Here is a 112,282-nt window from a genome sequence, read left to right on the forward strand (position 1 = left end):
CCCTGCATTTCTGCAGAACCGCCTCAGTAGCGAAGCCCTCGACTATAGCACTAGTTTTAGGGGGTTAAAAAGATCTGGCTGCAAAAATCCAGAAGGCTATGGGGCAGAGGCTGTCATTGCAGCCTCCAGGGCATCGATGAACAAGGAAGCGACATCGCACCCCGTCTGGTCAAAGATCTCCTGAAAGCAGGTTGGGCTGGTGACATTGATCTCGGTGACGCAGTCGCCGATCACATCCACTCCTGCCAACAGCAGGCCCCGCGCCTGCAGCACTGGCCCCAATGCGTTGCCGATCTCCCAGTCCCGCGCCGAAAGCGGCTTCGCCACGCCCTTGCCCCCTGCAGCCAGATTGCCCCGCACCTCACTGCCTTGTGGGATGCGCGCCAGGCAAAAGGACACCGGTTTTCCGCCAATGATGAGAACGCGCTTGTCCCCTTCGGTGATCTCAGGCAAGAACTTTTGAACCATGACGCTCTGCGCGCCGTGGCGGTTCAGGGTTTCGGTGATGCTTCCCAAGTTGAGCCCATCCGGGCCCACGCGGAAGATTCCCATGCCGCCCATGCCGTCGAGCGGCTTGAGAATAATGTCCCCGTGCTCCGCATGAAAACGCTGGATGTCTGCGGCATCCCGTGTCACCAGGGTGGGGCCGATGAATTCCGGGAACTCCATGATCGCCAGTTTCTCCGGATGATCGCGAAGCGCCCGGGGCTTGTTGAACACACGGGCGCCGTCGCGCTCGGCCTGCTCCAGCAGATGTGTGGCATAGAAATACTCGCTGTCAAAAGGCGGGTCCTTGCGCATCAGCACCGCATCGAACCCCGCCAGGGGCGCACTGTGCACGGGCTGCGCGGTGTACCACTGCACCGGGTCTCCCGTCAGTTGGATGTCGCACACGCGGGCCGTCACCTTGCTGCCACGCTGCCAGGTGATGTGTTGCGGCTCGCACACCGACAGGGTATGTCCGCGCCGCTGGGCCTCGCGCATCATGGCGAAGGTCGTGTCCTTGTAGATCTTGAAGCTTTGCAGGGGATCGGCAATGAAGAGCAATTTCATGGTGTCGGGTCAGAAAGGTGCGCAGGCGCTGCCAATGGCAGATCACTTGCTGACAAAGAAAGAGATTTGGGTGCGGCGCATGCAAGGCGCCACGTGCCTCACGCTGGTGAACGCCTGTACTGTTGCACAAATAGCGCAAAGCTGCCGGCGACCACGCCCCAGAAGGCCGATCCGACTCCGGCGATCACGACCCCGCTGAGGGTCACCAGAAACGTAACCAATGCGGCCTCACGGTGCGACTCGTCGCGCAGGGCTACCGCCAGGCCATTGCCAATCGTGCCCAGCAAGGCAAGCCCCGCGATCGCCACCACCAGTTCCTTGGGAAACGCTGTCAGCAAACCCGTGATCACCGCGCCAAACAAGCCAATCGCTATATATAAGGCACCACAGCACACGGCTGCCACATAACGCCGACGGCGGTCCTCATGTGCCTCGGGGCCCATGCACATCGCGGCGGTGATAGCGCTGAAATTCAGCGCGAAGGCGCCAAACGGCGCCAGGACCAGGGTGGCGAGTCCCGTCAGCGTAATCAGGCGGGAGACAGGAAGGTCGTAGCCCGAGGCGCGGATCACCGCCACCCCGGGCAGGTTCTGCGACGCCATCGTGACCACAAAAAGGGGGATGGCCAGGCTGATGGTGGCGGCAAGACTGAACTGAGGGGCCGTGAATACCGGCATGGCCAGCTCCAGGTGTACGGCGGACCATGCCATCTGTCCTTGCAGGGCCACGAACACCACGGCCACCGCCAGCGTGATGACCACGGCATAGCGTGCGGCGAACTTGCGCGAGAACAGGTACACGACCAACATGGTCAACACGAGCGGCAATGCCGTCTGGGCAGCGGCAAACGCCTGCAGGCCGAAGCGCGCCAGCACACCGGCCAGCAAGGCGGCAGCGATCTCCATGGGGATGCGGCCCATCGCGCGCTCGAACCAGCGTGTCACGCCCACCAGGATGATGAGTGCAGCACTGACCATGAAAGCCCCCACCGCTTCGCCCATGTGGAAGCCACCCGCCAGGCCGGCGGTGGCCAGCACGGCCGCACCGGGCGTGGACCAGGCCACCATGACGGGCTGGCGCAGAACGAGCGAAGGCACCAGGGAGCACAAGCCCATGCCCAGACCCAGCGCCCACATCCAGGATGTGACCTGAGCCGGGGTGGCACCAAACGCCTGTGCGGCCTGGAACACGATGGCCACCGAGCTCGTGAAGCCCACCAGCACTGCCACGAACCCCGCAGTGAACGCCGACAGGCTCAAGTCTTTAAAAAATTGCATGGACGGGATTCTGGCACCGCGCCACCGCAGGCCACCCAGTGCATGCCTCGCGAAGCAAACATCCGAATTGCTACATATTTAATAGCAAATAACGCTTTATAGATAAGCGCCAGGCCTCAAAAGCCCACTAACTCTCTCAGATCTCGATCTTGGACCCGAGTTCGACCACGGCGTTGTTGGGCAGGTGCAGGAAGTCCGCAGCGCCGCTCGCGTTGTGGTGCATCTGGGCGAACAGCTTCTCGCGCCAAGGGGCCATGCCACCACCCATGGTGGGGATGACCGTATCGCGCGAGAGGAAATAGCTGGTGGTCATGGGCTCCAGTTCGCAGCCCCGCCCCCGCAACAACTCCAGCGCACGCGGCACGTCGGGGTCGTTCTTGAAGCCGTAGTGGATGACAACCTGCCAGCAATCGTGGCCCAGCGGCTCGACCTGCAGCCGTTTGTCCATCCCGATCCAGGGAGTTTCATGGTTGTGGACCGTCACGAACAGGTTCTGCTGGTGGAGCACCTTGTTGTGCTTGAGGTTGTGCAGCAGCGCATTGGGCACGGCGCCCACGTCGGCGGTGAGGAAGACGGCCGTTCCGTCCACCCGGGTCGGGGGGCTGATGAACACCGACTCCAGAAAGTCCTTGAGGTCGATGGCATCCGCACGCAGCTTGTCATTGAGCAGCCTGCGCCCTTCCTTCCAGGTCATCATCAAAGAGAACACGATGCCGCCGATCAGCAGCGGGAACCAGCCGCCCTGGAACAGCTTGAGCAGATTGGACGCGAAGAACGCCAGGTCCACCACGAAGAAACACCCCGTGGCCGCGATGCACAGCGCCAGCGGGTAACCCCAGCCATAACGGATCACGAAAAACGTCAGCGTGGTGGTGATCAGCATGTCCAGCGTCACGGCGATGCCATAGGCCGCGGCCAGATTGCTGGACGAGCGGAACATCACCACGGCCAGCACGATGGCGGCAAACAGCCCCCAATTGACCAGCGGTATGTAAATCTGCCCCGTGTCGCGCACGCTGGTGTGCTGGATGTTCAGGCGCGGCAAATAGCCCAATTGGATGACCTGCTTGGTCACGCTGAACGCGCCGGTGATAAGGGCCTGCGATGCGATCACCGTGGCCATGGTCGCCATGATGACCAGCGGGACCAGCGCCCAGTCGGGTGCCATCATGTAGAACGGGTTCTTGACCGCCTCGGGCTCGGCCAGCAGCAGCGCCCCCTGGCCAAAGTAGTTCAGCGTGAGCGCCGGCATTGCCACGCCAAACCAGGCCAGGCGGATGGGGCGCTTTCCAAAGTGGCCCAGATCGGCATAGAGGGCCTCGGCTCCGGTCACGCACAGCACCACCGCGCCCAGGATGATGAAGCTGGTGCCCGGATGGGCCCACATGAAACCGAGCGCATGGTGTGGACTCAGCGCCCAGAGGATCTCGGGGTGGCCGACGATGTGGGAGACCCCCAGCAAGGCAATGGTGGCGAACCACACCAGGGTGATGGGTCCGAAGAACTTGCCAATGCCACTCGTCCCGCGCTTTTGGACCGCAAAGAGGCAAAACAGCACGACCAGGGTGATGGGAATCACATACTGCTTGAAGTGGGGAGAGACCACTTCCAGCCCTTCCACCGCCGACAGCACCGAAATGGCGGGCGTGATGACGCCGTCGCCATAAAAAAGAGAGGTCCCGAAGATCCCCACCGCCAGCAATACGCCGCGCAGCCGGGGCTTGTCTTTGACCGCCTGCGACGCCAGCGCCAGCATGGCGATGAGGCCGCCCTCGCCGTGGTTGTCGGCGCGCAGCACCAGCACCACGTACTTCAGCGAAACAATGACCGTGAGCGTCCAGAAGAAAATCGAGAGGATGCCGTAGATATTGGCTGGGGTGAACGGCACATGGCCGGACCCGAAGACCTCCTTGATGGCATACAGCACGCTGGTGCCGATATCGCCATACACAACACCGATGGCGCCCAGCGTGAGCGCTGCGAGCGATGACTTGGAGCTTTGCACTGACCGCCCCCGGGCGCAGGGCCAGACGGGGTTCCGTTACTTTTGGGAACGCTATTGTGCGCCTGAGCCAGATCAAGTGCCTGGGGGCATCTCTCCATGTTGCAACGCAGCAACTCGCCCTTGGCAGCCGGGCATAGACATGGCAGGCCTCCCCGACGTCGCACATTTCAAGGTACCCAAAACGCTGCACCTTGCCTATGTAATTGGTGCGATCAGACAAAGAGACGCCAAGCAAGAACCACCCCGCTGCAAGAGGGTTGTCCCTTCAGCGGGGGGCTCCCATTCAGTCGTACACCTCAGCGTCCGGGTTGGTGGCCTCCAGCTCGTAGCTGGCCGCCAGCATCGCAAGGCGCGCCACCACGCCATACATATAGAAGCGGTTGGGCGCACTCACCCCGGGACGCATGCCGGGCTGGGGCATATGGGTGCTGTGCTCGAAGGCAAGGGGCACAAAACTTGCGCCCGGGGCGTTCAGGTTCTCATCCACGCCGCGCTCGGCGTGCATGCGATAGAAGCCGCCCACCACGTAGCGGTCCATCATGTAGACCACGGGTTCGGCCACGGCCTCGTGCACCCGTTCCTGCGTCAGCACGCCCTCCTGGATGATGAGGTCGGTGACCGGCTGGCCGTCCTTGATGACCGCCATCTTGTTCTTGGTCTTGCGGTTGACCGCGTCCAGTTCCTTGGCGTCGCGCACGGTCATGATGCCCATGCCGTAGGTGCCGTTGTTGGCCTTGACGATGACGAAGGGCTTCTCGTTGATGCCGTATTCCTTGTACTTGCGGCGCACCTTGGTCAGCAGCGCATCCACCGTGGTCTGCAGCTTGTCCATGCCTTTGTCCTCGGCAAAGTCCACGCCGTCGCACTGGCTGTACATGGGGTTGACGAGCCAGGGGTCGATGCCCAGCATCTTGCCGAAGCGCTTGGCCACCTCTTCGTAGTTCTTGAAGTGGGTGCTCTTTCGGCGCACGCTCCAGCCCGCGTGCAGCGGGGGCAGCAGGTACTGCTCGTGGATGTCTTCCAGGATGCCCGGCGGGCCGGCCGACAGGTCGTTGTTCAGCAGGATGGTGCAGGGGTCGAAGTCCTTGAGGCCCAGCCGGCGCTTGGTGCGCACCACGGGCTCCAGGGTCACCGTGTCGCCGTTGGGCAACTCGATCAGCGTGGGCTTCTTGATCTCGGGGCTGATGGAGCCCACGCGCACGTTCAGGCCCGCCATGTTGAAGATGCGCTGCAGCTGCACCACATTGGCCAGGTAGAAGGTGTTGCGCGTGTGGTTTTCCGGAATGATCAGCAGGTTGCGCGCCTCGGGGCAGATCTTCTCGATGGCGGCCATGGCGGCCTGCACGGCCAGGGGCAGCATCTCCTTGGTCAGGTTGTTCCAGCCGCCAGGAAACAGATTGGTGTCCACGGGCGCAAGCTTGAAACCTGCATTGCGGATATCCACGGAGGTGTAGAACGGCGGCGTGTGCTCCATCCACTCCAGCCGGAACCAGCGTTCGATGGCGGGCATCGAGTCGAGAACGCGCTGTTCGAGTTCGTTGATCGGCCCGGTCAGAGCCGTGATGAGATGCGGAACCATGGGGAGCCTTCAGAGGAGACGGGAACGATTGCAATCCATTGTAGGGTTGGGGCGTGACAGGGCCTTCGCAAGTCCGACCAACCGCTTTTTCGGAGGCTCCGGGCTCAGCGCCGCCAGAACGCCGGGGTGAGCAGGGCCATGAAGCTCAGGATTTCCAACCGCCCGAGCAGCATGCCCAAGGTGCACACCCAGATCTGAAAATCAGTCAGCACCGCATAGTTGGACGCGGGCCCCACGCTGCCCAGGCCCGGCCCCGCGCAGTTCACGCTAGCCAGCACCACCGAAAATGCCGTCACCGGGTCCAAGTCGGTCAGCAGCATCACCATGCTGAGCCCGAAGACCGTGCCGCCATAGACCAGCATGAAGGCCAGCACCGAAAAGATCACGCGGTTGTCCACCACGGCGTCGCCCAGCCGCACGGGCTGCACGGCACGCGGGTGCACCAGTCGATTCATCTCGCGGCGCGCCTGCTTGACGAGGATGAGCATGCGCACCATCTTGATCCCCCCGCCCGTCGACCCGGCACTGGTGGCCACGCCCGACAGCAGCAGCATGAACACGGGCGCGAACACCGGCCAGGCCAGGTAGTCCACCGTGGCATAGCCGGTGGTGGTGGCCAGCGACACCAGGTTGAACATGCCGTGGCGCAATGCCTCCAGCGGCGCATACACACCCTTGGCCCACAACAGCAGCGCCACCACCAGCCCGCCGCCGATGAGCGCAAACTGCGTGGCGCGCAGTTCCGGGTCACGCCAGAAACCGCCCCAATGGCCCTTGCGAAACGCCACAAAGTACAGCGCAAAGTTGCAGCTGGCCACCAGCATGAAAAAGATGCAGATCGCCTCCAGCAGCGGCGACTGGAAGTAGCCAAAGCTCAGGTCGTGCGACGACAGCCCGCCCAGGCTCACGGTGGTGAACATGTGCATCAGCGCATCCAGCGGCGCCATGCCCCCGGCCCAGTAGGCCAGGCCACACAGCACCGAAAACAGCGCATACACGCCCCACAGTCCCTTGGCCGTGCCGGTCATGCGCGGCGTGAGCTTGGTGTCCTTCAATGGCCCCGCCGCCTCGGCCTTGAACAGCTGGCTGCCGCCCACGCCCAGCAAGGGCAGCACGGCCACGGCCAGGACCAGGATGCCCATGCCGCCCATCCACTGCAGGAAAGTGCGCCACACATTCACCGAAACCGGCATGGCATCCAGGCCCGCGAGCACGGTGGAGCCGGTGGTGGTGAGCCCCGACACCGCCTCGAAATAGGCGTGCGTGAACGACAGCGGATGCCCGGTGTGGTGCCCCGCCAGCATCAGCGGCAACGCGGCCGACAGGGGCAGCAGCATCCACACCAGCGAGACCAGCATCACGCCATGGCGCGGTTGCAGCTCTTGCCGAAACAGCCGCAGCCGCCACCACAGCCATGCGCCCGCCAGCAGCGTGGCGCCCATGGCCAGCGGGTACACATGCCAGACGCCGTCGCGCGTCCACAGCGACACCGCCAGCGGCAGCCCCATGGACAGGGAAAAGATCATCACCAGGATGCCCAGCACGCGCAGAACGGGAAACATGTCCGTCATGACGGGCCCCCTTGGTCCATGGCAGCCGACATCGCATACAGCCGTCGATACTGGCGCAGCCCAGGGGAGGGCCGCCGCGCAAGGGCCGCCCCGCCGCGCTGGCGGCGTCCCCTTGCCCGCAGCGCGCAGCGCCGCGAGAGCGGGGGGAAGGCGCGAAGCGACTCAGGGGGGTGCATCAAAAGAAAGTCGCGCTCACGCGGAAGAGTTTTTCCACGTCACGCACCAGCCGCTTGTTGGGCAGGAAGAACACCACGTGGTCATTGCTCTCGATCACCGTCGCGCTGCGCGGGATGATGACCTCGGGCTCGCGCAGGCTGGCGGTGGCAGTGCCTGTGGCGTCCAATGCGTCCGGCAGCCCGCGCACGATCAGGCCGATGTGCACATCGCGCGGCAACTGCAGATCACTCACCTTGCGGCCCACCACGCGCGAGCTTTTGCGGTCGCCGCGCGCCACGATCTCCAGCGCCTCGGCCACGCCCCGGCGCAGGCTGTGCACCGCCTGCACGTCGCCCTGGCGCACATAGGCCAGCAGCTCGCCCAGCATGGCCTGCGCGGGCGACAGCGCAATGTCGATCTGCGTGCCGTGCATCAGGTCGGCATAGCTGCGGCGGTTGATGAGGGCGAGCACGCGGCTCGCGCCCATGCGCTTGGCCAGCAGGCAGGACATGATGTTGTCTTCGTCGTCGTCGGTGAGCGCAAGGAACAGGTCCACCTCCTCGATGCCCTCGTCACCCAGCAGGTCCTCGTCGGTGGTGTCGCCCTGCAGCACCAGCACGTCGGACGGCAAGGCCGACGCCAGCTCCACGCAGCGGTCCGCGTGGTCTTCGATGATCTTGATGTGAAAGCGCCCACCCGTCTGGCTGAGCTGGCGCGCCAGCCGCAGGCCCACGCGGCCACCGCCCGCAATCATGATGCGGCGCACGGGCTGGGGCTGCTGTGCGGCGGGGCGGTGCAAGGCCGCCAGCACCTGGGCGATGTGCTCGTGCGCCGCCAGCACAAACACCTCGTCGCCCGGCTCGATGCGGGTGGCGCCGTCGCAGGCGATGAAGCGGTCGGGCTCGTCGGCAAAACGGCGGTAGATGGCCACCATGCGCATCGCCATCTCGGGCGCGCGCTCGCGCAGCTCGCCAATCGTGGGGCCCACCATGGGCGCGCCGGGCCGGGCCCGGCCCGACACCAGGCAGGCGCGGCCACCGGCAAACTCGCGCACCTGCATGGCCTCGGGGTAGTCGATGAGCTTGCCGATGTAGCGGGTGAGTGATTCTTCGGGGCAGATGATGCGGTCCACCGCAAAACCCTCGGGCCCCACCAGCCGGTCGTCGCCCTGAAAGCCGCTGGAGCGCACCCGCGCAATGCGCTTGGGGATGTTGAACAGCAGCTGCGCAATCTTGCAGCACACCAGATTGGTCTCGTCCTGCGCGGCGCAGGCGATCAGCAGGTCGGTGTCCTCGGCACCCGCCTCGGCCAGCACGGCGGGCTCGATGCCATTGCCCACCACCCCGCGCAGGTCAAAGCGCGACTCCAGGTCGCGCAGGCGCGCGGCGTCGGTGTCGATCACCGTGATGTCGTTGCGCTCCGACACCAGGCTGTCTGCCACGCTCTGGCCCACACGGCCCGCGCCGAGGATGATGATTTTCATAGAAAAATTGGGCCTCTGCGCGCGACTAATATGCGTTAATAGCTATCAAATAGATAGCAAATCAACCCCGCACCTCGCCTTCGCCCAGCACCACGTACTTGAGCGAGGTCAGCCCCTCGATGCCCACCGGCCCACGCGCGTGGAATTTGTCGGTGCTGATGCCGATCTCGGCGCCCAGCCCGTACTCGAAGCCATCGGCGAACCGCGTGCTCGCATTCACCATCACGCTGGCCGAATCCACCTCGCGCAGGAAGCGCTGGGCGTGCATGTGGTCACGCGTCAGGATGGCGTCGGTGTGGTGGCTCGAATAGTGGTTGATGTGGGCAATGGCCTCGTCCACACCGGCCACCACCTTCACGCTGATGATCGGGGCCAGGTATTCCTCGCTCCAGTCCTGCTCGGTGGCGGGCACCAGCTGGGCACCAGGCACCGAGGCCAGGATGGCCAGCGACTCGGGGCAGCCGCGCATCTCCACGCCCTTGGCGGCATAGACGGCGCCAATCTTCGGCAGAAATTCCGCCGCCACACCACGCGCCACCAGCAGGCCTTCGCTCGCGTTGCAGGGGCTGTACTTGTTCGTCTTGGCGTTGTCCGCCACCTTCACCGCCATGGCGATGTCGCAGGGGTCGTCCACGTACGTGTGGCAGTTGCCGTCCAGGTGCTTGATCACGGGCACCTTGGCATCGCGGCTGATGCGCTCGATCAGCCCCTTGCCGCCGCGCGGAATGATCACGTCCACGAACTGCGGCATGGTGATGAGCTGGCCCACGGCCTCGCGGTCGGTGGTCTGAACCAGTTGCACCGCGTCCTGCGGAAGGCCCGCCTCGGCCAGCGCCTGCTGCACCAGCTTGGCCAGCGCCTTGTTGGAGTCGATGGCCTCCGAGCCGCCCCGCAGGATGCAAGCATTGCCGCTCTTGATGGACAGCGACGCGGCCTCGATGGTCACGTTGGGCCGGCTCTCGTAGATCATGCCGAACACGCCGATCGGCACGCGCATCTGGCCCACGCGGATGCCGCTGGGCTGCTGTTTCATGCCCAGGATCTCGCCAATGATGTCGGGCATGGCGGCCAGCTGCTCACAGCCTTCGGCGCAGGTTTCCAGCACCTTGGGGCTGAGTTTCAGGCGGTCGACCATCGGCTCGGCCAGGCCTGCGGCGCGGGCGCGCTCCAGATCGCGGGCGTTGTCCACCTGCAGCGCATCCACGTTCTCGCGCAGCAGGCGGGCCAGGGCCTTCAATGCTTTGTTTTTGATAGCTGCTGGCGCTTTGGCCATCAGCGCTGAGGCCGTTTTTGCCTGAAATCCGAGGGTGTGCGTGTATTCAGCAACGTTAAGGGCATTCATTGGGCGATTTTGCCGCAGATGCCCATCGCGGGCTGCATTCGCCTTTTATGGGCGGCCCTTTGCCAGCCGGGCGCCCCCATTGCCCACGCTGACGCCGCAAGGCGCACTTGTCCCACAGCCTGCCGAACGCAGGATTCCTAGCATGGCGGCTTCTGCCCACTTTTAGGAACTCCCATGAGCGTCGCCAAAGTTATTGAAATCAGCGCCACCAGCGAAACCAGTTTCGAGGACGCCATGAACCAAGGCATTGCACGGGCGTGCGACACCATTGACAACGTGCGCGGCGCATGGATCAAGGAACAGCAGGTCTCCATCGAAGGCGGCCGCATCACGAGCTACCGGGTGAACATGCAGGTCACTTTCGTACTCGCCGACAAATAATCAACGAATTGCTGGGTCAGCGGGCACCAGGCCCGCGATCCGGCGGACCGGCTTTTTCGCCGCCCGGCGGAGATAATTCGGCGCATGTCGAATGCCGCCCTTCAATTGCACGCGCTGGACACCTCCCTGGTGGCCCTGCAGCGCGGTGACGTCCGTCCTGCCACCTTCAGCGCCGAAGCCCGTGCGCAGACTGCGCTCCTTGCAGCACTACCGCCCCGTTATGCAACCGTGCTGCATGACCTGCTGGACCGACTCGAATCCAGTGCACTCTTCTCCGAAGAAAGCTGCTCGTTCAGCCAGAAAGACTTGCTCGACAGTTTGCGGATGTGGGTGGACAAGGCGCGCGGGGTGCTGGAGCAGCCTTGAGCCACACGCCTGGATGCGGTCAAAAACTACTTATTTGATAGCTACCAGCGCTTACCAGATAAGCGCCAGGGGCCAAAAAATGCCAAAACCCTGACGCCCAACGATGGGGCTTAGCGTGCCGCCTGCGTCAGGCGACACAGCTGAAACGCCAGCCGCTGCAGCGCCTGCCAGCCATCGGTCGGCCAATCGGGCTGCTTGAGACCTTTGACAATGCCATCGACCGTGTGGGCCGACTGCAGCAGCCGCGCCAGGGCGGCGTCGCTGGCCTTGGGCAGGATGCGCTCGAACAATCGCTCCTTGGGGCCCCAGATGCGGTTCTCGCGCAGGGCCATGGGCAGGGGGCGTCCCGCGTTCATGGCGTCTTTCACGCGCTTCAAGGCCCGGATGTCTTCGGCCAGCGCCCAGTGCACCAGCACCTCGGCCTCGCCTTCGGCCTGCAGGCCATCGAGCATGCGCTGCACGCGGCCCGTTTGCCCGGCGAGCACCGATTCGGAGAGCTTGAACACATCGTAGCGGGCCACGTTGAGCACGGCGGCTTCGACCTGGGCCTGCGTCAGTTCACCCGCCGGATGCAGCAGGGCCAGTTTTTGGATCTCCTGGTGTGCGGCCAGCAGGTTGCCCTCCACGCGGTCGGCAAAAAACTGCAGCGTGCGCTGGCCCTCCTCGCCCGCCACCACACGCTGGCCCTGGGCGGCCAGGCGCTGGGCAATCCACTGCGGCAACATGCCGCGCTCGATGGGGTCGATCTGGATCGAGGTGCCGCTGGACTCAAGCGCCGCAAACCAGGCCCCGGTGCGTGTGGCCTTGTCCAGGCGCGGCAGCATCACCAGCGTGAGCGTGCTGTCGTTGCCCTTGGCGGATTCAGCAATCTGCTGCAGCGCCACGCTGCCATCCTTGCCGGGCTTGCCCGAGGGGATGCGGATCTCGACGATCTGCTTGTCGGCAAACAAACTCAAACTGCCGCCCGCAGCCAGCACGGCGCTCCAGTCAAAGTGAGCACCTGCTACCGTGTACGAAGTCCGTTCGGTATAACCCTGGGCACGGGCCGTGGCGCGGATGGTGTCGGCCGCCTCCTGCTGCAGCAAGGGTTCGTCGCCGTGCAGCACGTAAAGCGGCGACAGGCCCCGTTGAAGATGCGGTGAGAGTTGGGCCAGGGCGACTTGCATGCGGCAAAGTTTATCGCCTTGCCACGCGGCCCCTTGCACAAACTGCCAGGCTCTCCCCACACAGTGCGCGATGGAGGCCACGGACTGATCAGCTCTTTTACTGTTCATTGGCGCCCAAAGCCCCGAGAATTCTCCCGGGCGCCCGCGCCCGCACCACCCGCATCGATCCCCTAGCCCTCTCCGAAAGCCCTTGCACCATGCCCCCCACAGCCCTGCGCAGCGCCCAGCCCACCAGCCTGATCGGCGCCCCCACCGACATCGGCGCCGGGGCGCGCGGCGCCTCGATGGGGCCCGAGGCCCTGCGTGTGGCGGGACTGCAGGCGGCGCTGGAATCGCACGGGCTGCAGGTATTCGACCGGGGCAACTTGAGTGGCCCAGCCAACCCCTGGCTACCGCCCGTGGATGGCTACCGCCACCTGCCTGAGGTGGTGGAATGGAACCAGCGCGTGTTCGATGCGGTGTATGCCGAGTTGCAGCTGGGCCACCTGCCCATCCTGCTGGGCGGCGACCACTGCCTGGGCCTGGGCAGCATCGGTGCCGTGGCGCGCTACTGCGCAGAGGCGGGCAAAAAACTGCGCGTGCTGTGGCTCGATGCCCATGCCGACTTCAACACCAGCGCGCTGACCCCCAGCGGCAATGTGCACGGCATGCCCGTGGCCTGCCTGTGTGGTTTTGGCCCCGAGGCGCTGACCGGGCTGGCCCAGATGCCGGGGGGTGGCGCCGCATTGCGCCCCGACCAGATCCGCCAGATCGGCATCCGCAGCGTCGATGCGGGCGAAAAACGCTTCGTGCACGAGCAGGGTCTGGAAGTCTTCGACATGCGCTACATCGACGAGGTGGGCATGCGCCAGACCATGCAGCAGGCGCTGGCCGGGCTGGACGCCCAGACCCATCTGCATGTGAGCTTTGATGTGGATTTTCTGGACCCCGACATCGCGCCCGGCGTGGGCACCACGGTGCCTGGCGGCCCTACCTACCGCGAGGCGCAGCTGTGCATGGAGATGATTGCCGACAGTGGGCGCCTGGCGTCGCTGGACATTGTGGAACTCAACCCCGCGCTCGATGTGCGCAACCGCACGGCCGTGCTGGCGGTGGACCTGGTCGAGTCGCTGTTTGGCAAGAGCACGCTGATGCGGACATCCCCCTGAGCGGCTGCGCCGCCGCCCAGTGCTGGCCGCCAGCGGCAGCAGCTCTTCTCTCATATCGCTGCGCGATGCGGGAAGGGAGACGATGTCCTCGCCTGTGCCTCGCCCGTCGCCGGCGCCCGGCACGGCGCTATCGCTGCAAGCTGCACCGCAGTGCACTACCGACAGGAGGCCACAGCCCCACGCCCTGGGCTCAGCGCTTTGCGGCAGCCAGGCGGCGCATGAGCTGCTGCACCAGGTCGGTCCGCATGTCGCGGTACAGCAGCGCCTCTTCGGCCTCCTTGGCCAGGGCGATGGTTTCGTTGTAGCTGATGTCGCGCTGCTGCAGCAGTTCGGTCTCGGGAATCAGTTCGGCACCTGCCGGGGTGCGCAGCCGGAACCTGATGCGCAGGCGCAGCTGCAGTTCGCGCACCTGGCCGGACGCGTTGAGCCCCACCACGGCGCGCTCCTGCTGCTCCTGCAGCAGGTCCAGGATGGCCTGGGCGGTGGGCATGGACGCCGGGTCGCGCAGCAGCTGCAACTTGCCGCCCGAACCCTCCAGCGTGCGCTGCAGCTCCCGCGCGAGGGGCGAGCCTGCAGGCGCCGCGATGTAGAGCGAGTCAAACCCGAACTCGGGCACGCCCCGCAGCCGAAAGCCGCAGGCGGACATCAGGGCCACGGGCGCGAGGGAAAGCAGTGTGCGCTTGTTCATGACGGTTACACGACCACGTTCACGAGGCGACCGGGCACCACGATGACGCGCTTGGGCACCGCGCCTGCAGCCTGGGCCACAAACGCCTCGCTGGCCAGGGCAATCCGTTCGATCTCGGCCTTGTCGGCCTGCGCAGGCACATGGATGGAGCCACGCAGCTTGCCGTTGACCTGCAGCATGAGCTCGATCTCGTCCTGCACCAGCGCATGCGCGTCCACCTTGGGCCAGGGCGCGTCCAACAGGTCGCCCAGCTCGGCCGCATAGCCCAGGCCGCTCCAGAGGCTGTGGGCGACGTGGGGGGTGGCCGGGTACAGGCAGCGAAGCAGGATGCCAAAACCTTCGATCAGCGCCACCTGGGCGCCGGCCGAGTCGGTGGCCTTGAAGTCTTCGAGCGCGTTGATCATCTTCATCGCGCCCGAGACCACGGTGTTGTACTGCATGCGCTGGTAGTCGTAGTCCACCTGCTTGAGCACGGTGTGGATCTCCAGGCGCAGGGCCTTGGCTTCTTTGCCAAATTCGACCTCTTTCAGGCTGCTGGCGCTTGCCACGCTTGCGGTAGCCGCTTCCATATCCATAGCAGACAGCTTGAGCCCGAAGTTCCATACGCGGCGCAGGAATCGGTAGCTGCCCTCCACGGCCGCGTCGTTCCACTCCAGCGTGGCTTCGGGCGGGGCGGTGAACATGGTGTACAGGCGGGCCGTGTCGGCGCCGTACTTGGCGATCAGGTCCTGCGGATCGACACCATTGCGCTCGGTCTTGCCCATCTTGCCCACACCGCCGTATTCCAGCTGCAGGCCCTGGGGATACTGGCCTTCGGCCTCGGTCAGCCGGCCGCCCACGATCCGCCCCTGCGCATCCAGCACCTGCGTGACGGCTTCCGGCGGGAAGTAGTTCTTGCCACCCTTTTCATCGCGCCAGAAGTAGATGTGGTTGAGCACCATGCCCTGCGTGAGCAGCTTCGTGAAAGGCTCGTCCACCGTCACCAGGCCCAGGTCGCGCATGACCTTCGTCCAGAAGCGGGCGTACAGCAAGTGCAGGATGGCATGCTCAATACCGCCGATGTACTGGTCCATCCCGCTGCCGCCCTTGGCCGCCTGCGGATCGCGCATCCAGTAGGCCGTGCCGTCAGCCACCATCGCATCGTCGTTTTTGGGATCGCAATACCGCATGAAGTACCAGGAACTGTCCACGAAGGTGTCCATGGTGTCGGTTTCGCGGCGTGCGGCCTTGCCGCACACGGGGCAGGTCACACCGGCGTGGAAACCCTCGTGCTTGTGCAGCGGATTGCCCGAGCCATCGGGCACGCAGTCGGTGGGCAGCACCACCGGCAGATCCTTCTCGGGCACGGGCACGGCACCGTGTTCATCGCAATGGATGATGGGGATGGGCGTGCCCCAATAGCGCTGGCGGCTCACGCCCCAATCGCGCAGGCGCCAGGTGGTCTTGGTCTCGCCCAGGCCCTTGGCCTGCAGAGCGTGGGCCACGGCCGCCACGGCCTCCTTGTAGTGCAGACCGCTGAAGCTGTCGGAGTTGATGGTGACACCGCGCTGTTTGTCGCCGTACCAGTCGTTCCACTGGTGGTAGTCGAAGTGCTCGCCATCGACCAGCACCACCTGCTTGATCTCCAGGTCGTACTTGAGGGCGAAAGCAAAATCGCGCTCATCGTGCGCGGGTACGCCCATCACGGCGCCATCGCCGTAGCCCATCAGCACGTAGTTGCCCACCCAGACCTCGACCTGTTCTTCGGTCAGGGGGTGCGTGACAAACAGGCCCGTGGGTTGTCCCTTCTTTTCCTGCGTGGCCAGTTCGGCCTCGGTCGTGCCGCCGCTCTTGCACTCTTCGATGAAAGCTTTCAATGCAGGGTTGGTCTTGGCGGCATGGGTGGCCAGCGGGTGCTCGGGCGCCACGGCGCAGAAGGTCACGCCCATGATGGTGTCGGCGCGCGTGGTGAACACGTACATCTTGCCGTCGCCGATCAGCGCGCCGTCGTCACCGCGAATGTCGTGCGTGAAGGCAAAGCGCACGCCTTCACTCTTGCCGATCCAGTTCTCCTGCATCAGCTTCACGCGCTCGGGCCAGCCAGGCAGCTTGTCGCCGGTCACGAAATCAAGCAGCTCGTCGGCGTAGTCGGTGATCTTGAGGTAGTAGCCGGGGATCTCGCGCTTTTCCACCGTGGCACCAGTGCGCCAGCCCTTGCCGTCGATCACCTGCTCGTTGGCCAGCACGGTCTGGTCCACCGGGTCCCAATTCACGACCTGGGTCTTGCGGTAGGCAATGCCCTTTTCCAGCATCTTCAGGAACAGCCACTGGTTCCACTTGTAGTACGTAGGGTCGCAGGTGGCGACTTCGCGGCTCCAGTCGATGGCCAGGCCCATGGCCTGCATCTGCTGCTTCATGTACGCGATGTTCTCGTACGTCCACTTGGCGGGGGGCACGCCGTTTTTCAGCGCTGCGTTCTCGGCCGGCAGGCCGAAGGCGTCCCAGCCCATGGGCATCAACACGTTGTGGCCGTTCATGCGCAGGTAGCGCGTGAGCATGTCGTTGATGGTGTAGTTGCGCACATGGCCCATGTGCAGCTTGCCGCTGGGGTAGGGCAGCATTGAGCAGGCGTAGAACTTCTTCTTGTTGTTGTCTTCCGTCACGCGGTAGGCGTCGGTGGCGGTCCAGTGGTCGTGCGCGGCGCGCTCGACGTCTTGGGGGGAGTATTTGTCTTGCATGGGGGCTCGGGGGTGAGAGAGGGGTGTGGCCGCAGGGCCGCGCTGCGCAGATTTTAGGCTGTCAGGCACCGCATTTCGCGCCCACCGCCGCCAGTGGCCTGCGCAGACCGGCTGGCTCGACGGCGCACGGCGGTTTCAGGGGGCTTTGGCAGGGGCAGACGGCACCCCTGCGGACTGTGGCTCGGCAACAAAACCGATGCGCTGCAGCCCAGCCAGGTGCGCCGCGCCCATGACCTCGACCACACGCCCATAGGGCACGGCCGCATCGGCACGCAGCTGGATTTCGGTGTCGGGCCGTTCGGCGCCGATGCGGCGCAGGCGCTCAGCCAGCGCGGGCTGCGACAGGGGCTCATCCTGCAGAAAGGCCTGGCCCGATGCATCGACCACCAGCGTGACGAACTGTGGCGCCGCTCCAGGAGTGGCACCCTCGGCGCGTGGCAGCTCAAGCCGGATGGAACTGGCCATGAGTGGTGCCGTGAGAATAAAAATGACCACCAGCACCAGCATCACATCCACCAGCGGCGTCATGTTGATGTCGCTCATGGGCTGGGGCCCCGTGGTGCGTTCGAGTCTTCCGAAGGCCATGGCTGAAGCAGACCTCCAGGGATTCAGGACCGCGAATCGGCGGGCGGCGCCGTGTCGATCAGCAGTTCGCGCAGATCGCGCGCAAAGCCTTCCAGGTCCGCCTCGATGCGGCCAATCAGGCGACCAAACACGTTGTAGGCCAACACGGCGGGGATCGCCACGGCCAGCCCGGCCGCCGTCATCACCAGCGCTTCGCCCACGGGGCCGGAGACGCGGTCGATGGTGATTTGGCCCGCGCCTGCCATGGCGGTCAGCGCATGGTAAATGCCCCACACGGTGCCCAGCAGCCCCACGAACGGTGCGGTGGAGCCCACCGTGGCCAGCAGCACCTGGCCGAACTGCAGGCGCCCGAGCACGTCGTGCAAGGCGTCGCGCAGCACACGGGTGAGCCGCTGCGACAGGCTGCCTGCGGTAGCCAGGGTGACCTGCCCAGTGGGGCTGGAATGATTTGCTATTGAATTTGCAGCAACAACCAGCGGCAGGACAAGCGCAGCGCGGTCAAAAGACTGCAAACGTTGCGCTGCAACCTCCATGGATGGTGCCTGCCAGAACGCCGCCGTGCAGCGGGCCACATCGGCACTGGCCTGGCGCATGAGCCGCAGCTTCCAAACAATGACCACCCAACTGGCCACCGACATGGCCAAGAGCACCAGGGCCGCGCCCTGGGTCACCGCATCGCCCTGGCGCCACCAATGGAGGGCGTCCATGGAAAGCCAGCGGCCTAGTTCAAGCCCAGCACATCGAACATGTCGAACATGCCCGTCTTGTGCCCGGCGAGGAACCGCACTGCACGCAGGCTGCCCTGCGCATAGGTGGAGCGGCTGGAGGACTTGTGCGTGATCTCGATGCGCTCGCCGATGCCGGCAAACAGCACGGTGTGGTCGCCCACGATATCGCCGCCACGGATGGTGGCAAAACCGATGCTGGACGGGTCGCGCTCGCCCGTGACGCCTTCGCGGGCGTACACACCACACTCCTTGAGGTCGCGCCCCATGGCGTCGGCAATCACCTCGCCCATCTTGAGCGCAGTGCCCGAGGGCGCATCCACCTTGTGGCGGTGGTGGGCTTCGATGATCTCAATGTCGTAACCCGTGGCCATGGCCTTCGCCGCCATCTGCAGCAGCTTGAGCGTAACGTTCACACCCACGCTCATGTTGGGCGCCATGACGATGGCGGTGCGCTGGGCAAAGACGGCAATCTCGGCCTTCTGCGCATCGGTGAAGCCCGTGGTGCCAACCACGGCCCTCACCCCGAGTTCGCTGCACACGGCCAGGTGGGCCAGGGTGCCTTCGGGGCGCGTGAAATCGATCAGGACGTCGGTATTTTTCAGGCCCGCAGCAATGTCGGCCGTGATGGTGACGCCGCTGGCATGGCCGAGAAAGGCGGTGGCATCCGAACCAATGCCCGGGCTGGACGGCACGTCCAGCGCGCCCGCCAGCACACAGTCGTCACTGGCGCGAAGGGCCTCGATCAACATGCGGCCCATGCGGCCGGATGCACCTGCGACGGCGACACGGAGGGCGCGCGAGGGCGTGGATGTGGGGGCAGGCGAAGGGGTCCCTGTCATGAGTGTCCTGTACGTTGACGTTGAAGTGCGGCAGACATCCATCTACCCGTTGCCAGACCGCAAGAATCAGCGGGCGGGCGCTTCAAGCGGTGGATAGCTGACGGATGCGGGCTCCAGCGGCGCCGCCGTCGGGGAGGCAGATGGCCGCTGGGACGCAGGGTAGCGGGCCAGTTGCTCCGGTGTGGCCTCCAGCACGGGCACCTTGCCCTTGGAGCCGCGCGAGCCCAGCGTGGCCACGAATTCGGTCTCGGTGGGCATCGGGTCGCCTTCGGAGCGATCCAGCCCATCCCCCTTGAAGTACACGGTCAGCTTGCGGGTCTGGACCTCTTGACCCGGGCGCTTGAGCGTGAACACGTATTCCCAGCGGTCCGCATGGAACAGGCTGGTGACCAGCGGCGTGCCCAGGATCTCGCGCACCTGCTGGCGACTCATGCCGGGCTGCAGGGCCTCGACCTGCTCGCGCGACACAAAGTTGCCCTGCACCACGTCGATTTTGTAGGGGGTGACAATGCTGGCAATGCGGGTACTGGCGCCATCCAGGCTGCTGCAACCGGCCAGGGCGGCCACGCTGGCACCGATCAAGAGGACCAGGCCCAGGCGGGCGCTGCAACGGGCTTTGACGGGCATGGGTAAAAGGGCTGAGGATATGATCGCCCCATTGTAGCGGCAGGCCTTCCAACCTTGAGGCCAAGGCCCGCATCCCGAAAGACCATGCCATGACCAACATCGACGAACTCAAAAGCACGGGACTCAAGGCCACGCTGCCCCGCCTGAAGATTCTGGAGATTTTCCAGAAGGGCGGACAGCGCCACATGACGGCGGAAGATGTGTTCCGGGTGCTGCTGGAAGAGCGCTCGGACATCGGGCTGGCCACGGTCTACCGTGTGCTCACGCAGTTCGAGCAGGCAAGCATCCTGATCCGCAGCAATTTCGAGAGTGGCAAGGCGGTGTACGAGCTCAATGAAGGGCAGCACCACGACCACTTCATCTGCACGTCCTGCGGCAAGGTCGAAGAGTTTTACGACCCTGAAATTGAAAAGCGCCAGCAGGCCGTGGCCAAGGCCAAGGGGTGGCTGGTGCAAGACCACACCATGGCCCTGTATGGCCAATGCGCAAACTGCGCAAGTAAATAAGTTTCCCCCTGAAGCGTTTCGCGCCTTCTCTGCGAGGGCAGCGGCGGGGCGGCCCTTGCGCGGGGGCGCTGGCACATGCAGCGCCAGTCGGCGTGCAGACGCTTGCGTCAGACGCCGGTGTCGCGCTCCATGGCGCGGCGGTGCCGCTCCACAAATTCCTGGTAGGTGTCAATGCCGCGCAATTGCAGGATGGTGTTGCGCACTGCAGCTTCCACCAGCACGGCGATGTTGCGGCCGGCCACAACCTGGATCACCACCTTGAGCACGGGCACGCCCAGCACGTCCTGGGTGAGCGGCTCGTAGGGCAGGCGCTCGTAGTCGCGCTCCAGCGTTTCCTTGCGCACCAGGTGCACGATGAGCTTCAGGCGCATCTTGCGGCGCACGGCCGTCTCGCCAAAGATGGCGCGGATGTCCAACAGACCAATGCCGCGCACTTCCAGCAGGTTCTGCAGCAACTCGGGGCACTTGCCTTCGATGGTGGTCTGGTTGATGCGGAACAAATCCACCGCATCGTCGGCCACCAGACCGTTACCGCGCGAGATCAGCTCCAAGCCGAGTTCACTCTTGCCCAGGCCCGACTCGCCCGTGATCATCACGCCCAGGCCCAGAATGTCCATGAACACACCGTGCATGGTGGTGCGGTCGGCGAAGTGCTTGGACAGGTAGGCCCGCAACACGTCGATCACGAAGGCCGACGACTCGTGCGTGGAGAACATCGGGATCTGCGCGCGCTCACACATCGACACCAGCGCGTCAGGTGCGGTCTGGTTGTCGGCCAGCACCAGCACGGGCGGCTCCAGCGTCACGATGCGTGCGATGCGGCGCTTGCAATCGTCGGGCGAAGCGCTGCCGAGATAGGCAATCTCCCGCTCGCCCAGGATCTGGACGCGGTAGGGGTGGATGTAATTGAGGTAGCCGACCAGATCGGCCCCGGAGCGCGCGGACCGCACGGCCACTTCGTCAAAGCGCCGCTCGGAAGCCCCCAGCCCGGCCACCCATTCCCACTTCAGGGGGCCGCGAAATTCCTCAAAAAGAACATCGGCGCTGACAACATTGGGTTTCACGGCGAATCAGCGAAAGTGCGCAGCGCCCGACGGGCTCAGGCCGTTTGCGTGGACTGCCAGCCCGCAATCATGCCGTGCAGTTCGGCGGCATCGGTGCAGGCCTTGAGCCTTTCACGCAGGGCCGAATCGCTGAGCAGTTCGGCAATCTCGGACAGGATTTCAAGGTGTTTCTGGGTGGCCGCTTCGGGCACCAGCAGAAAAATGAGCAGGCCCACAGGCAACTCGTCCGGGGCATCGAACCCAATCGGATTCAGCAGCTGGAACACGGCCGCCATGGGCGCTTTCAGCCCCTTGATGCGCCCGTGGGGAATGGCCACGCCATGGCCCAGACCGGTGGAGCCCAGGCGCTCACGCGCAAAAAGGCTGTCGGTGATCAACGCACGCGAGAGGCCGTGTTGGCTCTCGAACAGCAGACCCGCTTCTTCAAAAGCACGCTTCTTGCTGGTGGCGTCCACGCTCACAAGCACTTGAGCGGAGGGCAGGATGGAGGCGAGTCGGTTCATGGTCAAGGGTAACAATTATGCACATATTGGCGAAAACCCTGAGCGCGGCGCTATGGGCAACAAAAAAACCGCCCAAAAGGGGCGGCTGCTGTGCCAGGCTCAGGGCTGGCGCATCAAGCGTGCAGTTCGCGCTTGGCGGCTTCGTGGTGGTGGTCCTGCAGTCGGTCCTTGTGGCGCACGACCTGGCGGTCCATCTTGTCCACCAGCTCATCCACGGCGGCATACAGGTCTGCGTGGGAACTCTCGGCAAACAGGTCGTTGCCCTTGACGTGGATATTGCATTCCGCTCGCTGCCTCTTTTCCTTCTCCTTTTGCTTCTCTACCGTCAGCAGTACCTTGACGTCGACAACTTGGTCAAAATGGCGGGTGATCCGGTCCAGCTTGGTGGTGACGTAGTTGCGCAAGGCTGGGGTAACTTCGAGGTGGTGACCGCTGATCGTCAGGTTCATAAATAAGTCTCCTGTAACACTCTCTGTGGAAGAAACGCCGCCCTGGATCAGAGGAGCGGCCCGGCGAACTTGGATGCATCCCGTTGACGTGAAGTCACTATGCCCCTGCCCTTCCTGAAAAGCAATCCCATTCCGCCCCCGCCCGCTGGGTTATGCCCGCCAAGGTGCCAAGCGCCCGGAAAGCGCGCACAATGGCTGAGTTGACAGGCAGCACGCGCCCCAAGCCAGCGGGCCTTGGCTCAGCGCCCTGAAGGCGCCGCACCATGCAGCGTCAACCGCCCCACCACCAGCATCGACAACAGGCTCGCTGTAATGCCCACCAGCGCAGCCATCCAGTAGTTCTGCACCAGCCCCTGCGCATCGCGGCTGATCAGCATCCCGCCCACCAAAGACGCCGCGCCCATGGCGGCGGACTGCACCGATGCGTTCAGGGTCATGAAGGTGCCACGCAACGGCGCCTGCGCCGCGGAGGCAACGATGGCCATGCCGGGAATCATCCGGCCGCTCACGAAGGCAAACATCAGGGTGGACACCGCCAGCACCCCCCACAGCGGCAAGCCCTGCACCAGCGTGATGCCCAGCAGGCAGGGCGCCGCAGCCAGGGCCAGCCCGCGAAACGTTCGCACCTTACCGAGCCGGTCCGTCAACCCGCCAAACAGGCGGGCGGTGAACAGGGTCGCGACACCCCCGCACAGGTAGGCCCATGGAATCTGATCGGCCCGCACGCCTGCATTGGTCTGCATGTAGATGGTGATGTAGGGAATCACCGTAAAACCTGTAAACATGAGCAACGCAGAGAACAGGAACGCCCAGCGGTGGTTCGGATCTGCGAGCACTTGGCCGATGCCACCCAGCGCCGTTCTGCCGCTGGCCGCCTGCACATGGGCCGTCATTGCGGGCATGGTGCGCGCCGCCAGCACGGCCAGCACCCCCACCATCGCGGCAATCGCAATGAACGGCATGTTCCAGCCCCCATGCTCGGCAAGGATCAGCCCCAGCGGAACACCCGCCACGGTGGACACGGAGAAAGAGGTCATCACGATGCCCATCGCCCGGCCGCGCCGCTCGAACGGGACCACATCGGCCACGATGGTTTGCGACAAGGCCGACAACACGCCCCCGAACGCCCCCGCCAGAATGCGCGCCACCATCAGCGTGCCGTAAGTAGGTGCCACGCCGCAGGCCAGCGTGGCCAGCCCGAACAGCACATACAACACCAGCATCAGGCGCTTGCGCCCAAACCGGTCGATGTAGGTGGAGGCCAGCAAACCCGACACCCCGGCCGAGAGCGTATAGGCCGACACCAGCAGCCCGAACTGCGCGTCGCTGATGGAAAACAGCTGCGTGAACCGAGGGCCCAGCGGCATCATGATCATGAAGTCCAGGATGTGGGTGAACTGGATGCCCGCGAGGGTGAGCAGCAGCCACAGTTCGCGGCGCGGGGTGAGTACAGGGGGTGAGGGCACAAGGAGTGGCCAAAGGTGGCCCGGTCAGCTTCAGGGCCACACAGTGTGCCGCAAGGGCGGCCCGCGCGCAGGGCATCGCCCGCCCTCCACGCAGGCGCCGTTCGGCCCCCCGCCGCAGGCACGCTTCGGGCTCGCGCGTAAAATCCGCAAGCTGCGCGAACGCAGTGACAACTTCACCCGCTCCCGCGCCTCACTCCCCGTTTTTCGGCCTGTCTGCAGCGCACATCGATCGCCCACACCGACACCATGACCCAGCCCAGCTCCAACGCCCTGCACACCTCCGCCCTCACGTCGCTGCCCCTGCTGGCACGCGGCAAGGTGCGTGACAACTACGCCGTGGGTGACGACCGCATCCTGATGGTGGCCAGCGACCGCCTTTCGGCCTTCGACGTGATCATGGGCGAGCCCATTCCGGGCAAGGGCGAGCTGCTCACGCAGATGGCGCTGTTCTGGTTCGACAAGCTCGGGTATATCTGCCCCAACCACCTGACGGGCGACGCGCCTGAAAGCGTGGTGTCCGCACAAGAGGCCGCACAGATCCGCGGAAGGTCCATGCTCGTGCAGCGGCTGCAGCCCATCCCGGTCGAAGCCGTGGTGCGCGGCTACCTGGCCGGCAGCGGCTGGAAGGAATTCCAGGAATCGCGCTCGGTCTGCGGCGTGCCGCTGCCCGAAGGGCTGACCAATGCCGCCAAGCTGCCCGCGCCCATCTACACCCCCGCCGCCAAGGCCGCCATGGGCGAGCACGACGAGAACATCACCTTCGAGCGCACGGTGGAGATGATCGGCCTGGACCTGGCCACCCGCATCCGCGACCTCAGCATCGCCATCTATCAGGCCGCCGCCGAGATCGCGCTGACCAAAGGCATGATCATTGCCGACACCAAGTTCGAGTTTGGCCTGGCGCCCGATGGCACGCTGGTGCTGATGGACGAGGTGCTCACGCCCGACAGCTCGCGCTACTGGCCGGTGGAAGGCTACGAAGCAGCTCTCGCCGCCGGCCAGAACCCACCGAGCTACGACAAACAATTCGTGCGCGACTGGCTCGAACAGGCGCAGGTGAACGGCAAGCCCTGGGATAAGACCGCACCCGCCCCCCGCCTGCCGCGCGAAGTCATCGAAAAAACCGCCGCCAAGTACCGGGAAGCGCTGGAACGGCTGACGGCCTGACCCCTCCGTCAGCCCACCAAAAAGAAAAGGCCCGGGAAGGGCCTTTTCTTTTCGGTGGGGCGAACCCCGCTCAGCTCAGCACCACGCTCGACAAGCGACGCCGGTAGGTCGCCACCACCGGATCATCGGGCGGGATCTGGCCGTCGGCCACCTTCACCTTCGGGGGTTCGATGATTTCGAGGATGGCCACATAGGTCTTGCGGGCGACCTCCTCACCCCAGGCCTTGTCGCGCATGAGGATTTCGAGCAGCTCGTCCATGGCGTCCGTCCAGCGCTGGCCCGCCATGAGCCAGCGGGCACGGGCGTAGCGGGTGTCAAAGTCGCGCTTGTTGGTGGCAATTTTTGCATCAAATTCAGCCCCAGCGCTTTCTCCATAAGCGCTGGAAGCTACGAAATCAATAGCATCCATCCAGGCCTTTAGCGCACCCAGCTTGCGCGAGCCTGCGGCCTTGGCGATGACGGGGGCAAAGGCCACCTTGGCATCGTCCTCGCGGTGCAGCTGCAGCAGCAGCTTGACGTAGTCAAAACGTGCGTCGTCGTTGGAAGGATCGGTCACCACGGCATGCTGCAGCTTTTCCAGCGCGGTGCCGGTGTCGCCTTCGGCCAGGGCGTCCTGGGCTTCTTCTTCCTCAATTTCCGCCACCAGTTCTTCGGCGGTGGGCACATGCTTGTCGAGGAAAGCCCGCACCTGGCCTTCGGGCAGGGCGCCCATGAAGCCGTCCACGGGCTGGCCGTTCATGAGCAACACACAGGTGGGGATGCTGCGGATGCCGAACATGCCCGCCAGCTGCTGCTCCTGGTCCGAGTCGATCTTGACGAGCTTGAAGCGGCCGTCATAGTCGGTCTCCAACTTTTCGAGCACCGGTCCCAGCGACTTGCAGGGCCCACACCAAGGTGCCCAGAAGTCCACCAGCACGGGCACGTTCATCGAGGCGGCAACCACCTCGGCTTCAAAGTTCTCTACGGTGACGTCAATCATGATGGTGTGGGGGCCAGGGGCCTGTGGAGCAGTTTGCCCGCTATTTTGGCCCATCGAAACAGCCCCACACCAGCCAGGGGGCGCAAAAAGTAAAATCGCGGGTTCCACCTACAGCGGTGGGGCAGGCGCAACCTGCCCACCAGCACCCTCCACACCATGAAACCCATCCAGATCGGCGTGGTCATGGGTTCCAGCAGCGACTGGGACACCATGCAGCATGCAGTGCAGATTCTTGAACAGTTCGGCATCCCGCACGAGGCCCGCGTGGTCTCGGCCCACCGCATGCCCGACGACATGTTTGCCTATGCCGAGGCCGCTGCGGGCCGGGGCCTCAAAGCCATCATTGCGGGGGCCGGGGGTGCTGCCCACCTGCCGGGCATGATTGCCGCCAAGACCACGGTGCCCGTGCTGGGTGTGCCGGTGGCCAGCCGCCACCTGCAAGGCGTGGATTCACTGCATTCCATCGTGCAGATGCCCAAGGGCATCCCCGTGGCCACGTTTGCCATTGGCACGGCAGGCGCCGCCAACGCCGCCCTGTTTGCCGTGGCCCTGCTGGCCAACGAAAGCCCCGAACTGCGCCAGCGGCTCGAAGCCTTCCGCGCCGAACAGACCGAGGTGGCGCGCAACATGACCCTGCCGCCCGCCGCATGAGCGCCAGCAACAAACCCCTCCTGCCGGGATCGATGCTGGGCGTGCTCGGCGGCGGCCAGCTGGGCCGTATGTTTGTGCACCAGGCGCAGGCCATGGGTTACTTCACGGCCGTGCTCGATGCCGACGCCTCCAGCCCTGCCGGGCTGGTGAGCCACCACCACATCCAGACGGGTTATGAAGACCCGCAGGGCCTGGCCGAGCTGGCCCGCCTGTCGGATGCAGTGACCACCGAGTTCGAGAACGTGCCCGCTGCGGCGCTGGCCGCCCTGGCAGCGCAGCGCCCCGTGTCGCCCGCCGCCAGCGCCGTGTCGGTGGCGCAAGACCGTGCGCGGGAGAAGGCCCACTTTGTGGCCTGCGGGGTGCCCTGTGCGCCGTATGCGGTGATCGAAACGGCTGAGCAACTGGCCGCAGTTTCATCTGATCTACTGCCCGGCATCCTGAAAACCGCCCGCATGGGCTACGACGGCAAGGGCCAGGTGCGCGTGAAGACCGCTGCCGAACTCGCCGCCGCCTGGGACTCGGTCGGCAAGGTGCCCTGCGTGCTGGAGAAGATGCTGCCCCTGGCACTGGAATGTTCGGTGATCGTGGCGCGCGGCGCCGACGGCGCCACCGTGCACTTGCCCGTGCAGCGCAACCTGCACCGCGACGGCATCCTGGCCGTGACGGAGGTTTTTGAACAAAATCTGCCTCTAGCGCTTATTCAGCAAGCGGTAGCAGCTGCAATTTCGATAGCAAACGGTCTGCAGTACGTCGGCGTGCTCTGCGTGGAGTTTTTTGTGCTGCAGGACGGCAGCCTGGTGGTGAACGAAATCGCCCCCCGCCCGCACAACAGTGGCCACTACAGCCAGAACGCCTGCGACGTGTCGCAGTTCGAGCTGCAGGTGCGCACCATGGCCCGCCTGCCGCTCACGCAGCCGCGCCAGCACAGCCCCGCCGTGATGCTCAACCTGCTGGGTGATCTGTGGTTTGCCCATGGCGACACCGAGCAGACGCCCCCTTGGGACGAGGTGCTGGCCCTGCCCGGCACGCACCTGCACCTGTATGGCAAGCGCGAGGCCAAGCGCGGCCGCAAGATGGGGCACCTCAACATCACCGCCGCCACCCCCGGGGCGGCGCGCGCCACGGCCCTGCAGGCCGCTGCGCTGCTGGGTATTGCACCGTTCTGATGTCGGCCTTCCAACCCATGATTCTTGACGGCACCCAGCCCGCATCCATCGCCACCGCAGCGCGGGCCGTGCGCAGCGGCGCACTGCTCGGCCTGCCCACCGAAACCGTGTACGGCCTGGCGGCAGACGCCAGCAGCGATGCCGCCGTGGCGCAGATTTTTGCGGCCAAGGGACGCCCCAGCGACCACCCCCTGATCGTGCACGTAGCCAATGCCGAAGGCATTCGCCACTTCGCCAGCGAGGTGCCGGGTTTTGCACAGAAGCTCGTCGATACCTTCTGGCCCGGCCCGCTCACGCTCATCCTGCCGCGCCTGCCCGGCGTGGCTGGCGCCGCCACTGGCGGCCAGGACAGCGTGGGGCTGCGCTGCCCGGCCCACCCCGTGGCCCATGCCCTGCTGCTGGCCTGCGCCGCACCGGGCGACAGCGAGGCCCAAGGCGGCCCGCCGGTGTGGGGCGTGGCAGCCCCCAGCGCCAACCGCTTTGGCCGCGTGAGCCCCACCACCGCCCAGCATGTGCAGGACGAGCTGGGCGCCGGGCTGCTGGTGCTGGATGGTGGCCCGTGCGAAGTGGGTATCGAAAGCACCATCGTGGACTGCACGCGCGGTGTGCCCGTGCTGTTGCGCCCGGGCGCCGTCACGCGCGAGCAGATTGAGGCCGCCTGCGGCATTGCACCGCTGTCCAAGGACGACATGCCCGCGCTCACGCCCCGCGCCTCGGGCACGCTCGAAGCGCACTACGCGCCCGCCGCCAAGGTGCGCCTGATGGACGCCAAGGCCCTGCAAACCGGCCTGGACCTGCTGGGCGCCGACGCCGCCCACATCGCGGTCTATGCCCGCGCCGCACTGCGCACCCAATCCTCCAAGCTCGTGATGCGCCGCATGCCCGACGACGCGGCCGCCACGGCCCAGCAGCTGTTTGCGGTGCTGCGCGGCTTTGACGACGATGGCGTGAAACTGATCTGGATCGAGACCCCGCCCGCCGAGCCCGAGTGGGAAGGTGTGCACGACCGCCTGCAACGTGCATCTGCCGCATGATTCCAGCCGCACAAGGCGGCTTTACATGCGTTGACGTTGCACCGCTAAACTACCCCCCACTTTTCTGGAGAAATACATGGCAGCAAATTGGATGCGCCGCACCGTACTGGTCGCCGCATGTGCGTCGGCCGCGTTGCTCGCGGCCTGCGGTTCCAGCACCACCGAATCGGCCATCACGCCCGAGCGCTTCATCGCGTTTGGTGATGCCAACAGCGATGTGGGGCAAAAAGGCTCTCGCTATACCGTCAACGACGGCAGCGTGAACAACTGGACCCTGCAGGTGGCCGCCAACTATGGCAAGCCACTCTCGGCCGTCTCTGCGGGAGGCAAGAGCTATGCCGTAGGCAATGCCCGCGTCAAGGCCAAGCCCGATGCCGCTGGCAACGCCAGCACGCCCACCATCACCGAGCAGATCGACACCTTTTTGGCCAGCGGCAGCTTCGCGGCCAACGATGTGGTGATCCTCAGCGGCGGCATCAGCGACGTGATCGCCAGCATGGCCGCCGTGCAGGCAGGCACCCAGACCGAAGCCGCCATGGTGGCCGCAGCCCGCCAGGCGGGTGAAGACATGGCCGCCCAGGTGCGCCGCCTGGTGACCGCCGGTGCCAAGTACGTGGTGGTGACCGGCACCTACGACCTGAGCAAGACCCCATGGGCCAAGGCCATCGGCCGCGAGGCGCTGCTGACCGACGCCAGCAGCCGCTTCAACGATGGCCTGCTCGTGGGCATCGTGGACCTGGGTGCCAACGTGCTGTATGTGGACCTGGCCTACTACGTGAACCTGTATACCGGCGTGCCCGCCAACTACGGCTTCAACAATGCCACCACCGCCGTGTGCACCTCGGTGGACGCCACCAATGGCATCGGCATTGGCGCCGGAAAGGTCAATTCGGCCCTGTGCACCCCGTCCACGCTGCTGTCGGGCGCCAGCCAGACCTCCTACGTGTTTGCCGACCCGGTGTACCTCACGCCCTCGGCGCAGCGCCAGTTCGGCACCTACGCCTACGACCGCCTGCGCGCCCGCTGGTAGTTTGGCCACTGGCAGCTGTGTCCACGCTGCAGCTTCTATGCAGGCACCACAGCCATCAAAAAAGCCGACCCCAGGGTCGGCTTTTTTGATGTGCGGCACGCCGCCGCTTGCTGGCTGCCTTATTTGACCATGTCGAACACTGCACGCGCCTGGGCGTGGCAGAACGGCGGTTCGTAGGTGCCATGGTAGGCGCCGTAGTAGGTGGCAAATGCGGCCGATGTCGGATCGGTGGGTGCCTGGCCACCCGGGCCAAAGGTGGCCTGAATGGCCGCATCGACGTCCACCGATGCTACGTTGGTCAGGCCTCGGCTGTCGAAGTCGGCCTTCATCACGCGCTGGTGGATCGCAGGCGGCACGGTGGGATCGCCTGCGCCACCACACAGCAGCACGCGGGCCTTGGGGCTCCAGCCCAGCAGGTCATTCTTTTTGGCCGCCAGGTACAGAGGGTGGGTGGTGCTGGTCTGCGAGCCCGTGATGAACGCGGACTGGAACAGCGCATCCCGCGCCTGGTTGGGCGTACCGGCGGGCAGGGTGCCCGAGGTGAGCAACGTGGTGTAGGTCATCGTAGGGTTGGGCAGCAAGGTCTCGATGTAGCCCGAATACGGGGCCTTGAAGACCTGCTTCACGTCCGTGTAGACGTCTCCATAGACTTTCTGCCAGGCCGTCACCAGATAAGGTACGAAGAACTGCACACCCGCAATGGCGTCCGGGATACGCAGCGAGCCCGACAGGTTGTAAGGGCCGGCCAGATGGGCACCTGCGACCACATTGAATTCAGTGCCGTAGTCGCGTTCCGCAGAGCGGTGTGCTGCCATCGACGAGTGCCCGCCCTGCGAGTAGCCCGTGAACATCACTTTGCCCGACAGATTAGCCCCTACGGTGCCCGCTGCATTGCGTGCGGCCCGCACCGAGTCGATGACCGAGGTGGCTTCCGAGTCGGCATGCAGGTAGGGGTGGTAGCTGTAGCCCGACTTGGCAAAGCCCAGGTAGTCGGTGGCCACCACGGCATAGCCCTGGGCGGCATACATGGCGGCGAGCAGGAAGGTTTCGTTGTCCTGCGGGTTGGCCAGCGTGCGGGGCTTTTGCACATCGGTGCCCTTGGCATAGGCGATCAGCGGTGCGGCTGTGTTGCAGCTGCCTGCGGGCACCAGCATCACGCCCGAAGCGTTGGTGTGCTCTCCACTCTTGGCGCCTGCGGTGGCGTAATTGAGAGCCACCACCTTCACATCGCATTTCGCCTTGCCGCTGATGGCCTGCAGGCCACTGCTGGAGGTGCCTGCATCGATCTGCGCGGCCGTCAGCGTCATCATGACGGCAGGGGGGTCAATCAACGCGCCACGGTCTGGATCGTCGGAGCCGCCGCAGGCGACAAGCAGCACCGCAGCAGCGGCAACACAGGTAAGGCGGAAATACTTCATGAATGGATACCTCAGGTCAAGAAACAACGACGCATCGTGCGCGCACCTGCACTGCACCATCCATAGGGGATAACGCGGACCGAACCAGTGGGCAGACGCCTAGGTGACAGTGGCCCGCCACAGGCGAGCATTTGGAGCGACGCACAGAACCCAGCGAAGCGGTTCTGGCCAGGCGCTGAGTCGCAAGCAGTACGCGCGGCACGGCAAGTTGCGGCAACGAAACCAGAAGCGTTTTGCGAGTCGCGCTTAGCGCTGGCCACGCGCCCCGTAGACCACCTTCATGCCCAGGATCGTCCCCGCCAGCGCGAGCGTGATGGCGTTCGCCACCACGATGGGCCAGGCCGCCAGGGTCAGCCCATACACCAGCCACAGCGCCACACCGGCCGTGAACACGCTGTACATGCCCAGCGAAATGCCCCGAACATCCCGCGTACGAAAGGTATGCAGTGCCTGGGGCACAAAGCTGCAGGTGGTCAGGATGGCGGCGAGGTAGCCGATGAGCTCGGTGGTGGGCATGGGACGGGGGAAAGTTCTGAAGGCTCTGGCGCGTGTGGCAGGGCAACGCCCCATTATTCACTGGTCGCGCGCGGTCCAGTCGACCAGGCTGTCCAGCACAGGCCGCGCAGCGCCGGCATTGGCATGGTTGACGACAGCCACCAGCACATAGCGCCGCCCGCTGGCCGCGTGCACATAGCCCGCCACGGCCATCACGTCGCGCAGGCTGCCGGTCTTGAGATGGGCCATGCCCACGCGGCTCTGGCTGCGGCGCAGCGTGCCATCCACCCCGGAGATCGGCAGCGACGCCACCAGCTCCGGCATCACCGGGGACACCCAGGCCACCTGCAACATGCGAGCCAGCGCCTGCGCCGTCAGGCGGGCATCGCGGCTCAGGCCTGCACCGTTGTCGGCCAGGGGCAGTTCGGCATCACCGATGCGCGACAGCCACCACTGGCGCAAGGCCTCGCGGGCACCGTCGAAGGTGGCCACACCGTTCTTCTGCAGTGCCAGCGTCAGGAACACCTGTTGCGCCATCACGTTGTTGCTGTACTTGTTCACGTCACGCACCACTTCGGACAGCGCGGGTGAGGTGGCCACGAAGGCGGGTTTCAAGCCGGGCGGCACCTTGCCCTCGCGCACGCTACCCGTGAGCTTGCCCCCCAGCTCGCGCCACATGCCTTCCACTGCACGCCCCGCAAAGCCGCGTGGGTCCACCGCCGCCACGGGCCACACGCGCTCGCCGCAGGTGGCCGGGTACACCCCCTGGAAGCTCACCTTGGCGGGGTCGGCCAGCTCCGCCCGCAAGGCGCCACGCCAGTCGCCACACTCGGTGCCCGGCGCGGCCAGCGCGACGGTGGCCTGGCGCACCACACCCGCCAGGGGTGGGTCGTACTGGATGCGCGCCAGGCCTGCGGCGGAATCCGGCACAAAGGTCATCACCGACGATTTGTAGTTGAGCAGCAGCGCATCGGGCGCGGCGTTGTAGGGGCGCAGTGGCTCGCCATCAAAACGTGCCGGATCGTGGTCGGGCACGTCAAAGGCCGTGCGGTCGAGCACGATGTCGCCGACGATGACCTGGATGCCCTGGCCCTGCAGGCGCCGCATCAGCAGCCACAGGCGTTCCATGACCAGCTTGGGATCTCCCTGACCCTGGATGTAGACATTGCCACGCAGACTGCCGTCCTGCACCGAGCCGTGCACGTAGACCGGGGTGTTCCACACATAGGCGGGGCCCAGTTGCTCCAGCGCTGCATAAGTGGTCACCAGCTTCATCACCGACGCCGGATTCACCGGCATCTGGGCACGGTGCGCCAGGCGTGCAGGCGATGATTTGCCCCCCTGGGCATCCACCACCATCACCGACAGGGCCTCGCGCGGCAACTTGGCGCGACCCAGGGCGGCTTCGACCTCCGGTGGCAGCGGGGCGGGAGCCGCCGCCTGGGCCTGGGCCGTGCCAGCAGCCCCCGCCAGAACGAACCACACCGCCACACCGCCCAGGGCACCACGCAGCGCGAAGTGGCGCCAAGAATCAGGAAACAAGAACATGGCGCGAGTCTATCGCCCGGCAGCGCGCCGCCCGCAGGCCGCGCGAGACCAGGAACCCGGATGCCAGCGCCGCCACGCCCACGCACCGATAATCCCCCGATGCGTTTTTCTCCTCGTGCCATCGGCCTGCTGGCGGCGGTCGTGACGGTCACCATCTGGACGGGTTTCATCGTCATTGCCCGCGCCTCGGCCCAGCGCACGCTCACACCGTTCGACATTGCCCTGCTGCGCATCACCGGTGCCAGCCTGGTCTTGCTGCCCTGGGGCTGGTGGCTGGTGCGGCGGCGCACCGCAGCGCTGGGCTCGGCCGCCCCGCCCTCCAGCCTGGCGGGCATCTCGCCCCTGCCGCTGCGCACCACGGCCCTGCTGGGCACCTTCGGCGGGCTGCTTTACGCCATGCTGGCCTACGCGGGATTCTTCCATGCACCGGCCACCCATGCGGCGGTGCTGATGCCGGGCAGCCTGCCGCTGTGGACGGCGCTGCTGGCTGCCGTGCTGCTGCGCGACCACATCACGCCGCTGCGTGCGGCGGGCCTGGCCCTGATCGTGGCAGGCGACCTGTTGGTCGGCGGGCGCAGCCTGCTGGCGGCGTTTTCGGGCGGGGATGTGTGGAAGGGCGATGTGCTGTTCATGCTGGCCGCCGCGTGCTGGGCCACCTACAGCGTGCTGGCCCGGCGCCATGCAGTGGATGCCGTGCAGGCCACCATCGCGATCACCGCGTTTGCATGCCTGGTCTATGTGCCGGGCTATGCCCTGCTGACCACGCTGGGCGCCGTCACCAGCCGCCTGGCGCTGGCGCCTTGGAGCGAGATCGTCTTCCACATGGTGTTCCAGGGCGGCGGCTCGGTGGTGATCTCGGGCATCGGCTTCACGCGCATGATCCAGCACTATGGGCCCGTGCGATCCACCATGATCACGGCCCTGGTGCCTGGCCTCTCGGCCATCGGTGCAGTGATTTTTCTGGACGAGCCAATGTACTGGAACCTCGTCGCCGGCCTGCTGCTGGTGACTGCCGGTATCCTGCTGGGCGTGCTGCGCAAAAGTCAGGCGGGCGTGGTCGTCCCGCCCACGCCCGCNAAACCCTCTGGCCCCATGAATCTGCTCGCTTTCGACACCAGCACCGACACCCTTTCCATCGCCGTCCAGCACGGCGATGCCGTGTGGCAGCACACGGGCCCCGGGGGCGCGCAGGCTTCGGCCACACTGATTCCGACAGTGCGCAGCCTGATGGCGCAGGCCAGCCTGTCGTTCGACACGCTGGAGGTCATTGTGTTTGGCCGTGGCCCGGGCTCCTTCACCGGCTTGCGCACCGCCTGCGCCGTGGCCCAGGGGCTGGCGTTTGGCGCGCGCGGGGGCCACGGCATACCGGTGCTGCCCGTGGACACCCTGCTGGCCGTGGCCGAGGAAGCGCGCCAGGCGCGCGGCTGCACGCAGGTGGTTGCGGTGCTGGACGCGCGCATGGACGAGGTCTACCACGCGCGCTGCGAGTGGATCGGCGCCCAAGGCCGCTGGCACGCTGATGCCGACTTTGGCCTGGGGGCGCCAGAATCCGTGCTCGTGCCCGCAGGATGGACGGTGGCGGGCAACGCGCGCACACCTTACGGCGAACGACTGGCGCCCACAGCCGCCCATGTGGCCACACTGCCCACGGCCAGCGCTCTGCTGCGCCTGGCCCCAGCCCTGCTGGCGGCGGGCGAAGGCGTGCCCGCCAGCGATGCGCTGCCGCGCTACATCCGCGATAAAGTGGCGAAAACCACCGCCGAGCGGGCTGCGCTGCGCGCCGCCCAGCAAGAACGCGCGGTGGACGCGCCCCAGTGAATCATCCCTGCCAGACCCCACCATGAGCGCCTTGCCCAACCCGTCTGCCGGCGCGCCCGAGGCGCGCTTTGAAGCCCTCGCGCTCTCGCGGCTGGATGCCGTGCTGGCGGTGGAGCAACGCGCGTATTCGCACCCCTGGACACGCGGCAACTTCACCGATGCCATGGCCTCGGGCTACCAGGCGCAGGTGCTGATGGCCGGAGAGCACCTGCTGGGCTACTTTGTGGCCATGCTGGGGGTGGATGAAGTGCACCTGCTCAACATCACCGTCACCCCCGAATTCCAGCGCCAAGGCTGGGCGCGGGTGCTGCTGGACGCATTGGCCCTGTGGTCGCGCGGGCGCGGCGCCCAATGGCTGTGGCTGGAAGTGCGCATGAGCAACCTGCGCGCCCAGCACATCTACCAGACCCACGGGTTTCGCCGCGTGGGCGAACGCAAGCGCTACTACCCCGCCGAACTGGGCCAGCGCGAAGATGCCGTGGTCATGAGCCTGGCATTGTGAGCAACACCTTCAACGGGCCCCTTTTCCCATGAGTCTTCACCTCGATGCGCGGCAGCGCGCCATGCTGCAAGAAATGGGGGTCACCGTGTGGGGGCCACAGGAGGCACCAGCAGCCCGCACGGCAGCCCCGGCGCCCGCCCCTGCAACCCGCGTGGTGCCCACCCCCACCCCGCCACCCGCCGCAGCAAGCCTACCGGCTGCACGCGCGCCCCAGCCAACACCCCCGCGAGTGTCCGCACCTGCGGCAGAGAGCACAGGCGCAGCCCTGGCTACCCCAACCTTGCGGCTGCATGCGCCCCAGGCGCTGTACCCCACCGCCGACCCGGCGCAGACCCCGTCCGGGCTGGGTGCGAGCTGGCTGATCGTGACCGAAAGCCTTACACCGGGCGAGCCGCTGGGTGGCGATGCGGGCCGATTGCTGGATAACATGCTGCGCGCCATGCAGCTGAACAAGCACCCGCGCGTGTTCCTGGCGGCACTGGAGCGCACGGCCTCCGGCGCGGAACCCGGTGGTGACCACAACATCCCCGCAGCGCTGGCCGACGCCGTGGCGGCGCTGCAACCCGCCCTGGTCCTGGTGCTGGGCCATGTGGCAGCGCGGGCGGCGCTGGGTCGCACCGAGCCGCTGGGCCGCCTGCGCGCAGGCCCGCACCAGCTGGCGGGATGCCCGGCCGTGGTGACCTACGACCCCGCGTTTCTTTTGCGCTCGCAAGACGTCAAGGCCGCTGCCTGGGCCGACCTGTGCCGGGCCCTGGCCATCGTGCGCCAGGCCACATCCCGCTGACCACCGCGGGCGCGGGCTTTTGCCTGGAGGCCGTCGGACTTGGAGCGCCGATCAGCGAAAATCGGACCGCTGCGGTCGATTTGCAGCCGGCGATTTCCAAGTCCGACGGCCTCTTAGGGCCCGTTGCAGCTGCAGTGCCATAATCCGCCGCCTGTCCATTTTTTACGGAGAAAGCTCCTTGGAAACCTACCCGAGTTGGTAGCTTTCAGCTCCCCGGCCTGCCTGCTGTGGGGTTGAAAGCACCCGATCCCCCACACCGCAGATGCCACACAACAAGGGAGTGAGCCCATGCTCAACATCTTCACGCTCGCCAATGGCCGGCTGTTCCAGGAAGAAATCGAATCCCTGGAAGAGCTGACCCGCTTCCAGCCGATCTGGGTGGACCTGGAAGCCCCCACCCTCGAAGAAAAACGCTGGATCAAGCAGCACTACGGCCTGTCCATCCCCGAGGATGCGATGGACGAGGACATCGAGGAATCCGCCCGCTTCTACGAAGAAGACAACGGCGAGCTGCACATTCGCAGCGACTTTTTGATCGACGACGATGAAGACCCGCGCTCGGTGCGGGTGGCTTTCATCCTGAACCAGCACAACGCCAACCTCAAGAGCCGGGGCGTGCTGTTCTCCATCCACGACGAAGACGTGCCGGTGTTCCGCCTGCTGCGCATGCGCGCACGCCGCGCACCAGGCCTCATCGAAGACGCCAAGGAAGTGCTGCTCAAGCTGTTCGACGCCGACGCCGAGTATTCGGCCGACACGCTCGAGAACATCTACGACGAGCTGGAAAAGGTGAGCAAGCAGGTGCTGGCCGGCGACGTGACCGATGCCCTTGCTGGCGAGGTGCTGGGCGCCATTGCCCGCCAGGAAGACTTGAACGGACGCATCCGCCGCAACGTGATGGACACCCGCCGTGCGGTGAGCTTCATGATGCGCAGCAAGATGCTCAACTCCGAGCAGTTCGAGGAAGCCCGCCAGATCCTGCGCGACATCGAATCGCTGGACAACCACACGGCATTCCTGTTCGACAAGATCAACTTCCTGATGGACGCCACGGTCGGTTTCATCAACATCAACCAGAACAAGATCATCAAGATCTTCTCGGTGGCCAGCGTGGCGCTGCTGCCCCCCACGCTGATCGCCAGCGTGTACGGCATGAACTTCAAGTTCATGCCCGAGCTGGAGTGGAGCTACGGGTATGCCTACGGCATCCTGCTGATGATCGCCAGTGCGGTGGGGCCCATGTGGTACTTCCGCAAGCGCGGCTGGTTGAAGTAGCCCCCTGTGGCGCTGGCATGGAGGAGCGCCAGTTTCACGGCGCGGCGACCGATGATCTACGGCCACGCATGAAAACATCCAATAAAAATAGCCCCTAGCGCTTATTTAACAAGCGCGAGTAGCTATCAATTTTATAGTTTTTGAAGAAACGCCAGCATGATGTGCTCGGCGTAGCGGCTGGCCACGGTCTGCACGAAGAGGGGAAAGTCCACGTGGGCGGTGTCGTCGGCGCGGTCGGAGATGGTGCGCACGGCGGCGAAGGGGATGCCGTAGTCGTGGCACACCTGGGCCACGGCGGCGCCTTCCATTTCAACGGCCAGCACGTCGTGGCCGGCGTCGCGCAAGCTGTTGCGCAGGCGGTGGGACTCATCGGCGGCAGAGACAAATCGGTCCCCGCTGGCCACCAGGCCGTGGTGGGTGCGGTGCAAGACGCCTGCGGCCGCGGCAGTCACACCATTTTTTGAACCAAATTGGCCGCTGGCGCTTGATACACAAGCGCTGGCCGCTTCCAGAAGCAGAGCAGACAAGGCGGTGTCGCATGCCAGGCGGCTGCGCGTGTAGCCGGGGATCTCCCAGCGGGGGAACAGGGGCGAGGCGTCCATGTCGTGCTGGAGGTAGTCCTGCGCCACCACCACGTCGCCCACGTTCACGCCATCGCCCACGCCGCCCGCCACGCCGGTGAAGACGATGCGCGCCACGCCGAAGCGCTCGACGAGCGCCGTGGCCGTGGTGGCCGCCGCCACCTTGCCGATGCCCGAGAGCGCCAGCACCACCGGCCGGCCGCACAGGTCGCCGCGCCAGAAGAAACGGCCGGCATGCACCAGGCGCTGGGGGTGCAACAGGTGCGGGACCAGCGAGCTTTGCTCTTCGGGCAAGGCGCTGAGGATGGCGGTGGTCATGGCCTACGAAACCGACACGTCCCATACCAGCGGACGCCGTGGAACTGGCTTCGCCAGGCCGCTGGCGTCGTCCCCCTTCCCGGCGCGAGCCGAGAGAAGGGGGAAGCCGCGAAGCGGCTCAGGGGGATGGTCATTTCTTGTCGCGCAGCTCGCGGCGCAGGATCTTGCCCACGGGGGTCTTGGGCAGCTCGGTGCGGAACTCGATGACCTTGGGCTGCTTGTAGCCCGTGAGTTCTGCGCGGCAGAACTCCTTGACCTGCGCTTCTGTGAGCGCGGGGTCTTTCTTGACGATCACGAGCTTGACGGCTTCACCCGTCTTCTCGTCCGGGACGCCCACCACGGCGCATTCGAGCACGCCGGGGCAGTTGGCTACGACTTCTTCGACCTCGTTGGGATAGACGTTGAAGCCGCTGACCAGCACCATGTCCTTCTTGCGGTCCACGATCTTGAAGAAGCCGCGCTCATCCATGACGCCGATGTCGCCGGACTTGAAGAAGCCGTCGTCGGTCATGACCTTGGCGGTTTCATCGGGGCGCTGCCAGTAGCCCGCCATCACCTGCGGGCCCTTGATCGCGATTTCACCGGGCTGGCCGAGGGCGGTCACGTCGCGGCCGTCGTCGTCGATCAGCTTCATCAGGGTGCCGGGGAGCGGCACGCCAATGGTGCCCGTGAACTCCTTGGCGGTCACGGGGTTGCAGCTGACCGAGGGGCTGGTCTCCGACAGGCCATAGCCCTCGCAGATGGGGCAGCCAGTCTTCTCCAGCCAGAGCTTGGCCACGGCGCCCTGCACGGCCATGCCGCCGCCCACCGAGACCTTGAGGTTCTTCCAGTTGACGGTGTTGAAGTCGGGGTGGTTGGCCAGGCCGTTGAACAGCGTGTTCACGGCCGGGAAGCTGTGGAAGGTGTGCTTGGACAGCTCCTTGAGCACGGCAGGCAGGTCACGCGGGTTGGGGATCAGGATGGTCTTGCCGCCGGTGCGCATGCTCAGCATCATGTTCACGGTGAACGCGAAGATGTGGTACAGCGGCAGCGCGCAGATGCTGGTGGGCTGCTCGCCCGCCGGCACCTTCTTCATCACGGGGTCGTTCCACGCCTCGGACTGCAGCACGTTGGCGATCACGTTGCGGTGCAGCAGCACCGCGCCCTTGCTCACACCCGTGGTGCCGCCGGTGTATTGCAGCAGCGCGATGTCGTCGGGCTTGATGTCGGGCTTCTTGAGCGTGCCGCGCGTGCCCTGGGCCACCGCGTCATTGAAACGCACGGCGCCCGGCAGGTTGTAGGTGGGCACCATCTTCTTGACGTTGCGCACCACGTAGTTGACCAATGCTCCCTTGAGCAGGCCCAGCTGGTCGCCCATGGCGCACAGCACCACGTGCTTGACGGGCGTGTTTGCAATGCAGCTTTGCAGCGTGGTGGCGAAGTTTTCGATGATGACGATGGCCTTGGCGCCCGAATCCTTGAGCTGGTGCTCCAGCTCGCGCGGGGTGTACAGCGGGTTCACGTTGACCACCACGAAGCCCGCACGCAGGATGGCCGCCACCGTCACGGGGTACTGCGGCACGTTGGGCATCATGATGGCCACGCGGTCGCCCTTGACCAGGCCCAGGCCCTGCAGATAGGCCGCAAACGCGCTGGAGAGCGAGTCTGTCTGGGCATAGGTCACTTCCTTGCCCATGAAGCTGTAGGCCACGCGGCCCGCGTACTTGGTAAACGCCTCGTCCATGAGGGCCACGAGCGATGGGTATTGCGTGGTGTCGATGTCTGCAGGGACGCCTTGCGGATAGGCAGCCAGCCAGGGGCGATTCGTCATTTTTTGTCTCCTGATAAGTTTTATTGATGCCGTGAAGACCGCCCTGGGATTTCCAGCACGATCGTGCTTTTTCGCGGTGAAATTATGCCCGTCACCCCTTGAGCGCGGAAAGAACTTCGTCGAGCATTTTCTTGGCGTCGCCAAACAGCATGCGGTTGTTGTCCTTGTAGAACAGGGGGTTGTCCACCCCCGCATAGCCCGACGCCATGGAGCGCTTCATCACGATCGAGGTCTTGGCCTTCCACACTTCGAGCACGGGCATGCCTGCGATGGGGCTGGTCGGATCATCCAGAGCGCTGGGATTCACGATGTCGTTGGCGCCGATGACCATGGCCACGTCAGCATTGGGGAAGTCCTCGTTGATCTCGTCCATCTCCATCACGATGTCGTAGGGCACCTTGGCCTCGGCCAGCAGCACGTTCATGTGGCCGGGCATGCGACCCGCCACCGGGTGGATGGCAAAGCGCACATCCACGCCCTTCTCGCGCAGGGTCTTGGTGATCTCGTACACCGTGTGCTGGGCCTGGGCCACGGCCATGCCGTAGCCGGGCACGATGATGACGCTTTTGGCATCGCGCAGCAGCTCGGCCGTCTCGGCGGAGCTGACGGGCACGGCCTCGCCTTGCGGCTCGGTTGCCTCGCCCTTTTTGGCTGGTGTGCCAGCGCCCGACCCGAAGCCGCCCGCGATCACGCTGATGAAGTTGCGGTTCATCGCGTTGCACATGATGTACGACAGGATGGCACCCGAAGAGCCCACCAGCGCGCCCGTGACGATGAGCAGGTCGTTGGACAGCATGAAACCCGTGGCCGCCGCTGCCCAGCCCGAGTAGCTGTTGAGCATGGACACCACCACCGGCATGTCAGCACCGCCGATGGCCATCACCATGTGGATGCCGAACAGCAGCGCGATCGCCGTCATCACCATCAGCGGCACCATGCCTTGTTCAATGGTCTCGGCGCGCAGGAACTCGCGGCCAAACCAGATCACGATCAGCAGCGCAGCCAGATTCATCCAGTGGCGGCCAGGCAGCAACAGCGGCTTGCCACCGATCTTGCCGTTGAGCTTGCCGAAGGCGATCAGCGATCCGCTGAACGTGACCGCGCCGATCAGGATGCCGACATAGATCTCCACCTCATGAATGATCTTCTCGGCGCCCTGCAGCTGGATCGAGGTATCGACGTAACTCGCAAAACCCACCAGGCAGGCCGCAAGGCCCACCAGGCTGTGCATGAGGGCGACCAGCTCGGGCATCTGGGTCATCTTGACGACCTTGGCCGCATACAGGCCAATGCCACCGCCGATGACCAGCGCGCCGACGATCCAGGCCACGCCCGCAGGGCTGACACGGGGGCCGAACACCGTGGCCAGCACGGCCAGCGCCATGCCGACCATGCCGAACAGGTTGCCCCGGCGCGAGGTTTCGGGGTTGGAGAGCCCGCCCAGGCTCAGGATGAACAAAATGGCCGCACCCAGGTAGGCAACGGTGGCGAGACTTTGGGACATGTTCTGTGCTCCTTGTGTTCTTGTTGTGATGGAGTTACTTGCGGAACATGGCCAGCATGCGGCGCGTGACAGCAAAGCCACCGAACATGTTGACAGCCGTGAGTACCAGCGCGGCAAAGGCCAGCCAGAGGATGAGCCCATCCGGGCGCCCGTTGATGCCCGCATCGGGCGGTGCAATCTGCACCAGCGCACCGATGGCGATGATGCTGGAGATCGCGTTGGTCACGCTCATCAACGGCGTGTGCAGCGCGGGCGTGACATTCCACACCACCATGTAGCCGATGAAGCAAGCCAGCACGAACACCGTGAAGTGGCCCAGGAAGGCCACGGGCGCATAGGCACCGATGGCCCAGAACAGCACGGCCAGCACGGCAAAAACGATGGTCAGCGTCTTGGCAGACATCGGTGCGCCCGGACCATGGCTGGATTTTTTGGCAGCCACAGGAGCTGCCGCGGCCTTGGGTGCCGGCACAGGGGCCTGCTTGAGCGGTGGGGCGGGCCAGGTGATCGCGCCATCCTTGACCACAGTGAGGCCGCGGATCGCGTCGTCCTCCATGTTGACCACGGCCACGCCGTCCTTGGCCTTGCACAGCTCTTCAGCCAAGCGCAGCAGGTTGGTGGCATACAGCGTGGACGACTGCTTGGCCAGGCGCGAGGCCAGATCGGTGTAGCCGACGATGGTCACGCCGTGGCGCACCACAGCCTGGCCAGGCACGGTCAGCTCGCAGTTACCACCCTGCTCGGCGGCCATGTCCACGATCACGCTGCCGGGCTTCATGCTCTGCACCATCTCGGCCGTGATGAGCTTGGGCGCGGGTTTGCCCGGAATCAGCGCGGTGGTGATGATGATGTCGGCATCCTTGGCTTGCTCCGCGTACATCTTGCGCTGCGCGGCCTGGAAACCCTCGCTCATGACCTTGGCGTAGCCGCCGCCGCCCGAGCCTTCTTCCTCGTAATCCACCTTGACGAACTCACCGCCCAGCGACTTGACCTGGTCAGCCACTTCGGCACGCGTGTCGTTGGCGCGCACGATGGCGCCCAGGTTGGCAGCCGTGCCGATGGCGGCAAGCCCCGCCACGCCCGCGCCTGCGATGAACACCTTGGCCGGCGGCACCTTGCCCGCGGCGGTGATCTGGCCGTTGAAAAAGCGGCCGAAGGCATTGGCCGCCTCGATGACGGCGCGGTAGCCGGAGACGCCAGCCGTGGAGGTCAGCGCGTCCATCTTCTGGGCGCGCGAGAGCGTGCGCGGCAGGCAGTCGATGGCCAGCACCGTGGCCTTGCGGGCCGCGAGCTGCTGCATCAGCTCGGGGTTCTGGGCGGGCCAGATGAAATCAATAAGCGTCGTGCCCTCACGCATCAGCACCACTTCGTCGCTGCTGGGCGGGCGCACCTTGAAGACGATGTCTGATGCTGCCCACAGCGCGGCAGCGCCGCCCACGATCTGGGCCCCGGCGGCGCGGTAGGCGTCATCGCTGAAGTTGGCGGCGTCCCCAGCCCCCGACTCCACAGTGACCGCAAAACCCAGCTTGATCAGCTTCTCCACCACATCGGGCACGGTGGCCACACGCTTTTCGCCGGGGAAGATTTCCCTGGGCACGCCGATACGCTGCGGCTGCGGGACGGGGCTGGTCTGCATGGGAGGTCTCCTCGAAGTTGTGGAATCGTTGGGGCCGGCGTGTCTGCCGCTGCGTCAGCCCGCCCAGGGGCGTGCGGCGGCCTGCTTCTTGGCAAAGCAGGCCTCCACGGCATCCAGGAGCTGCTGCTGCTCTGCGCTGGCTGGAGGCACGATCAGCGCTGCGCCCTGCATCACGGAACGCAGGGTCAGCACGTGGTAATCGGTGAATTTTTCTAAGCTGCGCTCCAGCACAGCAGGCACTTCGCTGGGTGCCAACGGGCGGTTGCGCAGCATGTGGGAACTGGCAACCCAGAGGTTGTTCGCATCGGAATCGCCCAGACCCAGATGTTGGCGAAGCAGGGCCAGAACGCCCTCTTTCTGCTCCACGGTCACGGCGCCAGTCGCCTGCACCATGGCCAACGCCATCACAGCCACCACATCCACAGGGTGCTCCAGCGTGTAGAGCGGCGGCGTTGTGACCTTCCTGGACCAGGCACGGCGGCGGAAAAAGGCCAGCGGATTGAGCCAGCCTACGTCAATGCCAAAACGGCGCAGAGCTTCCATCGCCATCGTGAAAGTGATGATGAGCCCCAGGATTTGCAGGATCACGCCCATGGTGAATCTCCCTCTCTTGTGTTGTCTTGTAGTTTTGTTGTTTTGTTATCTGTTTGCACCGCTCATTTCCGGGATGCGGCTTCGGCAAACGGGAAAGGCGGAATGGCCAGGTGGCCGTCCACCATGCCGGCGCTCAGGCGCACAGCCTGGGCCAGGTCATGGGCCCATTGCTGGAAGGGCAGGCCTGCGACCAGGAACTCTTCGTTGTTGCGCGGCCGGACGCTGATCAGCCGCTGGTCCACCAGGGCATCCACCACCACCCAGACACCCGCTTCGGTGACGTAGCGGTAGCCCACATGCGAATAGGGGGCGTTCAGCGCGATCTGGCGGCTGGCCATCCATTGGACAAGATCGGGCCGGTTCTTTTCGAGCCACTTGGGGCTGCTCGCCCAAAGCTTGAAGCGCAGGCAATCGGCCCGCACAGGGCTGCCATCGGCGGGATCCTTCACGATGACGTCCTGTTGCGCCGGACAGTACCCCCCCCCTTGCGGAGACCCCCGCAAGTCGCCCGTGCGGTTGGTCTGCACACGCAGCGCAGCCAGCCATTCACCTTTCGCACCACGCAGCCCCACGTCACGGGTTTGCAGCGAGGTACGGCCTCCGGGGCCCGCAATGGCTTCATCGGAGGTACCCAGGTCTTGCCACGCCCCTGGCGGCAACACCAGACGGGCGCGCCCGACTGGATATTCGGCCTTTGGAGGAACGGTCAGGGGCGCACACGCCACCGTCAACACCGCCACGGCAAATACAGGCAACAAGCGCCGAAACTTCGAAATAGTCAGAGTCATAGAGAAAGGTTCATACGAATTCGCCTTCAATCATCCCACGGCACCCGAGTCCGTCCATCGACGGCTTCTGCCATGCAACAACCAGCTCGGTGTAACTGGTGAGAAATGTGTTGAAAGCGCCCTGGTATCGGACACTTCTTACGGCGCTGCCGGTGGGCAAGCTGACCGCGAGCTTACATGAAGAAAATCTTGCCGCTGTCGCCTTTGTCTGATGTAGGGGGAACTCCCCAGTCCATCTCGTATCGGGGCAAAAAAAAGCCTGGCTGCGCAACGCAGCCAGGCCGATCGGGCGGCCCTGCAGGGCCTTGTGCCAACGGTCAGTTCACCACTTGGGCCAGCGTACCCGCCGCGTACTGGGCCGCCACAGCCTGAAGGCTCAGCCCCTTGATCTTGCTGCCCTGGCCTTCGCAGCCGAATTCCAGGTAACGCTGCTTGCAGACCTGCTTGGCGGCTTCGCGTGCAGGCTTGAGCCACTCGCGCGCGTCGAACTTGTCGGGGTTTTCAAACAGGAACTTGCGCACCGCGCCGGTCATGGCCAGGCGGATGTCGGTGTCGATGTTGATCTTGCGCACGCCGTGCTTGATGGCTTCCTGGATCTCCTCGACCGGCACGCCGTAGGTTTCCTTCATCTTGCCGCCGTACTGGTTGATGATGGCCAGCAGCTCGGCAGGCACCGACGACGAACCATGCATCACCAGGTGGGTGTTGGGAATGCGCTGGTGGATTTCCTTGACGCGGCTGATGGCCAGGATGTCGCCCGTGGGCTTGCGGCTGAACTTGTAGGCGCCGTGGCTGGTGCCAATGGCAATCGCCAGGGCGTCCAGTTGCGTGGCCTTCACGAACACGGCGGCCTCTTCGGGGTCGGTGAGCATCTGGCTGTGGTCGAGCTTCACATCGGCGCCAATACCGTCTTCCTCGCCGGCTTCACCGGTTTCGAGGTTCCCCAGGCAGCCGAGTTCGCCTTCAACGGTAACCCCCACCTTGTGTGCCATGTCGACCACCTTGCGGGTCACTTCGACGTTGTAGTCGAACGACGAGGGCGTCTTGCCGTCTTCCATCAGCGAGCCATCCATCATCACCGAGCCAAAGCCCAGGTCGATGGCGCCCTGGCAAATCTTGGGCGAGGTTCCGTGGTCCTGGTGCATCACCAGCGGGATGTGCGGGAAGGCTTCGACGGCGGCCTGGATCAGGTGCTTGATGAAAGGCTCGCCAGCGTACTTGCGTGCTCCGGCGCTGGCCTGCAGGATGACCGGGGCGCCCACTTCGTCGGCAGCGGCCATCACGGCCTGGACCTGCTCCAGGTTGTTGACGTTGAAGGCAGGGATGCCATAGCTGTTGGCTGCGGCATGGTCGAGCAGTTCGCGCATCGAAACGAGGGGCATGGTCGTAGGGTCCGTTGAGGGTTGGAGAAGGCGCTGTAAGCCGGTCATTGCGGTGGTAACCGCTTGGTAACTCGCGATTTTAACCGGGGGGCGTGACCGCCGAAGGGGGCAAATCCAACCGAAAACAGGTGGTAAAGGGCTGGGCGGCAGGTGCTGGACCGAAATTACCGCCATGGATGTCTGCCACCCGCCGCAGGATTTCGTGGCCCAGGTGCAGGCTGTCAGTGGGACTTCTCGCACCCGCAGTGGCGGGCAGGTCGCCATGGCGCCTGGCGCCGTCATCACACACCTGCAGCCAAACACCCGCTCCCTCAGTAGCACCCACCTGCACCGCGATGTGCGTGCCCTCCGGCGTGTGCTTGAGCGCGTTTTCCACCAAATTGCGCGCCGCGATGTCCAGCAGCAACACGTGCCCAGACACCCAAAGCTCCGGTGGCGCCGACAGGGCGATGTCATCCCCCCGCTGCCAGGCAGCCTGCGCATAGTCAACACACACTTGGCGGGCCACGGCACACAGGTCCACCGGTGCCTTGGCCTCGTGCAGTTCCGCCCGGCTGGCGCGCGCCAGGGCCAGCAGCTGGTTGAGCACATGGCCAGCCCGCAAGGCGTCCTGGCCAATGCGGGCAATGGCCTGCGCCCTTGCGGCGGAATCCAGCTCTCCGCCCAAGGCACTGGCCTGCAGGGCAATGGATGACAGGGGCGTGCGCAATTCGTGCGCGACTTCGTTGGCCAACCTGCGTTCGCGCACCAGCGCGGCCTGCTGACGGTCCAGCAGGGTGTTGATGGACGCGACCACCGACTCGAACTCGCTCCAGGCATGGCGCGAGGCCAGGCGTGGCGCGCTGGCAGGGTCGAGTGCCGCGACGTCTGCCGACAAGGCATACAGCGGCCGCAAGCCCCGCCACAGGGCCAGGCCCAGGGCGAGCGACACGACGGGAAGCAGCCAGAGGCCAGGCTCGATCATCTGCTCGGCAATGTCCTGGGCAAGCTCGTCGCGCTCGCGCAACTCCAGCAGCACCATGATCTTGCGCGCCCGCGCGGCATCCCACTGCGAAAAGCTGCGCCATACCGCCTCGTCCGGCCCCAGCGCCATGTTGGCGAATCCCTCGACATCGCCGAAGGCAGGTGCTGGCGCCGTACCGCTGTGATGGAGCATGCGACCCTGCGCGTCCCACTGGACCACGCTGAGGGACTGCTGGTAGTCGTGCGACTTGAGCCAGGGTGTGGCCGCGCGCTGCGTGACCTGCGGCCCTTCGGTGGCCTCGGTCGCGCGCAGGTTCAGCAGCAGGGCAGCCACACTGGCCAGGTGCCCGTCGGTCAGTTCATCCGCCTCGTGTACCCCTGTCTGGTAGCCAATGAACACGAAACTTCCCCACACCAGTGCCAGCGCCCCGAGGCACCACAACAGCAGCTGGCGCGTCAGCGACGGCCGGCGGGCGCGCGCGACAGGAGTCGCTGCAGAGGCGCTCATGCCGAGGGCTCCTGGGGCATGAAATAGCCCACGCCCCGCATGGTCTGGATGCACGCACTGCCCAGTTTGCGGCGCAGGTGGTGGATATGGACCTCCACCGCGTTGCTCTCAATGGCGGCATCCCAGCTGTACAGGCGCTCTTCGATCTGCTGGCGCGAGAGCACACGCCCCCGGGCCTCCAGCAGCACCAGCAGCACCGAAAACTCCCGGGGCGACATCTCTACCAGCTTGCCGCCCTGGTGGACGGTTCGCGCCGCAGGGTCCATCTCGATGTCTGTGTAGCGGAGGGTGGGAGACGCCCGGCCGGCGGCCCGGCGCAACAGGGCGCGCAAGCGTGCATCCAGTTCATCGATGTCGAAGGGCTTGGCCAGGTAGTCATCCGCCCCCTGGTCCAGCCCCGCAATGCGTTGGTGCACCTGGTCACGGGCGGTGACGATCAGCACGGGAGTGGAGGGATCGGGCAACATCTGCGGAGCCCCGGCCCCAGGCGCCGGGCTCAGGCGCAACCGCCTGAGCAGCTCGCCGCCATCGCCATCGGCCAGCCCCAGGTCCAGCAACACGGCATCAAAACGCTCCACGCGCAGCGCACCCCAGGCACTGGCTACGCCATCGCACACATCCACCGCATAGCCACGCTGCTGGAGGTTGGTACGCAGGCCTGCGGCAATGCCGGCATCGTCTTCGACCACGAGTATTCGCATGCAGCCATTGTCGCCGCGCGGTGCACCCTGCGGAGGGTCATTAAGACAGTGTTAAGTGGGGCACCCTATGGTCCGTGGGATGTTGTCCCCGCCTTCCCAGCCCCGTCGTTTCGCCGCCCGCCACCGTACTTTGCTCCTTTGGACGCTGGGTATCCTGGCCGCCGTGGTGGCCTGGGACGCCGGGGGACAGGACATCCCCCTGGCCCAGGCGTTTGGCTCTGCCACGGGGTTCCCGCTGCGGGAACAATGGTTCTTCGTGCAGGTGCTCCATGAAGGCGGCCGCCGACTGGGGTGGCTGCTGGTGCTACTGCTCACGCTGGGGGTGTGGTGGCCCCGGGGCGTGCTGCGGCGCCTGGATGCGGGCGAGCGGCTGCAGATGGCCCTCAGTGCCCTGCTGGCACTTGCGGCAGTGAGCGTGGTCAAGAACCTGAGCACCACCAGCTGCCCCTGGGACCTGGCGGAGTTCGGTGGCGTGGCGCGCTATGCCTCCCATTGGGCGCTGGGGGTGATCGACGGCGGCGGCGGGCGGTGCTTCCCGGCGGGCCATGCCTCAGCGGGCTTTGCTTTTGTGGGGGGCTACTTCGCGCTGCGCCACAAAGCACCTGCTGCCGCGCGATGGTGGCTGGCAGGCGCACTGCTGGCAGGCTTGGTTCTGGGCGGCGCCCAGCAGGCGCGGGGCGCACACTTCATGAGCCACACCCTGTGGACAGGGTGGCTGTGCTGGACGGTGGGTTGGCTGTGCGACCTGGGCGCTTCGGCCCTGCGCCCACGCCTGGCCGCCCTCTCCGCAGCCGCCACAGCGGCCGACGACCCCCCCCGGGCCGCCAGCTGATTGCTCAGCGCCTGGCTTTTCAGCTCGCCACGCAGATCTTCAGCATATTGGTCCCGCCCGGCGCACCCATGGGTTCGCCGCAGGTGATGGCGTAGACATCGCCCTTTTGCACGATGTTGCGGTTCTTGAGGTGGCGCTCGGCCTGCTCAAGGGCCGTATCGCGGTCAGCACTGGTGTCCATGAGCAGGGGGCGCACGTTGCGGTACATGGCCATCTTGCGCTGCGTGGTCACCTTGGGCGTGAGCGCATAGATAGGGATGCGGATGCTGTGTCGGCTCATCCACAGGGCCGTGGCACCGCTGTCGGTCATGGCCACGATGGCCTTGGCACCCAGGTGGTGGGCCGTGAACAGCGCGCCCATGGCGATGGACTGGTCGATCCGGCCAAAGGTCTGGCCGGTGAAGTCGGCGTCCAACTGATGGTCCTCCGCCGCCTCGGCCGCAGCGCAGATGGTGGCCATTTCTTCCACCGTCTCCAGCGGGTAGCGGCCCGCGGCCGTCTCGGCGCTCAGCATCACGGCATCGGTGCCATCCAGCACGGCATTGGCCACATCACTCACCTCGGCGCGCGTGGGCACGGGGTTGGTGATCATGCTTTCCATCATCTGCGTGGCGGTGATGACGACCTTGTCCAGCTCGCGCGCCATGCGGATCATCTTCTTTTGCAGCGCGGGCACGGCCGCGTTGCCCACTTCCACCGCCAGGTCGCCGCGCGCCACCATGATGCCGTCGCTCACGCGCAGGATGGCTTCCAGGTGGGGGATGGCCTCGGCCCGCTCGATCTTGGCGATCAGGCCCGGCTTGTGACGGTACTCGGACGCGGCCACATTGCACAGCTGGCGCGCCATTTCCATGTCGGTCGCGTTCTTGGGAAAGCTCACCGCCACATAGTCGGCCTGGAAGCTCATCGCCGTACGGATGTCTTCCATGTCCTTGGCCGTGAGGGCCGGTGCCGTGAGGCCCCCGCCCTTCTTGTTGATGCCCTTGTTGTTGGACAGCTCGCCGCCCACCTTGACCGTGGTGTGCACCTCTTCGCCCCGCACCGCATCGACGGTGAGCACGATCAGCCCGTCATTGAGCAGCAGCAGGTCGCCCGCCTTCACGTCGCGCGGCAGCTCCTTGTAGTCCAGCCCCACACCTTCGATGTCACCCAGCTCGGTGCGCGATGCATCGAGCACAAACTTGGCGCCCGACTCCAGCTGCACCTTGCCTTCGGCAAACTTGCCCACGCGGATCTTGGGGCCCTGCAGGTCGGCCATGATGGCCACTTCGCGGCCTGCGCGCTGCGCGGCGGCACGCACGGTGGCAGCGCGGTCGATATGGTCCTGCGCCTTGCCGTGGCTGAAGTTCAGCCGCACCACATTCACCCCCGCTCGGATCATGGCCTCCAGCAGTGCCGGGTCGCTGGATGCGGGGCCCAGGGTGGCAACAATCTTGGTGGCGCGGCGGGTAGGCATGGGTTTGTCTCTTTCTCTCGTTTGTCTGGTGGATGTAATCGAGTTTCAATTCTCACACGAAGCGGTTACATGCGAGTTACCCCTTGCATCCGCCCTGTGGCCCGGGGCCCATCAGAGCAACGGGTACGACAACAGATGCGCCAGTACATGGGCAACGATTGCCGCCTCCAGACCATGGCGCGCATAGAGCCAGCCCGCCACCAGGCCAAAGGCCGTATTGCCCACCAGCACGAACACCACGACGGGCCAGGTCAACACCCCGGCCAGCGCCTGGGCAGCAGGCAGATGCCCCAGTGCAAACAGCAGGGCACTGAACAGCACCGCCACAGCCACAAGCCCCCAGCCCGGCTGGCCCTGCCCGCGCTGCCACACCCGCCAGCCCAGCCACAACAGCAGGGTCATCACGCCCCAGCGCACCAACAATTCTTCGGTGATGCCGCCATACAGCAGCTTGACCAGCAGGGGCATGGCACTGGCGGGGTCCGAAGGCTGGAGCGCCGCGGGCGCCACCTGGGACAGCGCCCACAGCCACGCAGCACCCGCCACACCGCCCAACACGCCGGGCAGGGACTGGGCACGCAGCGCAGGGCCGATGGGCCTGCCGGCCAGCCAGGAAGACACAGCGGGCGTCTGCAGGCCCACGCGGGGCGCCAGCCACGCACCTATTGCCACGGCCAGCGCCAGCAGCACGGCCGTTTGCAGCCCGCTGAGCAGCACCACAGCCCAGAGCGGCAACGGCAGCAGGGCCTCGTTGGCCCTCAAGGGCGGGAGCAGCGCCCACACCACCGCCACTACGCCAGGCATGCCCAACAACCACAGCGCACCGCCCAGTCGCCACTTCGCGGGTTGCCCCTGGGCACCCGCCGATTCCGCCAACACAGCGTTGTCCACGGCCATGGGTTTGCCCACGCTCAGGCGCGCATCAGCGCTTCGATCTCGTCGGCCTTCACGGGCACGCCACGCGTGATCAGCTCGCAGCCCGTGTCCGTGACGATGGCATCGTCTTCAATGCGGATGCCGATGTTGTGGAACTGCTCAGGCACGCCATCGGCGGGACGCACATAGATGCCGGGCTCGATGGTCAGAACCATGCCCGGGCGCAGCACACGGCTGGGGCGGTTGGTGATGGTCTCGCCCGAGAGCGGGTCCTTGCGCTCACTCACCTGGCCGACTTCGCCGGGCTCCACATAGCTGCCGCAGTCATGCACGTCCATGCCCAGCCAGTGACTGGTGCGGTGCATGTAGAACTGGAAGTAGGCACGCTTGTCGATCACGTCCTGCGCCGACCCCACCTTATTCTTGTCGAGCAGGCCCAGGTCCAGCATGCCCTGCGCCAGCACGGCCACCGTGGCGTCGTGCGGGTCGTTGAAGCGGGCACCCGCCTTGGTGGCAGCCACGGCCGCGTCCTGGCTGGCCAGCACCAGGTCGTACAGCGCACGCTGTGGGCCCGTGAATTTTCCGTTGGCGGGGAAGGTGCGCGTGATGTCGCTGGCGTAGCTGTCCAGCTCGCAACCCGCGTCGATCAGCACCAGCTCGCCATCACGCACCGGTGCGGTATCGGCCCGGTAGTGCAGCACACAGGCATTCGCGCCCGCCGCCACGATGGAGCTGTAGGCCGGGTACTGCGAGCCCGCGTCGCGGAACGCATGCAGCAGCTCGGCATCGAGGTGGTATTCGCGCACATCCTCCCCGGCGCGCAGCATGCGGGCCGAGCGCTGCATGGCGCGGATATGGGCCTGCGCGCTGATGGCGCTGGCGCGGCGCATGATGTCCTGCTCGTGCGCGTCCTTGAACAGGCGCATCTCATCAAGCAAAGTGCACAAATCGTTCTGCTCGGCGGGACAGATGGCGCCATAGCGCACGCGCCCCCGCACCACATTGAGCCAGCCCTCCACGCGGGCGGCCAGACCGCTGTGCGTGGCGAACGGGTACCAGACGCAGCCCGTGTTTTCGAGCAGGCGCGGCAGCTTGCTGTCCAGTTCGGCCATCGAATGCGCGGCGTCCACGCCCAACGCGGCGGGCGCAGCGGCCGGGCCGAGGCGGTAGCCATCCCAGATTTCGCGCTCCAGGTCCTTGGGCTGGCAAAACAGCGTGCTGCGGCCATTCTGGGCCAACACCAGGCAGGCGCCGGGCTCGGTGAAACCGGTCAGGTAATAGAAGTAGCTGTCGTGGCGAAACAGAAAGTCGCTATCCCGGTTGCGCGGGCGCTCCAACGCCGTGGGGACGATGGCGATGCCCCCGGAGCCCAACTGGGCAGCCAGGTGCGCGCGGCGCTGGGCGTAGACGGAAGCAGGCACGGTGGTGTTCATGAAGCGTCGCAGGAAAGGGTGTTGAGTTCGGCCAGCCGTTCGGGCGTGCCCACATCGGTCCAGCGGCCGGTGTAGAGCTGCGCGCTGACGCGACCATTGTCCATCGCACGGCGAAGCAGCGGTGCCAGCGGGGCTTTGATGCCCCCTGGGTTGCCCGGCGGAATGTCGCACCAGGGCGCCGCGAACAGATCGGCGCGCAGCAGGGCGATGGTGCTGTAGGTGTAGCGGGGCGCGGGGTCGTCGGCGGGTAGGTTCAGCGCCAGCCCGTCGGCCGACAGGCCAAAGTCACCGCGCGGGTTGTGGGCCGGGTTGGGCACCAGCCACAGGTGGGCCAGGTGGTGGCTGGCTTCAAAGGCCGACACGGCGGCGCTGTCGAACACGAAGTCGGGCGCAAACACATCACCCGCGGCCAGCCAGAACACGGGGCCGAGCTGGGGCAACGCGCGGGCGATGCCGCCGGCGGTTTCCAGTGCGCCGCCAAAGTCCACACCCTCGTGTGAGTATGAAATTGATAGCTGCTTGCGCCTACCTATCAAGCGCTGGAGGCCAAAATCACTTGAAAATTGATCGCTGATCTGCGCCCCCAGCCACGCGGTGTTGATCACCACCTGCTCCACACCCGCCTCCTGCAGCGCCGCCAGGTGCCACTGCAGCAGCGGCTGGCCCTGCACCTGCAGCAGGGGCTTGGGGGTGGTGTCGGTCAGCGGGCGCATGCGCTCGCCACGGCCTGCGGCCAGCAGCAATGCGGGGACTTGGGAAGATGCGTGTACCGCAGGGTTCATGGCGTACGCTCTTGGACAACGGCGCCGCGTTGCAGCGCGTGGCGCTCGGCGGCAACAGGGTCAAAAAGTACCAGTAAAGCATTCATCAGCGCGTGCGCTTTGCCCGAGTGGTCCGCACCAAAATTGCAGACATAGACGTCGAGGGTGACCGCCCGCTGCTCGGGCCACGTGTGGACACACAAGTGGGATTCCGCCAACAACACCGTGGCAGTGACTCCTCCGGGCCCATGCTCCGTGGAAGGAAACGCATGAACAAGCTGGGCGACCGCCTGCAGCCCCGATGCCTGCACCGCCTCGGTGCAGGCGCGGCCCAGTGCGTCCGCGTCCAGCAGCCAATGGGGCGCGCATCGGCAGCCATGAAGGTCGGCAGTGAGGTGCAATCCGTGCATGGGGGTGCACTGTAGTGCATCGGCGGGCGGGACGCGGCCGGGTTGGCACAAGCTCGCAACCGCACAAAGAGCTTCGATTTTCTGCCAACCGGATCGCGCCAACCGGTTTCGGGCTGTCGATAATGCCCGCTTAGCCGTTGCACAGATCCCAACCCAATGCGCCCGCAGGCCATCAGCACTCCCAAAACCGTCGCCTCGCAGCAGCGGCTCTGGCAACAGCTCGACATGCTCTGCGACCTGGGTCTGGGGCTTGCGCCGGTCGCACCTGACGTCTGCGCGGTGTTGCGCACGCTGGTCGGGGCCGATGCCGCTGCGCTTTTCTGGCTGGACGAAGACGGCCTTCCTGCCGGGTTCCACCACGAGGACTCACCCGCATCCACGCAGGATCTGTTTCTCAACGAATACCTGCGTCTGTTCAACGGGCCCGGGGAAACGAACGTGCTGGAACTTGCCCAGACCGACGGCCCTCGGGTCGGTCGGCTCCTGGCCCCGGGGGCAAGGTACTTTCGGTCCAACAGCTACAACCTTCTGGTGCGCGCCAGCGGCCACCAACATACGCTGGATCTTCGCGTCGAGGTGGAGGGCCGCACACGCGCCATTGCGGCGCTGTTTCTGGAGCCTGGCCCCGGCTTTAGCGATGCCCAGGCCAGGATGCTGGAGCGTGCCTGCATGAGCCTGTCACGGGCTTTTCAGCCCACCTCGCTCATCACCCGCTGGGAAACCGGGCGGTTCGGTGCCACAGGCCATATCCTGCTGGATGCTGCCGATCAGCGCCCCCTGCTGATGGATGCGGCCGCCACCGAGCTGCTGCGTCAAGCCAATCTGGCCGGACTGGGTGTGCGCGATGACTCGCGATCAAGCCGGCCGAAAAATTTTCCGCAGGATCTGTTGCAGCGTTTGGGCTTGCCACAGGAGGGCACATCGCGCGTGCCCGTTCCACACGGCTGGCTGGTGGCCAAAGCGCACGAACTGCACTCTCTGGCAGGGGGGCCCGGCCAGGTCATGCTGACGCTTCAACTGGAGCACTCCCGCTGCATTGATGTGGTGCGTCGCGTCCTTGCTTTGCCACTCAGTCCGTTGCAACGCGAAATCGCACTATTGGCGGGTATCGGCCACGCGCGCAGCGAGTGCATGGAACGTACAGGCGTAGGCGCGGCGGCGCTCAAGAAGCATCTGCGGGCCATCTTCGAAGTCACCGGCGCCGCCGACTGGGAGAGCCTGGGCCGGATTCTGCAGCAGCACTAGCAGCAGTTGGGTCGCAACGCCATTCCCCCCCGGGGGACTGGTACACACCGCCACCGCCCCACACAATCGCGCTCCCTGGGGTGCATGCACGCACCCAACCCTATTCAACGGAGCCCCCATGAGAGATGCCGCATGGCCCCTTCAGGCGCGTGCAGAATCCCCCGCCCCCATCGTCGGCAATCCGACCCACAACGTCACCGACCAGGCACGCCCAGCCTTGGCGCCCACGAACCGATCCCATGAGGCGATGGTCAACAGCCTCACGTTCGAACCCTTTCTGCATTTTCAGTTTCAATGTGACTCGCCTCTTCACGTGGAGATCACCAGCCGCAGCCGCTCGCCGCTGTACATCGTGGGTAGCGAGGGTTGCCAGCTGTGCTGGGAGAACAACGCCCCGCTGGCCCTGAATGCAGGAGACGTCGTGTTTTTGCCGCACGCAGGGCGCCACCGCATCTATACCGATGAGCGTGCACCACTGCAGCAATTTTCTGACCTGGTGGGCCAGGGTTTAAAGCGACGCGGCAAATCCTTTGACATCGTGATAGGGCACGCGGCAAACACACCACCATCGGCGGACGAGCGCTGGAGCGGCAGTTTCTACTGGCGCTCTGATCTCTCAGCCCATCCGCTGATGGCCTCGTTGCCGCCCGTCCTCGTATTGGCAAAGGCGGATGCGATGACCTGGCTCCCCACCATGACGCAACTGGTCGCATGGATGGCCGACATTCGAGGAGGTGGCAATGGCGTCGGGCTCACGCATGTCATGAATTCACTCCTGCAGCGGCTGGTGCTCGCGTGGTTGAACGATCCTGGGCGTGCGGTGCAGAGCCCGGCCAGAGACATCAGCACCCTGCGGGACGAGCGCCTTCTGGTCGCGTTGGAGAGCATTCATACCCGCTGCGCTCACCCCTGGACAGCCAGCTCGCTGGCCGCGCTGTGCCACATGAGCAGAACGCAGTTCACCCAGCGATTTCAGGCGCAGACGGGGCTTCCGCCCATGCGCTACCTGGCGCGGTGGCGGCTGCACCTGGCGGAGCGCTTGCTCAAAGAGCAGCGCCTCACCTTGCAGCAAGTGGCCGATGCCGTGGGGTATTCCACAGGCGCGATCCTCGCGCGCGCCTACAAGCGAGAGCGCGGTGTCACGCCCGGTGCCGACGCCCCCACCGAACAGCCGGCTGTGAATTTGCGCTGAACGGCTGTCGCCGTCATGGCCTCTTTTCTAAAGAATTCACCACGGGCCCGTAGCGGGCCCATTTTGTTTTCTTTGGAAGGGATTTCGCATGACAGATACCGCACTGGCCGCGAATACGCGGCGCGTGCTGAGGGCCGCCGCCCTTTGGCTGGGAGTGACCAGCGCGGCCGCGGCCAGCGCTGCAGGGTGGCAACCAGTGGCCAGCTTCGCCACCGCACGCTATGAGCACACCGCCACCGAGATGAATGATGGCCGCGTGCTCGTGGCCGGAGGGCGCAGTGGCAGCGCCATCAGCGCCACCAACGCGAGCACCCAGATCTATGACACGGGCACCGGCAAATGGACTGCCGGGCCGGCACTGCCCAGCGGAGCCCGCTCTCGCCACACAGCAACGTTGCTGCGCAACGGTACGGTATTGCTTGCGGGCGGAAGCAACGGAAACGTTTCGCAGACATCGGCCGCAATCTTCGATTCACAAACGGGCCAGTTCACCACGGTAGGCTCCCTGGGCGTAGAACGTGAGTGCCACACCGCCACGCTGCTCAAGGATGGGCGCGTGCTCATCGTCGGCGGCCGAGGGAAATCTGGCGCTGAAGCGCGGCGATCGGCGGAGATCTATGACCCCGAGACGCAGAGCTGGGGTTCCATCGCACAAATGCCGGGCCAAGGCGCGCGCCAGCACACAGCCACGCTGCTGAATGACGGACGCGTGCTCGTGGTCGGCGGTATCGACAACGGCCAGTCCTCCACCAAAGCGGTGGCAATCTGGAACCCATCGACCGGCACGTGGGCCTCCGTGGCAGCGCTGCCCTCACCTCGCTTTGACCACACTGCGACCCTGCTCCCCGATGGAAAGGTGTTTGTAGCCGGTGGCAATGACGCAAGCGGTGCGCTGGCCAGCACCTTGCTGTACGACCCCGCCGCCGACACGTGGACTCCATCGGCAACGCTGAACGCTTCTCGCACACGGCACACCGCGGCCCTGCTGCCCGACGGACGGGTGCTGCTCAGCGGGGGCGAGGCGGGGGGGATACCCATCGACACGGCTGAGATTTACAACCCACCATCGGGTTCGATCAACGTTTTTGCACCCATGACCGCAGCGCGCAGCATGCATACCGCATTGGTGCTGCATACCGGTGATGTGCTCGTGGTCGGCGGCCAGGGTGGTGCCGTGGCTCTCGACAGCGCTGAGTTGTTTAGCGCAGATACCCTGGCGCCCGCCACGACTGGCCCGCTGCCCGCGCTGCGGGCTTATCACAAAGCCACTGCACTGCCCGACGGCACCGTACTTATCGCTGGTGGTCTCATTCCCAACGGTGGTTACGCCCAGCCCTCTGCCACCACGCTGCGTTACCACATCGCCAGTGGACAATTTCAAGCGGCTGCACCGATGGCAAAGGCACGGCAGTACCACACGCAAACCCTACTGACCGATGGCCGCGTATTGGCGGTGGGGGGCGCGTATTCGCTCAACGATGTCGAACTGTACGACCCCATCTCCAATCGGTGGTCCACTGCGCCTTCGCTCACCCATGGACGGTATGTGCACACGTCCACTTTGCTGCCAGGTGGCGACGTTTTTGTCGCAGGAGGAACCAACAACGGCGGTGTGGGAGAGGCGGAAATTTACAGCGTAGCGACCAACCAATGGCTGTCCGCAGGGTCCATGTTGACACCGCGCAATGGGCACACGGCGACCCTGCTGCGCGACGGACGCGTCATGCTGGTAGGCGGAGACGCCGTGAACGGACAAACCACCACTACTGTGGAGTTCTACATCCCCCGCACGGGTGCCTGGACATCAGGCCCAAGTATGCAAGGTGCGCGGAGCCAGCACACGGCAACGCTGCTATCGGACGGCCGGGTTTTGGTGGCAGGAGGCACAGCCAACTTCACCTACCTGAACAGCGCTGAAATATTTGACCCCGCGACGAATGCCTGGCAACCCACCAGCGACCTACAGCAAAAACGCGTTGTCCACACGGCAACGCTCCTGAGCGATGGCCGCGTTCTGGTCACCGGCGGTATGTACAACGGGGCTGGCATAGGGTCAGCGGAGGTTTACGACCCAGGTGCCGGAACCTGGCAGACTGCTGGCCCATTGCCCCAGGGGAGAAACCACCACACCGCGACTGTGCTGGCGAATGGACAGGTACTGATCGCAGGCGGTCTGGCCAACGGCGCAGCCACGGCGCTGCTCTACGGTGGAAAACTGGGTGTTTCGGATGCGCGTCGCCCGCGCATCACGATGGTGCCGGCACAGGTCGCGCAGGGCTCCGCGCTGCAATTGGGCGGACTGCGTTTTACGGGCGACAGCGAAGGCAGCGGCGGCGGTTTCAGTCAATCTGCCACCAGCGTACCCCTGGTGCGCATGCAGCGCGTAGACAACGGGGACGTCCGTTGGCTCGCAGCAGAGAACTCCAACGCCACCACCTTCACTGGGCGCCCCATGCCGTCGGGGGTCACTGCGGGCTTGTATCAGCTCACGCTGTTCGCCAACGGCATGGCATCCGATGCGGTCACCCTGCGCGTGCTGGCCGGGGGAGCGCCCAACGCGCCCACCAATGTCAGCGCCACCCCTGGCGATGGCCGGGTTACGGTGTCCTGGCAACCCCCCGTGGGGGGCACCCCGCCCACGTCGTACACGGTGACCGCCCAACCTGGCGGCGCGAGTTGCACCGTGCAGGCACCTGCCACCTCGTGCACCGTGTCGGGCCTGACCAACGGCACGGCGTACACCTTCACCGTGACCGCCAACACCGCAGGCGGCAACGCATCAGCACCTCCGTCGGCTGCCGTCACGCCAGTACCCAGCGCGGTGGGTGGTGTGCAAAACATTCCCACATTGTCTGAATGGGGCTTGATTCTGCTGTCAGTGCTGATGGCCGGTATGGCGCTGCTTCAGAGTCGTCGCATGCGCTTTTTGATGGACGGCTCGGCACCACTGTGCCCCGCAGTGCGAGCAAGGATCGCAGGGCGCACTGCGGGCAGCGTCAAGAACGACTTGCCATGACTGGCTGACGCCTGCTCTACCTCTATAGAAATGGCTCTCAGCGCTTGTCCATCAAGCGCTGGTTGCTCACTTTTTTATACCTCGACGGATGCGAGCCACTGTCGCGGCGATGTCTCCACATATTTCACGTATCCAGACAACAGGACAACCATGCCAAACGACGCTGCAGCCAGACCACACTTCGCACCTCGGGTGCGTGCCATAGCAGCCGGTCTGCTCCTGGCGAGCACCCAGGCGCTTGCGCTCGATTGCGCGCCCGGCCAGTGGCTGGCGGAATACTTCCCCAACACCAGCCTGTCCGGGGCCGCCGTGCTGACCCGGTGCGAACAAGGCCCCATCGACTACTACTGGATGACCAACAGCCCCGACGCGCGCCTGCCGGTGGACGCGTTCTCAGCCCGCTGGACGGCAAGCCTGCCGTTCGCCGCTGGAGCCGCCAAGTTCACCACCTTCACAGACGACGGAGTGCGCCTGTACGTCGATGGGAAACGGATCATCAACCACTGGGCTCGGCACAGCATCGCGATGGACTCCGCATCCCTGCGGCTGACGGAAGGCCATCACACCGTGCGCATGGAGTATTTTGAGGCCGGGGGCGAAGGGCTGGCGCAGCTCTTCATTGAGGGGTTGACACCCACCACAACGCCTCCGCCCCCACCAGAACCCCCACGCATCCGCGCATTCACGGCCCAGCCAGAAGCCATTGATATGGGGGGCAGCAGCATCCTGACATGGACCACCGAAAACACCGTCGCATGCGCCGCCAGCGGCGGCTGGACCGGCGAACAGGCCACCAACGGCGGTGCCACCGTGCGGCCTGCCGCAACCACCACCTATGGTCTGAGTTGCCGCAATGCGGCGGGTGCCACGGCCAGCACATCCACCACCGTCACGGTGCGCAAGACGCCGCCACCGCCCGTCACGATCAGCTTGACGGCCACGCCGCCCCGCATTACCGCAGGCCAGAGCGCGCGACTGGCCTGGCAGGCGAGCCACGCAGCGGGCTGCGCCGCGTCGGGCGGATGGAGCGGCCCGCGCGCCACCGAAGGCAGCGAACTGGTAGGTCCCACCAAAAACACCGCCTACACCCTGACCTGTACCGACAGCGCCGGCAAGAGCACCACAGCCTCCGCGCAGGTTGCGGTAGAGGCCAGTAACCCGCTTCCCCCGGTCAGCGGGGTAAGTGCGACAGTTTCCGCCCGCGGGGTGAGCCTGGCTTGGGACCCGGTGGCCCGCAGCGGCAAATGGGTCAACGGCTACTACGCAGGTTGGTTCTGGGAGACCTATCCGCCCGAAGCCGTGGACATGAGCACGATGACACACTTCGTTTTCGGACGCTACGCACCAGCGCTCGGGTCCCTCCCTGGCGGCCGGGCGGGTGATCTGCTCGAAGGAGCGGGCGGAGGGCACTCGCCAGAGGTGGAGAATGCGCTGATCGCCAAGGCCCATGCTGCGGGCGTCAAGGCGGTGATGATGGTAGGGGGCGATAGTGACGGCCCCGGATTTCTGGCCGCCACCGCCGACCCCACGGTTCGCGCACGTTTCATCCAGAACATTCTGGACAAGGCCGTACAGAAAAACTACGACGGCGTGGACATCGACTGGGAAGAAAACCTGGACACGGCCACCGCACGCGCCCAGGCCCTGGCACTTCTGCGTGAATTGCGCGTCGCATCCGCGCAAAGGGCCCGATACCAGGCACCCAACGCGCCACTGGAATTGAGCTGGCCTGGGTTCTGGGTCAACCAGAACCAGTCCGACATCACGCCCTGGCACGTCGAAGTGGCCGCCGCAGTCGATCGCTTCAATTTGATGACTTACAGCATGGCGGGCGACTGGGGCTGGCTGTCATGGCACCACTCCCCTTTGTTCGGAGCAGGCGAACTGTATCCAACGTCGATCCAATCGACAGTCCAGGCCTACCTTGACGCAGGCGTGCCACGCTCCAAGCTGGGCATCGGCATCGGTTTGTATGGCGCCTACTACAACAAGCCTGTCACCGGACCGCGCCAGAGCTTGAATGGCATGCAAGGCTGGATGAACAATGGCGATTGGGAAAACAACTACCAGCGCCTGGTTCAAGACAACGCCTTCGGCCGGACGGGCGCCACCTACCATTGGGATGACGTGGCAAAACAGGGCTATATCACCTACTCCCCGCCATGGAATCGCGGCCCCAACACGCCAGTGACCTATCTGAGCTTCGAAGACGAGCGCTCCATTGCTGCCAAAGGCCAGTGGGTCCGTGAGCAAGGCTTGGGCGGCACCCTGGTGTGGACCATCAACTACGGGTATTTGCCGCAATCCAGCAGCAATCCGCAGATGCAGGCGGTCAAGCAGGCGTTCATCGCGTCCGGGGCTGCAGGCTATCGGGTCTACAGAGACGGCGTGCTGATCGCCACCGTCACCGAAATCACCTTCACAGACACCGCCGCTCCGCGCGGTCATCGGGGTTACCAGGTCAGCATGCTGGACGCGGCAGGCAACGAAGGCCCGCTGTCTGCGCCAGTGTTTGTGCAGGTCCGCTGAAGAGCCGCACGGAGCCGCTGTACCGCACCTGTATCCAGCGTCAACCCCGCAGCCATGAAGTGCGGTGGGCGACGCCCCATCTGGCGCGCCATGCCCCGAACCCAGGGGCGGCGTACAGCGTTCCAGAAGCCAACTTGGAGCAGCCCGGGCGAAGACAAGCGGGGTGAGTGCAGCGCGCCCCGGTAAAATACCGGGTTTCCCCTGCACCACCCCTCTTGAACCCTCCCCCCATGGCCAACACCCAGCAATCCCAACAGATGGCAAATGCGATCCGCGCATTGGCCATGGACGCCGTTCAACAAGCCAACTCCGGCCACCCCGGCGCCCCCATGGGCATGGCCGACATGGCCGTGGCGCTGTGGAGCCGCCACCTCAAGCACAACCCCACCAACCCCCAGTGGTTTGACCGCGACCGGTTTGTGCTCTCCAACGGCCATGGCTCCATGCTGCTGTATGCACTGCTGCACCTCACGGGTTACGACCTGCCGATCGGCGAGCTGAAGAACTTCCGCCAGCTGCACAGCAAGACGCCAGGACACCCCGAAGTGGGCTACACCGCGGGCGTGGAAACCACCACCGGCCCGCTGGGCCAGGGCATCACCAACGCCGTGGGCTTTGCACTGGCTGAAAAGCTGCTGGCCTCGGAGTTCAACCGCGAAGGCCATGCCGTGGTGGACCACCACACCTACGCATTCCTGGGCGACGGCTGCCTGATGGAAGGCATCAGCCACGAAGCCGTGTCGCTGGCCGGCGCCTGGAAGCTCAACAAGCTGATCGCCCTGTACGACGACAACGGCATCAGCATCGACGGCCAGGTCGCCCCCTGGTTTGCCGACAACACCCCCCTGCGTTTTGTGGCCAGCGGCTGGAACGTGATTGGCCCCATCGACGGCCATGACGCCGACAAGGTGGCCGAGGCCATCATCGAGGCCAAGAAGCAGACCGAGCGCCCCACCCTCATCGTGTGCAAGACGCACATCGGCAAGGGCAGCCCGAACCGCGCGAACACAGCCAAGGCCCACGGCGAGCCGCTGGGCGCCGAGGAAATCAAGCTCACCCGCGAAGCCCTGGGCTGGGCCAGCGAGCCTTTTGTGATCCCCGAAGACGTGTACGCCGGCTGGGACGCCAAGGCCAAGGGCCAGAGCGCAGAAGCCGCCTGGAACGAACGTTTTTCGGCCTACAGCAAGGCCTTCCCTGAACTGGCCGCTGAACTCACGCGCCGCATGGAGGGCAACCTGCCCGCCAACTTCGCGCAAGTGGCCGTGGACACCGTGGTCGCAGCCCACACCAAGGGCGAAACCGTGGCCAGCCGCAAGGCCAGCCAGCTGGCACTGGAAGCCTTCACCGCCGCGCTGCCCGAACTGCTGGGCGGCAGCGCCGACCTGACGGGCTCCAACCTCACCAACACCAAGAGCACGCCCAACCTGCGCTTTGACATGCAAGGCCACGTGGTGCAGACCGAGGTCGAAGGTGGCAAGAAGATCGGTGGCCGTCACATCAACTACGGCGTGCGCGAATTCGGCATGGCCGCCATCATGAACGGCATCGCGCTGCACGGCGGTTTCATCCCCTACGGCGGCACTTTCCTGACCTTCAGCGACTACAGCCGCAATGCCATCCGCATGGCCGCGCTGATGAAGCAACGCGTGATCCACGTGTTCACGCACGACTCCATCGGCCTGGGCGAAGACGGCCCCACCCACCAGTCCATCGAGCACGCCGCCAGCCTGCGCCTGATCCCCAACCTGGATGTGTGGCGCCCCGGTGACACGGCCGAAACCGCCGTGGCCTGGAGCGTGGCCCTGTCCAACCGCAACAAGCCCACCGCCCTGCTGCTGTCGCGCCAGAACCTGCCCTACGCGCCCAAGCGCGACCTGGGCGACATCTCGCGCGGCGCCTACGTGCTCTCCGACCCCGCTGACGTGGGCATCAAGAAGAAGGCCGTGGCAGTGATCATCGCCACGGGCTCCGAAGTGCAGCTGGCCCTGAAGGCCCAGCGCCTGCTGGCCGACAAGAAGATCGCCGTGCGTGTGGTCTCCATGCCCAGCACCACCACCTTCGACCGCGAAGACGCCAAGTACAAGAGCAGCGTGCTGCCCGCTGGCGTGCCCCGCGTGGCTGTGGAAATGGGCGTGACGGACGGCTGGTGGAAATACGGCTGCGCGGCGGTGGTGGGCATCGACACCTACGGCGAGTCGGCCCCTGCACCCGTGCTGTTCAAGCACTTCGGCTTCACCGAAGAAAACGTGGCCGACGCGGTGCTGGTCGCCATCGGCGCCGCACGCCTGAAGCCCGCCAAGAAGGCCAGCAAGGCCAAAGCCCACTGAGACTCCTCCCGCCCGCTGCGCGCCCACTGCTGCAGCGGGCGCGCACTGGCAGATTCCTGATTTCGACTTTGCAACCTTGGAGAGACTACAAGCTATGACGATCAAGATTGGTATCAACGGTTTCGGCCGCATCGGCCGCAACGTGCTGCGCTCGGCCATCCAGAACTTCAGCGACATCGAAGTTGTGGGCATCAACGACCTGCTGGAGCCGGAGTACCTCGCGTACATGCTGCAGTACGACTCGGTGCACGGCCGCTTCAAGGGCGAAGTCTCGGTGGAGGGCAACACCCTGGTCGTCAACGGCAAGAAGATCCGCCTGACGCAAGAGCGCGACCCTGCCAACCTGAAGTGGAACGAAGTCGGCGCCGACGTGGTGATCGAATCCACCGGCCTGTTCCTGGACAAGGTCAGCGCGCAAAAGCACATCGATGCGGGCGCCAAGAAGGTCATCCTGTCGGCTCCGTCCAAGGACGACACGCCCATGTTCGTGTTCGGTGTGAACCACGACACCTACGCTGGCCAGGCCATCGTGTCCAACGCCTCGTGCACCACCAACTGCCTGGCCCCCGTGGCCAAGGTGCTCAACGACAAGTGGGGCATCAAGCGTGGCCTGATGACCACCGTGCATGCAGCGACTGCCACACAAAAGACGGTGGACGGCCCGTCCAACAAGGACTGGCGCGGCGGCCGCGGCATCCTGGAGAACATCATCCCTTCGAGCACCGGCGCTGCCAAGGCCGTGGGCGTGGTGATCCCTGCGCTGAACAAGAAGCTGACCGGCATGTCCTTCCGCGTGCCCACCTCTGACGTGTCGGTGGTGGACTTGACGGTGGAGCTGGAAAAGGCTGCCACCTACGAAGAAATCAAGGCCGAGATGAAGGCCCAGTCCGAAGGCGCCCTGAAGGGCGTGCTGGGCTACACCGAAGACAAGGTGGTGGCCACCGACTTCCGTGGTGACACCCGCACGTCGATCTTTGATGCCGACGCTGGCATTGCCCTGGACGGCACCTTCGTGAAGGTCGTGAGCTGGTACGACAACGAATGGGGCTACTCGAACAAGTGCCTGGAAATGGTGCGCGTGGTATCCAAGTAAGTACGACTTGCGCAAAAGGGGATCAGGCGCCATGCTTGTCCTCAGAACGCAACGGCGGATTCATCCCTGTTTGTGCGGGTCTTGGTCAGTATTTCCTTTGAAGATGAAGAAGCGCTAGTAGCAACTACCCTGTTCAAGCCGGTCGCCTGCAAAGGCCACCGGCTTTTTTTTGCCCGCCGTCCGCGCCTGGAGGGTAGGGAACGCCTGGCGTTCAACGGGCACCACCAACAGCCGCCGCTGCGGATGCCGCCACCAGTGGCGCAGGCCCCTGCGCTTGCCCGGGTGCACTGGCAATGTGCACCGTGCTCGTGGGAACTGCAAACGCCACCCCCATAGCCTTGAACTCGCGCAGCAGCCCCAGGTTGATGGCCTGCTGCAGGTCCATGTAGAGGTTGAAGGCCGGGTCTTCCACGGTGTAGACGACTTCGTAGTCGAGCGAGCTGGCGCCAAACGCCTTGAAATGCGCGCGGTCAAAACGCAGCTGCGGCTGCGCATCGATGAGCTTGCGCACAACGCCCGGAATGGCCTCGGCCTGCTCCGGTGTGGTGTCATAGGCCACGCCAAACGTGAACACAATGCGCCGCCTCTCCAGCATGCGAAAGTTGCTGATGGTCTGCTTGAGCAGGTCGGTGTTGGACATCACGATCTGCTCACCCTGCAGGCTGCGGATGCGCGTGGTCTTGAGACCAATCACCTGCACCGTGCCCGAAACGCCACCCACCACGATGAAGTCGCCCACCTCGAACGGCTTGTCCACCGCGATGGCAAGTGACGCAAACAGGTCGCCCAGGATGTTCTGCACCGCCAGCGCCACCGCAATGCCGCCCACGCCCAGGCTGGCGATGAAGGCTGTGATGTTCACGCCCACGTTGGACAGAATGGCCAGCAGGACCACGCTCCACAGCAGCGTGCGCAGCCCCCAGGACATCAGCGTGGCCGATGCACTGACCTGCGTCATGCCACTGGACGAGTGCCGCTCCACATAGCGGCGCACGCCAATGCCAATCGCGCGCATGCCCCACAGGCCCATCTGCAAAGCCACGGCCACAAACCACAGCTGGCTCAGGCGGCTCTCCCAGCGGCCAGGCAGGTCCAGCAGGCTGGCGCCCACCAGCAGAGCCACTACCAGCATCAGCGTGCGGCTGGTGCCCTCCAGCACATCCACCACCGTCAGGGCCATGCCGCTGTGCGACTGCGTGGCCCACACCTTGGCGCGGCGGGTGAGCAGGTGCAAAAGCACCAGGATGGCGGCATAGGTGGCCGCTGTCGCCGCCAAGGCGATGAGCAGGCTCCACAAGGGCACGCCGGCAAAAGTGGTCTCCTGGACCCATGTGAGAAAGGTGGTTGGCTGCATGTGGGGGCTCTCCTCTTCGTGGTGCCGGAACGGGATCAGTGGACATGGGGCCGATACAGGGTCGGCCACGGAGGCACAGGGTGACGAAACACCTGCCCCGAAGCGCAACGGACGCGCGCTGTCATGGATCGAGGCCCTGGGAAAGTCAGAGTTCCCGCAGGCAGGCGGGCAGGGCCGGCTGCGCCAATGGTTTGAACATCATTTGCAAGTGTTCGTAAGACATGCCCCACAGCAATACAGAGGCCGGGCCTACGCCCCTGTGCCGTGCGGACCCCAACAATGCACCAACACCAGAACACCCCTGGTTGCCCGCCCGATACGTCGGTGCGGCACATCCCACAACCTCCAGAGGAGTCCACAACACCATGCATTCATCCGCACTGATCCGTACCGCCGCCGCGGTCCTCGCACTGGGCGCCCTCGCCGCCTGTTCCTCCACCCCTGCGCCCACTGAGCAGATGGCCGTCACCCGCACCACCGTCAACCGTGTGGGCGCAGCACCTGCCGTTGCCACCAGCGCACCGGTTCAGTTGCAACAAGCGCGCGAAAAGCTTATCCAGGCAGAGAAAGCCATGGCAGAGAAGGACTATGTCGCCGCGCGCCGCCTGGCTGCTGAAGCAGAAGTGGACGCTCGCGTGGCCGAGACCCGCGCCGACGCCGCCAGCAATGCCGCCAACCTGGCGCAGGTGCAAGACGGCATCCGCGCGCTGCAGGAAGAAATCAACCGCCGATCGCCCCGCTAAGGATTTGGGCCCTTGCGCCCGGCCTGGCTTCGCCCCACGCCAAAACGCCGTTGGGGCCCCGCGATTGCCCTCCCCCCATTTCAAGGAACACCTGACCATGCATCCCTTTTTTCACCGCACTACCGCCCTGTGCACCAGCCTGATTGCCGTTGGCCTGCTGGCCGCATGCGCAAGCACCACCCCATCACCCGCGCTGGAAGAGGCCCGCACCGCAGTAAGCACCGCCGCCGGGGACCCGGCCGTCAATCAGTACGCGCAGCTCGAACTCAAGCAAGCCACCGACGCGCTCGCCAAGGCCGACCGCGTGTGGGCCGATGACCGCGATACCTCCGAGACCAACCATCTGGCCTACTTGGCCCGCCAACGCGCCGAGATCGCCACCAACGCGGCCCGCGCCCGCCAGCTTGATGCCAGCATCCAGCAAGCAGGCAGCGAAGCCGACCGCATCCGCCTGCAAGCCCGCACCCAGGAGGCGGATGCCGCCCGCTTGCGCGCCCAGCAAGCCCAGCAGCAGGCAATGAGCGCCGAGCAACGCGCCGCCCAGCAGCAAGCCCAGGCCACAGCAGCCATGGCCCAGGCCAACGCCGCACAAGACCGCGTGCGTGCCCTCGAAGCGCAACTGCGCGAACTCGAAGCCCAGCAAACCGAACGCGGCCTGCTGGTCACCCTGGGCGATGTGCTGTTTGCCTTCAACAAGGCCGAGCTGTCGTCCCAGGCAGGTCCGCGCCTGGACAAGCTGGCCAACTTCCTCAAGCAGTTTCCGGATCGCAAATTGCTGATCGAGGGCTACACCGACAGCGTGGGTGGCGACAGCTACAACCAGGACCTGTCAGACCGCCGCGCCCAGGCCGTGCGCGACGCGCTGGTGCAACGCGGCGTGGACAGCAGCCGCATCACCGCACGCGGCTATGGCAAGGCCCACCCCGTGGCCGACAATGCCTCACCCGAAGGCCGCGCGATGAACCGCCGCGTGGAGATCGTGATTGCCGATGACAAGGGGAATTTGCGCGGTCGTTGAGCCATTCAGCACTCGCCCCTCGCCCAATAGCGGAGGCGTGGTGTGGCGGAATCGCGAGATTCCGCCAGCGTACCGAACAGGAAAGCCCTGGAGCAGTGATGTTCCAGGGCTTTGTCTTTTCATGCATTGCTGTTGTTGAACGGTTGGCTCCAGTGCCAGCCTCCCTGCCTACACGCAGGTGAAGTTAAACGAGACACCAAAATCCAACTCCATCAGGAGGTGCAACGAATCGTTCTTCACCGTCAAGTAAGGATATGGACTTTCGGAAAAGCACCCAAGCACGATGTCAGCACTTGGTGACTGGGAAATGATCTCTCGAAAGTAATCTCTGTGCGGAGCGATGGCGTTCCAAAGCCATTCAAGGTGCTCATCCAAGGAAGCATCTCCCCCCAAGGGCGAATCCAACAACCACACATCCTGCGTCCAAAGTCTTTGCCCCACTCGCCGCTCACCCTTTCGAATAGGACGTGCGGGCAGGAGTCCCGTCCTCAACGAAATGGCGTCGTGATGCGCACCGACGCCGACAATCCGCAGTGACGCATCAAAGCGATAAAGACGGGGCCTCCCTCCATAGGAAGGATTGCGAAGAATATTTTCTTGCCGACGCATGCCACGCTCCAAGCGCCGTCGAACCGATGTGGAGATGCGAACCATCTGCTTTTCTCACTTCGAAGTATTTTGTGATCGCCGAATGTGGCAGTCCGCTTCTTGATACGGGCGCAGGCTCTTTGCGCCCAGGCCTGACATTAGCTTTCAGAAGCTTGACCTGCTGAGATTGCGCGTTGCCGAACCTTGTTCAGCTCGCTGAGGTACGACCCCGGAATCTGCCTTACCTCCTCTACGGGCCCTAGCACGCTGATCCGTGCGCCATCCACGGCAACTTGCAATCCCACCGGCACAGCAAAGAACTGGATCAGGTCTGGGCGGTGGACGCCCAGCTGGTAGAGGGAGGTCTTGATAAAGCGCGTCGGATCTTCAAGGCTCGCTTCGTCGTCAAGGTCCGAGAGCCACCAGCCGGAATCCACAGCGTTGACGGCCTCGTTTCGGGTGAGCAGGATGCGGCTGGCCTCTTTGTAGTTCACGTTCACGACAACGCTTTGCCGGAGCGACGGAAAGTCCGGCTCGACGGGTGGGTAGAGGCTCCCGACAACATCTTTCTGATTACGCAGCTGCATCAGCGTGCTGTCGACCGAATCGACAAACTTCACGGGCACCACCTTCATGTCGGGCTCCAGCACTCGCAGAAATCCAGCAGGCCCCTCTTCCAGCATCGTGAACATCCAGCCGACCTGCAGGCTCTCGCCGCTGCGGAACTTCTCGCCTTGAGCGACCCGTTGCTCAAAGAACTGCAGCAGGAAGGAAATGTCTTCAGGCGGCACGGCGCTGCTCGAGACGCGAATCTGAAAATCGGGATGGCCGTGCAGCTTGCAGCGGGAGGTAACGTGAACCGACGGCGTGCTCGGCCGCACCGAAGAAGGCTTGCGTCCGAATGTCGAGAGGATGGAGCGCAGAGACATTTTTTTCTTGTGCGGCTGGATGGCCCAGGGGCGGCCGAATGTGGGCTGTTGCGCCGACTGGGCTGGTGGGGGCTGCGGGCAGGCTGGTGGTCGCCAGCGGCGTTACGCCGGACGGCTTTCGAACGTCTCGGTATCCACCTCACTCGCGCTCTGCGCGTTGTAGCGCTCACCCACCACCGTGCGCTCATTGATCAGCGCATCAAGCCGCGCGATCACCACAGCATCGAGCGGCACATCGGCCGCGCCCATGTCATCCAGCAGATGCTCCACGCTCGTGGTGCCGGGGATGGGGATGATGTGCTCACCCCGATGCAGCAACCACGCCAGCGCCAGCTGGGCAGGCGTGCAGCCCACCTCGCGCGCAATCGCCTGGTAGCCATCGAGCAGCCTCAGGTTGGCCGCATAGGCCTCGGGCGCAAAACGCGGCATGGCGCGGCGGATGTCCTTGGCATCAAGCGTGGACACATCGGTCAAGCCACCACACAAGAAACCGCGTGCCACCGGGCTGAAGGCCACAAAGGCCACCCCCAGCGCGCGGCAGGCGTCCAGCACGGCGATCTCTGGGTTGCGCGTCCACAGCGAATATTCGGTCTGCACCGCCGTGATCGGGAACTCGGCATGCGCGCGGCGCAGCGTGGCAGCGGACACCTCGCTCAGCCCCACTGTGCGAATGTGCCCGCGCCGCACCAGCTCGCCCAACGCGCCGACGCTTTCCTCAACCGGCACGCTCTTGTCCCAGCGGTGCAGGTAGTACAGGTCGATCACATCGGTCTGCAGTCGGCGCAGGCTGTCTTCGCAGGTCTTGCGCAGCGTATCGGGCCGCCCATCGATCACGCGCACCAGCTTGCCATCACCCTTCACATCCACGCCCTGCATGCCACATTTGCTGGCCAGCGTGAAGCGGCTGCGGTGGCTTTTCATCACGCGGCCCACCAGCGTTTCGTTGGCGCCAAAGCCGTACAGCGTCGCCGTGTCGAACAGCGTCACGCCCGCGTCCAGCGCGGCCAGCAGCACACGCTCGCCCTGCTCGGCAGACGCCGGCGCGCCATAGGCGTGCGAGAGGTTCATGCAGCCCAGCCCGATGGCCGAGACGTTGAAGGGTCCAAGGTTTCTTTGTTGCATGGCGCGAGCTTACGTCAACACCGACTTCCTGAGCGGCCGGGTTGGCTACTCCCAGAACCCATCGCTGCGGCGCTCCCGCACGCGCTGCACGCTGTATTCCGCTATCTGCCGAATCAGGCCCTCTGGCAAGGGGTGGTCATACGGCAGCACGATGGTGCCCTTGGTGGTTTTGAGCGTCTGCAGCGCCTCTTGAAAATGCGCCAGCGCTGCGGCAGGCGGCGCAAAACTGGCGTGCGCCTTGTGCGCGGAGAAGGCATAGACAAAACGCGGCTCGATGAAAAACGGCGTGTTCCACTTGATGACCTCCTGGGCCTGCGGCGCAGCGCGCTTCAAGACCCCGTAAAGCGCGCGCAGCAGCGGCTGGCCCGCCGCAGGGGCCGCTGCGATGTACTCGGCAATGGTGGAGGGGCGCGGTACTGGTGAAGGTGTTGTTGGCATGGCGGTGATGAATCTCTATGGCGACTGCACCGCAGCCGAACGCTTGGCCCACAGATCCACTCGCTCGCCCGCCACACAGGCCGCCAGCAGCTGGGCGAATCGGGAATCCCGCGTTTCAGGCCGCTTGGCGGAGGTCACCCAGTGCAGCAGGGTCTTTTTGTAGCCCGGCGGCGTGGCCTCAAAAAACTGCCACGCCTTCTTGTGCCGCCGGAACTCCCGCAGCTGCGCGGCAGGCAGCTCGGCGGGCGCCGCCTGCTCGTGCGAATAAATCGCAGACTTGCCGGCCTTGCGGTGCGCAAAAGCCTGCAGCCCCGCAGGGGTCATGCGGCCAGCGGCCTGCAGTTGCTCCATCTTGGCAATGTTCACCGCGCTCCAGATGGACGACGGCTTGCGCGGCGTGAAGCGGATCGAATACGTGTGCTCATCAATGCGCCGCCGCACACCGTCGATCCAGCCAAAACACAGGGCTTCGTCCACCGACTCGGACCATGTCATGCACGGCTGGCCGGAGCCGACTTTGTGGAAGCCTACGAGCAGTTCACGGCCATTCGCCGCGTGCGCTTGCAGCCAATGGCGGAAGGCTTCGGGGGTAGCGAAGAAAGTGGCGGAGGTCATGCGGGAGCATTGTGACCAATGTCTGTGGTGAGGCCTGCCCCTGTTCGCATGGCATTCACCACCTCTAGATCCTTCGGCGCAACGACCGTGGGACCACTGAAAACGGCAGCCAGGTCGTCCACGGGGAGACGGGCTGACCCGATTGAATCTGGATGAAAACTAGGTGATTTTGAAAACAGTCAGGACCTTTTTGGAACCCGACTTTTCCTCGAAGGCCGCCCACTGCTTGATACCTTTGACCAGCACCTGCGTGCTCACGTCCCGCACGGCCTTCTTGGTCTGGAGTTTGGCAGTGAGCCAGTCCTGGATATGCGCGAAGTGCGCACCTTCTTGCCCCGTGGGAATCAGCATGTCCATGCCTGCCACTTTGCCAGCGGAGGTCACTGTAATTTCGGTTGCGGGCATATGAAAAGGCCTGGAGGGTTGAGCGAACTGCTGGGCAACGTCAGGCAGCCATGCGCCCTGAATGCAGGGGCACATTTTGTGGCCCGAAAGAGCGGGTAGCACCACGGCGTTGAGGCGCATTTTATGCCCCACCCATCCGATAGAGCGTGCCAAGGCCGCAGCTTGCGGAGGGGACCGCTGGAGCAGGCAAACGCCCTCTCCACGCACGCATCTCCAATCCCGGCAAAGGACTCTCCGGCAAATCATAGCTACTGATTTGATAGCCACCAGCGCTTTATAGCAAAGCGCTAGAGACCTATTTCCTTAGAAATCAGCCCGCATTCAGCTGCTGCTCCAACTGGTGCAGCACCTGGTAGCAAGCCAACACCCGGCCCACGCTGGCATTCGGCTCACGGCCTTCCTTGATTGCGGCGAAGAACTCGCGGTCTTGCAGCTCGATGCCGTTCATCGACACGTCCACCTTGCTCACATCGATCTTCTCGTCCTTGCCGTTGAACAGGTCGTCATAACGGGCGAGGTACGTGGCGGTGTCGCCGATGTAACGGAAGTACGTGCCCAGCGGACCATCGTTGTTGAAGCTCAAGGAGAGCGTGCAGATGGCGCCGTTGGCGGCCTTGAGCTGGATGCTCATGTCCATCGCAATGCCCAGCGTGGGATGGATGGGGCCCTGGATGGCGTTGGCCTGCACGATGGGGCTGCCCGCCTGGTAGGCGAACAGGTCCACGGTGTGGGCGGCGTGGTGCCACAGCAGGTGGTCCGTCCAGCTGCGGGCCTGGCCCAGCGCGTTGGTATTGGTGCGGCGAAAGAAGTAGGTCTGCACATCCATCTGCTGGATGTTGAACTCGCCCTTCTGGATCTGGTGGTGCACGTACTGGTGGCTGGGATTGAAGCGGCGGGTGTGGCCGCACATCGCTACCAGGCCGGTTTGCTTTTGCAGGGCTACAACCTCTTCAGCGCCCTTGAGGCTGTCGGCCAGCGGGATCTCGACCTGCACATGTTTGCCGGCCTTGAGACAGGCGATGGTCTGCTCGGCGTGCATCTGCGTGGGGGTGCACAGAATGACGGCATCCACCTCGGGCAATGCCAGCGCGTCGGCCAGCTCGGTGGTCACGTGGCCGATGCCGTACTTGGCGGCCACTTCCTTCGTTTTCTCCAGATCGCGGCTGATCAGCGAGACGACTTCCACGCCGTCGATGTTCTTGATGCCGTCCAGGTGTTTGATGCCGAAGGCGCCAGCGCCCGCGAGTGCGACTTTGATGGTCATGGTGTATGTCCTTTTACGTGTTCTCAAGAATCAAATGGCCCACGGCGGTGTTGGACGCGGGCACATGGTAGAAGCGGTGCGCCAGCTTGGGCGGCTTGCCCCCGGCCACGTCGGCCATGGCACCGCGCGCGATGAGCCACATCACGAGTTCGATGCCCTCGCTGCCCGCTTCGCGCACGTAGTCGATGTGCGGGATGCTCGCGGCGGCCTCGGGGTCATTGATGAGCTTGTCGAGGAAGGCGTTGTCAAACTCTTTGTTGATGAGCCCGGCACGCGGGCCCTGCAGCTGGTGGCTCATGCCACCCGTGCCCCAGATGTGCACGTTGATATCTTCGTCGTAGCTCTCCACGGCCTTGCGGATCGCCTGGCCCAGGTTGTAGCAGCGGCGGCCGCTGGGCACGGGGTACTGCACCACATTGACCGCGAACGGAATCACCGGGCAGGGCCAGGCACCCTTGACCGGGTCTTGCTCGCCAAACATCAGCGACAGGGGCACGGTGAGGCCGTGGTCCACCGCCATCTTGTTGACGATGGTGAGGTCAAAGTCCTGCTGGATGACCGACTGGGCAATGTGGGCTGCCAGGTCGGGATGGCCCATGACCTTGGGCACGGGGCGCGGGCCAAAACCCTCGTCCGCCACTTCGTAGTCGGCGGCGGTGCCGATGGCGAACGTGGGGATGAGGTCCAGGCTGAAGGCCGTGGCATGGTCGTTGTAGACCAGGAAGATCACGTCGGGCTTGTGGTCCTTGATCCACTGCTTGCCGAAGTCGTAGCCCGCGAACACGGGTTTCCAGTAGTCCTCGTGGGTCTTGCCCAGGTCCATGGCCGCGCCAATGGCAGGCACGTGCGATGTGAACACGGAGGCGGTGATTTTGGCCATTGTCAAATTCCTTTCTTGCCCGCGCTACCTTGCGGTTGGCGGTGCGCCTGGGCGTCGCCGTCTTCGCCGATCACGCGGTTGCCGTTGGCCGAGCGGCCGCCGTTGATCATCATGTTGCGGTATTCCTCTTCGGTCATGCCGGTCATGCTGCCCGCCATCTGCTGAAAGCTCTTGCCGTCGGTGGAGCCGATCTTGGCCAGAAAGTAGATGTTGCCGCCCAGACGAATGCACCAGTTGAGGTCGCGCGCCAGCACGGCCTGTTTTTGCTCTTCGGTCATGGCCCACTCGTCCAGGTAGGCACGCTCGTTGGCCTTGAAGCGGACGCGGTTCTCGGCCTTCATGAGGCTCATGCAGAACTGATTGAGCCAGTAGCCTTTGCGGCTTTGCTCCGCGTCGAAGATGGTCGTGCCGGGCACGTCGAGGTAGGGTTTATCGAGAGACATGGTGTCAGTCTTCCACGGTTACTTCTTCGGGCCAGTACAGGCGCATGGGGTTGTCCACCAGCAGCTTCTTTTGCAACTCCCGTGTCGTTGCGATGTGCGGGATGAAGTCCACCAGCAGGCCATCATCGGGCATGTGGTCCTTGAGGTTGGGGTGGGGCCAGTCGGTGCCCCAGAGCACACGGTCGGGGAACTCTTCCACCACGCGGCGGGCGAACGGGATCACGTCGGTGTAGGCGTTCTGTTCACCGTTCAGGGCCTTGGGGCCGGTCACAGAGAGGCGCTCGGGGCAGCTCACCTTGCTCCACACATTGGGGTGCTGGCGCATGAACTTCAGGAACAATTCGAACTCCGGCCCATCCACGGGCTTGTTCACATCGGGGCGGCCCATGTGGTCCACCACCACGGTGGTGGGCAACGCGGTGAAGAAGTCCCACAGCTCGGGCAGGTCCACCGCCTCGAAGTAGATCACCACGTGCCAGCCGAGTTGGTGGATGCGCGCGGCAATTTCCATCAGCTCGTCCTTGGGCGTGAAGTCGACCAGGCGCTTGACGAAGTTGAAACGCACGCCGCGCACACCGGCGTCGTGCATGGCCTGCAATTCATCATCGGTGACCGAGCGCTTGACGGTGGCCACGCCGCGCGCCTTGCCGCCGGAGTGCACCAGCGCATCGACCATCGCGCGGTTGTCCGCACCGTGGCAGGTGGCCTGCACGACCACGTTGCGCGCAAAACCCAGGTGGTCGCGCAGCGCATACAGCTGGTGTTTGCTCGCGTCGCAGGGGGTGTACTTGCGCTCGGGCGCGTACGGAAATTCGGCACCCGGGCCGAACACGTGGCAGTGCGCATCCACGGCGCCTGCGGGCACCTGAAAGCGGGGCTTGCTGGGGCCGGCGTACCAGTCCAGCCAGCCGGGGGTTTTGGTGAATTCAGACATGGGCGACTACTTTGCTATGTTAAATATAGCTACCAGCGCTTGATAGATAAGCGCCAGAGGCCAAAAACACTTGAATTTATCGTTCAATCGATGTACCTGAGGCCCGCCTTCTCCAGGCCGGGGCGCATGTTGTACATGTCCAGGCCCAGCACGCCGCTGGCCAGCTTGGCCCGTTTCTCGCCTTCAAAGCTTTCGCGCTTCTGGGCGGCGGCGAGCGTCTCTGCGGCGCGGGCGGCGGGCACACACACCACGCCGTCGTCGTCGGCCACGATCACGTCGCCCGGCGTGACCAGCGCACCGGCGCACACCACGGGGATGTTCACCGAGCCCAGCGTGGCCTTGATCGTGCCCTTGCTGCTGATGGCGCGGCTCCACACGGGGAAGTTCATTTCCTGCAGCGTCTTCACGTCGCGCACGCCGGCATCGATGATGAGCGCACGCGCACCGCGGGCCTGGAAGCTGGTGGCCAGCAGGTCGCCGAAGTAGCCGTCGGTGCATTCGGAAGTGACTGCGGCCACCACGATGTCGCCGGGCTGGATCTGCTCGGCCGCCACGTGCATCATCCAGTTGTCGCCGGGCTGCAGCAGCACGGTGACGGCCGTGCCGCTGACCTGCTGGCCGCCGTAGATGGGGCGCATATAGGGCTTGAGCAGGCCCACGCGGCCCATGGCCTCGTGCACGGTGGCTGAGCCCAGGGCGGCCAGTCCGTCGGCGGCTGCGCGATCGGCGCGGGTGATATTGCGGTAGACAACGCCAAGTTCAAACATGTCAGAGCCCCTTCGCCTTCAGGCGTGAATCGAGTCGGGAGAACACGCGGCGCACATTGCCTTCGTAGATCTGGTGCTTGTCGTCGCCACTCAGGATCTTGGACGCTTCGATGTAGCGCTTGGTGTCGTCGTAGTAGTTGCCGGTGGTGGGATCGATGCCACGCACTGCGCCAATCATCTCGCTGGCGAACAGCACGTTCTTCACCGGGATCACGGTGTTGAGCAGGTCGATGCCGGGCTGGTGGTACACGCAGGTGTCGAAGAACACGTTGTTCATCAGGTGGTCGTCGAGCAGCGGCTTCTTCATCTCTTGCGCCAGCCCACGGAAGCGGCCCCAGTGGTAGGGCACCGCGCCGCCGCCGTGCGGGATCAGGAACTTGAGCGTGGGGAAGTCCTTGAACAGGTCGCCCTGGATCAGCTGCATGAAGGCCGTGGTGTCGGCGTTCAGGTAGTGCGCGCCCGTGGTGTGAAAACACGCATTGCAGCTGGTGCTCACGTGGATCATGGCGGGCAGGTCGTACTCCACCATCTTTTCGTAGATGGGGTACCAGTGCTTGTCGGTCAGCGGGGGGCTGGTCCAGTGGCCGCCCGAGGGGTCGGGATTCAGGTTGATGCCCACGGCGCCGTATTCGTGCACGCACTTTTCCAGCTCGGGGATGCAGGTGGCGGGGTCAACACCGGGGCTTTGCGGCAGCATGGCCACGGGCACGAAGTGCTCGGGGAACAGCGTGGAGACCCGATAGCACAGCTCGTTGCAGATGGCGGCCCAGGTGCTGGACACATTGAAGTCGCCGATGTGGTGCGCCATGAAGCTGGCGCGTGGGCTGAACAGCGTGATGTCGCTGCCGCGCTCCTTCATCAGCTTGAGCTGGTTGGTCTCGATGGACTCGCGCAGCTCGTCGTCGCTGATCTGCAGGTCTGCCACCTTGGGCATCTGGGCAGGGTCCTTGATGCCGGCGATCTGCGCATTGCGCCAGTTCTCCAGCGCCTTGGGGGCCGTGGTGTAGTGGCCGTGGCAGTCGATGATGAGGCTCATTTTTGGGTGCTCCTGGAATGTGTTCTTGTGATCGGTCAGGCAGGGGTCATGCCCTGCTGGCGTTTTGCCTCTGCGGCGGCGGGCGACGCCAGGTAGGCCAGCAGCGCACGCGCGGCATCGACCTGTTGCGACTGCGCGCCGATGCCCGCTGAAAACGTGGTGGTGATCTGGATGGCCGGCGGCAGCGGGCCCACGATCTGGATGCCCTGCACATGCAGCAGCTCGCTCAGTTGCTGAAAGCCCAGCGCCACCTCGCCCTTCGCAACCAGCGAGCCCACGGGCACGCCGGGGGGCGCCTGCACCATGCGGGGGGCGATCTGGTCGGCAATGCCCCAGCGCTCGAACAGCTTGGCCAGCGCCACGCCGCTGGGGCCGGTGGACAGGCTGATGCTGCGCGCGGCCAGCACGGCCTGTCGCACGGCGTCTTCGGTGCTGATGTCGGGCAGCGGTGCGCCCTCTGGCACGGCCACGGCCACGCCAGAGTGCACCCAATCCACCTTGCTGCCGGGCAGCAGGTGGCCCCCAGCGAGGAGCTTGTCGATGGCGTCGGAGGCGAGGATGACGACGTCGAAGGTTTCACCAGCCGCCACACGCTTGGCCGCGTCCACACCGCCCACCGATTCAATGGCGGCCTGCGTGCCCGATTGCTGCGCAAAACCGGCCACCAGGTCGGCCAGCACCTGGCGCGTGGCCATGGAGGAAATGCCGCGAATCACAGGCGGGGTCATGCGGTGTCTCCTGCCGGGCTGCGGGCGGCCCAGGCGGTGCTTGCAGTTGTATACATGCCGCCGATTGTGGGCAGCGGCGGCCCAAACATGAAGGCGGCACAGGCACTACCAGATATATCATTCCGTGATCGTTGACCCACAGCTATTGCAATTTGGGCCTGTTCACACTATTTTTGCCAGTGCGAAGGCAGCCCCAGCCACGCCAATCTAGACGCGTGACGACGCCAAGGCCGGAGCCTTGGCTAGGAACGCAACGACGAGTGGCGTGGCTGGGGTTGCCTTCCCTTCGGGTTGCGATGCAAACGGGCCATCCGCTGTGTTGCCAATCCTCGCTGGGGCCGCACCCCAGCTTCGTTTGGCGCCTAGCGCCTGGCCCGTTTGCTTCGCAACGCATCTGGCAAAAATAGTGTGAACAGGCCCTAACAGAGAACCTTGCCATGGACCTCAAGCAGATCGAATACTTCGTGCGGGTGGCCGAGCTGGGCAGCTTTACCCGCGCGTCGGTGGTGCTGGACATTGCCCAGCCCGCACTGAGCCGCCAGGTGCGCCTGCTGGAGGTGGAGCTGCGCCAGAACCTGCTGGTGCGCAACGGCCGGGGCGCCACGCCCACCGAGGCGGGCAAGCTGCTGCTGGAGCACGGGCGCGGCATCCTGCACCAGGTGGAGCGCGCCCGCGAGGAGCTGGGCCGCGTGCGCGGCGCGCTGGCCGGGCGCGTGGCCATTGGCCTGCCGCCCAGCATTGCCAAGGTGCTGACCGTGCCGCTGACCCGCGCCTTCCGCGTGAAGATGCCCGACGCCGCGCTGGCCATCAGCGAAGGGCTGTCGGTGGCCATGCGCGAGTCGCTGACCACAGGCTTGCTCGACATTGCGCTGCTCTACAACACCACGCCCGCGCCCGGCATCGAGACCACGGCGCTCCTGGAGGAGGATCTGTTTCTGGTTCAACGCCGCACCGGGGGCCAAAGCGAGGCAGAGACAGACGCCTTGGCTCGCGTGCCACTGCCGCTGGACGAGCTGCCCCGCTTTCCGCTGGTGATCCCCACGCGCCCCAACTCGATCCGCATGCTGGTGGAATCCGAACTGGCGGCACGGGGCAAGCGCCCGCAGATCAGCCTGGAGATCGACGGCGTGGCCGCCATTCTGGACCTGGTGGCCGACGGTGCTGGCTGTGCCGTGCTGCCCATGAATGCGGTCACCACGTCGGGCAAGCCCGAGGTGTTCAGCACCCGGCCCATCCACGGCGCGGGCAGCGATGCCGATGGAGAAGACAACACCCGCCTGCGCAGCAAGCTCTTTATGGCGGTGAGTTCGCAACGCCCAGCCACACTGACGCAGCAGGCCATGGCGGAGCTGATCCGCTCCACGTTGCAAGCGTTGTACAGGTCTCCCCCCTGAGACGCTGCACGCCTCCCCCCACGGGGGACGGCGCCCTTGCTGCGGGGCGACACTTGCTTGGCGCCCCTCGCTTTTAGGCAGCGCCAGTTTCACAGGCTGGGGGAGCTCTCAGGATCAGGGTCTGTCAGGGGCTTTGGGCAAACTCTCCGAGAGACGATCGGCATAGTCCTGCCAGCGCGCCTCCTTGGGCAGGCCTTGAAAGACGCCTTCGCGCGCGAGATCAGCCACCCACTGCTGCTTGGCCGCTATGGCCGACGCCATCAGCGGCTGCATGCCTGCCTCCTGCACGGTGTGTGCGGACTCACGCATCTCTTCGGCGCGGCGCTGGCCGTGTTGCACCACGCGGCTGAAGAAGTAGCGCCCCTGTTCGTGCCAGTCGATGGACGGGAAGGTCTCGGCCAGGGTGGGCAGCACATGGTCTTCCACGCCGTAGTGGCGGGCCGTGGCGTAGCTCTCGATCACCAGCGCCTCCAGCCCCTTGATCATGATGCTGCGGCACATCTTGATGGCGCTGGCCACGCCCAGTTGCTCACTCACCGGCTTGGCGTCCATACCCCAACCCACCAGCACGGAGGCCAGTGCTTCGGCCTGGGGTCCACCGAGCAGCATAGGCACGCGGATGCCGTAGGGGGGCACCGAGGTCATCACGCCCGCCTCGACATAGTGCGCACCGCGCGCCTCGATGAGCGCAGCGGCCTGCTGCTTGGTGCCGGGCGATGCGGAGTTGAGATCCAGAAACACAGTGCCGGGGCGGATGTGCTGCGCCGCCTCCAGCGCCACAGCGAGTGTGTTCGACGCGGTGACGGCCGAGATGACGCAGTCGCAGCGTGTGCAAAGTGCCTGCATCGAATCCACCGCCACGACACCGCCCTGCGCGGCGTGCTGCTGCAATGCGTCGCGGTGCGCGGCGTCGGCCAGCTTCAGGTCCCAGGCGGCGACGGAGGCCACGCTGGGCTGAACGCGCAAGCCCGCGCTGAAGATCTTGCCCACCTCGCCATAGCCCACGAGGCCGGTGTGTGTGATGTTCATTCCATGTCCCTTTCAGCCTCCGCTCCACCGCTTGCACCGCAGGCGTGCAGCGGTGGTACTCACTGCCGCGCGATCTTGGCACGTGCGATCACGTCGCTCCAGCGGCGCACATCGGCCGCCAGGTGTTCGCCCAGCTGCGCGGGGGTGCTGCCCTGGGCGTTGAGATTCAGCTCCAGCAGGCGCTTTTTCACATCGGGCTGGGCCAGCGCGGCCTGCACCTCGCGCGAGAGACGCTCCACCACGGCAGCGGGTGTTTTGGCGGGCACGGCCAGGCCGTTCCACGACGTGACGTTGAAGCTGGCCAACGGCCCGCCGCTTTCGCGCACCATGGGCACATCGGGCAGCTGAGCGGCACGCTGGGCGCCCATCACAGCCAATGGCCGCAAGGCCTTGGCGCCGATTTGCGGCATGAGGCCGCCCAGGATGTCGATCATCACGTCGATCTCGCCACCGCGCACCGCGGTGATGACGGGAGGCGTACCGTTGAAGGGCACCACCTGCGCGTCGATGCCCGCCGTCACCTTGAACAGCTCGGCGGCCAGGTTCTGCGTGGTGCCGATCTGCGGGGTACCAATGTTGAGCTTGCCAGGGTGGGCGCGGGCGTAGGCCAGCAGCTCGGCCAGGGTGGTAAAGCGCCCGCCTTCCTTGACCACTACGGCCAGGTCGAACGTGGCCAGCAGCGAGACGGGGGCAAAGTCCTTGAGGGTGTCGAACGGCAAGGCTTTGAAAAGCGCTGCACTGACGGCCGTGCCGCTGCTGACCAACAGCAGCGTGTGGCCATCGGGCTCGGCACGCGCCACCAGGTCACCTGCCACCACGCCACCCGCGCTGGGCTTGTTCTCGATGACCACGCTTTGCCCCAACGGGCCAGCAATCTTCTGGCCCACGGTGCGTGCCGTGATGTCGGCCGCGCCACCAGCGGCGTTGGGCACCACGATGCGCAGGGGGCGTGAAGGAAAGGCCGATTGCGCCACGGCAGGTGCAGCCGCACCGCAAGACGACGCCGCCAGCCAGCTCAGAAGGGTTCTGCGGTGCAGTGCTTGCATGGTGACCGCTACCTTGCCACGCCCAGCAGGCGGTCGAGCAACTCGGGCTGCGCACTCAGCTCGGCGGCCGTGCCGGTGTGCACCACCGTGCCCCGGTCCAGCACGGCGGCGCGGTCTGAGATGGCCAGGATGGCCTGCGGATGCTGCTCCACGATGATGGCCGAGAGACCCTCTTCGCGCGTGATGCGGCGGATGGCGCGCAGCAGCTCTTCCACAATGATGGGCGCGAGGCCTTCGAGCGGCTCATCCAGCAGCAGCAGGCGTGGGTTGAGCACCAACGCGCGGCCCACGGCCAGCATCTGCTGCTCGCCCCCCGACAGCTGTGTGCCCAGGTTGGTCTTGCGCTCGGCCAGGCGCGGGAACATTTCGTACACGCGCTCAGGCGTCCAGGGCCGGGCGCTGGAGCCCTTGCGGCCGGGGCGCGCCACGGCCGTGAGGTTCTCGTGCACCGTGAGCGACTTGAAGATATTGCGCTCTTGCGGCACCCAGCCAATACCGGCGGCTGCGCGCTCGTGCGACGGCAGCTTGTGCAGCGCCACGCCGCCTAGGCTCACGCTGCCCGCATGCTGGCGCGTGGCCCCGGCCAGCGTGTTGATGAGCGTGGTCTTGCCCGTGCCATTGCGGCCCAGCAGGGCCAGTGTGTCGCCTTCGGCCAGTGACAGGGAGATGCCCTGCAGCACCACGGCCTCGCCGTAGCCCGCGCTCAGGTTGTCAATACGCAGCAAGTCAGACATGCGCATCCTCCCCATGGCCCAGGTACACGGCCTTGACTTGCGGGTCGTTGGCGATGGTGTCGGGGTCGCCCTCGGTGAGCACCGTGCCGTTGACCAGCACCGTCATGCGGTTGGCGAAGCTGAAAACCAGGTCCATATCGTGTTCGATCAAAAGCACCGAGACATCGGCGGGCAGGGCTGCCACGGTCTGCAGCAGTTCCTCACGCTCCCCCGCAGGCACGCCGGCCACGGGCTCATCCAGCAGCAGCACGCGCGGCTCACAGGCCAGGGCAATCGCAATTTCGAGCAGGCGGCGCTTGCCGTAGGCCAGCACGCGCGTTTCCTCGGCCATCACCGAGGTGAGGTGGAACTGCTCCAGCAGCTGCTCGCAGCGCTCGGTGACGGCCTTGCGCGCACCCAGCGGTTGCCACCATTTTCCGCCCAGGCCTTGCTGTTGTGACACGGTGAGCGCCAGCGTCTCCAGCGGCGTGAGGGTGTCGAACAGCTGGTTGATCTGGAACGTGCGCACCATGCCGCGCTGCACACGCTGGTGCGGCGCAAGGCGGGTGATGTCCTGGCCTTCCAACGTGATCGAGCCTTCGGTGGGCTCCAGCACGCCGGTCAGCAGGTTGATGAGCGTGGTCTTGCCCGCACCGTTGGGGCCGATGAGCGCATGGCGTGCGCCCTTTTTCAGATTCAGCGTGACGTTGTTGGTGGCGGTGATGCCGCCAAAGCGCATGACGAGCCCCTGCGCGGAGAGCACGGTGGTGTTATCGGTGTTCATGCGTTTCTCCCGAACCACGTCCAGGGACGAAATAGCCGTTCGCGCCCCACCAGCACCAGCACCACGAGGAACAGGCCGATCCAGAACGTCCAGTACTGGGGCGTGACCGACGAGATCACGTCCTGCAGCAGCTTGAAGCCAATAGCGCCCAGGATGCCGCCGTAGAGCCATCCCACGCCGCCGATCACGAGGATCAACATCACATCGGCCGAGCGGTGGAACTCAAACAGATCAAGCGATGCAAAACCTGTGGTCTGCGTAAGCAAGGCGCCCGCAGCCCCGGCCAGCGCGGCGGCCAGCGTATACACCTGGGCCAGCTTGGCCGTCACCGGAATGCCGATGGCCATGGCGCGCAGCCGGTTGTCGCGGATGGCCTTGAGCGTGGCACCAAACGGCGATTGCACGATACGCCGAGCGATCAAAAAGAACACCAGCAGCACGGTAAGCGAATACCAGGCAGCAGTGCGGCCGTAGAGGTCGAAATCAAATTTTCCGAGCACGGGGCCCATGACCACTCCCTGCAGGCCATCGGCGCCGCCGGTCAGCCAGTCGAGCTTGTTGGCCAGCTCCAGCATCACCAGGCCCACGCCCAGCGTGACCATGAGGCGGGTGAGATCGGTGCCGCGCATGATGGTGAGCGACGCCACGGCGCCGAGTACGGTGGCAGCGCCAATGCCCACGGCCAGGCCGACCAGCGGATCGGGCATCACATGTTTGGCAAACAGCGCCGCTGCGTAGCCGCCCAGCCCGAAGAAGGCCGCATGGCCCAGTGAGACGATGCCGGTGTAGCCCAGGATCAGGTCCAGCGACAGGGCAAACAGCGCGACGATGGCGATCTCGTTGATGATGAGCGCATGGCTGGGCAGTGCCAGCGGCGCCACGAAGGCCAGCAGCCAGAGCACGGGCTCCCACCAGCGGAAGCGGCGCGCTTGCAACAAGGTGTTTTGCGGGTTCGCCATCATTTGCCTCCCTTGCGCACAAAGAGGCCTTGGGGGCGCCAGATGAGGATCAGGATCATGAGGCTGTACACAATGAAAGCGCCCAGCTTGGGGATGTAGTACTTGCCCGCGACATCGGCAATGCCCAGCAGCAGCGCGGCCAGCAGCGGGCCGGTGATGGACGAGGTGCCGCCCACCGCCACCACGATCAGAAAATAGATCATGAACTTGAGCGGAAAGCTCGGGTCGAGCCCCAGCACCTCGGCGCCCAGCGCACCCCCCAGGCCAGCGAGGCCCGAGCCGAACGCAAAGGTGGACAGGAACACGATGTTCACGTTGATGCCCATGCCAGCGGCCACGCGCTGGTCGTCCACGCTGGCGCGCAGACGGCTGCCGAAGCGGGTTTTGGTCAACACGTACTGCAGTGCGATGGTGAGCGCCGCACACACCGCGATGATGAACAACCGGTAGTGGCCCATGCCCAGCATCAGCGCGCCCTCGCCAATCTCGGTGCGGCCCTTGAGCCATTCGGGCAGCTGCATGATCTGCTGCGTGGAGCCCACAAAGTAGTCCACGCTGGCCACCGCCATGAACACCAGGCCGATGGAAAACAGCACCTGGTCCAAGTGGGCCTTGTGGTAGAGCGGCCGGTACAACGTGCGCTCCAGCACGCCACCCAACAACGCCGAGCCCAAAAAGGCCAGCGGCAGGCAGACCAGGAAGGGCACGTCCAGGCGCTGCATGAGCAACACGGTGATGTAGCCCCCCGCCATGGCAAAGGCGCCGTGCGCAAGGTTGATGAAATTCATCAGCCCCATGGTCACGGCCAACCCCACCGCTAGGATGAACAGCAGCATGCCGTAGGCAACGCCGTCGAAAAGAATGGTCAGCATGAATTCACTTTAATGAAGGCGAAGAAGGGTCACCCATCGACATGCCCCGGTCACAGCGTGAGGCCCGGCATGCACAGCGCCAAGGCTTCGACAGGCTCAGCCCGAACGGATGGAGGAAGGAATGCCACCACCCCAAAAACTGGCGCGCCCCACAACGGATTGAGAACCGCCCCCGCCCGCAGTAACCGGCGCGCCCCAGGCCAGTGCCACCGTGGAACTGGCTTTGCCAGGCCACGGGTGGCGTCCCCCTCCGGGGGAAGGCGCGAAGCGACTCAGGGGGGCTTCCTATTTTGTTTTTCCGGGGTCCTTCACGTCCTTGATGACGTCGAATTCCACGTTGTACAGCTGGCCGTTCACACGCTCCACCTTGCGCAGGTACACGTTCTGCACAATGTCACGGGTCTGTGCATCGATGAACACGGGGCCGCGGGGGCTCTCGAAGATCTGGCCCTTCATGGCGGTCAGCAGTGCGTCACCGCCGCCCGCGCCCTTGGTGGCCTTGAGCGCTTCATAAATGACGCGCATGCCGTCGTAGCCGCCCACGGCCATGAAGTTGGGGCGCAGGCCCTTGTTGGCCTTCTCGAAAGCCTCGACAAACTTCTTGTTCAGCGGCGAGGGGTGTGCGGCCGAGTAGTGGTGCGACGTGACCACGCCCAAGGCGCCATCACCCATGTCGTTCAGTTGATCGTCATCGGTCACATCGCCGGTGGCGATGAGCTTGATGCCGGCCTTGTCCATGCCGCGCTCCAGGAACTGCTTCATCACCGCGGCACCCGCGCCCGAAGGCACAAAGACGAACAGTGCGTCGGGCTTGGCGTCGCGCACTTTTTGCAGAAAAGGTGCGAAGTCGGGGTTGCGCAGCGGCACGCGCAGGGCTTCGGTGACCTGGCCGCCGTTGAAGGTCAGGCGCTGGTTGAAATACTTCTCGGCATCGATACCCGGGCCGTAGTCGCTGACCAGGGTCACCACCTTCTTGATGCCGTTCTTGGGCGCCCAGTCGGCCAAGGCCACGGACACCTGGGGCAGCGTAAAGCTGGTGCGCACCACATACGGCGATGCCTCGGTGATGCTGGACGTGGCGGCGGCCATCACCACCAGCGGGGTCTTGGACTGCGTGGCCAAGGGCGCGGTGGCCATGGCCGAGGGCGTGATACCCATGCCGGCGAGCACGTTGACCTTTTCGTTCACCACCAGTTCCTGGGCCAGGCGGCGCGTCACGTCGGGCAGGCTGGTGTCGTCCTTGATGATGAGCTGCACCTTCTTGCCCGCCACGGTGTCACCGTTTTGCGCCATGTAGAGGCGGGCAGCGGCTTCGATCTGGCGACCAGTGGTGGCTTGCTGGCCCGTCATGGGCAGGATCAGGCCGATCTTGAAGACGTTGTCCTGCGCCGATGCGGGCACTGCGGCCAGGAGGCCTGCGGAAAGGGCCACGGCGGCAGCGGCCGAGGCGCGAAGAAGGCGGCGTTTTTGCATCGTTGTCTCCTGTGGATGTCGTTGTATACAGAAAAATGCTGGAGGGAGTTTGGCGTGGCCCGCGTTATTTCACAAGCGAGAATTCGAGCATTCAGGTATCCCAAAACGGCATAGCCGCACCCCGCCAGGCGCGGGGTTATGCGCACCAGGAAGCCTCAGCGCGCATCCCACGGGCGTGCGGATCTGCGGTCCCAGGCGACCTGCGGCATTGCCAATGCCTCGCAACGGCTCAGGCGATCCGATCACCGCGGCTTTCGCCCTGCAGCCCATCCTGATCCGCAGCCCACACCCACGCTCGATTCGTACCGAGGCGCTAGCGGATCAGTTGCACCCCGGGCAGACCCTGCCCCTGGGATGCCTGGACGGCGGCCAGCAGGTTGCGCCGGGTGATGCGCGAATGTTCGCGCATGATGGCCTCGGCCCGCGCGCCTTCGCGCCGCTCGATGGCGTCAAGCGCCTGGCGGTGCTGGTCCTGCGCCACCACCAGCATGTCGCGCGCTTGCGGTGAATGGGTCTGCACCACCACAAAGGCCGATGGCGATGCAAACGGCAGGCCCTTGACCCGGTCCAGCTCGCGGGCCACCACATCGCTGCCCACCATGCGGCTGAGCAGCCGGTGAAAAAGTGCGTTGAGCTCCACATAGCGCGAAAAACCCTCGTCATTCAACGTGGGCGGGCTCAGCGTGGCGTCAATCGCGTCCAGGCAGGCATGGGCCTCGGCCAGCACCGCCGGCTCCACACCGCGCTCTGCCGCCAGGCGCGCCGCCAGCCCCTCCATGGTGCCGCGCAGTTCGATGGCATCGGCCACATCGGTCTCGGAAAACGTGCGCACGGCATAGCCCCCGCCGGGCAGCCGGTGCAGCAGGCCCTCCTGCTCCAGCCGCATCAGCGCCGCGCGGATGGGCGTGCGCGAAACGCCCAGCTTTTCGACCAGGGTCAGCTCTGCAATGCGCGCGCCGCCAGGCAGCTCGCCCGCCAGGATCATCTCGCGCAGCCGCAACTGCGCCTTGACGGCCTGGGACGTACCGGCTTCGGCCGCCTCGCCCAAAGAGGCTGCGACCAGGGGTTCGGGAGGGTTCATGGTGGGTGGCGTGGGCAGGGGGAACGGTGCGGAGCAGAAACAAGGCGGGTGCGCGGCACGCCTGGCAGCAATGTATACACAAATCTACTGCACATCCATCTCAAAATCCATGACCACCATACAAAACAACAACTTACGAGATATACCAGAGTGAAATAACTGTTTTATGCCTTTTCTATGTATACATAAATTCCACTTTTTCGCACAATCAGCCCACGAAACACGCGATCTGCCGGCTGGCTGTATACCAAGCCTGCGACGACCACATCCACCCCACGGAGAGAGACAACCATGTTTCCTAAAAACACCTGGTACGTAGCCTGCACACCCGACGAGATCGCCGACAAGCCCCTGGGCCGCACGATTTGCGGCGAAAAAATGGTGTTCTACCGCCCTGCGCCCGACCAGGTCGCCGCGCTGGATGACTTCTGCCCTCACCGGGGTGCTCCGCTGTCGCTGGGCAGCGTGTGTGACGGCCACTTGCAATGCGGCTACCACGGCCTGCGCGTGGAATGCACCGGCAAGTCCGTGTCCATGCCTGGACAGCGTGTGCAGGGCTTTCCCAAGACGCGCAGCTTTCCGGCGGTCGAGCGCTACGGCTTCATCTGGGTGTGGCCCGGTGATGCCGCACAGGCCGACCCCACCAAGATCCACCACCTGCACTGGGCCGACAACCCCGAGTGGGCTTATGGCGGCGGGCTGTACCACATTGCCTGCGACTACCGCCTGATGGTCGACAACCTAATGGACCTCACGCACGAGACCTACGTGCACTCCACCAGCATCGGCCAAAAAGAGATCGACGAGGTGCCCTGCAAGACCCGTGTGGAGGGGGATGAGGTCATCACCAGCCGCTTCATGGAAGGCATCGAAGCCCCTCCCTTCTGGAAGATGGCGCTGCGCATGAACGGCCTGCCCGACGACCAGCTGGTGGACCGCTGGCAGATCTGCCACTTCACGCCGCCCAGCCATGTGCTGATCGAGGTGGGCGTGGCGCTGGCCGGCCACGGCGGCTACGACGCGCCGGCCGACAAGAAGGCATCGAGCATCGTGGTGGACTTCATCACGCCCGAGACCGAGACCTCCATCCACTACTTCTGGGGCATGGCGCGCAACTTCAAACCCCAAGACCCTTCACTGACGACCCAAATCCGCGAAGGCCAGGGCAAGATTTTTGCCGAGGACCAGGAAATGCTGGAGATGCAGCAGCAGAACCTGCTGCGCTACCCCGAACGCAAGCTGCTCATGCTCAACATCGACGCCGGTGGCGTGCAGTCGCGAAAGGTGCTCGACCGCGTCATCGCCGCCGAGCGCGCACCTGAGCCGCAACAGGTGGTGGCCGCATGACCGCGCAGGAAACACTCCAGGTCCGCGTCGTCAGGAAGCAGGCCGAGGCCGATGGCATCGCCAGCTTTGAGCTGGCGCGCGTGGACGGCGCCGCGCTGCCGCCGTTCAGCGCAGGCTCGCACATCGATGTGCATCTGCCTGGTGGTCTGACGCGGCAGTATTCGCTGTGCAACGCCTCGCACGAATCACACCGCTACCGCATTGCCGTGCTGCGCGACCCGGCGTCGCGCGGTGGCTCGGTCGCCATGCACGACAGCGTGCACGAGGGCGACGAGATCACCATCAGCACGCCCCGCAACCACTTTGCGCTGCACCCGGCGCAGCACACGGTGCTGCTGGCGGGCGGCATCGGCGTGACACCCCTGCTGTGCATGGCCGACCGGCTGGCCCGCACCGGTGCGGACTATGCCCTGCACTACTGCACGCGCTCTGCCGAACGCACGGCATTCGCGGGCGAAATCGCCGCATCACCCATGGCGCCGCGTGTGCACTTCCATTTCGATGCAGGAACACCCGAGCAGAAGCTGGACCTGGCCGCCGTGCTGGCCGCGCCCGGCCCGGACAAGCGCCTGTATGTGTGTGGCCCGGCGGGTTTCATCGACCATGTGGTGAACACCGCCAAGGCCATGGGCTGGGCGCAGGACCACATTCACCTGGAGTACTTTGGCGCGCCGGCACAGGACACCTCGGGCGACCAGGGCTTTGAAGTGCGTATTGCCAGCACCGGCAAGGTCTACGCCATCGCGCCCGATGTGTCGGTGGTGGAAGCCCTGCGCGGTGAAGGCATCGACATCCTGACCTCTTGCGAGCAGGGCGTGTGTGGCACCTGCCTTACCCGGGTGCTGGAGGGCGAGGTGGACCACCGCGATATGTACCTGACGGACGAAGAAAAGGCCGCCAACGAACAGTTCATGCCCTGCTGCTCGCGCGCGCGCAGCAAGCTGCTGGTGCTGGATCTGTGAAATTGAACACCCCCTGAGTCGCCTGCGGCACCTCGGTGCCGCCGCCAGAGTCGGCGGCTCGTCCAGACCTGCACAGGCAGGCCCGGAGCCGCAGCCCTCAGCCCCTGAAGGGGGGACGACGCCCACGCTGCGGGGCAGCCCTTGCTCGGCGTCCTTCGCGCTGGGCGCGCCAAGTTCACGCGGTGGCGCGCTCGAGCTGGGCCGAATTACTCCTGAATTTATAGCTGCTAGCGCATATCCATCAAGCGCCAGCGGCCAATTTCATTCAAATTTTACTCTTCCACTGCAGTCCGGATGGTGTCGCGGCCGTGGCGGTCCTTGGCGCGGCCCAGGTCGGTATCGAGGGCGCGGGCCAGCTTGTCGGCGGCGCCGATAAAGGCGTTGGCCATCTTGTCGGCTTCGTCGGTCACGGTAACGGGCTGGCGGCCGGTCACGCGGGCTTCAATGCGGCAGCGCTTGTCGTTGGCGCCGGACTTGCCCGCGTCCAGATCCGACAGAAACACCTCCAGCCGCGTGACGTGGTCCTGAAAGCGCGACAGCCGGCTCTTGGACTCGTCGGTGATCCATTGCGCGAGCGACTCGCCGCCGTGGATGTGGTCGTCGGTGTTGACTTGTACTTGCATCAGGATTCCTTTCAGATGACGTTGCTCAGGGGTCCATGATGGCACCGCAGGCCTTGCCCCCGGTAAACACATGTCAAAACATCCTAAGAACCTGCTCAAGGTCTTTTCGGGGATCACATTGGAGTGCCATCGTGATGGACGTGGATGCTTCGGATGCGCCGCATGGGCTCATGCCCATGCAGGCAGCCGGGGCGCCAAAGCTCCGAGGTCGTTGGCCCGATTTCACTCCAACCCTTCGGGCAAGTGCCTTGCCGGGCGGTCTGCGACGTTGCGGCGCTTGCCATCCCGGCAAGGCACTTGTGCGACCCCGAAAAGATCTTGAACAGGCTCTTACAACTTGTCCAGCGCCACGGCGGGCGACCAGTCACTGCCAGCGGGCAAGGCGCGCGCCACTTCCACGCGTTCCTGCAGGCGCAGCGCCGCCGCATCATCGGGCACGCGCGCCAGCACCTGCGCAAGATAGCCCTTGGCGCGCTCCCAGTCGCGCGCTTGGAAGGCGTCCAGCGCAGCCAGGCTGGCATCGCGCACCGCGGCATCGTCGCATGGCGTGAACACGCGCACCGGCTCGGTCTTGCCCTTGACGATCACGTCGTCCAGCGCACGCAGTGACACCGTGGGCGGCAGTTGGGCTGCGGTGGCGGCCGACAACAAGATGCCGGTGCCAAACGCCTTGTTGGCCCCCTCCAGCCGGGCGGCCAGGTTCACGGCATCACCAATCGCGGTGTACGAAAAGCGCTGCTCCGAACCCACGTTGCCCACCACCACACGCCCCGTGTGCAGGCCAATGCGCATGTGGATGGGCGGCAGGCCCCGCGCACGCAGGTCGGCCACCAGTACCGCCATGGCCTGCTGCATGGCGACGGCGGCGGCCACGGCGTGTTCGGCGTGCTGCGGATCGTCCAGTGGCGCCCCCCAGAAGGCCATCACGGCGTCGCCGATGAACTTGTCCACCGTACCGCCCGTGGCGTGCACGATGGGTGTCATGGCGTTGAAGTACGCAGTGAGCACTTCCACCGTCTGCTCGGCGCTCAGCTGCTCCGACAGGGTGGTGAAGTTGGCCAGGTCGGTGAACATGAGCGTGACCTCGCGCGCCTCGCCGCCCAGGCGCATCAGATCAGGCTGCGCAATGAGGCGCGAGACCACGGCGGGCGGCACGTACTGCGCAAACATCGCCCGCGTCTGGCGCGCGCGCCGGCGCACAAAGGCGTAGCCCGCCAGCGCCGCTGCGCCGTAGACCGCCATCGCTGCCGCTGCAGGCAGCAATGGAGGCCACCACAGCTGAAAACGTCCAAACAGCCACCACGAGGCCCCCGCTATTGCCGCCACCAGCGCTGCTGCCAGCGCCGCGGCGCCCGCTGGGTGCAGTCTGCGGTTGCCCCACAGCAGCAAGGGCACCAGCAGCAGCACGAGCGCCAGCGTCCAGGCGTCCGAAACGCTGCGCAGCCCACCGCCGGTGAGGTAGTTGTCCACCAGCGTGGCCTGGAGCTCCACCCCAGGAAACAGGCGCTCGCCCCCTGCGGTGCCAAACGGCGAATTGAACAGGTCGGCCTGCGACCGCGACAACTCGGTCGCGGTGCGTGCAGACCGCCCCACCAGCACGATCTTGTTCTTGAAAAAGCCTGCGGGCAGCAGGCCCGGCTCCAGCGCCTGGTAGTACGAGCGCGTGTCAAACGTGCCGCGCGGGCCCCGGTAGCCGATCCAGTCGAAGTGGCGCAGCACCGGCATCTTGCCGCGCGCCTCGGCCGCGCGCTGCGCCAGCCGCAGGGCAAAACTCTCGCGTGCCACGGGGACGCGGCGCACCACGAAGTCGTCGTCGGGCTCCACCCCCGCATCGCCCGCATCGGCCCCGGCGTCCAGGAACCGCTGCAGTGGCATCACGTCCAGCCACAGTGCAGCGTTGCTGCTGTCGATCTTTTCGCGCGTGGCGGCCAGCACCACGGGGCCGGTCTCTGCGATGGCCTGCGCGAGCGATGCATCTTCGGCCTCGGTAGACGGGTCGGCGAACACGATGTCCAGGCCTATGGCCGCGGCGCCCTCGTCGTGCAAACGCTGCAAGAGCGCTGCATGCACGCTGCGCGGGAAGGGCCAGGTGTGCTGCAGCTCCTGAAACGTGGGTTCGTCAATCGCCAGGATCACCACGGGCAGTGCCGTGCGCTGTGGCGCAGTCCAGGCCGTGAGCACGTCGAAGGTCTTGAACTCCAGCGCGTGCCAGGTACGGCTGAACGTGGCCGCCCCCAGCAGCAGCAACGCCAGCGCGCAAGCTGCCAGCGCATAGAACTGTTGCTGGCGCCGGACCGCTGGCGATGCGGAGTCAGAAACGGTAGCGCGCGTCCAGGACATACCGGGTCTTTCTGCGGTCTGACTTTGGCGCCCACAGGTTCAATGCGGCCACGCCCACCACCCAGTGTTTGTCCTGCGATTCCCAGAAGCCCATCAGGTCCACGCCCCAGCCCGGCGCCATGCGCGTGAGGTTTTCCTTGTCTTCAAAACGCTCCGACCGGTACACCGCACGGCCACTGACGTAAAACCGCTGCGGACTGACCCAGGTCGCACCCAGCACGGCCGTATGGCGCGGGATGTAGGGAATCCGGCCCACCAGCCCATCCGTGTCGTAACTGCGGCTTTCGCTGCCCTGGTAGAGGTATTTGGCATAGCCCGACCAGCGCCGGCTGAACATGTGGTTGACGCCTGCGCCCAAGGTCTTGAGGGTGCCAGCGTCGAAGCTAGGCGTGTCTTCCAGCAGGTCGGTGGTGGAGAGGTTGACCAGCTGGACGTTGCGCATTTCTTCGAGGAACGGCAGGCTCGGGGTCCGCAGGTCGACGCCCACCGTGCCGGGGTTGCGCACGCGCAGGTGGTCTGCGCGCAGGCTGAGGAAGGTGCTGGCCCCCAGCTCCATGCCCAATTGCGCCACGGTACGCTTGTGGCGGCCACCGGCTTCGACCAGCCGGTCCTCAACGGGAATGCCTGCTGTCTCCACACTGGTGAGTGTCGAAACACTGAGCGGCCGCAGCCAGTCCTGGTAGGCCATGCGCACGGTGGTGCCTGCGGCGGGTTGCCACACCATGCCTACCCGGGGGGTGACGACGCGCTCCATTTCGGCGCGGCGCGCCTCCGCCTCACTAAATCGGTCCAGCCCGACCAGGTAGCTTTGCGTCAGGCCATCCACGCGGTGGCGTATCTGCTGCAACCCCAACGCGGCGTCCAGGTTCAGCGCCGGGTCCAGCCGCTGCGTCGTCGCCAGAGTAAGGCCCGTGTAGCGCCGATCCACATGGTTGTAGCCGCCTACCAGCAGGTAATCACGATAGGGCCCCTCACCGGGAATGTCGGCGCCCACCACGGCCTCGCCACCGATCAGGTTGTTCTGGCGCTCGCGCACATGCTCCAGCGCCACGCTCCATCGGCTCCCGGGCGTGGTGTCCACGGTGTGGCGCAGCTGCAGGTCATTGATCTGCTTCTTGGGCTCGCTGCTCACACCCATCAGGCTCACAAACGGCGGTTCCAGGTACACGGTGGGATAGCGCAGCAACAGGATGTTTTCCACGCTGCGGCCCAGCTTGACCCAGGTCTGTTCGGTCGGCCCCCAGCGGTAGGACATGCCCACGGCGCCCTGGGTGTTGGTGTTGTCCATCGACGTCTCGAACAGGTTCTGGCTGCGCAGGCGCATGTCGAACTGGTTCACATAGGCAAACAGGTTGATGCGCTCGTTGGGCTGCATGCCAGCCCCCACCGTGACTGCCCGAGCGCGCACGTCGCCATAGCCACCGCGCACGGCAGGCGCATCGTTGACCTGGAGGTCAAACGGGAACTCGCTGGCATTGGCCGACTGCGCCTTGAAGAACCACGACACGGGCACACGGCTGTTGTCCATGCCGTTGAGCGTGACCGCGGGGGCACGCATGCGGTACTGGTCGCGGTCCAGCGTCACCCCCACCGCCCCATGGGCCCCGGGTTGCTGCAACAGCGACGAATAGCGTTGACTCGCACCAAACGCCATGGGGTCGGTGAGAAAACCCTGGAACAGCGCGGAGTTCTTGTTGAACTCGCCCGCATACCGGTCCGCCAGAAACAGGTGGCTACCGCCCCAATAGGGATAAAAACTCTGCTGCGCCAGCTCCAGCGCCCAGTCTTCCATGCCAAAGAAGGCCATGGATGCGCCCAGGTTGGCACTGCCTTTCTGGTCGTTGGCGACCTGGTTGAGCGACTTCAGGTACGGCATGCGCGCCACGGCGGCGCGGGCCGCCTCCACCGCTTCGCCGGGCTGGAACAGGTCGGTGTGGATCTGTGCGAGCAGCATGTAGGGCACGGGGTCCTTGTCGTCCAGGCTGCTCGCCTGGTGCAGCGTGGCCAGTGCGTCCCGGTGGCGGCCCAGCTGGTAGTACGCCACGGCCGTCCAGGTCTTGGCGCGCGCGTAGCGGGGCTCCATCACGCCCGCGCGCAAGAACGCATCCAGCGCCGCCTGCGGGTAGCCCTGCTTGAGGTGCAGCAGCCCCTGGCCCGTGAGCGCCACGTAGTCCGCCGGGTTATCGCCCAGCGCGGTGGCAAAGGCCTGGCCCGCCTCGGTGAACTGGTTGGCGAAGGTTTCCAGCGTGCCCAGTTCGCCCCAGGCGCCGGGGCTTTGTGGCGAGAGGGCCAGCGCCTGCTGCAGGTTGGCACGGGCGGGGCGGGCATCTTCGCGTTCGGTGTGGGCGCTGCCCAGGCCCTGCCAACCCCGGGCGTCTTGCGGCGCCAGCTGCGTGGCCTCGGTGTACGCGCCCAGCGTGCCGGGTGCATCGCCACGGCGCCGGGCCAGCTCGGCGCGCACCATCGCAAGCTCCGCGTGCGCCGCGCCCTGTGCCGGGGCCAGCGTGGCGGTGGCCTCGTCCACGCGGTCGCTCAGCAGTTGTACCCGGGCCAGCTGCGCCACCAGGGCCGGGTGCGCAGGCCAGCGCTGCAGGGCGGTGCGCAATGTGGCCACCGCGGCGGGCGCTTCGCCGTCCATGAGCTGCACATCCGACTGCATGAGCCAGACCGGCAGCGGGGCCGCCGGTGTGGCTGCCTGGCGGGCCAATTGTTCGCGCGCGGCGAGGACGTCGCCGGCCTGCAGTGCGATGGCGGTTTCCATCACGGCCACCCAGGGTGCTGGTGCGCTGCCAGATGTTTGTGCCTGCGCCAGCGCCGCGCGCGCTGCGGGTACATCGCGGGCCACCAGCGCGGCACGCACTGGGGCCAGTGCTTCGGGCACGGGCTCGGCGGCCAGGTGCGGCAGCGGGTCGGCACGCAGGGCATTGACCCACTGGATGCGGTCGCGCGGCTGGCTCAGCACCAGCTTGACCGGGGCCTTGCCCACCTCGGCATAGGCGGCCTCATTGGCCCCCACCGACACCTGCCCCTGCGCATTGGAAAACTCCACCGTGCCCGACAGCACAGTCAGCAACGTGCGGCCATCGTCTTCCACGCTGATGTCCCAGTCGGTGCCCCGGATCGCCGCCGTGGCAGCCGGGGTCTCCAGGTTCAGCCGGGAGCCGTCGGCGCGGCGTGTCTGCGTCCAGGCCCGGCCAGCGTTGAGCAGCAGCGTGGTCACCGGCTGGGCCGGTGTGGCCACGCCCTTGACCTGCAGCACCGTGTTCTGGTGCAGGCGCAGCTGGGTATCGTCGGCAAACAGCAGGGCCATCCTGGCAGCCTGCCGGGTGCGCACGAAGTCACCCGTGGCCAGGGATTGGGCCTGGCGCGCCGGCTGCCAGTCGGCCGCAGCGGCGGCGCGCTGGTCGCCCGTGCCCTGCAGACTGACGATCTCGGCCGCAGCACCTGCGGGCACGGCGGCCTGGGCCAACAGCGGCCAGGCCAGAGCGGTCAACGTGGCCAGCGCCGTGAGCGCGGGTAGGCAATGCTTCTTGTGGGACATGTCGTGGGCTTTCGGGGAAGGCTGGAATGGCACCACCCGGCGCAACCTCCCTGGCGCCCGGCGAGCAGAAATTATCGCGAGCCCACCCCTCAAAACAGCTTCTTGCCCCGCGCCGCGCGGTTGCATTTTCATGAAGAAAGCCACATTTCGTAGCATTGCGTCGCCGGCGACAGCGTCAGCGCAGCCCCGCACGGCCCCTTCCTACAGACGCGGCGCGGGTGCGGTGCTACAAATTGGTAACCCAAGATTGCATTGATCACACGCCCCGCGCGTGTTGCCTGGAGCCTCCAAACATGCCCGCCGCCCGCCGCCTCAAGATTGGTCTGTCTGCCTGCTTTCAACACGCCGACCCCGCCCGCCCGCTGTTCAAGGGCAAAACCCTGCAGTACGTCGAACAGTCCATTGCCCACTGGCTCATGTCGGCCGGGGCCATGGTGGTCATGGTGCCCTGCCCCACTGGCGAGACGGCACGCGGCGACGTGACGCTCGACCACTATGCCGAGTGGCTGGACGGCATCGTCATGCACGGCGGCGCCGATGTGTGGCCGGGCAACTATGGCGAGGAGCCCCTGCGCGAAGAGTGGGTGGGCGACCGCGTGCGCGACCTGTACGACCTGGCGGTCGTCAAGGCGTTTGCCCAGGTCGGCAAGCCCATCTTCGGCGTGTGCCGGGGCCTGCAGCTCATCAACGTGGCCTTTGGCGGCGCGCTGTACCAGGACATCGAGACCCAGCACCCCGGCGCGCAGCAACACCGCAACGCCAGCACGTACGACCAGCACTTTCACGACATCCACATCGTGCCCGACTCGCACCTGGCCAAGTTGTACCCAGACACACCACGTGCACGCGTCAACAGCATCCACCACCAGGGCATCAAGCGGGTAGCGCCGGACTTTGTCGTCGAAGCGCTGAGTGAGCCCGACGGCGTGCCTGAAGCGATCCGCCTGCAACCGGCACCGGGCCGTGGCTACATCGCCGCCACGCAGTGGCACCCCGAGTTTCACAAGGTCGGCTCGGACACGCTGGACGACACCGCGATCCTGGAGGATTTTCTGTCTGCCTGCGAACTGGCCAAGGCCAGCCCACGGACGGTAGCCCATCCCTCACCGCCCCTGCGTGAACGGGCGTCGCGGCTGCTGCGGCGGGCGCTGGCAAAGCGGGCCTAGCCTCCCATCCCCATGGCAGGCCCGACCACCGCCTGTATCTGCTCGCGCAGCCAGCGGTGTGCCGCGTCTTGCTGGTAGCGCATGTGCCAGATCAGGTACATGGGCAGGCTGGGGCAGGCCACCGGTACAGGCACACCCGCCAGCGCAGCCAATGCGGTGCGCCCCATCAATGACGGCGCCGTGGTGAGCAGCGAAGTGCCCCGCACAAACGCGGGCAGTGCAGCGAAGCCCGGCACACGCACCACCACCCGGCGGTGCACACCGCGCGCGTCGAGCTGACGGTCCAGGTCCAGCCCCCGGCGCGCCTCATAGGCCACAGTGGCGTGGTCGGCCGCCAGGTAGTCCGCCTCTGAAGTCGGGGCGTTGCGCACCGCAGGGTCGTAGAACACGCGGTACTGGTCTTCAAACAAGCGCTTTTGCACGATGTCGGTGCCCTCGGGTGGGCGAGGGCTGATGACGAGCTGGCACGCGCCGGACCGCAGCAGCTCGGCGCTGGGCGCGCCGCTGGGCACGATGCGCAGCGTGACGCCCGGTGCAGCGCTGCGCAGGCGCGCAGCCAGCGCGGGCAAAAGCAGGTCGCGCTGAAAGTCGTTGGCGGCGATGGTCAGCTCGGTCTGCCAGGCGCGCGGGTCAAAGTCGGCCCCTTGGGCAAACAGCTGCATCTGGTGCAGCATGTCGCGCGCGGGCTGGGCCAGGGCCTCGGCGCGTGCGGTGGGCACGATGCCGCGCCCGCGCTTCACAAAGAGCGGGTCGTCGGTGATGGCGCGCAGCTTGTCGAGCAAATGGCTCACCGCCGACTGGGTGACACCAAGACGTTCAGCGGCGGCGGTGATGCTGCCGGTCTCCAACACCGCCAGCAGCAGCTTCAGCAGGTGCCCATCCAGCTGTGATCCATCGCATTTGCTCATGCATTCAATGATCTTGGGGCCCTTCATCTTTGGCAATGCCGTCGCGACACTGCGGGCTGACTTACATCAAGCTCCGGAGACTTCCATGCCTTCCCGCAACCCCCCGATCCCCGGCACCACGCCGTTCGATGGCGACCAGGCCCGCAAGGGCTATGCGCTGAACAAGATGTGCTTCTCGTTCAACAACGAGGCCAACCGCAAGGCCTTTGTGGCCGACGAAGAGGCGTACATGAAGCAGTACGGCCTGAACGAGCAGCAGGCTGCCGCCATCCGCGCCAAGAACGTGCTGCAGCTGATTGCCGCAGGCGGCAACGCCTACTACCTGGCCAAGTTTGCAGGCATCTTCAAGCTGGACATGCAGGACATCGGCGCGCAGCAGACGGGCATGACCAAAGACGAATTCAAAGCCATGCTGGTCGCAGCGGGCAAAGACTAAGCCCCCACGCTCCCCACTGCGTGTGGTTCGCTGCCCCCAAAGGGGGCCGCAGGCGGCTTGGGGCGGTACGGCGCCGCCTGAAGCAACGCACGCCACAACAACCTTCATCAGGAAAATAACATGGCACAACTCATCGGCGGCCTCGGCACCTCGCACATCCCGGCCATTGGCAACGCCATCCACAAGGGCCTGCAGAACGATCCTTACTGGAAGCCCTTCTTCGACGGCTTTCCGCCCATCCGCCAGTGGCTGGGCGAGAAGCAGCCCGACGTGGTGGTGATGTTCTACAACGACCACGGCCTGAACTTCTTTCTCGACAAGATGCCCACCTTTGCCGTGGGCGCAGCGGCGCAATACAACAACGCCGACGAAGGCTGGGGCATCCCCACGTTGCCGCCCTTCCCGGGCGAGGTGGACCTGTCGTGGCACCTCATCAACACGCTGGTCGAGCAGGAGTTTGACGTGACCACCTGCCAGGAGATGCTGGTGGACCACGCCTGCACGCTGCCGCTCAAGCTCTTCTGGCCCGAAGGCGATTGCCCCGTGACGGTGGTGCCGATGTGCATCAACACCGTGCAGTTCCCGCTGCCCTCGGCCAAGCGCTGTTACGCCCTGGGCAAGGCCGTGGGCCAGGCGATCCAGAGCTGGGACAGCGACAAGAAGGTGGCGGTGATCGCCTCGGGCGGCCTCAGCCACCAGCTCGACGGCGAGCGCGCGGGCTTTATCAATAAGGCGTTTGACCTGCAGTTCATCGAAAGCCTGACCACCAACCCCGAATGGGCCACGCAGTTCAGCGTGCACGAGCTGGTGGAAAAGACCGGCACACAGGGCGTGGAATTGCTGATGTGGGTGGCCATGCGGGGCGCCTTGGCCACTGCGAGTGCGGGAGTGCGGCGGGTGCATAGCAACTACCACATCCCGATCTCCAACACGGCCACGGCGGTGATGGCGCTGGAGGCGGTGTAGCGCAGAGCGCTGCGTCCGTTGCCCGTCAGCGCCGTGCGGGCTGGTGCAGCCCAAAGCGGACTCCACCGGGGTCGGCGCACATCAGCAACACGCCAAAACCGGGCTCCTCCGGGCCCGGTGGCTGCACGGTCCCGCCCAGCGCCCGGACACGCTGGGCCGCCTGCGCCGCATCGGCCACTTCAAAGAACGGGGTGATGGACTGCGCAGGGTCTGCGCCGTGCAGGCCGACTTTCATGCCCCCATTCACAAACCAGCCCTCACCCTCCTTCTCCGTGGGCTCAAAAGTCCATTGAAAGAACTGGCTGAAGAACTGCTGCGAAACCTGGGCGTTGTCGGCCCCGATTTCGAGGAATGAGACGTTGGCGTGCATCGAAAGCTCCCTTGAGGAAAACATGGCAAGTGCGCCAGTCTGGGCGCCTTGTGCCCGCACGTCTTGAAGAAAAATGACCTGGTGCCGGGTGGCTCGCAGATCGTCAGCCCCTTGACTCAGCCGTCTCCACCAAACTGGCGGGCTTGCCCGGCACATCGGCAAAACCCGCGCGCTGGTAGGCCGCTGGCGAGCAACCCGCAAAGTGCCGGAACTCCCGGCTCAGGTGGCTCTGGTCGGCAAATCCGCAGCGGGCGGCCAAGTCCGCCAGGTCGGTTTGCCCTGCGGGGCCAGTGACCCCCTCCAGGGCCTGGTGGGCAGCCCCAAACCGCAATCGCCGCGCCAGGCGCTTGGGCGTGTCCCCCAGCTGGTGGCAGGACTGCAGTGCCAGGTGCCGCTCGCTCCAGCCCACGGCGCGGCACAGGGCCGACACGGGCAAGTTGCCGCGTTGCGCGCTCAGCATCTCCCAGGCTTGCCGCACCGGTGCCTGCACCGTGTGGCGCGACCGGGCCAGCATCCCTTGCAGGCATTGCTGTACCAAGGCAAAGCGCGCCGGCCAATCCGGCGCATGGTGCAGCTGCTCGGACAGCTGCGCGGCCTCCCTGCCCCACACATCGGCCAGCGCAACCACTGAACACGAGAGCACGTCCGGGCTGCCATGGAACAGCTGAAAGCCCAGCCAGGGCGCCAGCGTGACCTCCACGCAAGACTGCGCGCCCCGATGCTCGGTCACCACCGGCCCGCCACCGAGCCCGACCACCAGGGATTGGTAGGGCTGCAGGGTGCCAGCGGGCAGCCTGACTCCATACGCCGCATGCCAGCCGATGATCAGCTTGATGCCCGCGTGCGCGACCTCCAGGCGGCGCACGGGGTAAGGCAGGCATTCTTCAAAGCCCCACATCGCACAGGCGGCAGCGGGCTGCCCCGGCAAGCCGGGGCCCGGTATGGCCCGGCTTGAGGCAATGGGCGGTGGCATGGGGTTCCTCCTGTCGGTCCGTGGATGGTGCCGACGGGCTACCTTACACCGCTTGGCAGCGTGCTGGCCACGGCGGTGCAGACACAGGAAGCGGCGCAGCCAACAGGTTTTAAGCCATTTTGGCCCTTAGCGCTTTACCCATCTACGCCAGAAGCTACTTTTTTGATAGCACAAAAATCCCTTGGGCTAGCTGAAGATGGAGAAATACTGTAAATTCATACAGTGAATTTACAATCCAAACTCGCCATCCTGGCCGACGCCGCCAAGTACGACGCATCTTGTGCATCGAGCGGTGCTGCGCCGCGCAACTCGGTGGGCGGGCGCGGCATGGGGTCCACCGAAGGCATGGGCATCTGCCACAGCTACGCGCCGGACGGGCGCTGCATCTCGCTGCTCAAGATTCTGCTCACCAACTTCTGCCAGTACGACTGCCTGTACTGCGTGAACCGGGTGACCAGCAACGTGCCCCGGGCGCGCTTCACGGTCGACGAGGTGGTGCAGCTCACGCTCGACTTTTACCGCCGCAATTGCATCGAGGGGCTGTTCCTGTCCAGCGGCATCATCCAGAGCCCCGACTACACCATGGAGCTGGTGGTGGAGGTGGCCCGCGTGCTGCGCGAGGAGCACGACTTTCGCGGCTACATCCATCTGAAGACCATCCCCGATGCAGCGCCGGAGCTGATGGAGCGCGCAGGCCGCTATGCGGACCGCCTGTCCATCAACATCGAGCTGCCCACGGCCGAAGGCCTCACGGCCCTGGCGCCAGAAAAAGACAGCGCCGCCATCGACCGCTCCATGGCCCGCATGGCGGTGCACATTGGGCAGGCGCGCGCCGCGCGCAAGGAGCAGGCCGCGCAAACCATCGTGTCGATGCCGCAATCGCGCACCACGAGCCGGGCCAGCGTGCCGCACTTTGCACCCGGCGGGCAAAGCACGCAGATGATCGTGGGGGCCGATGCCACCAACGACCGCACCATCCTCGCCACCAGCGCGCGGCTGTACGGTGTGCACCGGCTGCGGCGCGTGTACTACTCGGCCTTCAGCCCCATCCCCGATGCGGCCCGCGCCCTGCCGCTGGCCGCGCCACCCACCGTGCGCGAGCACCGGCTCTACCAGGCCGACTGGCTGATGCGCTTTTACGGCTTCACCCACGAAGAGATCGTGCCGCCCAGTCAAGGCAACCCAGGCGGTCAGGCCGGCATGCTGGCGCTGGACATGGACCCCAAGCTGGCCTGGGCGCTGGCGCACCGCGAGCGCTTTCCGGTCAACCTGAACACCGCCCCGCGCGAACTGCTGCTGCGCGTGCCCGGGTTTGGTGTGCAGACGGTGGAGCGCCTGCTGGCCGCCCGCCGCGTGCGCCGCCTGCGGCATGCCGACCTGGCGCGGCTGCATGTGCCGCTCAAGAAAGTGCTGCCGTTTGTGGAGGCGGCCGACTACCGCCCCGGGCGTGCGCTGGACGCGGCCGACCTGGCGGCGCAACTGGCGCCGCCGCCGGTCCAGCGCAACCTGTTTTGAGCCCGCAAGTTCCGTCAGGTCCGCATGCAGCGCCACACCATCACGCTAGCCCACCCCACCGACTGCCAAGGCTTTCGCACGGCCGCACGCGCCCTGGTGCAAGCCAACGTGCCTCCGCAGGCCGTGGATTGGCGCTGCCAAGCCGATGCGGCCAGCGACCTGTTTGCGCCCGAGCCTCACAGCCACAACGTCCTGCCACCACCAAGCCCCGATGCGCCCGCGCTGCGCGTACCGCCCGACTTTGTGCACCTGTGTGAGCAGCTCATTCTGCACCGCGACCCGGACCGCTTCCCGCTGATGTACCGCCTGCTGTGGCGCATGGCGCAAGGCGGAACGGAGGCCGAAGCCGCGCGGCACGACCCGCTGGACGCGGACCGCATGGTGGCCCACCACATGGCCCGCGCCGTGGCGCGCGACAAACACAAGATGCACGCATTCGTGCGCTTTCGGCCTGTGGTGGAGCCCGATGGCGAGCCACTGCACATGGCCTGGTTCGAGCCCGACCACTACATCACCGAGGCCAACGCGGGCTTCTTCATCCGCCGCTTCACGCAGATGCGCTGGGCCATCCTCACACCCGACGCCAGCGTGCGCTGGGACGGGCAGCAGCTGCACACCGGCCCCGGCGCGCAGCGCAGCGACGCACCACCGCCCGATGCGGGTGAGGCGCTGTGGCTCACCTACTACCGCCACATCTTCAACCCCGCGCGGCTCAAGCTGGGCATGATGAAAAAGGAAATGCCCACGCGCTACTGGCACAACCTGCCCGAGGCGGCGCTCATCACCGAACTGGCACAGACGGCGCACGAGCGCAGCGCGAAGATGGTGGAGGCCGAGGCCACCGTGCCGCGTCGGCGCATCAACCCGGTGGCACAGCGGCCCCGGGACGGCGCAGCGCGTTGAACTGCGCAGCCGCCACCGGTGGCGTCCACCGCCACGGCAACACCCCAGGTCGCCACAGCGCGTTTTGCACCGTGAGCTGCAGCACCCGCTGTGCACCAGGCCAGGGCGCACGCGCCGCATCGTCCCACAGCAGCTCCGCACGCGCGGCGATGTGCAGCAAGCCACCGCCGTCATAGTCCACCACCAGCAGGCCCGCCAGCGGGTGTTGCGCCAGGTTGCCCAGCGTGTTGAAGAACTGGTTGCCCGGGTAGTCGGGCAGGCGCAGCACCACGCCGTGCGCGGTGTGCTCGGCGTGCACAAAGCCGGGCTCGCCGCCCCGGTGCGACACGTCCACACCTTCGTTGCGCGCACTGCCCGGCTGCGCGGCCGAGGCGCTGGCGATGAACAACGTGTCGGCCTGCTGCACGCGGGCCAGAGCCTCGGCATCGAGCGCCGGGCCCAGCACCTGCACAGGCCCCGGCGGGGTGACCGTGGCACGCAGGCCCGGTTCACGGGCCTGGATGTATTTGGGGCAATTGCCAAAGCTCTGCACCACGGCAATCGACAAACCTGCCTCACTGAAGGCGGCCACCTCGCCGTTCATGCGGTTGCGGCGGCGGGTGTGGGGCTCCAGCCCCAGCACGCCCACCGGGGCACCTGGCGCCAACCGGTTCAACACGGGGTCGGCGGCCTTGGGCGCGGTGGCGATGTCCATCTGCCGCGCATCCGGCGTCTGCACAAAACCGGGTGGGCCTGCCAGCATGGTCGCCCAGGGCTGACCTTGTTCATCCAGCGCACCTACCAGCAAGGTGGGCAGTTTCTCGAAAAGCTCCCGGTGCTGGTCGGGCATGTGGTCGCGCAACACCAAGGGGCCGATGGCGGCCATGCGATCGCGCAGGCCCACGCGCTGCTGCAGCGCCTGCTCGCCCGCGTGGAAGGCGTCGGATGTGGTGGTCACGCTGCCTCCCGCGCGGACGGGGCCAGGGTGTCGGCCAGCGGCACATAGCCGGGCAGCGCCTGCAAGCGCGCCACCCATCCCGCAATGCGCGGGTAGGCCGCCAGCGGGAGCCCCGCGATGTGCGCCTGCGAGGTGTAGCTGACCATGGCGATGTCCGCGAGGCTGGGCTGCTCGCCGCCCAACAGCCACACACGGCCCTGCAACTCACCCTCCATGTAGTCCAGCAGGCGCTTGCCGGTGGCGAGCGCAGCTTCGCGGTCAGCACCCGGCGGTCGGCCTGACAGCGCTGCGTAGCGGGGTGTGGCAACGCCCGGCACCAGCATGCCTGCTGCCAGGCTGAACCAGCGCTGCAGTTGCGCCTGACCCAAAGCATCCTGCGGTATCCAGGCGCTGCCCGGTGCATAGCGCTGCGCCAGGTAGACCAGGATGCCGTTGCTGTCGCTGAGGGCCGTGCCTGCGTCCACCAGCACCGGCACCTGGCCCAGCGGGTTGAGCGCCAGGTGCTGCGTGCTGCGATGCTCTCCGCGCCGCAGGTCCACGTTGACCAGTTCGTGCGGCAGGCCCAGCAGCGACAGCATCAGCTCCACCCGGTGGCAGTGGCCCGACACGGGCATGCGATAGAGACGAAGGGGTGCGATGGGTGCCATGGGGAGGTCCTTGTGAGAAGGGTAAACAAAGAAGCCCCGACCTTATCTATTGCACGGCACAGTGTTAATAGCCATAGTGCAGCTTTCAAAATTGCGTGAACTGAAACAATGGACCACCTCGACACCCTGCGTTGTTTTGTGGCCGTGGCCGATGTTGGCGGCTTTGCAGTCGCGGGGCGGCAACTGGGCTGCTCGGCCGCCGCCGTCACGCGCGCCATTGCAGCGCTGGAGGCCCGGCTCGGTGTGCTGCTGTTTCAGCGCAGCACGCGCATGGTGCGGCTCACCGAAGCGGGCGAGCGCTTTTTGCAGGACTGCCGCCCCCTCTTGAACGACCTGCACGAGGCCGAGCAGGCGGCCAGTGGCGCACAGGCCGAAGCGCAGGGCCTGCTGTCCATCACCGCGCCACAGATGTTCGGCATTCAGCATGTGGCGCCTATCGTGCAAGGTTTTCTGCAGGCACAGCCGCGCGTGCAGGTGCGCACGCTGTTCGTCAACCGCCTCGTGCATTTGCTGGACGAGGGCATGGACGTGGCCATCCGCATCGCCCACCTGCCCGATTCAGGGCTGACCGCCGTGCAGGTGGGTGCCTTGCGCCGCTTGGCGGTGGCGTCACCCGCTTATCTGGCGCAGCACGGCAGACCGCGCCACCCCGCTGATCTAAGTACCCATCGGGCCATCGGATTTTCATTTGACGCACGGGCTCCGGCGCCCTGGAAGTTCCGCGACGGCGCAACGGGCCACCCTCAGTTCGCATGGATCAGCAACAGCAACGAGGTGGACATTGCCGCCGCAGAGGCTGGCCTGGGCCTGACCCGTTGCCTGGCCTACCAGGCCGCCGCCAGCTTGCGAACAGGCCGGCTGCGCATCGTGCTGGCCGAGCACGAGCTGCCGCCGGTGCCTGTGCACATCGTGTACCCCGCAGGGCGGCGGGCCCCCGCGAAGGTACGGTCCTTTGTGGAGTGGGCCCGCGAACGCCTCGCCAAGGAACCGGTTCTGAACGGTCGTGGCCTGGGACGCGGTAACGCCTTGTTGCCAATCACTTCGTGACCTGTCATCGCCGCCCGTCCCCGCGCCGTTGCATACACAAGTCCGACGCTTTGTCGGGCGGTCATCCGATCTGAAAGGATTTCTCATGAACAAGCTCATCGCTGCCCTGCTCGCCGGTCTCTTTGTGTCCGCATCGTTTGCCCAGGCACCTGCTGCCCCTGCAACGCCAGCCACACCCGCAAAGGCTGCAACGCCCGCAGCCCCAGCAACATCGGCAATGCCCGCGACGCCAGCAACCCCGGCCACGCCTGCCACACCAGCTACAAAAGCTGAAGTCAAACCCGCCGTAGCAGCGCCAGCCGCCGCGGCGTCTGCACCCGCAGACAAGAAGGTGGAGAAAAAGGCAAAGGCCAAGAAAACCAAGGCCACGGCAGAGAAAAAGGCAGACGCCGCCAAGCCTGAAGCGGCAAAGTAATTCGCGAAGCCTTCTTCCGCAAAAAAGCCCGCAGTGCGGGCTTTTTTAATGGCCGATTGTTCTGTGTGCAATCACACCCAAAGGCCGCATGAAGGCCAGAGGGTGTAGCGCACCATGACACCGGTAAGGCAGACCGGGTCAGCCCCCACCTGCAGGCGTTTTCCGCCGCGCTGCGGCCCGCCCCCTACTTCAGTGTTGGTGCCCGTGCGCCCCATGCACGTGGCGGTGCGCCACTTCTTCGGCACTCGCAGCGCGCACTTCGGTGACCTTGCAGCTGAACTTCAGCGCCTGGCCTGCCAGCGGGTGGTTGCCGTCCAGGTGCACTTCAGGGCCCTTGATCTTCACCACATTGAACACGGCGGGTTGACCGTCGCTGCCCACGCCCTGCAGCTGGCCGCCGACCTTCACGCCTGGGGGGAACTCTGCCTTGGGGATCGTGCGCACCAGGCTTTCGTCGCGGGCGCCGAAGGCGTCTTCAACGGCGAGGTCCAGCGCGGTGGTGAAGCCAACGGCCTGGCCTTCCAGCGCGGTTTCGACCTTGGGGAAGATGTTTTCATAGCCGCCGTGCAGATACGACAGGCTGCCGGCGTCGAGCGGCTTGCCTTCGGGCGTGGTGACCTTGTAAGTGATGGTGACGGCGGAGTCTTTGGTGATGGTGGCCATGGTGGTGCTTGCGCTTTCAGACGGTGAAAGAACGGCGCGGGCTGGCGGGCTACTGCCGCCAGCCGCTGCGCCAATCGAAACCCTGAATTGTCCACGAGGCGTGGGGTGTTTGCCGGGCGCCTCGTGGGCGGGCTTTGCGCCTGGGCCTATGCGCCCGCCACCACTTCGGCAGGGCGCTCTTCGTCGGTGTGGCCCGGATAGCGCGCAAAGCGCCGTGCCTCGGTGCCATGCACCGGGTCCTGGTCCGGCCAGGGCCAGCCGCCGAACTGGGTGCGGCGGTAGTCGTTCATGGCCTGCATGATCTCGGCCTGCGTGTTCATCACGAAGGGACCGTACTGCGCCACGGGCTCGCCAATCGGCCGGCCTTGCAGCACCAGGCACTCGACGGCGGTGGTGCCGGTGTTGGTCAGCAGCCAGTCCTCGGTGGCACGCACCTGCAGCGCCGCGTGGCGGTCCACGTCCTGCGGGCCCACGCGCACGCTGTCGCCGACGAAAAAGTACAGCATGCGCTGCGTGCCTTCGCCTTGCGCGGCGGGCAGCGTCCACTCGGCGCCCGGGTCCATGCGCAGCGTCCAGATGGCGACGTCGCCTTCAGGCTGCGAAGCCCAGGATTCGGGCGGCGGTGCCAGAGGCTCGGGCGCGCCGGGCAGGGCACCGGCCACCACGGTGACGGTGGTCGCGCGGCCTGCGGCGTCGTGGTGCACCAGGCGCGGAATCCGCTCGTCCCACAGCATGGTGAAGTGCGGGTCCACCATCTTGTTCCTGGCGGGCAGGTTCAGCCAGATCTGGAACAGCTCCAGCGGGTTGGGTTCGGTGGCATTGAGCAGCGGGAACATCTCGGAATGCACGATGCCCTTGCCGGCCGTGACCCACTGCACATCACCGCCGCCAAAACGTGCGGCCGCGCCCAGCGAGTCGGAGTGGTCGATCAGGCCCTTGCGCACCAACGTCACGGTCTCGAAGCCGCGGTGCGGGTGGCCCGGAAAGCCGGGCACGGTGTCGCCGTGGTACATGCTCCAGCCGTCCTTGCCGCTGAAGTCGCTGCCGATCTGGCGATCTTCAATGGGCACGGCAGGGCCGAACGCGGCGTTGCCCGCGGGGTAGGCATCGTCGTGGTGGGCGCAGAAAAGAAACGGGTCGAGCGTGGGCCACTGCGGACCCAGCAACTGGGCGCGCACGATGGGCACCAGGGCGGTGGTTGCAGCAGGTGTGGACGACGACATACGAAGGCTCCTCGTGTTGTGCACCACCACGATCGGGCGGTATGCCAGTGGAATATGGAGCCAATGGTGCCTGAGCAGAAGTGCGCCCGGTGGAACAGTGCGGTGCACCGGGCAGGACAGTGGGACGATCCTGGCAGACGCATTCCGCTCAAATTTGAATCAAATCAGGCCCTGGCGCTTATCAGTATTGCGCTGTTAGCTATTATTTTAATAGCTCTGCACCTTTTAATGAACCGCCACCGGTGCCCCTGCACCAGACGGCTGCGCAGGCCGCAGCACCAGGCCGCCCAGCAACGCCGCCACGAGCGAGCCCCCGGCCGCCGCCCAGAAGGCCAGCTGGTAGCCACCGTTCAAGGCCATCTGCACCGATGCGCCCGCCTCGCGCAGCGCGCCCGTGCGTGCATCGGCCAGACTGGCCAGTACGGCCAGGCCCAGCGCGCCACCCATCATGAAGGCAGTGTTGACCACGCCGGATGCCAAGCCCGAATCCTCGGGCTTCACGTCGCCCATGGCTGCCAGCAGCAGCGGGTTGAGCGCAATGCCCGCCCCCACGCCCAGCAGCAGCATGCCGGGCAGCACGTGCAGCGCAAACTGGCCGTCCACGGGCGCCAGTGCAAACAGCACCAGACCCACAGTGGCCAGCAGCAGGCCCCAGCCCAGCGTGCTGCGGATGCCGTAGCGCATCACCACCCAGGCCGACAGCCCCAGCGAGCAGGCCGCCATGATGAGGTTGGACGGCAGGAACGCCAGGCCCACCTGCATCGCGTCGTAGCCCAGCACCAGCTGCATGTACAGCGCCGACAAAAAGAACCACGCAAACATGCCTGCGGCCCACAACACCCCCACCACGTTGGAGATGGCCAGATTGCGCAGCCGCAGCAAGGCCAGCGGCACCAGCGGCGCAGCCACATGCGATTCGATGTACAGAAACACCAGCAGCAGCACGGCCGATGCGCCCAGCAAGCCCAGCGACTGCAGCGAGGTCCAGCCCGCCTCGTTGCCGTTGACGATGGCGTACACCGCCAGCATCAGCGATGCGGTGATGGTGACCGCGCCCGCCACATCCAGCCGCTGCCCGTGGGCCTGCCCCTTGCCGCCCGGCAGGAGCACCAGGCAGGCCGCGTAGATCGCCACGCCCACGGGGATGTTGACGAGAAAGATCCAGTGCCAGCTCAATGTACTGGTAAGCACACCGCCCAGCAGCACACCAATGCTGCCGCCCCCCGCGCAGACAAAACCATAGACCCCCATGGCCCGCGCGCGCTCGCCGGGCTCGGTGAACAGATTCATGATGAGCGACAGCGCCACGGCCGACACCACGGCCCCACCCACGCCCTGCACCGCACGCGCCGCCACCAGCAGCCCCTGCGTGTGGGCCAGCCCACAGGCCAGCGACGCGAGGGTGAACAAGGTGATGCCCGCGAGGAACAACCGCCGGTGGCCATACAGATCCCCCAGCCGCCCGCCCAGCAGCAGGCAGCCGCCAAAGGTCAGCATGTAGGCATTGACCACCCACACCAGCGACGTTTCGGTAAAGCCCAGATCGGCCTTGATGCTGGGCAGCGCCACGTTCACGATGGTGGTGTCGAGCACGATCATCAGCTCGCCCAGGCACAGCAGGATGAGCGCTGGCCAGCGTGCGCGGCCTTCGATGGAGAGGGTCATGGAGGTCAATGGGAATGTGGAAAGCGCAGAAGACGCGCCCCACAGTTTGTCACGCGCGGCGGCGGCAACTGGCGCGGCGCAAGGCCAGTGCACCCGTGGATCTGGCTCCGCCAGTCCACCGGGTGCGTCCCCCTTCAGGGGGAAGCCGCGCAGCGGCTCAGGGGGTTCTTACGTACTTTGCTTGCATGAACTGGTTCCAGCTCCCGTCGGGCTGCTGACCAAACGAGGTGAGCGTGCGCTCGTTGGCGCTGACGATGGTGATCACGTCGCGGTAGCGGGCGGTTTTGCCGTCGTCCTTGAAGCTCGGGCCTTCAGTCTCCAGCGTCAGCACCTTCTGGTCGGCATCCAGCGTGCCACGATAGACCCACATGTGGGCCATCATCGAGCCCACCCAGGTGCCCAGAAACTCTTTCTTCTCGGGGTCGTAGCCCAGCGTCATCTGCATGCGGGCCTCGCCGCCACCGGGCATGGTGCCGGTGCCTTCGAGGATCACCCACAGGTCGCCCAGCGCGCGCCCGTGTTCAGTGCCGTGCGACTGCTCGGACGGCTGGCCGGGGTCCGCGTCGCAGTTGGAGGTGCTGGTCCAGTCGCCCAGCAGTTGCTGCAGCCAGCGGTGCATGGCATGGGGTTCGGGATTCATCATGTCGGTCTCCTTGGTGTTGAAGAGGTTGGCAAGAGCACGTGCCGACCCGAGGGGCTACACCGCTTTGCCGTCGTAGTGGTGCACCGGCACGGCATCCAGGTCCACGCCATCCAGGCAACGCAGGTTGACCGCCGCCACCCGGTTGCCTTTCGGGTCCACGCCTTCGCCAAAGGGATGAATGCCGCAGGCCGGGCAAAAGCGGTGCTGGATCACATGCTTGTGAAAGGTGTAGGTGGCCACGTCGGCCTCGGGGGTGGTCAGCCGCAGCGCGTCGCGTGGCACAAACCACAGCAGCGACCCGCGTCGGCCGCACATGCTGCAGTTGCAGGCCAGGCCGCTGTCGATGGTGCCTTCCACCTCAAACGCCACCTTGCCGCAATGGCAGCTGCCTTGGTATCGGGTCGCGCTCATTGTGGTGCCACCACCATCCACGCCACGCCGAAGCGGTCCGCCACCATGCCGAAGGCGGGTGAAAAAAAAGTCTTGCCCAGGGGCATTTGCACCTGGCCGCCCTCGGCCAATGCATCGAACAGGCGCTTGGCCTCGGCTTCGTTCGCGGGGCTCAGCGCCAGCGAGATGCCCTGGAAGTTCGTGCTGCCCGATCCCATGCCGTCCGACGCCATCACCTGCGTCTCGCCCACGTTGAACGCAGCGTGCATCACCATCTCGGGCGTGGGGCCGGGGCCGCCGCCTTCTGCGCAACCTTGGCCGGCAGCGGGCTCGGGGTTGTCCTTGTAGCGCATGAGCATCGTGACCTCGGCACCCAGGGCGCGTCGGTAGAAATCCAGGGCCTCTTCGCAGCGGCCTTCAAACATCAGATAGGGCTCGACTTTCATGGGGCGTCTCCTTGGGGGTA

The 112,282-nt window shown here is 65.5% G+C and carries 105 protein-coding genes; 33 read left to right on the forward strand and 72 right to left on the reverse strand.

From position 1 onward, the window contains the following. Positions 1–96: 96 nt before the first annotated feature. The 7 genes from gshB to ASE52_RS15110 all read right to left on the reverse strand — a co-directional run bounded on the left by gshB (position 97) and on the right by ASE52_RS15110 (position 10,466). Complete coding sequence (gshB, locus tag ASE52_RS15080) at positions 97–1,053, reverse strand: glutathione synthase (RefSeq protein ID WP_057227291.1); 957 nt, start codon at positions 1,051–1,053, stop codon at positions 97–99. 98 nt (positions 1,054–1,151) lie between these two features. Further along, positions 1,152–2,330 (reverse strand): benzoate/H(+) symporter BenE family transporter, encoded by a 1,179-nt coding sequence (locus ASE52_RS15085; RefSeq protein WP_057227293.1) that lies wholly within the window; start codon positions 2,328–2,330, stop codon positions 1,152–1,154. Positions 2,331–2,466: 136 nt separating this feature from the next. Further along, a complete protein-coding gene (locus ASE52_RS15090; RefSeq protein WP_010464210.1) occupies positions 2,467–4,335 on the reverse strand; it encodes a potassium transporter Kup in 1,869 nt (622 codons plus the stop codon). Between the two features lie 283 nt (positions 4,336–4,618). Then, positions 4,619–5,914: a glutamate--cysteine ligase gene (gshA, locus tag ASE52_RS15095; RefSeq protein ID WP_010464212.1), complete on the reverse strand. Its 1,296-nt coding sequence runs from the start codon at positions 5,912–5,914 to the stop codon at positions 4,619–4,621. Between the two features lie 104 nt (positions 5,915–6,018). Then, positions 6,019–7,485: a potassium transporter TrkG gene (locus ASE52_RS15100; RefSeq protein ID WP_057227295.1), complete on the reverse strand. Its 1,467-nt coding sequence runs from the start codon at positions 7,483–7,485 to the stop codon at positions 6,019–6,021. 175 nt (positions 7,486–7,660) lie between these two features. Beyond that, positions 7,661–9,124, reverse strand: a complete 1,464-nt coding sequence (gene trkA, locus ASE52_RS15105) for a Trk system potassium transporter TrkA (RefSeq protein ID WP_057227297.1) — start codon at positions 9,122–9,124, stop codon at positions 7,661–7,663. 61 nt (positions 9,125–9,185) lie between these two features. Continuing rightward, positions 9,186–10,466, reverse strand: a complete 1,281-nt coding sequence (locus ASE52_RS15110; protein WP_057227298.1) for a glutamate-5-semialdehyde dehydrogenase — start codon at positions 10,464–10,466, stop codon at positions 9,186–9,188. 174 nt (positions 10,467–10,640) lie between these two features. On the opposite strand from ASE52_RS15110, the gene ASE52_RS15115 reads away from it, so the two are divergent. Together ASE52_RS15115 and ASE52_RS15120 are read left to right on the forward strand one after the other, a co-directional pair. Next, a complete protein-coding gene (locus tag ASE52_RS15115) occupies positions 10,641–10,847 on the forward strand; it encodes a dodecin family protein (RefSeq protein ID WP_057227300.1) in 207 nt (68 codons plus the stop codon). A gap of 84 nt (positions 10,848–10,931) precedes the next feature. Continuing rightward, positions 10,932–11,213: a hypothetical protein gene (locus tag ASE52_RS15120; RefSeq protein ID WP_057227303.1), complete on the forward strand. Its 282-nt coding sequence runs from the start codon at positions 10,932–10,934 to the stop codon at positions 11,211–11,213. A gap of 110 nt (positions 11,214–11,323) precedes the next feature. Here the strand turns inward: ASE52_RS15120 and holA are convergent, their stop codons facing one another. Next, entirely contained in the window at positions 11,324–12,379 is a 1,056-nt protein-coding gene (gene holA / locus ASE52_RS15125) for a DNA polymerase III subunit delta (protein ID WP_010464225.1), read from the reverse strand. A 197-nt stretch (positions 12,380–12,576) separates the two neighbouring features. Between holA and rocF the strand changes: the two genes are divergently transcribed. Continuing rightward, a complete protein-coding gene (gene rocF, locus ASE52_RS15130; protein WP_010464227.1) occupies positions 12,577–13,527 on the forward strand; it encodes an arginase in 951 nt (316 codons plus the stop codon). Positions 13,528–13,717: 190 nt separating this feature from the next. On the opposite strand, the gene lptE is transcribed toward rocF, so the two are convergent. From lptE to ASE52_RS15160, 6 genes are all read right to left on the reverse strand, one after another. Beyond that, a complete protein-coding gene (lptE, locus tag ASE52_RS15135) occupies positions 13,718–14,215 on the reverse strand; it encodes an LPS assembly lipoprotein LptE (protein WP_057227305.1) in 498 nt (165 codons plus the stop codon). Positions 14,216–14,220: 5 nt separating this feature from the next. After that, complete coding sequence (gene leuS, locus ASE52_RS15140) at positions 14,221–16,932, reverse strand: leucine--tRNA ligase (RefSeq protein ID WP_057227307.1); 2,712 nt, start codon at positions 16,930–16,932, stop codon at positions 14,221–14,223. A 135-nt stretch (positions 16,933–17,067) separates the two neighbouring features. Next, the gene (locus ASE52_RS15145; RefSeq protein WP_057227309.1) at positions 17,068–17,517 is read right to left on the reverse strand and encodes a biopolymer transporter ExbD; all 450 of its coding nucleotides are present in this window, start codon (positions 17,515–17,517) and stop codon (positions 17,068–17,070) included. A 23-nt stretch (positions 17,518–17,540) separates the two neighbouring features. After that, positions 17,541–18,224, reverse strand: a complete 684-nt coding sequence (locus ASE52_RS15150) for a MotA/TolQ/ExbB proton channel family protein (RefSeq protein ID WP_057227310.1) — start codon at positions 18,222–18,224, stop codon at positions 17,541–17,543. A 14-nt stretch (positions 18,225–18,238) separates the two neighbouring features. Then, complete coding sequence (gene dapB, locus ASE52_RS15155; RefSeq protein WP_029414124.1) at positions 18,239–19,084, reverse strand: 4-hydroxy-tetrahydrodipicolinate reductase; 846 nt, start codon at positions 19,082–19,084, stop codon at positions 18,239–18,241. 66 nt (positions 19,085–19,150) lie between these two features. After that, complete coding sequence (locus ASE52_RS15160) at positions 19,151–19,711, reverse strand: outer membrane protein assembly factor BamE (protein ID WP_010464238.1); 561 nt, start codon at positions 19,709–19,711, stop codon at positions 19,151–19,153. A gap of 89 nt (positions 19,712–19,800) precedes the next feature. On the opposite strand from ASE52_RS15160, the gene fur reads away from it, so the two are divergent. Further along, on the forward strand, positions 19,801–20,217 hold the full coding sequence (gene fur, locus ASE52_RS15165; protein ID WP_010464241.1) for a ferric iron uptake transcriptional regulator: 417 nt from the start codon (positions 19,801–19,803) through the stop codon (positions 20,215–20,217). Between the two features lie 107 nt (positions 20,218–20,324). On the opposite strand, the gene hprK is transcribed toward fur, so the two are convergent. The 4 genes from hprK to ASE52_RS15185 form a co-directional block, all read right to left on the reverse strand. Beyond that, a complete protein-coding gene (hprK, locus tag ASE52_RS15170; RefSeq protein ID WP_010464242.1) occupies positions 20,325–21,281 on the reverse strand; it encodes an HPr(Ser) kinase/phosphatase in 957 nt (318 codons plus the stop codon). Positions 21,282–21,316: 35 nt separating this feature from the next. Continuing rightward, a complete protein-coding gene (locus tag ASE52_RS15175; protein WP_055395439.1) occupies positions 21,317–21,784 on the reverse strand; it encodes a PTS sugar transporter subunit IIA in 468 nt (155 codons plus the stop codon). A gap of 113 nt (positions 21,785–21,897) precedes the next feature. Continuing rightward, a complete protein-coding gene (gene raiA, locus ASE52_RS15180; protein ID WP_010464246.1) occupies positions 21,898–22,233 on the reverse strand; it encodes a ribosome-associated translation inhibitor RaiA in 336 nt (111 codons plus the stop codon). A 239-nt stretch (positions 22,234–22,472) separates the two neighbouring features. Then, positions 22,473–23,699: an MFS transporter gene (locus ASE52_RS15185; protein WP_057227314.1), complete on the reverse strand. Its 1,227-nt coding sequence runs from the start codon at positions 23,697–23,699 to the stop codon at positions 22,473–22,475. Positions 23,700–23,945: 246 nt separating this feature from the next. On the opposite strand from ASE52_RS15185, the gene ASE52_RS15190 reads away from it, so the two are divergent. After that, positions 23,946–24,866, forward strand: a complete 921-nt coding sequence (locus ASE52_RS15190; protein ID WP_057227316.1) for a phosphoribosylaminoimidazolesuccinocarboxamide synthase — start codon at positions 23,946–23,948, stop codon at positions 24,864–24,866. Positions 24,867–24,936: 70 nt separating this feature from the next. Here ASE52_RS15190 and trxA read toward each other — a convergent pair whose 3' ends face one another. Further along, positions 24,937–25,845 carry a thioredoxin gene (gene trxA / locus ASE52_RS15195; RefSeq protein WP_057228437.1) on the reverse strand — a complete coding sequence of 303 codons (909 nt, stop codon included), beginning with the start codon at positions 25,843–25,845 and terminating at the stop codon, positions 24,937–24,939. A gap of 156 nt (positions 25,846–26,001) precedes the next feature. Between trxA and purE the strand changes: the two genes are divergently transcribed. From purE to ASE52_RS15215, 4 genes are all read left to right on the forward strand, one after another. Next, positions 26,002–26,496, forward strand: coding sequence for a 5-(carboxyamino)imidazole ribonucleotide mutase (gene purE / locus ASE52_RS15200; protein ID WP_057227318.1), 495 nt, complete (start codon positions 26,002–26,004; stop codon positions 26,494–26,496). Further along, positions 26,493–27,662, forward strand: a complete 1,170-nt coding sequence (locus ASE52_RS15205) for a 5-(carboxyamino)imidazole ribonucleotide synthase (protein ID WP_057227320.1) — start codon at positions 26,493–26,495, stop codon at positions 27,660–27,662. Before purE ends, ASE52_RS15205 begins: the two co-directional genes overlap by 4 nt. Positions 27,663–27,679: 17 nt before the next feature. Further along, positions 27,680–28,696: an L-threonylcarbamoyladenylate synthase gene (locus ASE52_RS15210; RefSeq protein ID WP_057228439.1), complete on the forward strand. Its 1,017-nt coding sequence runs from the start codon at positions 27,680–27,682 to the stop codon at positions 28,694–28,696. Positions 28,697–28,772: 76 nt separating this feature from the next. Then, positions 28,773–29,726: an SGNH/GDSL hydrolase family protein gene (locus ASE52_RS15215; RefSeq protein WP_057227322.1), complete on the forward strand. Its 954-nt coding sequence runs from the start codon at positions 28,773–28,775 to the stop codon at positions 29,724–29,726. A gap of 119 nt (positions 29,727–29,845) precedes the next feature. Here the strand turns inward: ASE52_RS15215 and ASE52_RS15220 are convergent, their stop codons facing one another. From ASE52_RS15220 to dacB, 3 genes are all read right to left on the reverse strand, one after another. Further along, entirely contained in the window at positions 29,846–31,144 is a 1,299-nt protein-coding gene (locus tag ASE52_RS15220) for a lipase family protein (RefSeq protein WP_010464261.1), read from the reverse strand. A 246-nt stretch (positions 31,145–31,390) separates the two neighbouring features. Continuing rightward, on the reverse strand, positions 31,391–31,660 hold the full coding sequence (locus ASE52_RS15225; protein ID WP_010464262.1) for a SemiSWEET transporter: 270 nt from the start codon (positions 31,658–31,660) through the stop codon (positions 31,391–31,393). Between the two features lie 57 nt (positions 31,661–31,717). Beyond that, on the reverse strand, positions 31,718–33,187 hold the full coding sequence (gene dacB / locus ASE52_RS15230; protein ID WP_057227324.1) for a D-alanyl-D-alanine carboxypeptidase/D-alanyl-D-alanine-endopeptidase: 1,470 nt from the start codon (positions 33,185–33,187) through the stop codon (positions 31,718–31,720). A gap of 99 nt (positions 33,188–33,286) precedes the next feature. Here dacB and ASE52_RS25720 point away from each other — a divergent pair. The 5 genes from ASE52_RS25720 to corA form a co-directional block, all read left to right on the forward strand. Further along, positions 33,287–34,263, forward strand: a 977-nt coding sequence (locus ASE52_RS25720; protein ID WP_140426284.1) for a DMT family transporter, incomplete at its 3' end; no start/stop codon positions are given. A gap of 16 nt (positions 34,264–34,279) precedes the next feature. After that, the gene (gene tsaB, locus ASE52_RS25725) at positions 34,280–35,005 is read left to right on the forward strand and encodes a tRNA (adenosine(37)-N6)-threonylcarbamoyltransferase complex dimerization subunit type 1 TsaB (protein WP_057228442.1); all 726 of its coding nucleotides are present in this window, start codon (positions 34,280–34,282) and stop codon (positions 35,003–35,005) included. 22 nt (positions 35,006–35,027) lie between these two features. Beyond that, positions 35,028–35,507, forward strand: a complete 480-nt coding sequence (gene rimI / locus ASE52_RS15245; protein WP_057227326.1) for a ribosomal protein S18-alanine N-acetyltransferase — start codon at positions 35,028–35,030, stop codon at positions 35,505–35,507. Positions 35,508–35,535: 28 nt separating this feature from the next. Further along, a complete protein-coding gene (locus ASE52_RS15250; RefSeq protein ID WP_057227328.1) occupies positions 35,536–36,291 on the forward strand; it encodes a uracil-DNA glycosylase family protein in 756 nt (251 codons plus the stop codon). A gap of 288 nt (positions 36,292–36,579) precedes the next feature. Continuing rightward, positions 36,580–37,566, forward strand: a complete 987-nt coding sequence (corA, locus tag ASE52_RS15255) for a magnesium/cobalt transporter CorA (protein WP_010464274.1) — start codon at positions 36,580–36,582, stop codon at positions 37,564–37,566. A gap of 131 nt (positions 37,567–37,697) precedes the next feature. Here corA and ASE52_RS15260 read toward each other — a convergent pair whose 3' ends face one another. The 9 genes from ASE52_RS15260 to ASE52_RS15300 all read right to left on the reverse strand — a co-directional run bounded on the left by ASE52_RS15260 (position 37,698) and on the right by ASE52_RS15300 (position 48,351). Further along, positions 37,698–38,465, reverse strand: coding sequence for a 5'-methylthioadenosine/adenosylhomocysteine nucleosidase (locus tag ASE52_RS15260; protein WP_057227329.1), 768 nt, complete (start codon positions 38,463–38,465; stop codon positions 37,698–37,700). Positions 38,466–38,595: 130 nt separating this feature from the next. Further along, positions 38,596–40,275, reverse strand: a complete 1,680-nt coding sequence (locus tag ASE52_RS15265; RefSeq protein WP_057227331.1) for a long-chain-fatty-acid--CoA ligase — start codon at positions 40,273–40,275, stop codon at positions 38,596–38,598. A gap of 91 nt (positions 40,276–40,366) precedes the next feature. Continuing rightward, entirely contained in the window at positions 40,367–41,779 is a 1,413-nt protein-coding gene (pntB, locus tag ASE52_RS15270) for a Re/Si-specific NAD(P)(+) transhydrogenase subunit beta (RefSeq protein WP_010464279.1), read from the reverse strand. A 34-nt stretch (positions 41,780–41,813) separates the two neighbouring features. Continuing rightward, entirely contained in the window at positions 41,814–43,415 is a 1,602-nt protein-coding gene (locus ASE52_RS15275; RefSeq protein WP_057227333.1) for a Re/Si-specific NAD(P)(+) transhydrogenase subunit alpha, read from the reverse strand. Positions 43,416–43,469: 54 nt separating this feature from the next. Further along, the gene (locus tag ASE52_RS15280) at positions 43,470–44,009 is read right to left on the reverse strand and encodes a hypothetical protein (protein WP_057227335.1); all 540 of its coding nucleotides are present in this window, start codon (positions 44,007–44,009) and stop codon (positions 43,470–43,472) included. Between the two features lie 62 nt (positions 44,010–44,071). Then, positions 44,072–44,797 (reverse strand): hypothetical protein, encoded by a 726-nt coding sequence (locus ASE52_RS15285; RefSeq protein WP_057227337.1) that lies wholly within the window; start codon positions 44,795–44,797, stop codon positions 44,072–44,074. Positions 44,798–45,114: 317 nt separating this feature from the next. Next, a complete protein-coding gene (fba, locus tag ASE52_RS15290; RefSeq protein WP_057227339.1) occupies positions 45,115–46,179 on the reverse strand; it encodes a class II fructose-bisphosphate aldolase in 1,065 nt (354 codons plus the stop codon). Positions 46,180–46,258: 79 nt separating this feature from the next. Next, a complete protein-coding gene (locus ASE52_RS15295) occupies positions 46,259–47,650 on the reverse strand; it encodes a two-component sensor histidine kinase (RefSeq protein ID WP_010464289.1) in 1,392 nt (463 codons plus the stop codon). Beyond that, the gene (locus ASE52_RS15300; protein ID WP_029414129.1) at positions 47,647–48,351 is read right to left on the reverse strand and encodes a response regulator transcription factor; all 705 of its coding nucleotides are present in this window, start codon (positions 48,349–48,351) and stop codon (positions 47,647–47,649) included. The genes ASE52_RS15295 and ASE52_RS15300 overlap by 4 nt, the downstream gene beginning before the upstream one ends. Positions 48,352–48,430: 79 nt before the next feature. Between ASE52_RS15300 and ASE52_RS15305 the strand changes: the two genes are divergently transcribed. Continuing rightward, positions 48,431–49,183, forward strand: a complete 753-nt coding sequence (locus tag ASE52_RS15305; protein WP_057228444.1) for a phosphatase PAP2 family protein — start codon at positions 48,431–48,433, stop codon at positions 49,181–49,183. A 19-nt stretch (positions 49,184–49,202) separates the two neighbouring features. Here ASE52_RS15305 and pyk read toward each other — a convergent pair whose 3' ends face one another. The 5 genes from pyk to ASE52_RS15330 all read right to left on the reverse strand — a co-directional run bounded on the left by pyk (position 49,203) and on the right by ASE52_RS15330 (position 54,119). Next, a complete protein-coding gene (pyk, locus tag ASE52_RS15310) occupies positions 49,203–50,639 on the reverse strand; it encodes a pyruvate kinase (protein WP_057227341.1) in 1,437 nt (478 codons plus the stop codon). Between the two features lie 111 nt (positions 50,640–50,750). Continuing rightward, positions 50,751–51,536, reverse strand: a complete 786-nt coding sequence (locus ASE52_RS15315; protein WP_057228446.1) for a CPBP family intramembrane glutamic endopeptidase — start codon at positions 51,534–51,536, stop codon at positions 50,751–50,753. A 14-nt stretch (positions 51,537–51,550) separates the two neighbouring features. Further along, a complete protein-coding gene (locus ASE52_RS15320) occupies positions 51,551–52,948 on the reverse strand; it encodes an aminopeptidase P N-terminal domain-containing protein (protein ID WP_057227343.1) in 1,398 nt (465 codons plus the stop codon). Beyond that, positions 52,945–53,730, reverse strand: a complete 786-nt coding sequence (locus ASE52_RS15325) for a nucleotidyltransferase family protein (protein WP_057227345.1) — start codon at positions 53,728–53,730, stop codon at positions 52,945–52,947. Before ASE52_RS15325 ends, ASE52_RS15320 begins: the two co-directional genes overlap by 4 nt. Further along, the gene (locus ASE52_RS15330) at positions 53,727–54,119 is read right to left on the reverse strand and encodes an S-adenosylmethionine decarboxylase (protein WP_057227347.1); all 393 of its coding nucleotides are present in this window, start codon (positions 54,117–54,119) and stop codon (positions 53,727–53,729) included. Before ASE52_RS15330 ends, ASE52_RS15325 begins: the two co-directional genes overlap by 4 nt. Positions 54,120–54,275: 156 nt before the next feature. Between ASE52_RS15330 and ASE52_RS15335 the strand changes: the two genes are divergently transcribed. The 6 genes from ASE52_RS15335 to gap all read left to right on the forward strand — a co-directional run bounded on the left by ASE52_RS15335 (position 54,276) and on the right by gap (position 65,521). Then, positions 54,276–55,364 (forward strand): hypothetical protein, encoded by a 1,089-nt coding sequence (locus ASE52_RS15335; RefSeq protein ID WP_057227349.1) that lies wholly within the window; start codon positions 54,276–54,278, stop codon positions 55,362–55,364. A gap of 247 nt (positions 55,365–55,611) precedes the next feature. Beyond that, positions 55,612–56,556: an AraC family transcriptional regulator gene (locus tag ASE52_RS15340; RefSeq protein WP_057227351.1), complete on the forward strand. Its 945-nt coding sequence runs from the start codon at positions 55,612–55,614 to the stop codon at positions 56,554–56,556. 88 nt (positions 56,557–56,644) lie between these two features. Further along, the gene (locus tag ASE52_RS15345; RefSeq protein WP_057227353.1) at positions 56,645–59,572 is read left to right on the forward strand and encodes an IPTL-CTERM sorting domain-containing protein; all 2,928 of its coding nucleotides are present in this window, start codon (positions 56,645–56,647) and stop codon (positions 59,570–59,572) included. A 150-nt stretch (positions 59,573–59,722) separates the two neighbouring features. Continuing rightward, on the forward strand, positions 59,723–62,101 hold the full coding sequence (locus tag ASE52_RS15350; protein WP_241777018.1) for a glycosyl hydrolase family 18 protein: 2,379 nt from the start codon (positions 59,723–59,725) through the stop codon (positions 62,099–62,101). 230 nt (positions 62,102–62,331) lie between these two features. Then, a complete protein-coding gene (tkt, locus tag ASE52_RS15355; RefSeq protein ID WP_057227356.1) occupies positions 62,332–64,428 on the forward strand; it encodes a transketolase in 2,097 nt (698 codons plus the stop codon). Positions 64,429–64,522: 94 nt separating this feature from the next. Further along, entirely contained in the window at positions 64,523–65,521 is a 999-nt protein-coding gene (gene gap / locus ASE52_RS15360) for a type I glyceraldehyde-3-phosphate dehydrogenase (protein ID WP_057227358.1), read from the forward strand. A 211-nt stretch (positions 65,522–65,732) separates the two neighbouring features. Here the strand turns inward: gap and ASE52_RS15365 are convergent, their stop codons facing one another. Next, positions 65,733–66,875 carry a mechanosensitive ion channel family protein gene (locus ASE52_RS15365; protein WP_057227360.1) on the reverse strand — a complete coding sequence of 381 codons (1,143 nt, stop codon included), beginning with the start codon at positions 66,873–66,875 and terminating at the stop codon, positions 65,733–65,735. Between the two features lie 365 nt (positions 66,876–67,240). On the opposite strand from ASE52_RS15365, the gene ASE52_RS15370 reads away from it, so the two are divergent. Together ASE52_RS15370 and ASE52_RS15375 are read left to right on the forward strand one after the other, a co-directional pair. Beyond that, positions 67,241–67,618, forward strand: coding sequence for a DUF4398 domain-containing protein (locus tag ASE52_RS15370; RefSeq protein ID WP_010464325.1), 378 nt, complete (start codon positions 67,241–67,243; stop codon positions 67,616–67,618). Positions 67,619–67,715: 97 nt separating this feature from the next. After that, positions 67,716–68,636 (forward strand): OmpA family protein, encoded by a 921-nt coding sequence (locus ASE52_RS15375; RefSeq protein WP_057227362.1) that lies wholly within the window; start codon positions 67,716–67,718, stop codon positions 68,634–68,636. A gap of 168 nt (positions 68,637–68,804) precedes the next feature. Here the strand turns inward: ASE52_RS15375 and ASE52_RS25195 are convergent, their stop codons facing one another. From ASE52_RS25195 to ASE52_RS15440, 13 genes are all read right to left on the reverse strand, one after another. After that, entirely contained in the window at positions 68,805–69,245 is a 441-nt protein-coding gene (locus ASE52_RS25195; protein WP_158004166.1) for a DUF4279 domain-containing protein, read from the reverse strand. Positions 69,246–69,382: 137 nt separating this feature from the next. Beyond that, positions 69,383–70,153 carry a hypothetical protein gene (locus ASE52_RS15385; protein ID WP_057227366.1) on the reverse strand — a complete coding sequence of 257 codons (771 nt, stop codon included), beginning with the start codon at positions 70,151–70,153 and terminating at the stop codon, positions 69,383–69,385. A 102-nt stretch (positions 70,154–70,255) separates the two neighbouring features. Beyond that, positions 70,256–71,275 (reverse strand): aldo/keto reductase, encoded by a 1,020-nt coding sequence (locus ASE52_RS15390; RefSeq protein ID WP_057227368.1) that lies wholly within the window; start codon positions 71,273–71,275, stop codon positions 70,256–70,258. Positions 71,276–71,320: 45 nt separating this feature from the next. Continuing rightward, the gene (locus ASE52_RS15395; RefSeq protein WP_082606901.1) at positions 71,321–71,713 is read right to left on the reverse strand and encodes a DUF1801 domain-containing protein; all 393 of its coding nucleotides are present in this window, start codon (positions 71,711–71,713) and stop codon (positions 71,321–71,323) included. Positions 71,714–71,728: 15 nt separating this feature from the next. Continuing rightward, positions 71,729–72,328: a YdeI/OmpD-associated family protein gene (locus ASE52_RS15400; protein ID WP_057227370.1), complete on the reverse strand. Its 600-nt coding sequence runs from the start codon at positions 72,326–72,328 to the stop codon at positions 71,729–71,731. A gap of 159 nt (positions 72,329–72,487) precedes the next feature. Next, positions 72,488–72,853, reverse strand: a complete 366-nt coding sequence (locus tag ASE52_RS15405; RefSeq protein ID WP_241777019.1) for a hypothetical protein — start codon at positions 72,851–72,853, stop codon at positions 72,488–72,490. A gap of 190 nt (positions 72,854–73,043) precedes the next feature. Continuing rightward, positions 73,044–73,997, reverse strand: coding sequence for a Gfo/Idh/MocA family oxidoreductase (locus ASE52_RS15410; protein WP_010464340.1), 954 nt, complete (start codon positions 73,995–73,997; stop codon positions 73,044–73,046). A gap of 13 nt (positions 73,998–74,010) precedes the next feature. Further along, positions 74,011–74,877 (reverse strand): class III extradiol dioxygenase subunit beta, encoded by an 867-nt coding sequence (locus tag ASE52_RS15415; protein WP_010464342.1) that lies wholly within the window; start codon positions 74,875–74,877, stop codon positions 74,011–74,013. A 2-nt stretch (positions 74,878–74,879) separates the two neighbouring features. Then, positions 74,880–75,320 (reverse strand): protocatechuate 4,5-dioxygenase subunit alpha, encoded by a 441-nt coding sequence (gene ligA / locus ASE52_RS15420; RefSeq protein ID WP_010464344.1) that lies wholly within the window; start codon positions 75,318–75,320, stop codon positions 74,880–74,882. 4 nt (positions 75,321–75,324) lie between these two features. After that, positions 75,325–76,254 carry an amidohydrolase family protein gene (locus ASE52_RS15425; RefSeq protein WP_057227371.1) on the reverse strand — a complete coding sequence of 310 codons (930 nt, stop codon included), beginning with the start codon at positions 76,252–76,254 and terminating at the stop codon, positions 75,325–75,327. An 83-nt stretch (positions 76,255–76,337) separates the two neighbouring features. Continuing rightward, positions 76,338–77,021 (reverse strand): 4-carboxy-4-hydroxy-2-oxoadipate aldolase/oxaloacetate decarboxylase, encoded by a 684-nt coding sequence (gene ligK, locus ASE52_RS15430; protein WP_010464349.1) that lies wholly within the window; start codon positions 77,019–77,021, stop codon positions 76,338–76,340. Between the two features lies 1 nt (position 77,022). Then, complete coding sequence (locus tag ASE52_RS15435; RefSeq protein WP_057227373.1) at positions 77,023–78,057, reverse strand: amidohydrolase family protein; 1,035 nt, start codon at positions 78,055–78,057, stop codon at positions 77,023–77,025. Between the two features lie 35 nt (positions 78,058–78,092). Further along, a complete protein-coding gene (locus ASE52_RS15440) occupies positions 78,093–78,785 on the reverse strand; it encodes a substrate-binding domain-containing protein (RefSeq protein WP_010464352.1) in 693 nt (230 codons plus the stop codon). A 437-nt stretch (positions 78,786–79,222) separates the two neighbouring features. On the opposite strand from ASE52_RS15440, the gene ASE52_RS15445 reads away from it, so the two are divergent. After that, positions 79,223–80,179 carry a LysR substrate-binding domain-containing protein gene (locus ASE52_RS15445; protein WP_010464354.1) on the forward strand — a complete coding sequence of 319 codons (957 nt, stop codon included), beginning with the start codon at positions 79,223–79,225 and terminating at the stop codon, positions 80,177–80,179. Positions 80,180–80,293: 114 nt separating this feature from the next. On the opposite strand, the gene ASE52_RS15450 is transcribed toward ASE52_RS15445, so the two are convergent. The 8 genes from ASE52_RS15450 to ASE52_RS15485 all read right to left on the reverse strand — a co-directional run bounded on the left by ASE52_RS15450 (position 80,294) and on the right by ASE52_RS15485 (position 88,136). Then, complete coding sequence (locus ASE52_RS15450; RefSeq protein ID WP_057227376.1) at positions 80,294–81,208, reverse strand: DUF1932 domain-containing protein; 915 nt, start codon at positions 81,206–81,208, stop codon at positions 80,294–80,296. 59 nt (positions 81,209–81,267) lie between these two features. Then, positions 81,268–82,254, reverse strand: coding sequence for a tripartite tricarboxylate transporter substrate binding protein (locus ASE52_RS15455; RefSeq protein ID WP_082606902.1), 987 nt, complete (start codon positions 82,252–82,254; stop codon positions 81,268–81,270). Positions 82,255–82,262: 8 nt separating this feature from the next. Continuing rightward, entirely contained in the window at positions 82,263–82,988 is a 726-nt protein-coding gene (locus ASE52_RS15460; protein ID WP_057228450.1) for an ABC transporter ATP-binding protein, read from the reverse strand. After that, a complete protein-coding gene (locus tag ASE52_RS15465) occupies positions 82,981–83,751 on the reverse strand; it encodes an ABC transporter ATP-binding protein (RefSeq protein ID WP_057227378.1) in 771 nt (256 codons plus the stop codon). The genes ASE52_RS15460 and ASE52_RS15465 overlap by 8 nt, the downstream gene beginning before the upstream one ends. Then, on the reverse strand, positions 83,748–84,710 hold the full coding sequence (locus tag ASE52_RS15470) for a branched-chain amino acid ABC transporter permease (RefSeq protein ID WP_057228452.1): 963 nt from the start codon (positions 84,708–84,710) through the stop codon (positions 83,748–83,750). Before ASE52_RS15470 ends, ASE52_RS15465 begins: the two co-directional genes overlap by 4 nt. Continuing rightward, a complete protein-coding gene (locus ASE52_RS15475; protein ID WP_010464364.1) occupies positions 84,710–85,582 on the reverse strand; it encodes a branched-chain amino acid ABC transporter permease in 873 nt (290 codons plus the stop codon). The genes ASE52_RS15470 and ASE52_RS15475 overlap by 1 nt, the downstream gene beginning before the upstream one ends. Positions 85,583–85,867: 285 nt before the next feature. Then, complete coding sequence (locus tag ASE52_RS15480) at positions 85,868–87,055, reverse strand: ABC transporter substrate-binding protein (RefSeq protein ID WP_057227380.1); 1,188 nt, start codon at positions 87,053–87,055, stop codon at positions 85,868–85,870. Positions 87,056–87,368: 313 nt separating this feature from the next. After that, a complete protein-coding gene (locus ASE52_RS15485) occupies positions 87,369–88,136 on the reverse strand; it encodes a GntR family transcriptional regulator (RefSeq protein WP_057227382.1) in 768 nt (255 codons plus the stop codon). 291 nt (positions 88,137–88,427) lie between these two features. Here ASE52_RS15485 and ASE52_RS15490 point away from each other — a divergent pair, with 291 nt between their 5' ends. Beyond that, positions 88,428–89,483, forward strand: coding sequence for an aromatic ring-hydroxylating dioxygenase subunit alpha (locus tag ASE52_RS15490; RefSeq protein ID WP_010464367.1), 1,056 nt, complete (start codon positions 88,428–88,430; stop codon positions 89,481–89,483). Then, positions 89,480–90,445 (forward strand): PDR/VanB family oxidoreductase, encoded by a 966-nt coding sequence (locus ASE52_RS15495; RefSeq protein ID WP_057227383.1) that lies wholly within the window; start codon positions 89,480–89,482, stop codon positions 90,443–90,445. Before ASE52_RS15490 ends, ASE52_RS15495 begins: the two co-directional genes overlap by 4 nt. A gap of 272 nt (positions 90,446–90,717) precedes the next feature. Here the strand turns inward: ASE52_RS15495 and ASE52_RS15500 are convergent, their stop codons facing one another. From ASE52_RS15500 to ASE52_RS15510, 3 genes are all read right to left on the reverse strand, one after another. Further along, positions 90,718–91,068 (reverse strand): HPF/RaiA family ribosome-associated protein, encoded by a 351-nt coding sequence (locus ASE52_RS15500; protein ID WP_010464369.1) that lies wholly within the window; start codon positions 91,066–91,068, stop codon positions 90,718–90,720. Positions 91,069–91,398: 330 nt separating this feature from the next. Beyond that, positions 91,399–93,408: an adenylate/guanylate cyclase domain-containing protein gene (locus ASE52_RS15505; RefSeq protein ID WP_057227385.1), complete on the reverse strand. Its 2,010-nt coding sequence runs from the start codon at positions 93,406–93,408 to the stop codon at positions 91,399–91,401. Then, positions 93,380–96,949 (reverse strand): TonB-dependent receptor, encoded by a 3,570-nt coding sequence (locus tag ASE52_RS15510; RefSeq protein WP_057227387.1) that lies wholly within the window; start codon positions 96,947–96,949, stop codon positions 93,380–93,382. Before ASE52_RS15510 ends, ASE52_RS15505 begins: the two co-directional genes overlap by 29 nt. A 293-nt stretch (positions 96,950–97,242) precedes the next feature. On the opposite strand from ASE52_RS15510, the gene ASE52_RS15515 reads away from it, so the two are divergent. Further along, entirely contained in the window at positions 97,243–98,115 is an 873-nt protein-coding gene (locus ASE52_RS15515; RefSeq protein WP_010464372.1) for a type 1 glutamine amidotransferase, read from the forward strand. On the opposite strand, the gene ASE52_RS15520 is transcribed toward ASE52_RS15515, so the two are convergent. Further along, a complete protein-coding gene (locus ASE52_RS15520) occupies positions 98,112–99,032 on the reverse strand; it encodes a LysR family transcriptional regulator (protein ID WP_057228454.1) in 921 nt (306 codons plus the stop codon). The two genes, ASE52_RS15515 and ASE52_RS15520, sit on opposite strands and share 4 nt — an antisense overlap. A gap of 76 nt (positions 99,033–99,108) precedes the next feature. Between ASE52_RS15520 and ASE52_RS15525 the strand changes: the two genes are divergently transcribed. After that, positions 99,109–99,459 (forward strand): protocatechuate 4,5-dioxygenase subunit alpha, encoded by a 351-nt coding sequence (locus ASE52_RS15525; RefSeq protein ID WP_057227388.1) that lies wholly within the window; start codon positions 99,109–99,111, stop codon positions 99,457–99,459. 120 nt (positions 99,460–99,579) lie between these two features. Continuing rightward, positions 99,580–100,425 carry a class III extradiol dioxygenase family protein gene (locus ASE52_RS15530; RefSeq protein WP_057227390.1) on the forward strand — a complete coding sequence of 282 codons (846 nt, stop codon included), beginning with the start codon at positions 99,580–99,582 and terminating at the stop codon, positions 100,423–100,425. A gap of 25 nt (positions 100,426–100,450) precedes the next feature. Here ASE52_RS15530 and ASE52_RS15535 read toward each other — a convergent pair whose 3' ends face one another. Both ASE52_RS15535 and ASE52_RS15540 read right to left on the reverse strand, forming a co-directional pair. After that, positions 100,451–100,795: a VOC family protein gene (locus tag ASE52_RS15535; RefSeq protein WP_057227392.1), complete on the reverse strand. Its 345-nt coding sequence runs from the start codon at positions 100,793–100,795 to the stop codon at positions 100,451–100,453. Positions 100,796–100,898: 103 nt separating this feature from the next. After that, on the reverse strand, positions 100,899–101,768 hold the full coding sequence (locus ASE52_RS15540) for a helix-turn-helix domain-containing protein (RefSeq protein WP_082606903.1): 870 nt from the start codon (positions 101,766–101,768) through the stop codon (positions 100,899–100,901). Between the two features lie 222 nt (positions 101,769–101,990). Here ASE52_RS15540 and ASE52_RS15545 point away from each other — a divergent pair, with 222 nt between their 5' ends. Beyond that, on the forward strand, positions 101,991–103,283 hold the full coding sequence (locus tag ASE52_RS15545) for a putative DNA modification/repair radical SAM protein (RefSeq protein WP_057227396.1): 1,293 nt from the start codon (positions 101,991–101,993) through the stop codon (positions 103,281–103,283). A gap of 24 nt (positions 103,284–103,307) precedes the next feature. After that, on the forward strand, positions 103,308–104,186 hold the full coding sequence (locus ASE52_RS15550) for a TIGR03915 family putative DNA repair protein (protein ID WP_057227398.1): 879 nt from the start codon (positions 103,308–103,310) through the stop codon (positions 104,184–104,186). Here ASE52_RS15550 and ASE52_RS15555 read toward each other — a convergent pair. Further along, positions 104,143–105,123 carry a pyridoxamine 5'-phosphate oxidase family protein gene (locus ASE52_RS15555; RefSeq protein WP_057227400.1) on the reverse strand — a complete coding sequence of 327 codons (981 nt, stop codon included), beginning with the start codon at positions 105,121–105,123 and terminating at the stop codon, positions 104,143–104,145. The two genes, ASE52_RS15550 and ASE52_RS15555, sit on opposite strands and share 44 nt — an antisense overlap. Further along, positions 105,120–105,770, reverse strand: coding sequence for a glutathione S-transferase family protein (locus ASE52_RS15560; RefSeq protein WP_057227402.1), 651 nt, complete (start codon positions 105,768–105,770; stop codon positions 105,120–105,122). Before ASE52_RS15560 ends, ASE52_RS15555 begins: the two co-directional genes overlap by 4 nt. 108 nt (positions 105,771–105,878) lie before the next feature. Between ASE52_RS15560 and ASE52_RS15565 the strand changes: the two genes are divergently transcribed. Both ASE52_RS15565 and ASE52_RS15570 read left to right on the forward strand, forming a co-directional pair. Continuing rightward, on the forward strand, positions 105,879–106,817 hold the full coding sequence (locus tag ASE52_RS15565; protein WP_057227404.1) for a LysR family transcriptional regulator: 939 nt from the start codon (positions 105,879–105,881) through the stop codon (positions 106,815–106,817). Between the two features lie 85 nt (positions 106,818–106,902). After that, entirely contained in the window at positions 106,903–107,232 is a 330-nt protein-coding gene (locus tag ASE52_RS15570) for a hypothetical protein (RefSeq protein WP_057227406.1), read from the forward strand. 189 nt (positions 107,233–107,421) lie between these two features. Here ASE52_RS15570 and ASE52_RS15575 read toward each other — a convergent pair whose 3' ends face one another. From ASE52_RS15575 to ASE52_RS15600, 6 genes are all read right to left on the reverse strand, one after another. Next, entirely contained in the window at positions 107,422–107,895 is a 474-nt protein-coding gene (locus ASE52_RS15575; protein WP_057227407.1) for a peptidylprolyl isomerase, read from the reverse strand. A gap of 146 nt (positions 107,896–108,041) precedes the next feature. Beyond that, a complete protein-coding gene (locus ASE52_RS15580) occupies positions 108,042–109,118 on the reverse strand; it encodes a pirin family protein (RefSeq protein ID WP_057227409.1) in 1,077 nt (358 codons plus the stop codon). A 225-nt stretch (positions 109,119–109,343) separates the two neighbouring features. Beyond that, positions 109,344–110,783: an MFS transporter gene (locus tag ASE52_RS15585; RefSeq protein ID WP_057227411.1), complete on the reverse strand. Its 1,440-nt coding sequence runs from the start codon at positions 110,781–110,783 to the stop codon at positions 109,344–109,346. A gap of 157 nt (positions 110,784–110,940) precedes the next feature. Beyond that, positions 110,941–111,426 carry a DUF1579 domain-containing protein gene (locus ASE52_RS15590; protein ID WP_010464403.1) on the reverse strand — a complete coding sequence of 162 codons (486 nt, stop codon included), beginning with the start codon at positions 111,424–111,426 and terminating at the stop codon, positions 110,941–110,943. Between the two features lie 54 nt (positions 111,427–111,480). Continuing rightward, positions 111,481–111,837 (reverse strand): GFA family protein, encoded by a 357-nt coding sequence (locus ASE52_RS15595; RefSeq protein WP_010464405.1) that lies wholly within the window; start codon positions 111,835–111,837, stop codon positions 111,481–111,483. Next, positions 111,834–112,262, reverse strand: coding sequence for a VOC family protein (locus tag ASE52_RS15600; RefSeq protein WP_010464407.1), 429 nt, complete (start codon positions 112,260–112,262; stop codon positions 111,834–111,836). Before ASE52_RS15600 ends, ASE52_RS15595 begins: the two co-directional genes overlap by 4 nt. Between the last annotated feature and the right edge of the window lie 20 nt (positions 112,263–112,282).

This window comes from Acidovorax sp. Root275 (assembly GCF_001428965.1).
In the GTDB taxonomy this organism is placed as follows: Bacteria; Pseudomonadota; Gammaproteobacteria; order Burkholderiales; family Burkholderiaceae_C; genus Acidovorax; species Acidovorax radicis.

Coding starts and splice junctions, on each gene's coding strand:
- gshB (WP_057227291.1), bottom strand. CDS start 1,053: ATGAAATTGCTCTTCATTGCCGATCCCCTGCAAAGCTTCAAGATCTAC.
- ASE52_RS15085 (WP_057227293.1), bottom strand. CDS start 2,330: ATGCAATTTTTTAAAGACTTGAGCCTGTCGGCGTTCACTGCGGGGTTC.
- gshA (WP_010464212.1), bottom strand. CDS start 5,914: ATGGTTCCGCATCTCATCACGGCTCTGACCGGGCCGATCAACGAACTC.
- ASE52_RS15100 (WP_057227295.1), bottom strand. CDS start 7,485: ATGACGGACATGTTTCCCGTTCTGCGCGTGCTGGGCATCCTGGTGATG.
- trkA (WP_057227297.1), bottom strand. CDS start 9,124: ATGAAAATCATCATCCTCGGCGCGGGCCGTGTGGGCCAGAGCGTGGCA.
- ASE52_RS15110 (WP_057227298.1), bottom strand. CDS start 10,466: ATGAATGCCCTTAACGTTGCTGAATACACGCACACCCTCGGATTTCAG.
- ASE52_RS15115 (WP_057227300.1), top strand. CDS start 10,641: ATGAGCGTCGCCAAAGTTATTGAAATCAGCGCCACCAGCGAAACCAGT.
- ASE52_RS15120 (WP_057227303.1), top strand. CDS start 10,932: ATGTCGAATGCCGCCCTTCAATTGCACGCGCTGGACACCTCCCTGGTG.
- holA (WP_010464225.1), bottom strand. CDS start 12,379: ATGCAAGTCGCCCTGGCCCAACTCTCACCGCATCTTCAACGGGGCCTG.
- rocF (WP_010464227.1), top strand. CDS start 12,577: ATGCCCCCCACAGCCCTGCGCAGCGCCCAGCCCACCAGCCTGATCGGC.
- lptE (WP_057227305.1), bottom strand. CDS start 14,215: ATGAACAAGCGCACACTGCTTTCCCTCGCGCCCGTGGCCCTGATGTCC.
- leuS (WP_057227307.1), bottom strand. CDS start 16,932: ATGCAAGACAAATACTCCCCCCAAGACGTCGAGCGCGCCGCGCACGAC.
- ASE52_RS15145 (WP_057227309.1), bottom strand. CDS start 17,517: ATGGCCTTCGGAAGACTCGAACGCACCACGGGGCCCCAGCCCATGAGC.
- ASE52_RS15150 (WP_057227310.1), bottom strand. CDS start 18,224: ATGGACGCCCTCCATTGGTGGCGCCAGGGCGATGCGGTGACCCAGGGC.
- dapB (WP_029414124.1), bottom strand. CDS start 19,084: ATGACAGGGACCCCTTCGCCTGCCCCCACATCCACGCCCTCGCGCGCC.
- ASE52_RS15160 (WP_010464238.1), bottom strand. CDS start 19,711: ATGCCCGTCAAAGCCCGTTGCAGCGCCCGCCTGGGCCTGGTCCTCTTG.
- fur (WP_010464241.1), top strand. CDS start 19,801: ATGACCAACATCGACGAACTCAAAAGCACGGGACTCAAGGCCACGCTG.
- ASE52_RS15175 (WP_055395439.1), bottom strand. CDS start 21,784: ATGAACCGACTCGCCTCCATCCTGCCCTCCGCTCAAGTGCTTGTGAGC.
- raiA (WP_010464246.1), bottom strand. CDS start 22,233: ATGAACCTGACGATCAGCGGTCACCACCTCGAAGTTACCCCAGCCTTG.
- ASE52_RS15190 (WP_057227316.1), top strand. CDS start 23,946: ATGACCCAGCCCAGCTCCAACGCCCTGCACACCTCCGCCCTCACGTCG.
- trxA (WP_057228437.1), bottom strand. CDS start 25,845: ATGATTGACGTCACCGTAGAGAACTTTGAAGCCGAGGTGGTTGCCGCC.
- purE (WP_057227318.1), top strand. CDS start 26,002: ATGAAACCCATCCAGATCGGCGTGGTCATGGGTTCCAGCAGCGACTGG.
- ASE52_RS15205 (WP_057227320.1), top strand. CDS start 26,493: ATGAGCGCCAGCAACAAACCCCTCCTGCCGGGATCGATGCTGGGCGTG.
- ASE52_RS15210 (WP_057228439.1), top strand. CDS start 27,680: ATGATTCTTGACGGCACCCAGCCCGCATCCATCGCCACCGCAGCGCGG.
- ASE52_RS15215 (WP_057227322.1), top strand. CDS start 28,773: ATGGCAGCAAATTGGATGCGCCGCACCGTACTGGTCGCCGCATGTGCG.
- ASE52_RS15220 (WP_010464261.1), bottom strand. CDS start 31,144: ATGAAGTATTTCCGCCTTACCTGTGTTGCCGCTGCTGCGGTGCTGCTT.
- ASE52_RS15225 (WP_010464262.1), bottom strand. CDS start 31,660: ATGCCCACCACCGAGCTCATCGGCTACCTCGCCGCCATCCTGACCACC.
- dacB (WP_057227324.1), bottom strand. CDS start 33,187: ATGTTCTTGTTTCCTGATTCTTGGCGCCACTTCGCGCTGCGTGGTGCC.
- tsaB (WP_057228442.1), top strand. CDS start 34,280: ATGAATCTGCTCGCTTTCGACACCAGCACCGACACCCTTTCCATCGCC.
- rimI (WP_057227326.1), top strand. CDS start 35,028: ATGAGCGCCTTGCCCAACCCGTCTGCCGGCGCGCCCGAGGCGCGCTTT.
- ASE52_RS15250 (WP_057227328.1), top strand. CDS start 35,536: ATGAGTCTTCACCTCGATGCGCGGCAGCGCGCCATGCTGCAAGAAATG.
- corA (WP_010464274.1), top strand. CDS start 36,580: ATGCTCAACATCTTCACGCTCGCCAATGGCCGGCTGTTCCAGGAAGAA.
- ASE52_RS15260 (WP_057227329.1), bottom strand. CDS start 38,465: ATGACCACCGCCATCCTCAGCGCCTTGCCCGAAGAGCAAAGCTCGCTG.
- ASE52_RS15265 (WP_057227331.1), bottom strand. CDS start 40,275: ATGACGAATCGCCCCTGGCTGGCTGCCTATCCGCAAGGCGTCCCTGCA.
- pntB (WP_010464279.1), bottom strand. CDS start 41,779: ATGTCCCAAAGTCTCGCCACCGTTGCCTACCTGGGTGCGGCCATTTTG.
- ASE52_RS15275 (WP_057227333.1), bottom strand. CDS start 43,415: ATGCAGACCAGCCCCGTCCCGCAGCCGCAGCGTATCGGCGTGCCCAGG.
- ASE52_RS15280 (WP_057227335.1), bottom strand. CDS start 44,009: ATGGGCGTGATCCTGCAAATCCTGGGGCTCATCATCACTTTCACGATG.
- ASE52_RS15285 (WP_057227337.1), bottom strand. CDS start 44,797: ATGACTCTGACTATTTCGAAGTTTCGGCGCTTGTTGCCTGTATTTGCC.
- fba (WP_057227339.1), bottom strand. CDS start 46,179: ATGCCCCTCGTTTCGATGCGCGAACTGCTCGACCATGCCGCAGCCAAC.
- ASE52_RS15295 (WP_010464289.1), bottom strand. CDS start 47,650: ATGAGCGCCTCTGCAGCGACTCCTGTCGCGCGCGCCCGCCGGCCGTCG.
- ASE52_RS15300 (WP_029414129.1), bottom strand. CDS start 48,351: ATGCGAATACTCGTGGTCGAAGACGATGCCGGCATTGCCGCAGGCCTG.
- ASE52_RS15305 (WP_057228444.1), top strand. CDS start 48,431: ATGTTGTCCCCGCCTTCCCAGCCCCGTCGTTTCGCCGCCCGCCACCGT.
- pyk (WP_057227341.1), bottom strand. CDS start 50,639: ATGCCTACCCGCCGCGCCACCAAGATTGTTGCCACCCTGGGCCCCGCA.
- ASE52_RS15315 (WP_057228446.1), bottom strand. CDS start 51,536: ATGGCCGTGGACAACGCTGTGTTGGCGGAATCGGCGGGTGCCCAGGGG.
- ASE52_RS15320 (WP_057227343.1), bottom strand. CDS start 52,948: ATGAACACCACCGTGCCTGCTTCCGTCTACGCCCAGCGCCGCGCGCAC.
- ASE52_RS15325 (WP_057227345.1), bottom strand. CDS start 53,730: ATGAACCCTGCGGTACACGCATCTTCCCAAGTCCCCGCATTGCTGCTG.
- ASE52_RS15330 (WP_057227347.1), bottom strand. CDS start 54,119: ATGCACGGATTGCACCTCACTGCCGACCTTCATGGCTGCCGATGCGCG.
- ASE52_RS15335 (WP_057227349.1), top strand. CDS start 54,276: ATGCGCCCGCAGGCCATCAGCACTCCCAAAACCGTCGCCTCGCAGCAG.
- ASE52_RS15340 (WP_057227351.1), top strand. CDS start 55,612: ATGGTCAACAGCCTCACGTTCGAACCCTTTCTGCATTTTCAGTTTCAA.
- ASE52_RS15345 (WP_057227353.1), top strand. CDS start 56,645: ATGACAGATACCGCACTGGCCGCGAATACGCGGCGCGTGCTGAGGGCC.
- ASE52_RS15350 (WP_241777018.1), top strand. CDS start 59,723: ATGCCAAACGACGCTGCAGCCAGACCACACTTCGCACCTCGGGTGCGT.
- tkt (WP_057227356.1), top strand. CDS start 62,332: ATGGCCAACACCCAGCAATCCCAACAGATGGCAAATGCGATCCGCGCA.
- gap (WP_057227358.1), top strand. CDS start 64,523: ATGACGATCAAGATTGGTATCAACGGTTTCGGCCGCATCGGCCGCAAC.
- ASE52_RS15365 (WP_057227360.1), bottom strand. CDS start 66,875: ATGCAGCCAACCACCTTTCTCACATGGGTCCAGGAGACCACTTTTGCC.
- ASE52_RS15370 (WP_010464325.1), top strand. CDS start 67,241: ATGCATTCATCCGCACTGATCCGTACCGCCGCCGCGGTCCTCGCACTG.
- ASE52_RS15375 (WP_057227362.1), top strand. CDS start 67,716: ATGCATCCCTTTTTTCACCGCACTACCGCCCTGTGCACCAGCCTGATT.
- ASE52_RS25195 (WP_158004166.1), bottom strand. CDS start 69,245: ATGCGTCGGCAAGAAAATATTCTTCGCAATCCTTCCTATGGAGGGAGG.
- ASE52_RS15385 (WP_057227366.1), bottom strand. CDS start 70,153: ATGTCTCTGCGCTCCATCCTCTCGACATTCGGACGCAAGCCTTCTTCG.
- ASE52_RS15390 (WP_057227368.1), bottom strand. CDS start 71,275: ATGCAACAAAGAAACCTTGGACCCTTCAACGTCTCGGCCATCGGGCTG.
- ASE52_RS15395 (WP_082606901.1), bottom strand. CDS start 71,713: ATGCCAACAACACCTTCACCAGTACCGCGCCCCTCCACCATTGCCGAG.
- ASE52_RS15400 (WP_057227370.1), bottom strand. CDS start 72,328: ATGACCTCCGCCACTTTCTTCGCTACCCCCGAAGCCTTCCGCCATTGG.
- ASE52_RS15405 (WP_241777019.1), bottom strand. CDS start 72,853: ATGCGCCTCAACGCCGTGGTGCTACCCGCTCTTTCGGGCCACAAAATG.
- ASE52_RS15410 (WP_010464340.1), bottom strand. CDS start 73,997: ATGACCATCAAAGTCGCACTCGCGGGCGCTGGCGCCTTCGGCATCAAA.
- ASE52_RS15415 (WP_010464342.1), bottom strand. CDS start 74,877: ATGGCCAAAATCACCGCCTCCGTGTTCACATCGCACGTGCCTGCCATT.
- ligA (WP_010464344.1), bottom strand. CDS start 75,320: ATGTCTCTCGATAAACCCTACCTCGACGTGCCCGGCACGACCATCTTC.
- ASE52_RS15425 (WP_057227371.1), bottom strand. CDS start 76,254: ATGTCTGAATTCACCAAAACCCCCGGCTGGCTGGACTGGTACGCCGGC.
- ligK (WP_010464349.1), bottom strand. CDS start 77,021: ATGTTTGAACTTGGCGTTGTCTACCGCAATATCACCCGCGCCGATCGC.
- ASE52_RS15435 (WP_057227373.1), bottom strand. CDS start 78,057: ATGAGCCTCATCATCGACTGCCACGGCCACTACACCACGGCCCCCAAG.
- ASE52_RS15440 (WP_010464352.1), bottom strand. CDS start 78,785: ATGACCCCGCCTGTGATTCGCGGCATTTCCTCCATGGCCACGCGCCAG.
- ASE52_RS15445 (WP_010464354.1), top strand. CDS start 79,223: ATGGACCTCAAGCAGATCGAATACTTCGTGCGGGTGGCCGAGCTGGGC.
- ASE52_RS15450 (WP_057227376.1), bottom strand. CDS start 81,208: ATGAACATCACACACACCGGCCTCGTGGGCTATGGCGAGGTGGGCAAG.
- ASE52_RS15455 (WP_082606902.1), bottom strand. CDS start 82,254: ATGCAAGCACTGCACCGCAGAACCCTTCTGAGCTGGCTGGCGGCGTCG.
- ASE52_RS15460 (WP_057228450.1), bottom strand. CDS start 82,988: ATGTCTGACTTGCTGCGTATTGACAACCTGAGCGCGGGCTACGGCGAG.
- ASE52_RS15465 (WP_057227378.1), bottom strand. CDS start 83,751: ATGAACACCGATAACACCACCGTGCTCTCCGCGCAGGGGCTCGTCATG.
- ASE52_RS15470 (WP_057228452.1), bottom strand. CDS start 84,710: ATGGCGAACCCGCAAAACACCTTGTTGCAAGCGCGCCGCTTCCGCTGG.
- ASE52_RS15475 (WP_010464364.1), bottom strand. CDS start 85,582: ATGCTGACCATTCTTTTCGACGGCGTTGCCTACGGCATGCTGCTGTTC.
- ASE52_RS15480 (WP_057227380.1), bottom strand. CDS start 87,055: ATGCAAAAACGCCGCCTTCTTCGCGCCTCGGCCGCTGCCGCCGTGGCC.
- ASE52_RS15485 (WP_057227382.1), bottom strand. CDS start 88,136: ATGAACCCTCCCGAACCCCTGGTCGCAGCCTCTTTGGGCGAGGCGGCC.
- ASE52_RS15490 (WP_010464367.1), top strand. CDS start 88,428: ATGTTTCCTAAAAACACCTGGTACGTAGCCTGCACACCCGACGAGATC.
- ASE52_RS15495 (WP_057227383.1), top strand. CDS start 89,480: ATGACCGCGCAGGAAACACTCCAGGTCCGCGTCGTCAGGAAGCAGGCC.
- ASE52_RS15500 (WP_010464369.1), bottom strand. CDS start 91,068: ATGCAAGTACAAGTCAACACCGACGACCACATCCACGGCGGCGAGTCG.
- ASE52_RS15505 (WP_057227385.1), bottom strand. CDS start 93,408: ATGTCCTGGACGCGCGCTACCGTTTCTGACTCCGCATCGCCAGCGGTC.
- ASE52_RS15510 (WP_057227387.1), bottom strand. CDS start 96,949: ATGTCCCACAAGAAGCATTGCCTACCCGCGCTCACGGCGCTGGCCACG.
- ASE52_RS15515 (WP_010464372.1), top strand. CDS start 97,243: ATGCCCGCCGCCCGCCGCCTCAAGATTGGTCTGTCTGCCTGCTTTCAA.
- ASE52_RS15525 (WP_057227388.1), top strand. CDS start 99,109: ATGCCTTCCCGCAACCCCCCGATCCCCGGCACCACGCCGTTCGATGGC.
- ASE52_RS15530 (WP_057227390.1), top strand. CDS start 99,580: ATGGCACAACTCATCGGCGGCCTCGGCACCTCGCACATCCCGGCCATT.
- ASE52_RS15535 (WP_057227392.1), bottom strand. CDS start 100,795: ATGCACGCCAACGTCTCATTCCTCGAAATCGGGGCCGACAACGCCCAG.
- ASE52_RS15540 (WP_082606903.1), bottom strand. CDS start 101,768: ATGCCACCGCCCATTGCCTCAAGCCGGGCCATACCGGGCCCCGGCTTG.
- ASE52_RS15550 (WP_057227398.1), top strand. CDS start 103,308: ATGCAGCGCCACACCATCACGCTAGCCCACCCCACCGACTGCCAAGGC.
- ASE52_RS15560 (WP_057227402.1), bottom strand. CDS start 105,770: ATGGCACCCATCGCACCCCTTCGTCTCTATCGCATGCCCGTGTCGGGC.
- ASE52_RS15565 (WP_057227404.1), top strand. CDS start 105,879: ATGGACCACCTCGACACCCTGCGTTGTTTTGTGGCCGTGGCCGATGTT.
- ASE52_RS15570 (WP_057227406.1), top strand. CDS start 106,903: ATGAACAAGCTCATCGCTGCCCTGCTCGCCGGTCTCTTTGTGTCCGCA.
- ASE52_RS15575 (WP_057227407.1), bottom strand. CDS start 107,895: ATGGCCACCATCACCAAAGACTCCGCCGTCACCATCACTTACAAGGTC.
- ASE52_RS15580 (WP_057227409.1), bottom strand. CDS start 109,118: ATGTCGTCGTCCACACCTGCTGCAACCACCGCCCTGGTGCCCATCGTG.
- ASE52_RS15585 (WP_057227411.1), bottom strand. CDS start 110,783: ATGACCCTCTCCATCGAAGGCCGCGCACGCTGGCCAGCGCTCATCCTG.
- ASE52_RS15590 (WP_010464403.1), bottom strand. CDS start 111,426: ATGATGAATCCCGAACCCCATGCCATGCACCGCTGGCTGCAGCAACTG.
- ASE52_RS15595 (WP_010464405.1), bottom strand. CDS start 111,837: ATGAGCGCGACCCGATACCAAGGCAGCTGCCATTGCGGCAAGGTGGCG.
- ASE52_RS15600 (WP_010464407.1), bottom strand. CDS start 112,262: ATGAAAGTCGAGCCCTATCTGATGTTTGAAGGCCGCTGCGAAGAGGCC.